Source organism: Rhizobium sp. BK212 (assembly GCF_014197475.1).
Lineage (GTDB): Bacteria > Pseudomonadota > Alphaproteobacteria > Rhizobiales > Rhizobiaceae > Rhizobium > Rhizobium anhuiense.
In genome coordinates this window covers 57256-170663 of sequence record NZ_JACIFS010000013.1, presented here as the reverse complement: position 1 = coordinate 170663, position 113408 = coordinate 57256, and the positions used below count along the sequence as shown (strand labels likewise).

At 58.6% G+C, this 113408-nt stretch carries 109 protein-coding genes, 16 pseudogenes and 1 riboswitch (1 of these 126 running past the window's edge); of the genes and pseudogenes, 65 read left to right on the top strand and 60 right to left on the bottom strand.

Annotation, left to right across the window (positions count from 1 at the left end):
* Positions 1-246 precede the first annotated feature (246 nt).
* From FHT79_RS29975 to FHT79_RS29960, 4 genes and pseudogenes are all read right to left on the bottom strand, one after another.
* Positions 247-426: pseudogene (locus FHT79_RS29975) on the bottom strand (IS3 family transposase); the annotation flags it as partial.
* Positions 427-937: 511 nt separating this feature from the next.
* Positions 938-1027: pseudogene (locus tag FHT79_RS29970) on the bottom strand (integrase core domain-containing protein); the annotation flags it as partial.
* An 861-nt stretch (positions 1028-1888) separates the two neighbouring features.
* Positions 1889-3709, bottom strand: a complete 1821-nt coding sequence (locus FHT79_RS29965; RefSeq protein WP_183904613.1) for a peptidoglycan-binding protein — start codon at positions 3707-3709, stop codon at positions 1889-1891.
* Positions 3710-3817: 108 nt separating this feature from the next.
* Positions 3818-4984, bottom strand: a complete 1167-nt coding sequence (locus FHT79_RS29960) for a serine protease (RefSeq protein WP_183904612.1) — start codon at positions 4982-4984, stop codon at positions 3818-3820.
* A gap of 181 nt (positions 4985-5165) precedes the next feature.
* On the opposite strand from FHT79_RS29960, the pseudogene FHT79_RS32535 reads away from it, so the two are divergent.
* Positions 5166-5363 (top strand): annotated as a pseudogene (locus FHT79_RS32535) (hypothetical protein); the annotation flags it as partial.
* Between the two features lie 297 nt (positions 5364-5660).
* Here the strand turns inward: FHT79_RS32535 and FHT79_RS32330 are convergent.
* Positions 5661-6041, bottom strand: coding sequence for an ATP-binding protein (locus tag FHT79_RS32330; RefSeq protein ID WP_244604748.1), 381 nt, complete (start codon positions 6039-6041; stop codon positions 5661-5663).
* A 34-nt stretch (positions 6042-6075) separates the two neighbouring features.
* Positions 6076-6297, bottom strand: coding sequence for a hypothetical protein (locus FHT79_RS32325; protein ID WP_244604749.1), 222 nt, complete (start codon positions 6295-6297; stop codon positions 6076-6078).
* A gap of 272 nt (positions 6298-6569) precedes the next feature.
* On the opposite strand from FHT79_RS32325, the gene FHT79_RS29945 reads away from it, so the two are divergent.
* Positions 6570-6902: a DUF6572 domain-containing protein gene (locus FHT79_RS29945; RefSeq protein ID WP_127429971.1), complete on the top strand. Its 333-nt coding sequence runs from the start codon at positions 6570-6572 to the stop codon at positions 6900-6902.
* Positions 6903-7254: 352 nt separating this feature from the next.
* Here the strand turns inward: FHT79_RS29945 and FHT79_RS32320 are convergent.
* Both FHT79_RS32320 and FHT79_RS32315 read right to left on the bottom strand, forming a co-directional pair.
* Positions 7255-7870: pseudogene (locus tag FHT79_RS32320) on the bottom strand (transposase); the annotation flags it as partial.
* 250 nt (positions 7871-8120) lie between these two features.
* A pseudogene (locus FHT79_RS32315) lies at positions 8121-8318 on the bottom strand (hypothetical protein); the annotation flags it as partial.
* 251 nt (positions 8319-8569) lie between these two features.
* Here FHT79_RS32315 and FHT79_RS29935 point away from each other — a divergent pair.
* From FHT79_RS29935 to FHT79_RS29925, 3 genes and pseudogenes are all read left to right on the top strand, one after another.
* Complete coding sequence (locus FHT79_RS29935) at positions 8570-8848, top strand: DUF1778 domain-containing protein (protein ID WP_097596198.1); 279 nt, start codon at positions 8570-8572, stop codon at positions 8846-8848.
* Entirely contained in the window at positions 8845-9372 is a 528-nt protein-coding gene (locus FHT79_RS29930) for a GNAT family N-acetyltransferase (RefSeq protein ID WP_132576138.1), read from the top strand. Before FHT79_RS29935 ends, FHT79_RS29930 begins: the two co-directional genes overlap by 4 nt.
* Positions 9373-9537: 165 nt before the next feature.
* Positions 9538-9762: pseudogene (locus FHT79_RS29925) on the top strand (integrase core domain-containing protein); the annotation flags it as partial.
* A gap of 28 nt (positions 9763-9790) precedes the next feature.
* Here FHT79_RS29925 and FHT79_RS29920 read toward each other — a convergent pair.
* Together FHT79_RS29920 and FHT79_RS29915 are read right to left on the bottom strand one after the other, a co-directional pair.
* Positions 9791-11848 carry a recombinase family protein gene (locus FHT79_RS29920; protein ID WP_246714078.1) on the bottom strand — a complete coding sequence of 686 codons (2058 nt, stop codon included), beginning with the start codon at positions 11846-11848 and terminating at the stop codon, positions 9791-9793.
* Positions 11838-12035, bottom strand: coding sequence for a hypothetical protein (locus FHT79_RS29915; protein ID WP_065283532.1), 198 nt, complete (start codon positions 12033-12035; stop codon positions 11838-11840). The genes FHT79_RS29920 and FHT79_RS29915 overlap by 11 nt, the downstream gene beginning before the upstream one ends.
* Before the next feature lie 342 nt (positions 12036-12377).
* On the opposite strand from FHT79_RS29915, the pseudogene FHT79_RS29910 reads away from it, so the two are divergent.
* From FHT79_RS29910 to FHT79_RS29900, 4 genes and pseudogenes are all read left to right on the top strand, one after another.
* Positions 12378-12557 (top strand): annotated as a pseudogene (locus FHT79_RS29910) (IS3 family transposase); the annotation flags it as partial.
* 262 nt (positions 12558-12819) lie between these two features.
* A pseudogene (locus FHT79_RS32310) lies at positions 12820-13005 on the top strand (IS110 family transposase); the annotation flags it as partial.
* Positions 13006-13389: 384 nt separating this feature from the next.
* Positions 13390-13698 (top strand): type II toxin-antitoxin system RelB/DinJ family antitoxin, encoded by a 309-nt coding sequence (locus FHT79_RS29905; RefSeq protein ID WP_097631588.1) that lies wholly within the window; start codon positions 13390-13392, stop codon positions 13696-13698.
* A complete protein-coding gene (locus FHT79_RS29900; protein WP_097631589.1) occupies positions 13695-13988 on the top strand; it encodes a type II toxin-antitoxin system RelE/ParE family toxin in 294 nt (97 codons plus the stop codon). Before FHT79_RS29905 ends, FHT79_RS29900 begins: the two co-directional genes overlap by 4 nt.
* 175 nt (positions 13989-14163) lie before the next feature.
* Here the strand turns inward: FHT79_RS29900 and FHT79_RS29895 are convergent, their stop codons facing one another.
* From FHT79_RS29895 to FHT79_RS29850, 10 genes are all read right to left on the bottom strand, one after another.
* Complete coding sequence (locus FHT79_RS29895) at positions 14164-15201, bottom strand: Gfo/Idh/MocA family oxidoreductase (RefSeq protein WP_097622646.1); 1038 nt, start codon at positions 15199-15201, stop codon at positions 14164-14166.
* A 16-nt stretch (positions 15202-15217) separates the two neighbouring features.
* Positions 15218-15667, bottom strand: coding sequence for a type II 3-dehydroquinate dehydratase (aroQ, locus tag FHT79_RS29890; RefSeq protein ID WP_097596145.1), 450 nt, complete (start codon positions 15665-15667; stop codon positions 15218-15220).
* Between the two features lie 28 nt (positions 15668-15695).
* Entirely contained in the window at positions 15696-16064 is a 369-nt protein-coding gene (locus FHT79_RS29885; RefSeq protein ID WP_097631590.1) for a 5-carboxymethyl-2-hydroxymuconate Delta-isomerase, read from the bottom strand.
* 25 nt (positions 16065-16089) lie between these two features.
* On the bottom strand, positions 16090-16965 hold the full coding sequence (locus tag FHT79_RS29880; protein WP_165932291.1) for a shikimate dehydrogenase: 876 nt from the start codon (positions 16963-16965) through the stop codon (positions 16090-16092).
* A 12-nt stretch (positions 16966-16977) separates the two neighbouring features.
* Complete coding sequence (locus FHT79_RS29875) at positions 16978-17661, bottom strand: amino acid ABC transporter ATP-binding protein (RefSeq protein WP_348649679.1); 684 nt, start codon at positions 17659-17661, stop codon at positions 16978-16980.
* A gap of 25 nt (positions 17662-17686) precedes the next feature.
* Positions 17687-18526 carry a transporter substrate-binding domain-containing protein gene (locus FHT79_RS29870; RefSeq protein ID WP_097631591.1) on the bottom strand — a complete coding sequence of 280 codons (840 nt, stop codon included), beginning with the start codon at positions 18524-18526 and terminating at the stop codon, positions 17687-17689.
* 51 nt (positions 18527-18577) lie between these two features.
* Positions 18578-19228, bottom strand: coding sequence for an amino acid ABC transporter permease (locus tag FHT79_RS29865; protein ID WP_097596141.1), 651 nt, complete (start codon positions 19226-19228; stop codon positions 18578-18580).
* A gap of 11 nt (positions 19229-19239) precedes the next feature.
* Entirely contained in the window at positions 19240-19908 is a 669-nt protein-coding gene (locus FHT79_RS29860; RefSeq protein ID WP_097596140.1) for an amino acid ABC transporter permease, read from the bottom strand.
* A gap of 76 nt (positions 19909-19984) precedes the next feature.
* Positions 19985-20815 carry a TIM barrel protein gene (locus FHT79_RS29855; protein WP_097631592.1) on the bottom strand — a complete coding sequence of 277 codons (831 nt, stop codon included), beginning with the start codon at positions 20813-20815 and terminating at the stop codon, positions 19985-19987.
* Entirely contained in the window at positions 20816-21550 is a 735-nt protein-coding gene (locus FHT79_RS29850) for a GntR family transcriptional regulator (protein WP_097596138.1), read from the bottom strand.
* Between the two features lie 286 nt (positions 21551-21836).
* Between FHT79_RS29850 and FHT79_RS29845 the strand changes: the two genes are divergently transcribed.
* Genes FHT79_RS29845 through FHT79_RS29830 form a run of 4 tightly spaced genes read left to right on the top strand, consistent with a single transcriptional unit; the run spans position 21837 to position 25076 of the window.
* Positions 21837-22730 carry a dioxygenase gene (locus FHT79_RS29845; protein WP_097631593.1) on the top strand — a complete coding sequence of 298 codons (894 nt, stop codon included), beginning with the start codon at positions 21837-21839 and terminating at the stop codon, positions 22728-22730.
* A gap of 21 nt (positions 22731-22751) precedes the next feature.
* Positions 22752-23534, top strand: a complete 783-nt coding sequence (hpaH, locus tag FHT79_RS29840; protein WP_097596136.1) for a 2-oxo-hept-4-ene-1,7-dioate hydratase — start codon at positions 22752-22754, stop codon at positions 23532-23534.
* A gap of 8 nt (positions 23535-23542) precedes the next feature.
* Positions 23543-24310 (top strand): 4-hydroxy-2-oxoheptanedioate aldolase, encoded by a 768-nt coding sequence (gene hpaI / locus FHT79_RS29835; RefSeq protein WP_097596135.1) that lies wholly within the window; start codon positions 23543-23545, stop codon positions 24308-24310.
* Positions 24311-24344: 34 nt separating this feature from the next.
* The gene (locus FHT79_RS29830; protein ID WP_097631594.1) at positions 24345-25076 is read left to right on the top strand and encodes a transporter substrate-binding domain-containing protein; all 732 of its coding nucleotides are present in this window, start codon (positions 24345-24347) and stop codon (positions 25074-25076) included.
* Positions 25077-25489: 413 nt separating this feature from the next.
* On the opposite strand, the pseudogene FHT79_RS32530 reads toward FHT79_RS29830, so the two are convergent.
* Positions 25490-25934, bottom strand: a pseudogene (locus FHT79_RS32530) (AraC family transcriptional regulator); the annotation flags it as partial.
* An 8-nt stretch (positions 25935-25942) separates the two neighbouring features.
* On the opposite strand from FHT79_RS32530, the pseudogene FHT79_RS29820 reads away from it, so the two are divergent.
* Positions 25943-26240, top strand: a pseudogene (locus FHT79_RS29820) (ISNCY family transposase); the annotation flags it as partial.
* A gap of 239 nt (positions 26241-26479) precedes the next feature.
* On the opposite strand, the gene FHT79_RS29815 reads toward FHT79_RS29820, so the two are convergent.
* A complete protein-coding gene (locus tag FHT79_RS29815) occupies positions 26480-27511 on the bottom strand; it encodes an IS110 family transposase (protein ID WP_097631595.1) in 1032 nt (343 codons plus the stop codon).
* A gap of 121 nt (positions 27512-27632) precedes the next feature.
* Between FHT79_RS29815 and FHT79_RS29810 the strand changes: the two are divergent.
* From FHT79_RS29810 to FHT79_RS29800, 3 genes and pseudogenes are all read left to right on the top strand, one after another.
* Positions 27633-28177: pseudogene (locus FHT79_RS29810) on the top strand (ISNCY family transposase); the annotation flags it as partial.
* A gap of 119 nt (positions 28178-28296) precedes the next feature.
* Positions 28297-29391, top strand: coding sequence for a GSU2403 family nucleotidyltransferase fold protein (locus FHT79_RS29805; RefSeq protein ID WP_097631596.1), 1095 nt, complete (start codon positions 28297-28299; stop codon positions 29389-29391).
* A gap of 1114 nt (positions 29392-30505) precedes the next feature.
* A complete protein-coding gene (locus FHT79_RS29800) occupies positions 30506-31033 on the top strand; it encodes a hypothetical protein (RefSeq protein ID WP_179869569.1) in 528 nt (175 codons plus the stop codon).
* Here FHT79_RS29800 and trpB read toward each other — a convergent pair.
* The 8 genes from trpB to FHT79_RS29760 all read right to left on the bottom strand — a co-directional run bounded on the left by trpB (position 31002) and on the right by FHT79_RS29760 (position 37545).
* Positions 31002-32207, bottom strand: coding sequence for a tryptophan synthase subunit beta (gene trpB, locus FHT79_RS29795; protein WP_097631597.1), 1206 nt, complete (start codon positions 32205-32207; stop codon positions 31002-31004). The two genes, FHT79_RS29800 and trpB, sit on opposite strands and share 32 nt — an antisense overlap.
* Positions 32208-32493: 286 nt before the next feature.
* The gene (locus FHT79_RS29790) at positions 32494-33201 is read right to left on the bottom strand and encodes an SDR family NAD(P)-dependent oxidoreductase (RefSeq protein WP_245450266.1); all 708 of its coding nucleotides are present in this window, start codon (positions 33199-33201) and stop codon (positions 32494-32496) included.
* Between the two features lie 44 nt (positions 33202-33245).
* Complete coding sequence (folE, locus tag FHT79_RS29785) at positions 33246-33854, bottom strand: GTP cyclohydrolase I FolE (protein WP_097631598.1); 609 nt, start codon at positions 33852-33854, stop codon at positions 33246-33248.
* A gap of 234 nt (positions 33855-34088) precedes the next feature.
* Positions 34089-34556: a TspO/MBR family protein gene (locus FHT79_RS29780; protein ID WP_097631599.1), complete on the bottom strand. Its 468-nt coding sequence runs from the start codon at positions 34554-34556 to the stop codon at positions 34089-34091.
* A 61-nt stretch (positions 34557-34617) separates the two neighbouring features.
* On the bottom strand, positions 34618-35148 hold the full coding sequence (locus tag FHT79_RS29775) for a lipocalin family protein (RefSeq protein WP_028758878.1): 531 nt from the start codon (positions 35146-35148) through the stop codon (positions 34618-34620).
* Entirely contained in the window at positions 35145-35723 is a 579-nt protein-coding gene (locus tag FHT79_RS29770) for a hypothetical protein (RefSeq protein WP_028756938.1), read from the bottom strand. The genes FHT79_RS29775 and FHT79_RS29770 overlap by 4 nt, the downstream gene beginning before the upstream one ends.
* Positions 35720-36748: a cyclopropane-fatty-acyl-phospholipid synthase family protein gene (locus FHT79_RS29765; protein WP_028756939.1), complete on the bottom strand. Its 1029-nt coding sequence runs from the start codon at positions 36746-36748 to the stop codon at positions 35720-35722. The genes FHT79_RS29770 and FHT79_RS29765 overlap by 4 nt, the downstream gene beginning before the upstream one ends.
* Positions 36745-37545 (bottom strand): DUF1295 domain-containing protein, encoded by an 801-nt coding sequence (locus FHT79_RS29760; RefSeq protein WP_028756940.1) that lies wholly within the window; start codon positions 37543-37545, stop codon positions 36745-36747. Before FHT79_RS29760 ends, FHT79_RS29765 begins: the two co-directional genes overlap by 4 nt.
* A gap of 392 nt (positions 37546-37937) precedes the next feature.
* Between FHT79_RS29760 and FHT79_RS29755 the strand changes: the two genes are divergently transcribed.
* The 5 genes and pseudogenes from FHT79_RS29755 to FHT79_RS29735 all read left to right on the top strand — a co-directional run.
* Positions 37938-38309 carry a DUF2147 domain-containing protein gene (locus tag FHT79_RS29755; RefSeq protein ID WP_028756941.1) on the top strand — a complete coding sequence of 124 codons (372 nt, stop codon included), beginning with the start codon at positions 37938-37940 and terminating at the stop codon, positions 38307-38309.
* A 27-nt stretch (positions 38310-38336) separates the two neighbouring features.
* Entirely contained in the window at positions 38337-38756 is a 420-nt protein-coding gene (locus FHT79_RS29750) for a DUF2177 family protein (RefSeq protein ID WP_028756942.1), read from the top strand.
* A 111-nt stretch (positions 38757-38867) separates the two neighbouring features.
* Entirely contained in the window at positions 38868-39542 is a 675-nt protein-coding gene (locus tag FHT79_RS29745; RefSeq protein WP_342588706.1) for a sigma-70 family RNA polymerase sigma factor, read from the top strand.
* Positions 39539-40192 carry a ChrR family anti-sigma-E factor gene (locus FHT79_RS29740; protein WP_028756944.1) on the top strand — a complete coding sequence of 218 codons (654 nt, stop codon included), beginning with the start codon at positions 39539-39541 and terminating at the stop codon, positions 40190-40192. The genes FHT79_RS29745 and FHT79_RS29740 overlap by 4 nt, the downstream gene beginning before the upstream one ends.
* A gap of 78 nt (positions 40193-40270) precedes the next feature.
* Positions 40271-40678, top strand: a pseudogene (locus FHT79_RS29735) (fasciclin domain-containing protein); the annotation flags it as partial.
* A 39-nt stretch (positions 40679-40717) separates the two neighbouring features.
* Here FHT79_RS29735 and FHT79_RS29730 read toward each other — a convergent pair.
* Entirely contained in the window at positions 40718-40915 is a 198-nt protein-coding gene (locus FHT79_RS29730) for a hypothetical protein (RefSeq protein ID WP_028757999.1), read from the bottom strand.
* Between the two features lie 1494 nt (positions 40916-42409).
* On the opposite strand from FHT79_RS29730, the gene FHT79_RS29725 reads away from it, so the two are divergent.
* From FHT79_RS29725 to FHT79_RS32305, 4 genes are all read left to right on the top strand, one after another.
* Positions 42410-44371 (top strand): elongation factor G, encoded by a 1962-nt coding sequence (locus FHT79_RS29725; protein WP_028756945.1) that lies wholly within the window; start codon positions 42410-42412, stop codon positions 44369-44371.
* A 133-nt stretch (positions 44372-44504) separates the two neighbouring features.
* A complete protein-coding gene (locus FHT79_RS29720) occupies positions 44505-44744 on the top strand; it encodes a DUF982 domain-containing protein (protein ID WP_028756946.1) in 240 nt (79 codons plus the stop codon).
* A 101-nt stretch (positions 44745-44845) separates the two neighbouring features.
* Positions 44846-45109: a DUF982 domain-containing protein gene (locus tag FHT79_RS29715; RefSeq protein WP_028756947.1), complete on the top strand. Its 264-nt coding sequence runs from the start codon at positions 44846-44848 to the stop codon at positions 45107-45109.
* Positions 45110-45662: 553 nt separating this feature from the next.
* Positions 45663-45911, top strand: coding sequence for a hypothetical protein (locus FHT79_RS32305; protein ID WP_028756948.1), 249 nt, complete (start codon positions 45663-45665; stop codon positions 45909-45911).
* An 86-nt stretch (positions 45912-45997) separates the two neighbouring features.
* Here the strand turns inward: FHT79_RS32305 and rsgA are convergent, their stop codons facing one another.
* The 3 genes from rsgA to FHT79_RS29700 all read right to left on the bottom strand — a co-directional run bounded on the left by rsgA (position 45998) and on the right by FHT79_RS29700 (position 47543).
* Positions 45998-47020 (bottom strand): ribosome small subunit-dependent GTPase A, encoded by a 1023-nt coding sequence (rsgA, locus tag FHT79_RS29710; protein ID WP_028756949.1) that lies wholly within the window; start codon positions 47018-47020, stop codon positions 45998-46000.
* Positions 47017-47199 (bottom strand): hypothetical protein, encoded by a 183-nt coding sequence (locus FHT79_RS29705; RefSeq protein WP_028756950.1) that lies wholly within the window; start codon positions 47197-47199, stop codon positions 47017-47019. Before FHT79_RS29705 ends, rsgA begins: the two co-directional genes overlap by 4 nt.
* Before the next feature lie 86 nt (positions 47200-47285).
* Positions 47286-47543 (bottom strand): Eco57I restriction-modification methylase domain-containing protein, encoded by a 258-nt coding sequence (locus FHT79_RS29700; RefSeq protein ID WP_028756951.1) that lies wholly within the window; start codon positions 47541-47543, stop codon positions 47286-47288.
* A gap of 411 nt (positions 47544-47954) precedes the next feature.
* Between FHT79_RS29700 and FHT79_RS29695 the strand changes: the two genes are divergently transcribed.
* Complete coding sequence (locus tag FHT79_RS29695; RefSeq protein WP_028757993.1) at positions 47955-48644, top strand: carbonic anhydrase; 690 nt, start codon at positions 47955-47957, stop codon at positions 48642-48644.
* Between the two features lie 4 nt (positions 48645-48648).
* Positions 48649-50175 carry a SulP family inorganic anion transporter gene (locus tag FHT79_RS29690; protein WP_028757992.1) on the top strand — a complete coding sequence of 509 codons (1527 nt, stop codon included), beginning with the start codon at positions 48649-48651 and terminating at the stop codon, positions 50173-50175.
* Between the two features lie 360 nt (positions 50176-50535).
* On the opposite strand, the pseudogene FHT79_RS29685 reads toward FHT79_RS29690, so the two are convergent.
* Positions 50536-50826: pseudogene (locus tag FHT79_RS29685) on the bottom strand (substrate-binding domain-containing protein); the annotation flags it as partial.
* Positions 50827-51251: 425 nt separating this feature from the next.
* On the opposite strand from FHT79_RS29685, the pseudogene FHT79_RS32300 reads away from it, so the two are divergent.
* Positions 51252-51505 (top strand): annotated as a pseudogene (locus FHT79_RS32300) (DNA-binding response regulator); the annotation flags it as partial.
* A 60-nt stretch (positions 51506-51565) separates the two neighbouring features.
* Here FHT79_RS32300 and FHT79_RS29680 read toward each other — a convergent pair.
* Positions 51566-52516, bottom strand: coding sequence for a LysR family transcriptional regulator (locus FHT79_RS29680; protein ID WP_028757990.1), 951 nt, complete (start codon positions 52514-52516; stop codon positions 51566-51568).
* Between the two features lie 94 nt (positions 52517-52610).
* Here FHT79_RS29680 and FHT79_RS29675 point away from each other — a divergent pair, with 94 nt between their 5' ends.
* From FHT79_RS29675 to FHT79_RS29630, 10 genes are all read left to right on the top strand, one after another.
* The gene (locus FHT79_RS29675; RefSeq protein WP_028757989.1) at positions 52611-53495 is read left to right on the top strand and encodes a dioxygenase; all 885 of its coding nucleotides are present in this window, start codon (positions 52611-52613) and stop codon (positions 53493-53495) included.
* Positions 53492-54550 carry a maleylacetate reductase gene (locus FHT79_RS29670; RefSeq protein ID WP_028757988.1) on the top strand — a complete coding sequence of 353 codons (1059 nt, stop codon included), beginning with the start codon at positions 53492-53494 and terminating at the stop codon, positions 54548-54550. Before FHT79_RS29675 ends, FHT79_RS29670 begins: the two co-directional genes overlap by 4 nt.
* Before the next feature lie 54 nt (positions 54551-54604).
* Positions 54605-55885: an ABC transporter substrate-binding protein gene (locus tag FHT79_RS29665; RefSeq protein ID WP_028757987.1), complete on the top strand. Its 1281-nt coding sequence runs from the start codon at positions 54605-54607 to the stop codon at positions 55883-55885.
* A 61-nt stretch (positions 55886-55946) separates the two neighbouring features.
* Positions 55947-56666, top strand: coding sequence for an ABC transporter ATP-binding protein (locus FHT79_RS29660; RefSeq protein ID WP_028757986.1), 720 nt, complete (start codon positions 55947-55949; stop codon positions 56664-56666).
* On the top strand, positions 56666-57385 hold the full coding sequence (locus FHT79_RS29655; RefSeq protein WP_097544194.1) for an ABC transporter ATP-binding protein: 720 nt from the start codon (positions 56666-56668) through the stop codon (positions 57383-57385). Before FHT79_RS29660 ends, FHT79_RS29655 begins: the two co-directional genes overlap by 1 nt.
* On the top strand, positions 57372-58235 hold the full coding sequence (locus tag FHT79_RS29650) for a branched-chain amino acid ABC transporter permease (RefSeq protein WP_028757984.1): 864 nt from the start codon (positions 57372-57374) through the stop codon (positions 58233-58235). The genes FHT79_RS29655 and FHT79_RS29650 overlap by 14 nt, the downstream gene beginning before the upstream one ends.
* Before the next feature lie 9 nt (positions 58236-58244).
* On the top strand, positions 58245-59330 hold the full coding sequence (locus tag FHT79_RS29645; protein WP_132573576.1) for a branched-chain amino acid ABC transporter permease: 1086 nt from the start codon (positions 58245-58247) through the stop codon (positions 59328-59330).
* Positions 59323-61077, top strand: coding sequence for an FAD-dependent monooxygenase (locus tag FHT79_RS29640; protein ID WP_028757982.1), 1755 nt, complete (start codon positions 59323-59325; stop codon positions 61075-61077). Before FHT79_RS29645 ends, FHT79_RS29640 begins: the two co-directional genes overlap by 8 nt.
* 7 nt (positions 61078-61084) lie before the next feature.
* A complete protein-coding gene (locus FHT79_RS29635) occupies positions 61085-61969 on the top strand; it encodes an intradiol ring-cleavage dioxygenase (RefSeq protein ID WP_063476243.1) in 885 nt (294 codons plus the stop codon).
* A 470-nt stretch (positions 61970-62439) separates the two neighbouring features.
* Positions 62440-63507 carry an AI-2E family transporter gene (locus tag FHT79_RS29630; protein WP_097544197.1) on the top strand — a complete coding sequence of 356 codons (1068 nt, stop codon included), beginning with the start codon at positions 62440-62442 and terminating at the stop codon, positions 63505-63507.
* A gap of 187 nt (positions 63508-63694) precedes the next feature.
* On the opposite strand, the gene FHT79_RS32465 is transcribed toward FHT79_RS29630, so the two are convergent.
* Positions 63695-63961, bottom strand: coding sequence for a hypothetical protein (locus FHT79_RS32465; RefSeq protein ID WP_281414623.1), 267 nt, complete (start codon positions 63959-63961; stop codon positions 63695-63697).
* Positions 63962-64043: 82 nt separating this feature from the next.
* The gene (locus FHT79_RS29620) at positions 64044-65600 is read right to left on the bottom strand and encodes a phospholipase D family protein (RefSeq protein WP_097544198.1); all 1557 of its coding nucleotides are present in this window, start codon (positions 65598-65600) and stop codon (positions 64044-64046) included.
* A 605-nt stretch (positions 65601-66205) separates the two neighbouring features.
* On the opposite strand from FHT79_RS29620, the gene FHT79_RS29615 reads away from it, so the two are divergent.
* The 4 genes from FHT79_RS29615 (at position 66206) to FHT79_RS29600 (ending at position 70039) form a co-directional block, all read left to right on the top strand.
* A complete protein-coding gene (locus tag FHT79_RS29615) occupies positions 66206-68017 on the top strand; it encodes a PAS domain S-box protein (protein WP_097544237.1) in 1812 nt (603 codons plus the stop codon).
* A gap of 64 nt (positions 68018-68081) precedes the next feature.
* Positions 68082-69209 (top strand): PAS domain-containing protein, encoded by a 1128-nt coding sequence (locus FHT79_RS29610; RefSeq protein WP_028757185.1) that lies wholly within the window; start codon positions 68082-68084, stop codon positions 69207-69209.
* Positions 69206-69634, top strand: coding sequence for a response regulator (locus FHT79_RS29605; protein ID WP_028757184.1), 429 nt, complete (start codon positions 69206-69208; stop codon positions 69632-69634). Before FHT79_RS29610 ends, FHT79_RS29605 begins: the two co-directional genes overlap by 4 nt.
* A 120-nt stretch (positions 69635-69754) precedes the next feature.
* Positions 69755-70039 (top strand): SDR family oxidoreductase, encoded by a 285-nt coding sequence (locus tag FHT79_RS29600; RefSeq protein WP_028757183.1) that lies wholly within the window; start codon positions 69755-69757, stop codon positions 70037-70039.
* Between the two features lie 54 nt (positions 70040-70093).
* On the opposite strand, the pseudogene FHT79_RS29595 reads toward FHT79_RS29600, so the two are convergent.
* Positions 70094-70186: pseudogene (locus tag FHT79_RS29595) on the bottom strand (transposase); the annotation flags it as partial.
* 499 nt (positions 70187-70685) lie between these two features.
* On the opposite strand from FHT79_RS29595, the gene FHT79_RS29590 reads away from it, so the two are divergent.
* From FHT79_RS29590 to FHT79_RS29560, 8 genes and pseudogenes are all read left to right on the top strand, one after another.
* Positions 70686-71696 carry a DUF4105 domain-containing protein gene (locus FHT79_RS29590; protein ID WP_028757182.1) on the top strand — a complete coding sequence of 337 codons (1011 nt, stop codon included), beginning with the start codon at positions 70686-70688 and terminating at the stop codon, positions 71694-71696.
* 40 nt (positions 71697-71736) lie between these two features.
* Positions 71737-71846, top strand: a pseudogene (locus FHT79_RS32295) (DNA-binding protein); the annotation flags it as partial.
* 260 nt (positions 71847-72106) lie between these two features.
* Positions 72107-73096, top strand: coding sequence for a TIM barrel protein (locus FHT79_RS29585; protein WP_049813449.1), 990 nt, complete (start codon positions 72107-72109; stop codon positions 73094-73096).
* A gap of 27 nt (positions 73097-73123) precedes the next feature.
* Positions 73124-74164: a substrate-binding domain-containing protein gene (locus FHT79_RS29580; RefSeq protein ID WP_028757180.1), complete on the top strand. Its 1041-nt coding sequence runs from the start codon at positions 73124-73126 to the stop codon at positions 74162-74164.
* A gap of 62 nt (positions 74165-74226) precedes the next feature.
* The gene (locus FHT79_RS29575; protein ID WP_028757179.1) at positions 74227-75738 is read left to right on the top strand and encodes a sugar ABC transporter ATP-binding protein; all 1512 of its coding nucleotides are present in this window, start codon (positions 74227-74229) and stop codon (positions 75736-75738) included.
* Positions 75739-75755: 17 nt separating this feature from the next.
* A complete protein-coding gene (locus tag FHT79_RS29570; RefSeq protein ID WP_028757178.1) occupies positions 75756-76730 on the top strand; it encodes an ABC transporter permease in 975 nt (324 codons plus the stop codon).
* Entirely contained in the window at positions 76727-77599 is an 873-nt protein-coding gene (locus FHT79_RS29565; protein ID WP_028757177.1) for a MurR/RpiR family transcriptional regulator, read from the top strand. Before FHT79_RS29570 ends, FHT79_RS29565 begins: the two co-directional genes overlap by 4 nt.
* The gene (locus FHT79_RS29560; protein ID WP_028757176.1) at positions 77596-78480 is read left to right on the top strand and encodes a ribokinase; all 885 of its coding nucleotides are present in this window, start codon (positions 77596-77598) and stop codon (positions 78478-78480) included. Before FHT79_RS29565 ends, FHT79_RS29560 begins: the two co-directional genes overlap by 4 nt.
* Before the next feature lie 32 nt (positions 78481-78512).
* Here the strand turns inward: FHT79_RS29560 and FHT79_RS29555 are convergent, their stop codons facing one another.
* Positions 78513-79757, bottom strand: coding sequence for an MFS transporter (locus FHT79_RS29555; RefSeq protein ID WP_244604754.1), 1245 nt, complete (start codon positions 79755-79757; stop codon positions 78513-78515).
* Between the two features lie 366 nt (positions 79758-80123).
* Here FHT79_RS29555 and FHT79_RS29550 point away from each other — a divergent pair, with 366 nt between their 5' ends.
* Together FHT79_RS29550 and FHT79_RS29545 are read left to right on the top strand one after the other, a co-directional pair.
* Positions 80124-80732: a class I SAM-dependent methyltransferase gene (locus tag FHT79_RS29550; RefSeq protein ID WP_028757174.1), complete on the top strand. Its 609-nt coding sequence runs from the start codon at positions 80124-80126 to the stop codon at positions 80730-80732.
* A gap of 239 nt (positions 80733-80971) precedes the next feature.
* Positions 80972-82729, top strand: a complete 1758-nt coding sequence (locus FHT79_RS29545; RefSeq protein WP_028757459.1) for an aconitase X — start codon at positions 80972-80974, stop codon at positions 82727-82729.
* A 443-nt stretch (positions 82730-83172) separates the two neighbouring features.
* On the opposite strand, the gene FHT79_RS29540 is transcribed toward FHT79_RS29545, so the two are convergent.
* From FHT79_RS29540 to FHT79_RS29495, 10 genes are all read right to left on the bottom strand, one after another.
* Complete coding sequence (locus FHT79_RS29540; RefSeq protein ID WP_164735894.1) at positions 83173-83319, bottom strand: hypothetical protein; 147 nt, start codon at positions 83317-83319, stop codon at positions 83173-83175.
* Positions 83319-83762: a hypothetical protein gene (locus tag FHT79_RS29535; protein WP_028757460.1), complete on the bottom strand. Its 444-nt coding sequence runs from the start codon at positions 83760-83762 to the stop codon at positions 83319-83321. The genes FHT79_RS29540 and FHT79_RS29535 overlap by 1 nt, the downstream gene beginning before the upstream one ends.
* A gap of 10 nt (positions 83763-83772) precedes the next feature.
* Complete coding sequence (locus FHT79_RS29530; protein WP_028757461.1) at positions 83773-84117, bottom strand: hypothetical protein; 345 nt, start codon at positions 84115-84117, stop codon at positions 83773-83775.
* A gap of 50 nt (positions 84118-84167) precedes the next feature.
* Entirely contained in the window at positions 84168-84737 is a 570-nt protein-coding gene (locus FHT79_RS32290) for a hypothetical protein (RefSeq protein WP_246714077.1), read from the bottom strand.
* A gap of 365 nt (positions 84738-85102) precedes the next feature.
* Positions 85103-85894, bottom strand: coding sequence for an SDR family oxidoreductase (locus tag FHT79_RS29520; RefSeq protein WP_097596310.1), 792 nt, complete (start codon positions 85892-85894; stop codon positions 85103-85105).
* Positions 85895-86131: 237 nt separating this feature from the next.
* Positions 86132-86950: an N-acetyltransferase gene (locus tag FHT79_RS29515; RefSeq protein ID WP_097544239.1), complete on the bottom strand. Its 819-nt coding sequence runs from the start codon at positions 86948-86950 to the stop codon at positions 86132-86134.
* Positions 86951-87035: 85 nt separating this feature from the next.
* Entirely contained in the window at positions 87036-87887 is an 852-nt protein-coding gene (locus FHT79_RS29510) for an alpha/beta hydrolase (protein WP_127430005.1), read from the bottom strand.
* A complete protein-coding gene (locus FHT79_RS29505; protein ID WP_244653192.1) occupies positions 87859-88134 on the bottom strand; it encodes a DUF1348 family protein in 276 nt (91 codons plus the stop codon). The genes FHT79_RS29510 and FHT79_RS29505 overlap by 29 nt, the downstream gene beginning before the upstream one ends.
* Positions 88091-88717: a pyridoxamine 5'-phosphate oxidase family protein gene (locus FHT79_RS29500; protein WP_028757558.1), complete on the bottom strand. Its 627-nt coding sequence runs from the start codon at positions 88715-88717 to the stop codon at positions 88091-88093. The genes FHT79_RS29505 and FHT79_RS29500 overlap by 44 nt, the downstream gene beginning before the upstream one ends.
* A gap of 99 nt (positions 88718-88816) precedes the next feature.
* The gene (locus FHT79_RS29495; protein WP_132573572.1) at positions 88817-89791 is read right to left on the bottom strand and encodes an alpha/beta hydrolase; all 975 of its coding nucleotides are present in this window, start codon (positions 89789-89791) and stop codon (positions 88817-88819) included.
* A gap of 431 nt (positions 89792-90222) precedes the next feature.
* On the opposite strand from FHT79_RS29495, the gene FHT79_RS32525 reads away from it, so the two are divergent.
* From FHT79_RS32525 to FHT79_RS29475, 4 genes are all read left to right on the top strand, one after another.
* The gene (locus FHT79_RS32525) at positions 90223-92130 is read left to right on the top strand and encodes a PAS domain-containing sensor histidine kinase (RefSeq protein WP_028757556.1); all 1908 of its coding nucleotides are present in this window, start codon (positions 90223-90225) and stop codon (positions 92128-92130) included.
* A complete protein-coding gene (locus tag FHT79_RS29485; protein WP_028757555.1) occupies positions 92120-92743 on the top strand; it encodes a response regulator in 624 nt (207 codons plus the stop codon). The genes FHT79_RS32525 and FHT79_RS29485 overlap by 11 nt, the downstream gene beginning before the upstream one ends.
* Positions 92744-92893: 150 nt before the next feature.
* Positions 92894-93148 (top strand): plasmid stabilization protein, encoded by a 255-nt coding sequence (locus tag FHT79_RS29480; protein ID WP_097544240.1) that lies wholly within the window; start codon positions 92894-92896, stop codon positions 93146-93148.
* Complete coding sequence (locus FHT79_RS29475) at positions 93145-93564, top strand: type II toxin-antitoxin system VapC family toxin (protein ID WP_097544206.1); 420 nt, start codon at positions 93145-93147, stop codon at positions 93562-93564. Before FHT79_RS29480 ends, FHT79_RS29475 begins: the two co-directional genes overlap by 4 nt.
* Positions 93565-93648: 84 nt before the next feature.
* On the opposite strand, the gene FHT79_RS29470 is transcribed toward FHT79_RS29475, so the two are convergent.
* Positions 93649-94482: an AraC family transcriptional regulator gene (locus FHT79_RS29470; protein WP_127430154.1), complete on the bottom strand. Its 834-nt coding sequence runs from the start codon at positions 94480-94482 to the stop codon at positions 93649-93651.
* A 292-nt stretch (positions 94483-94774) separates the two neighbouring features.
* On the opposite strand from FHT79_RS29470, the gene FHT79_RS29465 reads away from it, so the two are divergent.
* On the top strand, positions 94775-95680 hold the full coding sequence (locus FHT79_RS29465) for an AraC family transcriptional regulator (RefSeq protein WP_244604755.1): 906 nt from the start codon (positions 94775-94777) through the stop codon (positions 95678-95680).
* 130 nt (positions 95681-95810) lie between these two features.
* Here the strand turns inward: FHT79_RS29465 and FHT79_RS29460 are convergent, their stop codons facing one another.
* The 7 genes from FHT79_RS29460 to FHT79_RS29430 all read right to left on the bottom strand — a co-directional run bounded on the left by FHT79_RS29460 (position 95811) and on the right by FHT79_RS29430 (position 103131).
* Positions 95811-96791, bottom strand: coding sequence for an alpha/beta hydrolase (locus FHT79_RS29460; protein ID WP_097544207.1), 981 nt, complete (start codon positions 96789-96791; stop codon positions 95811-95813).
* A 67-nt stretch (positions 96792-96858) separates the two neighbouring features.
* Entirely contained in the window at positions 96859-98457 is a 1599-nt protein-coding gene (locus FHT79_RS29455; RefSeq protein WP_097631633.1) for an MFS transporter, read from the bottom strand.
* On the bottom strand, positions 98454-98897 hold the full coding sequence (locus tag FHT79_RS29450; RefSeq protein WP_097631640.1) for a DoxX family protein: 444 nt from the start codon (positions 98895-98897) through the stop codon (positions 98454-98456). The genes FHT79_RS29455 and FHT79_RS29450 overlap by 4 nt, the downstream gene beginning before the upstream one ends.
* A gap of 181 nt (positions 98898-99078) precedes the next feature.
* Positions 99079-101061, bottom strand: a complete 1983-nt coding sequence (locus FHT79_RS29445; protein ID WP_127430007.1) for an amidohydrolase — start codon at positions 101059-101061, stop codon at positions 99079-99081.
* Positions 101061-101342, bottom strand: coding sequence for a XapX domain-containing protein (locus FHT79_RS29440; protein ID WP_097544210.1), 282 nt, complete (start codon positions 101340-101342; stop codon positions 101061-101063). Before FHT79_RS29440 ends, FHT79_RS29445 begins: the two co-directional genes overlap by 1 nt.
* Before the next feature lie 71 nt (positions 101343-101413).
* Positions 101414-102103 carry a hydrolase gene (locus FHT79_RS29435; protein WP_097544211.1) on the bottom strand — a complete coding sequence of 230 codons (690 nt, stop codon included), beginning with the start codon at positions 102101-102103 and terminating at the stop codon, positions 101414-101416.
* Between the two features lie 95 nt (positions 102104-102198).
* Positions 102199-103131, bottom strand: coding sequence for a ring-cleaving dioxygenase (locus FHT79_RS29430; protein WP_097596371.1), 933 nt, complete (start codon positions 103129-103131; stop codon positions 102199-102201).
* A 120-nt stretch (positions 103132-103251) separates the two neighbouring features.
* Here FHT79_RS29430 and FHT79_RS29425 point away from each other — a divergent pair, with 120 nt between their 5' ends.
* The 7 genes from FHT79_RS29425 (at position 103252) to FHT79_RS29395 (ending at position 109512) form a co-directional block, all read left to right on the top strand.
* Positions 103252-104151 (top strand): LysR family transcriptional regulator, encoded by a 900-nt coding sequence (locus FHT79_RS29425; protein WP_097596370.1) that lies wholly within the window; start codon positions 103252-103254, stop codon positions 104149-104151.
* A 262-nt stretch (positions 104152-104413) separates the two neighbouring features.
* Positions 104414-104545: riboswitch (TPP riboswitch) on the top strand.
* 92 nt (positions 104546-104637) lie between these two features.
* Complete coding sequence (gene thiC, locus FHT79_RS29420; RefSeq protein WP_097596369.1) at positions 104638-106461, top strand: phosphomethylpyrimidine synthase ThiC; 1824 nt, start codon at positions 104638-104640, stop codon at positions 106459-106461.
* Positions 106461-107438, top strand: a complete 978-nt coding sequence (gene thiO, locus FHT79_RS29415) for a glycine oxidase ThiO (protein ID WP_183904610.1) — start codon at positions 106461-106463, stop codon at positions 107436-107438. Before thiC ends, thiO begins: the two co-directional genes overlap by 1 nt.
* A 4-nt stretch (positions 107439-107442) precedes the next feature.
* Complete coding sequence (thiS, locus tag FHT79_RS29410; protein ID WP_018245349.1) at positions 107443-107640, top strand: sulfur carrier protein ThiS; 198 nt, start codon at positions 107443-107445, stop codon at positions 107638-107640.
* A gap of 3 nt (positions 107641-107643) precedes the next feature.
* The gene (locus FHT79_RS29405; protein WP_097544216.1) at positions 107644-108417 is read left to right on the top strand and encodes a thiazole synthase; all 774 of its coding nucleotides are present in this window, start codon (positions 107644-107646) and stop codon (positions 108415-108417) included.
* Positions 108414-109019: a thiamine phosphate synthase gene (locus FHT79_RS29400; protein WP_132573568.1), complete on the top strand. Its 606-nt coding sequence runs from the start codon at positions 108414-108416 to the stop codon at positions 109017-109019. Before FHT79_RS29405 ends, FHT79_RS29400 begins: the two co-directional genes overlap by 4 nt.
* 298 nt (positions 109020-109317) lie before the next feature.
* Positions 109318-109512, top strand: coding sequence for a hypothetical protein (locus tag FHT79_RS29395; protein ID WP_097544218.1), 195 nt, complete (start codon positions 109318-109320; stop codon positions 109510-109512).
* A gap of 343 nt (positions 109513-109855) precedes the next feature.
* Here the strand turns inward: FHT79_RS29395 and FHT79_RS32285 are convergent, their stop codons facing one another.
* Both FHT79_RS32285 and FHT79_RS29390 read right to left on the bottom strand, forming a co-directional pair.
* Positions 109856-110071 (bottom strand): hypothetical protein, encoded by a 216-nt coding sequence (locus tag FHT79_RS32285; RefSeq protein ID WP_097544219.1) that lies wholly within the window; start codon positions 110069-110071, stop codon positions 109856-109858.
* Between the two features lie 1288 nt (positions 110072-111359).
* Positions 111360-113408, bottom strand: partial view of a trifunctional serine/threonine-protein kinase/ATP-binding protein/sensor histidine kinase gene (locus FHT79_RS29390; protein ID WP_183904609.1) — the final stretch only. It continues 3489 nt past the right edge of the window; 2049 of the gene's 5538 nt are visible here — the last part of the coding sequence; the start codon falls outside the window, past its right edge; it ends in the stop codon at positions 111360-111362.

The following is a 113408-nucleotide window of genomic DNA, read 5'->3' as shown; positions in this document are numbered from 1 at the left end:
TGCCGCCCCGAGCCTCAAGTATTTCGGGCCGGGCAACATACTGCCCCGAGCAACTCTAGGTGTCCGCGGGCGCAAAGTCTTCGCTGGGTATTCCCACTCAAGGTTGGTCGCTTGACAGGGCACCACGCGTACATCGGCACGCAATAAAACCAATATCACGGCGTGAATTGGGTTAATGATCCCCGGCTGTCCAACTATCTAAGCCGGGACAATCAATGCCAGCCTCGCTGACCTTGCCCCCAAGTTTTATCCAGCTTTGAGTTCGCTCCAGCGGTTTTTGGTTGCTGTATTTGGGTTGGTAGCGGCGGGTTGCGGTGCGGAGCCATTTCGGCTGCGCAGCACCGCATCACGTCGCGGATTGATGGTCTGAGCGAACTCGGCGGGCATCAGCCAGCCAAGGCCGGAGTGCGGTCGATGATCGTTGTACAACACGACGACAGAACACCCACGGGACCGAGGTTCGCGAGCTCTTGTATCCGTGGCATCCTTGGTCCGGGCGGCTCGTTTACGTGCATGAGGCGGTGTCCAGAGGGACGCATATTTTCCGCTGCAGCCTTTCTGGTTCTTCTTCTGGTCGACTTCTTGAGGTCCCGTCATGGATGTTCGACCGATCGGTGAGTGGTTCTTGGCGCAGCCTGGCGGTCCCGCACGTCGATCTCGCAAGTCTGCATACTTTGGCAAGATTGCTGAAGGACGCTGATGCCTAATCGCAATCTTCGGTAATGGGCGCAGCATTGGTCTCTCACGAAACGAGTCGGAGAGATGTTCATGCCTCGCCAGCCCATGACATGCCAGTTCGATCTGTTCTCGGCCCCGCAGCGGGGGAAGATGGCATTGATCGCGCCCGAAAGAACCCGCGATACCCCACAGGATCGCCTCCAAATCAGGAAAGCTTATTCCCTTCAGCGACATAGAAAGATGGGCGTTATGAAATAGGATTGTAATCGCTGCGCCAGTTTGAAAGCTCTGATCGAGCGTGGGTCAATGACGAGAAGAGCGTTTCATTCAAGAGCTCGTCGCAACGATTTCTCCAGCCTCTGGCGGCACAATTGCTCGATCATAGGCCTCGTTGCCGATAATGCGAGTGGCGCGCGTTCATTCACCTATTATCGCCCGAGGAAGGCAATCGAGGCGGCTGTCGCTGACGATCCGGTGCTGTTTAAGGGGGTGAACCAAGGAGGGGAGTTTCGCGGCACGGCGAAGCTTTATAGTGCACGTTGCGGCACTCAAGCCTTTGCCGTGATGGGTAGCGCTGCCGACGGCTCACAAACTATCAAGGTGGTAGGCTCGCGGAACCCCCTGGACAGTGAATGCGGGCCATTGGGACGCAGGACGGGGCTCTAGAGTTCGTCTACATCGAGAATGTCTGTCAATGTCGCCCCTGGACTTACCGTTGTCCAACATACGGTGCCGCCGGATCGAGACGCTTTCGGAGATCACACGGAACTTTCCTGGCGATCACCTTCTATCCGGACGCTTCCGGAACGATTTGGCTTCTTCCATACTTTAGGGCATTTCCAGGCCTTGTTGGGCGCGCTGGGAAGATCGACAGCGCCGGCGGCCTGATACCGGAACTAGCGACCGACGGGGCTCGCTGTGTCGCGCGTGTGGATTAGGAAGCGAAAGTTGAAAAGCTTTTGATGGAAATGAGCGCTGCGCAGCAAAGTTGACCAACTCAACACGAAATTGACGGCTTGGTTATAGGCTCTGCAGACCCCAACTAGCCAGTATCGGGTCTCCGTAAGGATAAGAAATATCAGAATCGGGCCGAACCTACGGTATAGGATGAACAGCACCAAAGCCCCATTGGCTGAGTGGGGCACGCGCCCCACGAAGCATGCAATACCAGCAGACGAGACAACGACCAATGAGCGCGCGCGTAGATCCCTCAGTCGCTTGTATTTCCGCAAGCGGGCTGGCCCTTGTTCGTGCCTTTAGCGCCTCTGCAGCTAATTAGTGTCGCGCCGGGTTCCCGGCATGTACCGTTAGCCCGATACTGTTCAGCAACATCCTCGCGGACGCCATAAATTGTGAAATCGGCCTCGACCCAGCTTCTCCCTCCTCCAATGCTTGCGCGGGGGGTCCAAGTGTAGATGCCGACGCCATCCTTCGTGCTTCTTGCGCTCATTACTGAGGCTCTATCGCCAGTGGCGGGGACAACCGATTTCGGTTGGATTCGAGATCGGCAGTACTCATAGCCAGATGGTAGGGCAATGCTTAGATGCCCCTCCTCGCCATTGCGGTCTACCTTGGGGACCGCCGCAAGAGCCGCCGCGACTGTGCCGGAGGGCAACCCGAGAAACGTAGCGGCGCCGTCCGCGAGTGAGCTGCATCTCTCGTCTCCGGCACAGAAGCCGATGGCGTCGCTCACGTTCTTAGGCTGCACGACAGGGTTGATTACTGTTTGAACGACGACAAACTCCTTGCTAACTTCGGGCGTCGCTTTCTTCCCGCTTTCGAGAGCTGCCACCTCGCGGAGAGCAGCGAGCACCGCGTCATCAACCGTGCCGGTGACCTTCAGACCTTGCTGCCTCTGGAAAAGTGCGATCGCCGTTCTAGTCTGTACTCCGTCCATGCCGTCGACGAGTCCAACAGGATAGCCCAGTTCGGAAAGCTGACGCTGCACCTCCTTGATACGCTCTGTTGCCGCATCAACGGGACGTTCAATGCTTCGTCCAGCAGGGTCGTCATAGATGACGAGCCTGCCGCTTCGTGCGTCTAAAAACGCGGCGATATCACCTCGCGGCGAAACGTCAAGTGCACTGGGGCGAAACGGCAATTTCAGCGCGTTCTGCACCTCGACACTTCGGGTCGATCGGCTGTAAACGAAAACCTCCGTGCTATTTTGACTTCCCACCAGGATCACGTCCTGCTCAGTGTCAGCGGCCACAAGCAACGGGGATTTTCCGAACGTGGAACTCGATATGCGTAGCGGCCTAAGATCGACTACCTGAATAATATCGAAGCTGGAAAATTCCTCGTTCAAATCTGCGATTAGCAGCCGGCCATCGCGTGAATCGCCTATGACAATTGAATTGGGTTGCTCGGATATTCTTCCATTCCGCAAGGTGGCTACGAGATGAAGAGGCGTCTGGATTTCATCGGCAACCTGCGTTCCCATGTTGAGCCTACCAATCCACCCGCCCGTTATGAGATCGATCGCAGACACTGTACGCTCGAATGCATGCGAAACGAATGCAATCTGCTCGCCGGGTACTGCTTCGATCCCGGCCACCGTCCCACCTTTGAGAATGACTTCGTTGCTGCCCTCGTCGAAGTTGAACCTATTGTCGCTACCATTTGCACCAACGTCAAATACTTCTACAGGAACATGCGTCAACCTTTCAGTAGAATAGCTCGCGACAAACAGTTTATTGTCCGGTCCCATCGCAACGGATGGTCCGTCGAGACGCCTATCGAACACTACAGTGCGCACGTCGCCGTCGTCCAACGAGACACGCGACAAGGCCGTGTTGCCCGCTGCACTGTCCTCTCCTATGAGGAACACATATTCACCGCTGGCTGAGAATGTGGTGTCTAACACGTTGTGTTGGATCTGCCTTGAAAACCGGATGCTTCTCGTGGCCAGATCATAGATCACGACGCTGTCTACGGGGCCGCCAACCAACACAAGATTTCGACTGTCTGGGGCGAATTCGAGGTAATAAGCCCTGATGTCGAGTTCGATAGGTAGCGCCGCAGTCGGCATGCCAGCTTGTGCTGGATGCGGAATAGCAGCGGCGAGAAAGGCGCATAGTGCCCAGATCAAGGGGCTGCTAACTTGCTTCCAGGTTGCTAGTCTAGGCGACATGGCCACTTACCTCTCCAAAGTCATTTTCTTCGAGGGCAATTGAGTCCCGTCAGACAAGGAAATGATAAAATCAACTTGGAGCGAAACATGGGCGATGTTGTCATTGGCCTCTTTGTAAAAGTCGATGATCGATATCGCCTTCTCCAGATCGAAGTAGCCTGTGTCTGCTGAATTACCTTGCTTGGGCGTGTAAGTTTTTTCCGGCAGCGTTTCGAACAACTTGATCCCGCCATCCTTCTGGTGACCGACGGGCGTTACCTTAACCCGGATCTGGGTGGGAAAAGGCTCGCCTGACAAAGCCTTTTCATAATAAATCCTGACCGACTCCATCCCACTTTCCAGCTGTTCGATCTTTCCTTGCAAAGTCATATACCTCTGCAGGCTTTCTATCGTATTTTGGATTGTTTTTATCCGGATTGCCAATTGTTCTGGCCCGTGCTCGGGATCTGTCAGCTCAGAGGTCACTTTACTTATGCTTTGCTGAAGCGCGTTGACTCGTGTAGCCGCCATTAGCGGATCGGCAAATTCAATAGGAATAAGGAACTGGTCGCCGCCTCCTGGCGAAAATTGGCCACGGGCCAAGCCTATGACTTTGCCGTCGTCCGTGTATACTGGACCCCCAAATTCACCTCTTTCGAACGGCAAAGTTGTCGTCCAGAGGTGAACGCTGTTGTTGTCGCGGTCGCTCACCTCTCCTGAATGCGTGCGATATCCGTTCTCGTCTGAATAGCCGGACGATAATACCGTGGCATCTTGAGCAATCGAGGTAGACTTACCAAATTCGACGCTTGGGTGGGGCGGACCGCTGGAATAGACCTTTAAGAGCAACAGGTTCATATTCTGAGAGAAATCCACAATACCCGCTCGCAATGTGGGACTGGGATTGTTGCTGCCTATGTCAGCGAGGATATCTATCGTCTCTGGATTGACGTCCCCCAGTCCAGTCAGAAGACTATAGACGGTTAGAACTAGCCCGTCGGACGACACAACAAATCCCGTCGACTTTGACAACACCGTCGTATTATCCGACTTCCGTCCAATTGCTTGGATCGCGACCAAGCTCGGCTTGATCTTGTCATGCGCCGACTGGGCGTCGGCGGAGGACACCGGTGCGAGTACAAGGGACAGTAGGATCAAGAAGACTGAAGGAATTGCTTTGGCTCTAGCCCGCATGTGACTCCCCTCCACTTGAAGCTTCCTAGCTTAATCAACTTCCGGCTGTTTCTCAACAAAATCTATTCGTCAACAGACTGATAATTGATGACAGTGATGCTGTACGTCGAAGGCTGCTGATCCGGGACTGTCAGGAAGTCTGTGCGTGAGGTCATGATGATGGAAAGGAGAGAATCATGACATTGCTATAGAGAAAGAACTTTTGGATCAGCTTCTTGCCGGTCGCGATCCGTCTGAGGTTTTCGGCAAGGAGGGGCTGCCCGGCGATCTGAAGAAGGCGCTGTCGGAGCTTATTCTGAATGCCGAACTTCGTTGAATGGCGCCGCGTGGAGCCAGTCCAGACCGCTGGATGCCGTCCGATATGAAACGATCTTCGGGTTGAGCACGCCAGCGTTCGCCGACGAGCTATTTCCAGAGTCCGAGGAACAGTTCTGGCAGTCATTCGATATCCACGTCGGCCGGGATGTCCTTAGTCGCTGGCATGGCGAGCGCTTCGGCCAGCGACTGGCTTGTTTCCATAGCGTTCACGTTTTAGGCCAGGAAAATCGCATAATGTATCGACGGGAACTTCTCCGGCCAGCGAATAGAAGAACGATTGCTTGCCAAGCATGTAGCTATCGCGAGTGGCTGGTCTACGGTTCGAATACTTTCAAGGCGTCGCTGTGGTCAATAGATTTTAGGCGGCCCAATATGGAACGCACCGCGCGTTGCGCCTACCTTGATCGGGATCTGCGGGCGCAATGCGATCGAATTTGATCGATTCAGCGATGATTGCCGAAACGGCCTGATATTCCTCCGGCGGGAGTGAAAAACGCTCACGAAGTGTGGCGTTACTCATGTAGTCGTGGGTGAGCCAGCGAAGGACACAATGGAAGAAGCAAGCTCGCAGCTTTTCGGCCTTTGACATCTGAGCGAAGCTTTTCGGTGCGAATAGAACGACACGCATCGAATTTTCTGACGAGATAAAGTCGGGAGCGGGCAGATGCTGCGCTTCGATTTCAATTAGGGACTTGTCGAGACCCCTTCCGCGCTCTTCGCAGAGTCCGAACGAACGCATAGTTGCAGCGAGCTTCTCGTTTCTTGCGCGGCGCTCATCGAGGATGCGGTCGGCGCTGATCAGGGAATTGCCGGGGGTTGGTGACTTCGATGCGATTGTCGTAGATTTCGACCACGGGACCAACACCGGTCGCCATGAAATCCTGTTGGATGAGTGCGTTCGCGATAACTTCGCGAATTGCGGTCTCAGGAAAGTGCGGCACCATCCGCCGAACGCCATCGATGTATCGTTCTTCTTTGGGAAGGCGTTCCATCAAGAACCGCATCATTGCGGTAAAGCCGACAGCGTATCCTTTCTTGCAGAACACGTATCGACTTGATGGGGCGTGACGCAAACGGGAATATTGCTTGCACAGAAATGCAAAGCGTCTGCAACAGCACCATTGACTAAGAATCAAGCGGCGGCTTTCCCTGAAATGCAGCAGTCAGGTGCAGTGGTTGTTGGCAGGGGGAAACCAGGATTTCCTGGAGGCACACAAATACCTCCCACAACAGTCGATATTAATAGGCCGTAAAACGAGGTAGTGAAATGTCTGTTGATCAAACGAATGTAGTTGATGCTATCGGGATTGATAACTCCACAGGTGAGGTAGTCCTGACGATTACTGATCACCTTGATTGGACGGAAAACGGCCGTAAGCACCTTTTCCTACTGCAGGAAAAGCTCAATACCTATTTGAGCTTTGTTGAGAGCGGTGAGATCTTAGAAACATACCCGAACGCAAAAGACAGGGCCGTTTTAATAGACATTGTAGGCAAATATCAGCTGAGCGAGCAGGCCCAAGCCTTTTATGCCCAATTTGCGCAAATCGTCGAAGGTGCCGGAATAAAATTCCGGTACCGACTGTTTAGCGGAAGTTAGTTCTAAACACACGTCGGCGAAAAGGTCCTCGTATTTTCGGCCCTACGGCCTCAGCCGGGTGATCCGCAAGGAGGTGACGGAACCGGGTGCGACGGTGGCAACGCTGCTGGCTCAGAACACCTATGACGAACCGGCTGCCACCGGCCAGTCGCACAATGCCGGCATGCTGACCAAGGCCGAGAATGACAATGCGACGGTGACTTACACCCGTTTCTACAACGGCGCCGGCGACAAGGGCATCACCAGCACGACGATCGACGGGGTGACTAGCACGACCACGGTCGAGCACGGCCCGACCGGCAAGACCACGGCAATCGCCTATGCGCCTGCCAACATCGTCGTCGGCAAAAGGAAAATCCATCGCCCAGACGTGATTGGAATGGGTCGGCTCCGTCCGGTCGGCTCGCAGCTTCGCCTTGACCCGACGCTTGGGAACCTTGTTGCGGAGTTGCAGGTCCATCTCCTTGTAAAGACGATAGATTCGCTTCGGATTGACGGGCCACCCGTCGCGCTTGAGCAGGACATGAACGCGACGATAACCGTAACGCACCCGTGTCTGGCAGATGTCTTTGATCTTCAGCTTCAACTCGGCCTGCTCGCCGCGCGTGGACTTGTAGACATAAAGCGACCGGTCAATCTTCAGCACCGAACATGCGCGCCGGACTTGATCGTGTCGACAAGCTTGCGCTTGCGGGCAGGCTTCAGAGCTTTTTTGACAGCACGTCCTGAAGCATCGCCTTGTCCAGCGACAGGTCGGCAACAATCCGCTTCAGCTTGGCGTTCTCCTCCTCGAGCTGCCGCAATCGCTTCATCTCTGACGGCATCAGACCGGCATATTTTTTGCGCCAATTGTAGAAGGTCGCGTCCGAAATTCCTGCCTTGCGGCAGACCTCACCGATCGGCGTCCCGTCCTCTGCCTGCTTCACAACAAAGGCGATCTGCGCTTCCGAAAACTTCGAGGCCTTCATCGAATTCTCCTCTTCTGCCCAACAGGGATCTTAAGTGAAAAATTCCAGTTCCAAGTGGCCTAATTTGACGGGGGCACGTCACTCGCCTGCCAGCGCATACTGCAGGCGAGCAACCCGTCGTTTGCGTTCAGCGTTTTATTTCCTTGCTATGCTGTCCATCGGATCGTCGACGTTGGTAAGCTCCTTCGCCACCACACTCTACGCGTCGTCCGCCGGGAGTGCCAACCTCAGATATGACAGTGGGATGTCGTTACTCGCGAACTTCTAGACGGTCTCCGTATTTGAGAGCGAGCCACCTGCAATCTTCGCAATCAAGCTCAATGCCATCGAGTGTGACTGTCGCAGTCGCCGTGCTGCGAACAGACTGATCCAACCTGGCGACACGAAGAATGGCGTTGCCAAGCAGCATCTCACATGGAGCCTGATCTACTTCAGGGCCGCCGACAGCTCGGACTATCTGCAGACTTTGCGTCCGTACTGGGCGTCAACGGGCGAAATCGGACGCCCGTTGCTCCTGAGGGCGTTCGCGATGGTCTGAAAATCGCTGAACAGCTGACAGGTGATCCCAACGTTCTGCAAGCCCTGAGGCAAGCCAAGAAGATATAGAACTGCTCCCATCCGCCGTGTACGCCTTGAAGGCGCACACCATTGACGCCGAGAGGAGTTTCGCCTATATTTCATTGAGAGATGGAGGCTGACATGCCGAGTATAGCGAACGAGAACAGTGAGCGTATGAGTTTGAGGGTGCCTGCCACGGCCAAGGCTAAGCTCGTGCGCGCTGCGGCACTTCGTAATACCGATCTGACGAATTTCGTAACCCAATCCGCACTGCGAGAAGCAGAAGCTGTGATCGAAGAAGCCGAAACGATCAAAGTGTCAGAGCGCGATCATCTTCGCATTCTTGAGCTTCTGGAAAATCCGCCCAAACCCAACGCCAAGCTGCGCGCGGCGATTGCCGGTTTGCCGGACAGCCTATGACTTTACCTGCATGGCATGAGGAACCGATCGCCAAGTCTCACGGTCGGGCGGCCTTCGATTGCGGCGACGCTCAGATGAACGAGTTCCTGCTCCGCTTTGCCCGACAAAGCCATGAGCAGAATGCCTCGAAGACCTTCTGTGCTATCGACGACGCAGTGCGCGACCGCATTCTTGGGTTCTATACAATCGCGCCTTCGGCAGTCGAGCACGCAACTGTGCCTGATGCAATGACACGCGGTCTTGCCCGCCATGATGTGCCGGGCTTCAAGCTCGCGCGATTGGCTACCGACCAAGCGGTTTCCGGACAGGGACTGGGAGGCCAGCTCCTAGCCGCCGCAGCGCTCCGCTGCCTACGACTTGCAGGAGAGGGCGGGGGACTTCTATTGATCATCGATGCCAAAGGCGAGCGCGCCGCCAACTGGTACGCTTCCTATGGCGCCGAACCGCTGAAGGACAAGCCGCTGACTCTCGTGATGCCGCTCATCACCTTCGCGGCCGACTTGCGGGCTAAACGTCTTCTTTGATCCCCTAAGGCGCGGGGACACGATTGATTTCGCCGAAAGCGAACTGTTGCATCATGGCGATCAGCTTAAGGACTAGCTCTACCACAATTGCCATCTGGAAAGCCGGGAGCCCCAGCAGCCGTCTAGAGAGGAAAGAGGCCGAAGCGGCCTTCAAGGCTCCTGAAGATGATCGTCAGCGACAATGGCAGTGAGTTCACCAGCAACGCGATCCTGCAATGGACGGATCTGACCAAGGTGGAATGGCACTACATCGCACCGGGCAAACCGATCCAGAACGCCTTCATCGAAAGCTTCAATGGGCGGCTGCGAGACGAGTTCCTGAATGAAACTCTCTTCTCGTCACTGACCCATGCTCGATCAGCGCTTTCAAACTGGCGCAGAGAATACAATCCTGTTTCATAACACCCATCTTTCTATGTCATTGAAGGGAATAGGCTTTCCTGATCTGGAGGCGATCCCGCGGGGTGGCGAGGGTTCTTCCGGGCACGATCGAGGATCTGACGTGCTTGTGGGGTCGCGAGTTTGGAACGGCTGAAGATCCATGGGCCATCGGGTAGCGGATGAACCCCTCAATATCGCCAGCCTCGGCCGCCAGACGCAGCGTCTTTGGCGTTATCCCGAGTAACTTCGCCGCACCGCCCAGATTAAGCCATGGCTCGACCCCGTCGATCTGCGGACGGAAGACCGGAATCTTGCGATATGACCTCAGCGCGGTGACCCGCTCCCGTGTCCAGCGATTGCCATTGCCGGTCGTCAATCCGTTGCGATTGAGGACACCGGCAATCACGTCGTCATTGGCGATCAAGATGAGCTGTCTCACAGCGTCGACAATGTCGTCAGGGGTCGCGTTTCTTTGGCCACGGCGTCGCTTCGGCAGGCGCAGCTCGGTGTGGACGCCTCCAACCCAATGAATGACGAGGACGATCTCAGAGGTTCCATCATCGAGATCGGCGACCACTTCATTGATGAGCGTGCGCACGATGCGCTTCTTCAGTCTTGCATCGGTTGTCGGCGCCGTCCAGACGGTGCGAAGGTTTCCCGCAAGTGCGGTTACCTGTGATGCGGACATAGGGAACGGCTGCGGCGTAACTGTCCGATGTTTGGCAATCTTGGCCTCGATCTCGCCGACGCCAGTCAGCGCCTTGTTCCAGCGCGCCTCCAGCTCCGACGTTACAAGTCTGTTTTCCGGATCGGCCGCGTCATATTGCCGGAATGCCCGGTCGGCTACATAGCGTGCTGCCTCGAGGTCGCGCAGCAGGGCATCCTGAACCTGATCGCGTTGGCTGGCCATATTGCGTTCCGCCTCAACGGCGGCCGCGATGGCTCCCGGTTCGACCACGCCGAGCAGCGCCTCCTCGATCGCATCATCGACCCGCAGACCGCCGAAGGCGATGCAACGTGGTTCGCCACTATCGAGTAGACCACGCCAACAGGAATAGCGCGGGATGTTATGGTTGCCTCCTGTGTAACGAACCGTCAGCTTCCGGCCGCACCTTTTGCAGCGGAACAGGCCGGCAAGCAGAGCGTCGCCATGCTTCGGCGCTCCATGATGGCGACTGGCCGGTACATTGTCGCTGACCATCTTGCGGATCTCCTCCGCCCGTTCCCAACTGATGTAACCTTCGTGCGCGTCCGGGATCAGGGCAAGCCATTCATCACGCGCCTTGCGGCGAATTCCAGATCGGCCATCGTATCCCGGTACGGAACGACTCTTACCATAAGCATAAGCGCCGCCGTAGATCGGGTTCGCAATCATCCGGTGGATGGTGGCATAATTTGGCCTGCGCCAGATGACGTCACCGTTGGCGCACCTGACGGGCAGGTCCAACCCCTGCTCAAGGAACCATAGCAAGGCCTGCCGGGCACTCCCGAGTTCGGTGACCTTGTTGAAGACGAGTGCGATGGCTTCCTGGATGCGTCGGTCTGGATCCTTCTCGATCCTATCACCGGCCTTTACGAAGCCGGCCGGAACAGTGACGACGAGTTCACCGCGGCGAGCCTTCTCATAGCGGGCGGAAAGGGAACGCTGACGCAAGAGATCGAGTTCATACTCGTTGAGGCTGCCCTTCAAACCCAGGAGCAGGCGGTCGTTGCCCTGGCGGGGCGCATAAATTGCTTCCTGGTCGACCAGGACGGTATCGACAACGCGGCACATCTCGATGAGTTGCTGCCAATCGCGGCTGTTCCGGGCGAACCGCGATACCTCACGCGCGGCCACGGCGCCAACCTTGCCAAGGCAGACTTCCGCCACCATCCGATCAAATCCAGCGCGGGTCACGCCGCCGGCGGCCGAACGACCAAGGTCGTCATCCACCGTCTCTATCTGTGACCATCCAAGCGCTGCCAGACGGTCGCGCATGGCGTACTGGAGGGCGCTGCTCTCTCGATTGTGCAGAACCTGGTGAGCCGAGGACTGCCGAACATAGAGGATGGCCTTCCGCTCCAGATGATGCGGCCCGATCTTCTCATGCATCATGACCGGCCTCCTTCTGTTGGGAGGCATGTCCGCACTTTGCGTGATCGACGAACAGCCGCACGATGAGCACCGTCAACGCTTGGCGAGTCTCCTCCGGCAACTCCGACCATTGCGGCGTCCCTGCCGTCTTCCCCCGCTGCGGGGCCGAGAACAGATCGAACTGGCATGTCATGGGCTGGCGAGGCATGAACATCTCTCCGACTCGTTTCGTGAGAGACCAATGCTGCGCCCATTACCGAAGATTGCGATGACGCATCAGCGTCCTTCAGCAATCTTGCCAAAGTATGCAGGCTTGCGAGATCGACGTGCGGGACCGCCAAGCTGCGCCAACAACCACTCACTGATCGGTCGAACATCCACGACGGGACCTCAAGAAGTCGACCAGAAGAAGAACCAGAAAGGCTGCAGCGGAAAATATGCGTCCCTTTGGACACCGCATCATGCACGTGAACGAGCCGTCCGGACCAGGGATGCCACGGATACATAAGCTCGCGAACCTCGGTCCCGTGGGTGTTCTGTCGTCGTGTTGTACAACGATCATCGACCACACTCTGGACTCGGCTGGATGACACCTGCCGAGTTCGCTCAGACAATCAACCCGCGACGTGATGCGGTGCTGCGCAGCCGAAATGGCTTCGCACCGAAACCCGCCGCTACCGCCGCAAATACCGAAACCAAAAACCGCTGGAGCGAACTCAAAATTGGATAAAACTTGGGGGCAAGGTCAAAGGCGATGCTTCAGGACGTGCTGTCAAAAAATGTATGGTCCGCCCTGTCATTGCAAGGACTTTAGGTTGCGACGATAGCAGTCTGCGTAAATGTATCCGGCCTCTCGCGAGTGGACTGCTGTTGTAGCCAGGCCCTGATGAGATCCGCACATTCTGTTTCCAAATAGCTTCTTCGGGCACGAAGCCCGCTTTCGACCTGGATTTACAGAATGTCGATCAACTGTCTCTCGTCAGTAAGACCGTATGTCCGTCTTCGTAGCTGAGGTGGCTCGCCCTGCACTGGTCTTCCGAGGGTTGCTCGGACAGGCCGAGCCGATCCTCATCACAGGAGGACGAGCCGTGGCAGATTATAGAGAAGTGTTCGTAATCGATGTTGCCAAACTAAAGAATGCGATTGCTGTCGCTGAATCCGGCCGGGAGGGAGAGATTCCATCCGATGCATCAACCTCACCCCAGAAGCGGCTGTGGGGTGAAATAATTCGAGGCGATCGGAGCAGCCCCGGACGCACTATCGGGAATGCGGTAGGCAATCCGCGCATCTGAGCTTGATCACCGACGTCCTTGAGTTCCGCCTCCACCCATACGCGATCATCATCATGAACAGTCGTTCGTTTGGGCGGGTCGGTTCCTCGCGCCTAAAGCATGGCAATGCGCGTTCGTCCCGGTTCTGATCTAAAAACATAGCTCAATGCCGGGACTGTTCGGTTGCTCAGTTTAGGTCGTGCTGCTTATTCATCCAGCAGGCGGTCCAAAAAGCACCATGGCGTTTGTCATTCATTTGCATTATCATTTCGCCAAAAAGTGGAGATCGCTATGGCTGCAAATGCACTGGTACAAACTCGTATCGATGCCGATGTTCGGGATCGTGCCTCCGCAGTGCTTGGAAATATGGGGCTGACCGTATCTGATGCGGTTCGTATCTTACTCACCCGAACGGCCAACGAAGGTGCGCTGCCGCTGGAGCTTCTTTCAGGCAGCGAGGCCCACGACGCTTGGTTTCGCACCAAGGTACTTGAAGCGCTGAACGATATTCGACCGGACATCTCAGATGATGAAGTCGAGGCGCATTTCGCTGAACGTCGAGCGGCCGCCCGCCTTAACGCGGGCGCGCGCAAATCGTGAAGCTTACCTGGTCTGCGTTCGCGTTATCGGATCGCGACGCCATTTTCACATACATAGAAGCAGAAAATCCGTCAGCCGCCATACTGGTCGACGAACGGATCGTTGCTGCCGTCCGTCGGTTAGTAGATTTTCCCGCGAGCGGTCGTGTTGGCAGAATTGCTGGCACCCGCGAACTGGCAATTAACGGCACGCCGTACGTCGCGGCGTATGCAATTACCGAAACAGCGGTTCGTATTCTTCGCGTCCTCCATGGCGCGCAGGAATGGCCAGACACTTTGCCAACGCGCTAGGCTTTGTTCTCGATGGTGAGTATCAACGGGTCGGCGGTTCGAATCTTTTCAAGGCGAGCATTTCCCTGCCGATCAGTTACAACCCGGAGGGTCCTTCTCAGCAGTTCCGCGGATCCGACACCAACCCGCCGATCGTCTTCATAGTGCTTCAACAACCCGGCGCGTTGGGTTGTCTCTATCCTAGAACGACGCGCTCGCCACTTGCCGCGGATTGTTTGACGGCCAAAATGACCTTTAGTGTGTTCAGCCCTTCGCGCCCGCTGACCAACGGCGCTTCTTCATCGCGGATCACCTTGCAGAACTGCCGAATCTGTAGCACCAGCGGGTCTTCGTACTGGACGGCGACGCGGCGCTTTTCGAACGGCTCCCACCAGCTACGTTTTATGCCGTTCTTCCACACGTCGAGCGCAGGGATAGTCAGGGACCCGCGGGTCCCTCCGATCAAGTAACATGACTCTTCCGTTTTCGGGTAGACTGGGTTTTCACCCGTCGTCATCTCCCAGCTCCAGGGTGCGACGACGGAGTCCGAAACGGACGCTGTGGCAAGAAGACCGCTTGCGAATTCCATCAGGATCACCGAGGTCTCTTCGACGGCGTTGCCGCGGACGGCACTGGATTCGCGCGCCTGGACGGCAACGATGTCGCCAAAGAGGTAGCGCAGGTTGTCGACGTCGTGGATCAGGTTGAGGAAGACCGGGCCGGCCCCGGCCTGGCGCCGCCATTCGATGTCGAAATAGTCATCCGGCTTGAACAGCCAGAACATCGCGTTGGCGACGAGGATGTGGCCAAGCTCGCCGCTGTCGATGATCTCTTTCGCCTTCTGGATCATCGGATTGTGGCGGCGATGGTGGCCGACCAGAAGCGGAACGCCGGCGGCTTCCGCCGCACCGATCAGCTTTTCACCGGCCGCGACATCGTCGGCAATCGGCTTTTCGATCAGCGCCGGCACCCCGGCGGCAACGGCTTCGAGACCGTTGGTGACATGGATTTGGTTGGGCGTCGCGACGATGATGCCGTCGGGACGATCCGTCTCGATCATTGCCGCGAAGCTCGGAAACCATTTAGCGCCGGATTCCCGCGCGATCTGCTGCCCTAACGGCATCGGATCGACGACGGCCAGGAGTTCCGCCTGCGGCTCGGCAAGTACGTGCTCGATATGTCGCTTGCCGATCAGGCCTGCGCCGAGCACCGCAAGCCTTACTTTCCGTTCCATGCCGGCCCCTTTCGCGTCACTTCTTCTCGGCCGACATGATCAGGCTTGCCACCCGGCGGATCGCTAGCTGATAGCCTTCGGTGCCAAGACCGGCGATCACGCCATCGGCGCGGTGCGAGACGAAGGAGTGATGGCGGAAGGCTTCGCGCTTGTGGACATTAGAGATATGCACCTCGATGACCGGCTGTTCGAAGGTATTGAGTGCATCGAGAATCGCAACGGAGGTGTGGGTGAAGGCGGCCGGGTTGATGACGATGCCGGCGCCGTCCTCACGCGCTTCGTGGATCCAGTCGATGATCTCGTATTCGCGGTTACTCTGGTGAAAGCGGATGTCGTGACCGAGTTCAGAGGCGAGCCGGCGGCAATCGGCCTCGACATCGGTGAGCGTCTCGTGGCCATAGATATGTGGCTGGCGCTTGCCGAGCAGATTGAGGTTTGGGCCATTTAGGACGTAGATGAGGCTCATACTTGTTCCTTTCAAATTGCCGGAATGGTCACGGCAGTGTTGTCTCGTGGATTGCAAAATCGGGATCGGACTGGATGAGATCGGCACGCAGGGCGCAGCGCCCCTCGTCAAGTGCCGGACGTACGACGCCATCGGCTGCGTCATAGACCGTCTGCAATATTGCCCGTTTTTCGTCAGGCGTACGGCCGGGCGCGATCCGCAAGATGATCTGCACGAACTGATTGTCGGGATGCTCGTCGGCAACCAGCGAATGAGTGGCCTCGCGGGCAAAAGTGCGCACGGCATTTGGCTTGACCGCGCCGCTTTCACGCACGCTGCGATGAACGGCCTTCACCAGCGCCGGCACGTCCATACGTCTGCCGGCTCCCTCGCTATATTCGATTACGATATGGGGCATCGTTTTCTTCCTTCGCCAGCCTGGATCAGGAGGCTCGGCACAGTTCGTTGAAATGGGTGCTCATGCGTTCGGCGTCCGGTTCGATACCGCTGAAGAGCTTGAACGCCGCGGCCGCCTGAAACACCGTCATTCCGCCACCGGGCAGGGTGCGGCAGCCAAGGCGGGTTGCAAGCGCCAGAAGCTCGGTCATGAGCGGCATGTAGACGATGTCGGCGACCCAATGATGGGGCTCCAGCCAACTTTCCTCGATCGGCAGGCCCGGATGGTTCTTCATACCCGTTGGTGTCGCATGGATGAGCCCATCGGCGGTCCGCAGCGCTTCGCCGACATCGGTGATTGCGAAGGCGCGTTCTGCGGAAAAGCGGCTGTTCAGATCCCCCGCCAGCTTGCTGGCGCGTGCACTATCCTGATCGAAAATCGCGAGACGCTTGATGCCGAGTTTCATCGCGGCATGTGCCACCGCGACGCCAGCGCCGCCGGCGCCCAGAAGGACAGCCCGATGCCGCGGAACATCAGGAAGACCGCGCCGAAAGTTTTCATAGAAACCGTACCAGTCCGTGTTGTGACCGGTCCGTCTTCCATCCTTGAATACGACCGTGTTGACGGCGCCCAGCATGAGCGCGTCCTCGGACATATCCGTCAGATGTGGAATCACCGTCTGCTTGCAGGGGTGGGTGATGTTGCTGCCGGCAAAGCCGCGCGCTTCCTCTTCCGCAAGGAGATCAGGCAGGGCGGTGGCCGGAACGCCGCGCTCCGCAAGGTCGAGGAGTTCATAGCGATAGTCGAGGCCCTGAAGCAGGCCTTCGCGCTCGTGCAGAGCAGGGGATTTCGACATCTGGATATCCGCGCCGATCAGTCCCACCAACACAGCGCGCTTCATCGTTTCGTTTGAAACAGTCATGTGCGGATCGCCTTAATGATGGGCCAGGATTTCGCCGAGGAAGGCTTGGGTGCGCGGATGCGACGGATTGCGAAAGAAGGTTTCCGGCGGCGCTTCTTCGACGATTTCGCCGGAGGCCATGAAGATCACGCGGTCGGCCACCTGCCGGGCAAAGCCCATTTCATGGGTGACGCAGATCATCGTCATGCCGTCCCTGGCCAGACCGATCATCGTGTCGAGCACTTCCTTGACCATCTCAGGATCGAGCGCACTGGTCGGCTCGTCGAACAGCATGGCCTTCGGCTCCATGCAGAGCGCCCGTGCAATCGCAACGCGCTGCTGCTGTCCGCCGGAAAGTTGGGCGGGGTACTTGTCGGCCTGATCGAGAATGCGGACACGTTCGAGATATTCGCGGGCGATTTTCTCGGCATCCACCTTGCTGGTGCCCCGAACCCGCATGGGGGCGAGTGTACAGTTTTCTAGAATGGTCATGTGCGGAAACAGGTTGAAGCTCTGAAACACCATGCCGACTTCGCGCCGGACGGCGTCGATCGACTTGCTGCTGTCATTCAGCTTTGTCCCCTCGACCGTGATCGTGCCTTTCTCGCCTTTGCGGACCGTAAGACTGATGTTCTTCAACGCATGGAATGCGCCGTACCATTTATCCACGCTTTCCATCGAGAGAAACGGGCCTTGAGTGTCAGCGGCGTTTGGCACGGCGATCTCCTGCGTAGAACATGCATCAGTTGATGGTGAAGGGGATGTTCGGAATGGATTCGGGGAACTTCGGAACGTCCACTTTCATCCACTTCCCATAGACTTTGGCGTGCTCGCCGTTCGCCATGATCTTGTCGAGGAAGGCGTTGACGGCTTCATTCCAGTCCTTCTCGCCGAGTCGTGTTCCGACGCCATTGAATGTCGTGAGGAAATCGATCTTGCGTTCATATGTACCGGCGCTGGCTGCTTCCAGACGGTCGAGGTAGAACTGATTGCCACCGACCGCCTGCACCTGGCCGGAAAGCAGCGCCTGGATGGAGGCGGCATCATCGTCGAAGCGCCGGACGGTCGCCGTATCGCCGACAGCGGTGGTCACCGCCTTATCCTGCGAGCTTGACTTTGGAACGCCGATCTCCAAGCCTGCGAGATCGCCGATTTCGGCCATCTTCTTGTCCTTCGGACCATAGAGCGAAATCGTGTTGCCCGCATACGGCTTGCTGTACTGGATGGACTTGGCTCGTTCCTCGGTCATCGCCATGGTGGCAAACAGGATATCGACCTTGCCGGTGACAAGTGCCGGGATGCGATTGGCGACCGCGAGTGGTGAGAACTCGACCTCAACGCCCAGTTCCTTGGCGAAAAGCTTGGCGATATCGGCGTCGAAACCGTCCTGAACGCCGCTCGAATTGACGAAGCCCCAGGGTGCGTTGTCGCCCTGAATGCCGACGACGATCTTGCCCTTGGCTTTGACCTCCTCCACTGTCGCGGCCTGGGCAGACATCGGCGATAGCCATGGGGCGACTACCAGAACTGCCGCTGCGAACAGAATTCTACGGCGCTTCAGGCCGGTATTAATGCTGATCATTACCTTCTCCTCCTTGGTTGATAGAGCTTTTGTGTTTTTTGGATTGCCAACTTACCGGGCGGCCTTTGCCATCCGATTTTCGAGCCGGGTCCCATAGAGAGACAGGGGCCAGCAAATGATGAAGTAGATCGCGCCGACGATGCCGAAGATCAGCAGCGGCCTGTAAGTCTGATTGGAGACGATCTGTCCGGCGCGCGCGAGTTCGATGAAGCCGACGATGGCGGCAAGCGATGTCCCCTTGATGAGCTGGACGAGGAATCCGACGGTTGCCGGCAGGGAAACCTTGAAGGCCTGCGGAAGGATCACGTCCTTCATCCGCGAGATATAATGGAGGCCCAGCGCATTTGCGGCTTCAGTCTGGCCCTTCGGGATTGCCTGGATGCCGCCGCGCCAGACCTCGCCGAGAAAAGCGCTGGCATGCAGCGTGAAGGCGATGGCGACGGCCGCCCATGCCTCGACGCTGATGCCGACAAGTGCGATCCCGTAATAGACCACGAACAGCTGCATCAGCAGGGGTGTACCCTGAAAGACGGAGATATAGCCCGCCGCCGTCTTGCGGAGCGCGGAATGTGCAGACGTCCTGGCAAGCGCGATGATCAGTCCGAATATGCCGCCACCGATGAAACCGATCGCAGATAGAAGTAGCGTCCACTTCAGGCCCTGCAGGAGGAAAAGCATTTCGTTTTGGCCGATAACACTCATTGTCCTGCTCCTCACCGCACCGGATAGCTGAAGAAATGCCGCGAGATCAGCGCAAACAGCCCCATCATCATCCAGGAGATGACGAGGTACATGAGCGTGATCGTGAAATAGACCTCGAAGCTGCGGAACGTATCGGACTCGATGATCTGTGCGACGGAAGTCAGCTCGTAAGCCGCAATGGATGTGCAGACCGATGTGGTCAGCGTCAGCATGATGAACTGGCTGGTCAGCGAGGGATAGATAGCCCTGAGCGCCGGCTTCAGGACGATGAGGCGAAACACCTGCGCCTTGTGCAGGCCGAGCGCGAGCCCGGCTTCAACCTGACCCTTGTGGATGCTGTCGACACCGCCACGAATAATTTCGATGGCATAGGCGCCGCCATTGACGGCGAGCGCGATGATCGCCGTGGCGGTGGGATTGAGGCGAATACCCATCATCGGCAAGGCGAAGAAGATAAAGAAGATCTGCACCAGGAAAGGAGTATTGCGGACCACTTCGACGAAGGCGATGACGGCCGAGCGCAAGGGACGGATATTCGATGTCCGGGCGGCAACGCCGATCACGCCTACCACCAGCGCCAGCGACATGCCGGCCAGCGCAAGGCCGATTGTGGCCAGAGCCCCCATCAGCAGGTCGGGCATCTTTTCGAAGACAACGCTGAAATCCAGCACGTAGTTCATGACAATATCTCTCTCCCGTCGACGGGCTCCTCTGCCTGTCTCCGTGTCGTATTAGCTGTTGCGCTGTTGCTCGTGTTTAGCCGGTCAACGCACGGGTGGCATCGTAAAGGTGACGCAAATGCTCCTCGGGTGTCTGGCTGGAATGGATAGGAACCTCCACCGAGACGGCAGCGACTGCCGGCAACACTTTTATCAGGCTGGCAATGGGAAGCTCGCCCAACCCTGGGGCGAAACGTCCCGTTCTGGCCTCGCTGACCATTTGATCCGCCGTCGTCGGCGCGGGTCCACGGGCGTCGCAGAGCTGAATGCTCCTGATCATGCCTTGAGGGGCAGAAGAGACATCCTCGGCTCGGCCGCCATTGCGGAAGAAGTGCAGCGCATCGACCAGCACACCGGCATTGTCCCTGCACGATCCCTGCACGATCGACAGGGTGTCGTCAAAGCTGGCAACAGGGCGCCAGCCCATGTTCTCCAGATCGACGCCCATGCCGAAGGTGGCCGCAAGGTCGCAAAGCGCCGCGAAATTGGCGACAAGGCGCTCCCGATCCGGGTCGTCGCCGCAGACACTGAGACGTCGCGCACCAAGCGCGCTTGCTGCTTCCAGCACTGACGTCAGAGCAGCGGCATGGAAGTCCGGTCCGATGACTACGAATTCGATGTCGTAGAGCGAGATCCCTTCACCATCCAGACGGGCTTTAACGTCACGAGTTGCGTCGCTTCCGGTCGGCAGCTCATAATAGGGAGCGCCGGGAAATGCCGGATGAAGGCGCAGGCCAACCGACGAAAAGCCGGCTGCGGCGGCAAGCGACACAAATTTCGCCGGCTCGACATCAATCGCTGAAAAATGCGCGATCCCCAGCGACGGCGCTGAAATCTTGGCTGGTATTGTTTCCCGCCGCGTCTCCATTCAGGCAATTCCCTTTTCAGCGAGATGCCGTCGCAGATTTGTGCCGGTACGATGGATGTGCTCGCGCAGCCGGTCGCAGGCATAGTCCATATCCCGCGCCACTGTTCCTTGCGCGATTTCGCTATGTTCAACGCTGACATTGCGGTCGCCGGATGTGCGGGTGAGAAATGTGCGCCGATAGCGGTCGTTCAAGTTCAGCATGGTCTTGCAGAAACTGAGAAGCAGCGGCTTCCGGCAGCCCGATATCAGGGTGAGATGAAACTCCCGGTGGACGGCTTCCCACTGTTCAAGCGTTTCGGGTCTTGCCGCATCCCGTTCCGTGCGGTTCAGGCGGTGCAGCGCACGCATGACATTGCCTTCCCAATCGACATCGCCGACGCGCATAGATTCCCGCAACGCATATGTTTCGAATTCCTCGCGCAAACTGGTGATCTCTTCGAGGTTCGACAGCGAAACGGGCGACACGCGGTAGCCGCGATTGTCTTCGAACTCGACAAGTCCATCCGAAATGAGACGCGCCAATGCCTCTCGCAAAGGGCTGAGGCTGACGTTAAAGCTCTGTTTTGCCCGGTCGAGATTGATCTTGCTGCCAGCCTCGAGCTGGCCGGAAATAATCGCCTCGCGCAATCGCGACACCAACTGGCTGGCGATGGTATTTTTGCCGTCATCTAGAAAGGACGACGTTGCCGCCTCCGCGCCGCTTTCCAAAATGGGGCTGCCAGGTCCTGATTGCAATTGACATCCTCCCAGGTGGTTCCGCCGCCTTTTTAGATCGCGGAACTCATTATCGACGATCCGTATAATAAACGATTATTCCTGTCAACAGCTTGATGAGGGTTGGCGTCGATCTTCGGATCGCACACGGTCACATCCGGATTTTTATTGAATAATATCAAGTACATTTTACTGAATTTTAAGCGGCCTACGCTCATCCCCTTAAAATATCCCGCATTTCGTGGAGGTTTGGCTTGACAAATAATCGATGATTTTTCAAAACAAGCACGTCCAAGGGAGGTGTGAGATGGTGATACGGACGCACGAGGATGTGACGGCGGCTGTTCTGAAGGTGATGGCGCAGACTGCCGATAACCGGCTTCGCGAGATCCTGACGGCGCTGGTGAAGCATCTGCACGCCTTTGTTCGCGAAGTTCGCCTGACGGAGCCGGAGTTTCGCGATGCCACTGCGGTCCTCAACGAAATCGGCCAATTGCAGACGGACAGTCATAACGAGTTCGTCTTGATGTCGGGCTCGCTGGGCGTTTCGACACTGGTCTGCTTGCTCAACAATGGCGACCAGGGACAAACGGAAACGTCCCAGTCGCTGCTTGGACCCTTCTGGCGCCTCAACTCACCGCGCGTTGAAAATGGCGGTACCATCGTCCGGTCGGATACGCCGGGTTCTCCACTTTTCGTTCACGCGCGGGTGGTGGATGCACACGGTAAACCCATTGCGGGCGCCGAAGTGGATGTCTGGCACGCGTCGCCCGTCGGTCTCTACGAGAACCAGGATCCTGATCAGGCCGAGATGAACTTGCGGGGCAAATTCACGACGAACGCGGAGGGCCGCTTCTGGTTCAGCACGGTGAAGATGATCGGATATCCGATCCCGGTGGACGGTGTCGTCGGTCGGCTTTTGAAGGCCCAGGGGCGTCACCCCTATCGTCCGGCGCATCTACATGCGCTGATCTTCAAGCAAGGTTTCAAGACACTTATTTCGCAGGTTTTCGACCCGAGCGATCCGAATATCGATTCCGACGTGCAATTCGGGGTGACGTCCGCGCTGACCGGCGATTTCGTGCAGCATGACGAACCGCATTCGGAAGATCCGAGTGTGAACGTTCCCTGGTTTTCCCTGGAGTACACATACGTGATGGAGCCCGGCGAAGCGGTTCTGCCGCGTGCGCCAATCAAATAAACAAACGGAAGAACCATACCCATGTTGACGGAAGAAGAACACCGCCGCGCGGCGCAGGCATTGCTGGGCGCCGAGGAAAGCCGGGTGCCCATCCCGCAGCTCAGCAAGACCTATCCACACATCGAAATCGAGGATGCGTATCGCATCCAGGATCTTTGGGCGGAAGGCAGGATTGCCAAGGGCGCGCGCGTCGCGGGCCACAAGATCGGCCTGACGTCGCGCGCCATGCAGATGGCATCGAAGATGACCGAGCCGGATTATGGGCGCATCCTTGATGATGCTCTGTTCAACGATGGCGCTCAGATCAGGGCCGACCTCTTCATCAAACCGCGCCTCGAAGTGGAACTTGCCTTCGTCATGGGCGAGGATCTCGAAGGCCCGAGTACCCGCATCTACGACGTTATGCGCGCCACGGAATTCATCGTGCCGGCGCTCGAAATCATCGACTACAGGACCGAGGTTCCGCGCGCGATCACAGATACCATAGCGGATAACGCGGCCTTCGGCGCCATCGTCGTCGGCGGTCGCGTGATCCGTCCGATGGATGTCGACATCCGGTGGATCGGGGCGACGCTCTCCAAGAATGGGATCATCGAGGAGTCCGGCGTATCGGCGGCCGTCATGGGACATCCCGCGGCGGGGATCGCCTGGCTCGTCAACAAGCTCCATGCGGTTGGCGGCAAACTGCAAAAGGGGCAGATCGTGCTGGCGGGCTCCTTTACCCGCCCGGTTGACATCGCTGCTGGCGACGTCATCCACGTGGATTATGGCCCGATCGGCGCAATCGGCGTCGCTTTTGTATAGGTTAAAACATGAACCTTCCGGAAAATCGCTTCAAGCGGGCGCTGTTCGAAAAGAGGCAGCAGATTGGTCTCTGGTGCAGTCTGCCGGGCAGCTATGCGGCGGAGGTCGTCGCGCCCTCCGGGTTCGATTGGCTGCTGTTCGACACCGAACACTCGCCAGGCGACGTACTGACTGTCTTGCCACAGTTGCAGGCGGTCGCGGCGTACGATGTCTCGGCGATCGTGCGGCCCGCAAGCAATGATGTGGTTCTGATCAAGCGCTACCTCGATATCGGCGCGCAGACACTCCTCATTCCTTATGTGCAGAACCGTGCGGAAGCGGAAGCTGCGGTCTCCGCCATGCGCTATCCTCCTGCCGGTATCCGCGGTGTATCGGGACTGACGCGGGCGACGCGTTTTGGGCGTGTCTCGGGCTATGCCAGGCGGGCGGAAGAGGAGTTGTGTCTGCTGGTGCAGCTGGAAACTCGCGCCGCACTCGAGGCATTGGAAGCCATTGCACAGGTTGATGGTGTCGATGGCGTCTTCATCGGCCCGGCGGATCTTGCCGCCAGCCTTGGATATCCGGGGGAGCCCGGTCATCCCGAGGTCGTGGCTGCCGTCGAGCATGCGATCAGCCGCCTTGCAGCTCTCGGCAAACCGGCCGGCATCCTGACGCCGGACACCGCTTTTGCCGCCCGCTGCATTGAACTCGGAACGACTTTTACCGCAGTCGGCATCGATGTCGGCCTTCTCGCACGCGGAACCGAGGCGTTGGCAACGAAATTCAGGGAATCGTGACCGCAACATTGCGTTGTCGGGCAGGAGATCGAACATGACCGGCGATGTCACAGCTTCTCTCAGCGCACTGATCCCAAAAGGCTATCTTCGGGCGGCGGTAAACCTTGCAAACATCGCTTTGGTGCAGCACGACCCAGAGACAGGATCCGTTGAAGGGGTCAGCCCACAACTCGCCAAAGAGCTTGCGGAGCGCCTCGGTTGTCGCGTCGAATTCGTCGCATACCCATCAGCAGCCAAGATTCTGGAGCGGGTCGATCACGACGAGTGGGACATCGCCTTCCTGGCCGCCGATCCGGCACGTGAAGACAGGCTGCTGTTTTCGCCTGCCTATGCGATGATCGAGGGTACGCTGGTGGTTCGAGAGGCAACACCGTATCGCACCTTTCAGGACGTCGACGCAGAGGGCGTGGAAATTTGCGTCACCCGCAACGCTGCCTATGACCTCTATTTGTCCCGGCGTCTCGCGCGTGCCAGAATCGTTCATTCGTCTACCCCGGGGGAGGCGCTTGAAATGTTTGTCGAATGTAAACATCACGCCGCGGCGGGTGTGCGGCAAGCGCTTGAGCGTTTTGCGGGCACCCATAAAGGCTTCCGCGTTTTGGTGGAACCTTTCCTCATTATAAGGCAAACGATCGCTGTCAGTTGTTCCCATCCGGCTGCGGGTCTGTTGGTGCGCGAATTCGTCGAAGAGGCTCGTCAACAAGGATTTTCGGAAAATGTCGTTCGCCATGCACAAGGCAATGGCGTTGCTTTGGCAGAGCAGTAGCGGTACCACAAATAGGTGGCCGACAATGAAGGCAGAGTGTTCAGCGTTTGAGGAGACAGGCTGGGGGCCCGATCGCAGCTTCGATCCCTGGTGGTGACTCAATCAATGGCGGCGTTGGCAACCCTCTCCACGCCGTCTTCGGCGCCTTAATCTTCACCTTGATTCCGATTGGATGCCTTGTCATCGGCTTTGATTCAAGGTTTCTGCAGATTGCCTTTGGCGTCGCATTGATTGCCTCTGTCGCTCTCACGCTTGATCGCAAGACGCTGTCGATCATCAAATGATTGCTTATTTGGCGCGCCAGAGTAAGTTTCCTCGCGAGATCCTCCCATCCGCCACCTTGTGCCCGGCATCAGCGGGGCATTCGGCCCATGCGCGGGTTCGGTGCGACTGGGCGCTCTCATTTCATTCGCGAAATACTGTCCGGCAGAAGCGCCAAAAGCCGTCCTGAACACCGCAATGAAGGCGCTGGGGCCTGAGTAGCCAAGCAAAAGGCGATATCGCCGACGCTTCGGCCGGCAGCGAGCCACTCCACTACTTTGAGAAGTTTCGCCTGCTGACGCCAGGCGCGGAAACTCATGCCTGTCTCAGATTGGAAATGGCGCTGGAAGCTGCGGGGGACATGGCCGCACGTGATGCAAGCGCATCGAGTGGCCAATCGGCACCCGGTTCGTCCCTGATGTCTGAAGCGATGCTACGGAGGCGCTCGGATGCCGGCGAGGGAAGGGACAGCGGCGCGATCGGACTCGCCTGGAGCTGGCCGAGAATGACCGGGATAAGTCTTTCGGCATGGGCACTGCCGGCGTCCGCGCGAGGTATCTCCAGGAACGCCAGGATAAGTTCGCGTAGGAGTGGCGTCCGGTGCAGCCGGGTTGGTTTCGAAGAAGCGATCACGGCCAAGCAATCGGCGCCACAGCGAGGAGTTTCGCAATGCGGCGCTAGACCTGATCCGCGAACGCTATCTCGATTTTGGCCCGACGCTGGCGCGCGAGAAGTTGATCGAACTGCATCACATCTCGCTCGCCAAGAACGTTACGACAATGGATGACAGAGGCCGGCATATGGGTCTCGCGACGCGAGCGTAAGAAGCGGGTTTTCCAGCCGCGTGGCCGGCGCGATTGCTTTGGTGAGCTCGTGCAGATCGATGGCTCGCATCACTGGTGGTTGTCTAATCGCATTCCATCCGTCAAGCTGATTTGAGCATTCCTCGACGTTGCCGTCTTGCGGGATGGGAAAGACGGCTAGACTGTTTGGATGGATCTGCCCTCATCGGCCGTACCGGCAGAGCTGTCCATTGCTGGGCGCAGGGTTGTCTCCGCGGTCGACAGATGTCGCCGCGCAGCAGGGACGCTCAGCTCCTCTAGTTAGATGACGCGCTGAGGGATGAAGGCTGAGCGCATCGCCTATACAGCGGCACCAGCCGATGCGTTGAACACTTCTCCTGTTCTGAGCATGCTGTGCATGATGACCGCAAGCTTTCGGGCAACCGCCACGGCGGCGCGCTTGAAGCCAAGTCGCTCGCGCAGCTTAAGTCCCCAGCTCTTGAGACTGCTCTCGGCCCTGGCGCTGGTTCTCGTCAAAAGCACTGTCGCCGCTTCATAAAGCAGCCCACGTAAACGATTGTCCCCCCTTCGCGAGATACGGGCGTCATAGTCGACCTCACCTGACTGATAACGTCGCGTTGTCAGCCCAAGCCAGGCGCCGACCGAGCGTGACGTTCGAAAGTTTTCTGGATTTTCAATTGCCGTAACGTAGGACACCGCTGTGACTGCGCCGATTCCCGGGATTGTCATCAATAGCTTCGTGGCTTCGCTTTGACGGGCCACTATAAGCAACTGGCGACCAAGATCGGCGGCGCGCTTGCGGATATCGTGCCACGCGTCCAAAAGAGGCAAGATGATCTTCGCAAGCTCGTTGTTCCCGTCCAAAAGCTTCCGCACATCGCCATCAAACACTCGACCCTTCGCTTTCGGGATGATCAGACCGAAGGTCTTCATCAGGCCGCGGATTTGATTGCCGAGTTGCGTTGAGATGTACAGGAGTTGTTCGCGGGCAGCCACCAATGAGCGGGTCATCATAGCGTCAAACGACTTGACGCGAACCGCTTTGTAAAAACCGGCTTCAGCGAGTTGAGCTAAACCATCCGCATCATTGGCATCGGTTTTGTTGAGCGTCTCGTTCAATACCTTTTGCGCGTGCCGCGCTTCTATACAGATCGCCGGCACTCCCTCGCTCGTCAGCACGTGATAGAACCACGTCGACAACGGTCCCGTCTCGAATACGACGCGCCGAGCGTAAGGGGCATGCTTGCGGATCATCTCCGCCAGAAGTTTTGGATCCGAAGGACATTTCCCCCGCCAGATCCGCTTCCCGTCTTCGCGGATCGAAATTGCCGTATCTTTCAATGAAACATCAAGGCCAATATATTGGTTCATGGTTGCCTCCATCCGATGTTTGGGCCCGGTTCCAATCGAGAGCCCGTTTTTCCATCTTATCGGGGGCAACCACCCTCGCCAGACCAAAAGCCGCAGACGATCGCGCCGCGATTACTCCATGTTCGAGAACCGCGGCCCCAAATGCGCCCTACTCGTCTATATCGATGACGCCACCGGCAAGCTGCTGCATCTACGGTTTGCCGGATCGGAGAATACATTCGACTATCTGCACGCGACCAAGGCCTATCTGCAGCAATGGAGCAAGCCACTGGCGTTCTACAGCGACAAGCACAGCGTCTTTCGCTCGACCAATGCGTCGCAGACAGACCGGACGAGCGGCTAACGCAATTCGGGCGCGCGCTTTATGAGCTGAACATCGACATTATCTGCGCCAACGCCCCGCAAGCCAAAGGCCGTGTGGAGCGCGCCAACCAGACGCTGCAGGATCGGCTGGTCAAGGAGTTGCGCCTTCGCGGCATCGATACGATTGAGGCAGCCAACGCTTATGCGCCGGAATTCATGGCAGATTTCAATTCCCGGTTCGGCAAGCAGCCGCGTAATCCTAAGGATATGCACCGGCCGCTGGCCGATCATGAGAACCTGGATGGCGCCATGTGTAGGAAAGAAGCTCGCACGCTGTCGCAATCCCTGACGCTACGCTACGACAACGTGAGGCGCCGCGGGTTTGACTCGCTTCAAGGCGAAAGCTAGCATCCTACCTTGTGACCTACCCTCTCGACCGTTATACTGTTTTTGAAGAACAGTATAACACCGGAGTCGAGCTTATGAAGTCCATCGACCTCATGTATCAGACCATGCTCGCCGAGCTGGGTCAGCGCTCGCTCGACGCCGCTTGGACGGCCGATTTCCCTCCTGAGGGTCGGTTCACCCCGGCAAACATCAAGGGGCGCAAGTACTGGTACTTCGACATCCCAGATGGACATGGTGGTACCAAACGGCGTTACGTCGGTTCTGCTGATGATCCCGATATCGCGCAACGCGTAGCTGATCATAAGCGGGACAAGGACGATCTACGCGCTCGAAGGCGCTTGGTAAATAGCCTGACCCGCGAAGGCGGGATGATCGCCCCTGACGCCATGTCGGGCGACATCGTCGAGGCTCTTGCCGATGGCGGTCTCTTTCGGCTCCGGGGTGTTCTCATCGGCACGGTGGCCTTTCAATGCTACTCAGGACTGCTGGGCGTCCGCCTTCCCATGGCTGCGATCCTGACCGGCGATGCGGATATCGCCCAGGACTATGCCATCAGTCGGGAGGTTGAAGACAGTCTGCCTCCGATCGTTGAGCTGCTGCAGGGCGTCGACGCCAGCTTCCGGCCAGTTCCACACCGATCCGGATCCGCGGCCTCGTCGGCGTTTCAGAATGCCGACGGCTACAGGGTTGAATTCCTGACGTCGAACCGTGGTTCGGATGATTACATCGACCAGCCGGCGAAGATGCCTGCCCTTGGTGGCGCCGGCGCGGATCCACTACGCTTTCTCGACTTCCTCATAAGGGAGCCCGTCAGGACAATGCTGCTCCACCGAAGCGGTGTCCCAGTCGTCGTCCCTGATCCGTCCCGGTATGCGGTCCATAAGCTCATAGTCGCCAGCCGCCGACACACTGACGGGCAGGGGCCGGCGAAGCGAGAGAAGGATGTTCATCAAGCTGCGCTGCTCGTTGAAGCCCTGCAGCAGACAAGGCGATCTGCCGACTTGGCGCTCGTCTACAACGAAGCATGGGAGCGCGGGCCTGCGTGGCAAGAAGGTATTCGAACCGGGGCGGGAATGCTGCCGGCACAAGATGCCGAGCGGTTCAACACGGTGCTAATGGAGGGGGCAAAAAGAAACCGCGAAGAAATTGAACTTCCGTTTGGAGAGTAGCCTGTCTTCCGCTTCGAAAGCCAAGCAAACGGCACCGTGAAACTCTACCCATCTCCGGCCATGATGATGTCGTGGAAAGCCACTTGAAGGCGGCATGGATGACCTCCAGTCATCCCAGGCTCGGCCGCGGAGACGCATTGTAGGCGTGGAGTCTTCATTGATATTAGTTCTGAAAAACGGGCCGTTGGTCCCGATCCCCTTCAAGAGCAGAACATTTTGTTGGCGGCTGCCGGCCCGAAGCAGATTGATTCTGTCCCCAATTGGCCCAAAAAATCTCCCCATGAACCGCCACGCCGAGCGGGGGACGGTCAGCGATGTTACTATTGCTCGCCACGGCTGAACGCACCGCGCCGGCCATCCAGAATCGACGCATTTTGGCTCGCAAACCTCATGAGGCTTCGGATAAAGAGGCTTAAGATAGAAAATTCGATTAAGCTATTGGATGGCTGAAGCCTGTAAAGCTTAAGCGAGTTGCACGCGTATTCTATCAAATGTGTCCGACTAGTAACATAATGTACGCATCATTCCCTCAATATTTGGTTTAATGCCACATCCTTGTCTTTCCGAGAATTTTTTATCAGGAGAATTACTGTGGGATGCAACAGATATCGCGCTAGATCCGTTGTAGGTCGAGCATGCCGAGAAGATAATAGAAGTTATCGATATTATGACGATTTTCTGCATAGCGTTCATCTGCGTCCTCCATCTCATTGCGAAGTCTCGGTCTCAGCGTTTGTATCATCCACATTGCCTCCTCAATGCGATCAAAGGCTGGCTTTTACCGCGATCGATAATCAAAATATGTTGTAGTGACTACGTGGATTTGAAGCTTTGGATCAAAAGCTTTTCGTTTTCTCGTGTACCGGCGTTTTGATCTGCTTTGACCAGCCGCCCGTAACATTGCTTATTCAAAACAGGGCCGCATGCCGCGAAAGTATCCAAGTTGGAAACGGATCTTTCGGTTGCTGCTAAGCTGCTAATGTCGACAATTGCGATTTTGTTGTGCGCGTTAACGATTGCCGGTCCGTCGGGGAGGGTGGCTGCCGCACCGACGTGGCCGCAGTCTGCAATACCGGCCGGCCGGCGCTCTCGATGGTTGGAGAGCGCTCGTGGCGTGAAAGGCCAGCTGTTGCGTCGGCCTCGTTGGTTCGTGCGGGACGAAATGAAGTTCATGGAACTCAAGACGAAACTTGATCCGGCGCTGGACGACCTTTGCGACGACTGTACCGCAGAGTTTGCGATGTTTGCCGCTGAGACCAAAAAGATGTTCAAGGTCATACCACGCAGTCACCACGACCGGTTCGATATCGAGCTTCAGTCCAAGTTGTCCGAGAGTTACGTCGTGCCGAGCTCCGGATTGATGGCGATCGGTTATGCACTTGAAGAGGTGTCGAAATCCGGGGATGAAAAATTATCCTCGCAGGTTAGACCACCAGTGATGGGGCGGTCATTGCTTCAATGTCGAGCGAATGCTGATCGGCCATTATATCGCGGAAGGCAGCCTACGAAGACTGACGGCCTCCCGCACTCAAGGACCCTATCGAGCATCAAGTGGCCGAAGACGAAGCGCATGATCTCGGCATTTGTTAACATGGGTGCCTCCGCAATTGTCACTCTCGTTTCAACAGGTTGGACACCGTGAAAATGTCCTTGTCGCCACGGCCGCAGAGATTGACGATAATGATCTTGTCTGGCGCCATGAGCTTTGCTGTCTTCATGACCTCGGCAATGGCATGCGATGGCTCCAGCGCCGGAATGATGCCTTCCACCGTCGATAAGAAGTGGAACGCCTCCAGAGCTTCTGCGTCCGTGGCCGACGCATAGCTCACGCGTCCGCTTTCCTTCAGCCAGGCATGCTCCGGTCCTACACCCGGATAGTCGAGGCCTGCAGAAATCGTGTGTCCCTCGTTGATCTGTCCGTCACCGTCCTGCAGAAGATAGGTGCGGTTTCCGTGGAGGACGCCGGGCTTCCCCTTGGTCAAGGATGCGCAGTGCTCCGATGTATCGAGCCCTTTCCCGGCGGGCTCAACGCCAATCATGGAGACGCGACTATCGGCGAGAAACGGGTGAAACAGGCCGATCGCGTTCGAACCACCACCGACAGCTGCGACCAGAAGGTCAGGCAGGCGGCCCTCATACCCAATTATCTGCTCACGCGCTTCCCTGCCGATCACCGACTGCAAGGTCCTGACCATCTCTGGATAGGGATGGGGACCAGCTGCCGTTCCGATCAAATAGTAGGTATCCTCGACGTTCGAGACCCAGTCGCGAAGCGCCTCGTTCATGGCATCGTTGAGAGTGCCGTTTCCCGAGGTCACGGCGCGCACCTCCGCTCCAAGCAGCTTCATCCGGAAGACGTTAGGAGCCTGCCGCTCAATGTCTGTCGCCCCCATGTAGATGACACAATCGAGCCCGAACCGCGCCGCCATCGTAGCGGTTGCGACACCGTGCTGACCTGCGCCCGTCTCCGCGATGATGCGCTGTTTCCCCATCCGCCGGGCGATAAGGATCTGACCGAGGCAATTGTTGATCTTGTGTGAGCCGGTATGGTTCAATTCATCCCGTTTCAGGTAGATGCGCGCGCCGCCGAGCCTGGCGGTGAATCTTTCGGCAAAATAAAGCGGACTGGGCCTACCAACATAATTTCGGGACAACTCGTCTAGCTCGTCCCAGAATGATTGGTCGGTCTTGGCCGCTTGCCACTCCTCGGTCACCGCCATGAGCAGCGGCATAAGCGTCTCCGCGACAAAGCGGCCTCCAAACTTTCCGAAGAAGCCGTTGTCGTCGGGTAGCGCATTTGATGACATCTGTTGCATTTTCCAACTCCTATCTTTGTTCGATACGGAACTGGTGAAATTCGGATGGTCTGGAGGCCGATATATTACACCCGCGCCAAAGCCGTTTGGATGATAAAGGCTCTTGCCTTGTCCAGTGTCTATGTTGAGCGATGCTTACAGCCGAGGAACCGGAGGCAGAGACCACGCATCGGAGAGCTTTTCCGCAAACGCTGCGGATATTTTGCCACGGCGCATTATCGTCACTTGAGCGTCGCTGCGCGAATACCTACGGACCGTGGCGTTGAGATTGTCGGACCAAATGCGGCTACCAAGGAATGGTTGTTCCATCATATGCGAAGAAGCCGCCCGTATGGTGTGGTGTCAAATCGTCCAGCATCCGCAAGATGCGCTTGGCGGCTTCATCAGGCTTTGAACGCCGGTGGCCCGATGAAAATGGATCGGACAATCGAGTTATGACGGTCCCGGGATGCACGGTTACAAGCAGGGACAGAGGGTTCGCCCTGGCCACTTCTATTGCGGCTGTGTGAACGATCTGGTTAAGCGCGGCCTTCGACGAGCGATATGAAATCCAGCCTCCCAGCGCATTGTCGCCGATCGATCCCACCCGCGCCGATAGAAGGGCAAGAATTACCCGCTTCTTTTTTGCGAGCAGCGGGACGAAGTGCTTCACGACGAGGGCGGGTCCAACGGCGTTGACGGCAAACTGGGCCATCATGGCATTTTGCGAAATCTGGCGTATCGACTTCTCCGGTCCCATGCCGCCAATGGTTAAAGCACCCGTGGCACAGATGATGAGATCAAACTCATTCGACTTGAGCATATCCGCCGCGCGCTGCACGGAATTCTCGTCCGTAAGGTCGAACCCGTTCTCTTGACGAGAAAGTCGGGCAATCTTGGCGCAGTTGTTGTCCCTTTCCAACTGCCTCGAAATAGCATCTCCGATTACTCCGCTGGCTCCAATGACCAAGGCAGAATACCCCGCATCTAATGATCGCATCAGCGTTTCGGTCATCCGGTGTTCTCCAGATTGCGTTCATTTTCGTCAGGAGGCCGGTTTCAACCGCGGGCCAGCATTATGAAACGCGCCTGATCCGATGCAGAAGCTTCGAACTGTCCCGCGAACGCGGTCGTGAGCGTCTTGGCTCCCTGCTTCCGGATGCCGCGCATCGCCATGCACATGTGCTCCGCCTCGATCATGACGGCGACGCCTTTCGGGCGTAGGCTTTCTTCAAGAGCCTTCGCGATCTGAGCAGTCATGGTTTCCTGGGTCTGCAGCCTGCGGGCATAGAGATCGACAAGCCTTGCCATTTTTGAAAGACCGAGCACGCCCTGCTCGGGAATGTATGCGATATGAGCAATCCCATGGAACGGCACCATGTGGTGCTCGCAATGGGAATGAAACTCGATGTCTCTGACGAGCACCATCTCGTTGTAGCCACCGACTTCGGAAAAAGTCTTCGAAAGCACATCCTCAGGCTCCGTTGCGTATCCGGAGAAGAGTTCGCGATAAGCCTTTGCCACCCGCTTCGGAGTATCAAGCAGACCTTCGCGTGATGGATCGTCTCCGGCCCAGCGCATTAGCGTACGCACCGCCTCCTCAGCCTGATGTTGAGTTGGACGTTCCGAGGCAGCCACCGGGCATGCATTGGTGACAATAGCATCCATAAATCTCTCCGGAATTAATATGCGACTTGGCTTACGTCCCATGCCGGGTTCCGGATCAAAACCGCCGATCTGCAAAGTAGCGCAACTGTCAGATCGTTCTGGATACGCTGGTGGTCTGGATTTGGTGAAGAGGTCGTGATTGCGACAGTCGATTTAGCGCGGACCCTCTTGACTTGTTCCGTCGCCTGCAACCAGTGCTCAGGCCACCTGTCGGATTTATTTTGGTATGACGTTTCAGCCGTTCAGCCAAATCAAAGACGCGTTCAGGACGGAAGCAAATCCCACCCATAGCGCATAGGGAAAGAAGCAAAGACGCGCGACTCTATCTCTTGCTATCGCAATAAAACCAACGATGAAAATCAGTAGGCAGAGGATAATCGCCAGGCCCAAAGACATCGCACGCGCTCCAAAGAACAGTGGTGTCCAAAGCCAGTTCAGGACCATCTGCCCTCCCCAGACCGTCATGGTCCGGCCCTTGGCACCCTCGGTAAGCCACGTGCGCCAGCCCGCGAATGCAATCAGGATATAGAGCACGGTCCATGCCGGACCGAAAATCCAATTCGGCGGATTGAAAAACGGCTTGTTCAACGAGGCATACCAAGCCCCTGGTTGAATGGTTAGGCCGATCACCAGCCCGACCCCGATGACGACAAGGAGAAACAGGCACAGCATCATTGCGCTGGTGGTGCGGTTTGAGGTCATAGCGCTCTTTTCTCCTGAACATCCGCGCGCGATCGGATATGCGACCGGTCTGTTTCTTTCGTCACTGCGGCGGAAACTCAAGCTTGCGAACGTCATAGCCGAGTTCGCTCGCCTTCTTTATCATGCCGTGCAACTTGTTTTTCGAGGGAACGTTCCTGGAGTAAATCCACAGGTTCGTCATCGACGGGTTGGCGCTGATAAACCAGGATTTGTCAGGAGATTTATACAAAACCCAATAGTTGAAAGTGATCAGCCAGGGGTATCGGACCTGCATCTTCGCATTTGTTGTCCCGAAATCCTGGATGGTCCCGGTGCCGCGGACGGTCTTCAGTCGACCTTGGGGCGTGTCGACTTTACAACCGTCCTCGATGATTATTTCATCTGGCGATTTGCCTTGTCGGTAGCTCGAATAGCCCGCAACGCAGCCGTCGGTCAGGAACATCGGTGTCCGGCCGACCTCCAGCCATGTCCCGCGATAGTGATCCAGTCCCACTTTAATCACGTTGGGTGTGGCGTACGCAGCGGCGGCTTCGCCAAGGATGAAGAGCACCGCCAGCAGAAGCCGACCCGCACGATTGAGACAATGTTTCATGAATACCTCCCCGGTGTAGGGTGCTCAGGCACCGCTGAATAAAGCCTCGACTGGCGTGAAGTTCCCGCATACCGCAGCGTTACGAAGGCCATCAGACTAGCCACGGCGAACGCGTTCAAGTTGAGGAGCATCGCAAGGTCTGTTTGCGTCCAAACGTGCAGCGGCGCGCCGATGAAACCCCGCGAAAACACGAAGGCGGCGAAAATGAGGACAGCCATTCCACGTTGCCACCAATGTTCGTCTTCTCGAAATGAGACTGCAACGAGCATTAAGCAGGCCGCCAGAAACAACTCAGTACCAGAGGATTGGCCAAAGAGCTTCGTTTCGAACAGAGTGTCAAACGTACCGACCAGCGGAAGCGCGATCCTTGCCGACAGCGGCGAACGCCGGGCTATAAAAGGGATCGCCAGAAAGAGCGGCGCTGCGGTTAATGTGCCAAGCGAAGCTGCCACGCCATCACCCACCAAATAGCAAATGTATAGCGGGTAAAACGGCTTGTTCAGGAGGATGACCCAAGCGACCGTCACGGAAGCCTTTGTCAATGGATCAAGATTTGCAGGTGCAACTGCCATCATGGTGTTCGCCCCAGAAGGTAGTGGCCGACACCCCAGATGTCTCCCCTGTGATGGCCGAACATGCCAGCTGTCGAAAGAAAGAACAGTCTCCAACGGCGCTGCCATAGAGACGCGTCCCGGCCATAGATCTGCCTTAAGATTGGCTGGATGCGATCGATGTGCCGATCGAAATTGGCAAGCCAGTCAAGAGAAGTGCGGCGATAATGTATGCCCGACCAGCGCCATTCCATCTCCACTTGGAACAGATCACCGAAACGGTGCGGCAGATCATGGGCCGGCATGATGCCGCCGGTGAAGAAGTGCTGGGCGATCCAATCGGCAGGGTCAGCGCGGTCGAAACGATAGGATCGGTCTTTGTGCGTGAAGATGTGCAGGAACAGCTTGCCGTCAGGCTCGATCCAGCGGTGCACCCGCTCTAAAAGCGCCCGCCAGTTCGACATGTGCTCGAACATTTCCACAGCGACGACGCGGTCATAACGCTGGTCGGCGTCAAAGTTGTTCATGTCGGCGGTGATGACACTCAGATTGGTCAATCCGCGTGCTTCGGCGCGGGCAATGATATGCGCTCGCTGAGAGGCGGAGTTTGATACGGAGGTGACGCGCGAATTCGGGAAATGCGTGGCGAGATAGAGCGACAGCGAGCCCCAGCCGCAGCCGAGCTCAAGAATACTCATGCCATCGTCGATGGCGGCGTGGTTCACGGTCTCGGCAAGAGCAAAGGTTTCGGCCTCGTCAAGCGTCGTGGTATCTGTCGGGTATAGACAGCATGAGTATTTTTTCTGCGCCCCGAGCGCCAGCGCGAAAAACGCGGATGGCACTTCATAATGTTGGCGGTTGGCCTCGTCAGTATGCGTGGCGACCGGAAAATGCCCCATCGCGTCGACAAAGATCCTCTCGCCCTCAGCTGACGTCGCCGCCAGTCTGCGCTTGGTGCGTTTGCAGAGGAGCTCGATGCCTGCGAGCGTTATGCTGTCGCTGAGCGGGGCTCGCTCAGCAGTCTTGATAGCGAAAGCCATCACATTCATCGCTCATCTCCTTGTGGGCGCTGTCTTCGAGGTGCTGGGAAAAAGGCGTTGACGCGGGTCTGTAGGTCGCGGAACTTTTCGCCGCGCGAGCGCAGCATGTGCTCTTCGAGTGCGGGGATGCCGGAGACATGAACGAGCAGCCAATACATCAGCAGCGGTGCGAGGATCGACAGCCAGCTCGAGATTGGCGCCGCAATCGCGAAAAGTGGCCAGCAACACCAGAAGAGCCATTCGAAGAAATAGTTGGGGTGGCGCGAATAGCGCCATAGGCCTGCTTCGCATACCTCTGTCTTCGCCTGTGGTGTTTTCCGGAAGCGCGCCAGCTGCACGTCGGCGATCGCCTCGCCAACCAGCGCTACAGCAGCGATCAAGGCTGCGATCCCATCAGCGAAACCTGGGAACGCCATCCCATTGTTCGCTGCGAGATAGACCGCCAGCACGAGCACGAATGCCGCTAGCGCCTGGATCTGGAGAAAGAGGAATAGTCGCCACGCACCGCTATCACCCCACTCTGCTATAAGTCTTGCATAACGGGGGTCTTCGCTACCGCCTCTGGTACGTGAACCGATATGGCCGCCGAGCCTCAGTGCCCATGCGGCGATGATAGTCATGAGGGCGATGCGACGATCAAGGTCCCCATTCGAAAAAAGCGCTGCGGTCATACCGCCGACGCCTACCGCGGCGGACCAGATCGTGTCGATCCAGCCACTCAAGCTCGTGACACGCTGAATTGCCCAGGCGATTACCATCGCAAGCGACAATAGGATCGCGATGAGAACTAAAAGAGACAAATCCATCGTTTTTCCATCGGGTGCATTGCTAACGAGTTTCTCTACGGCCTTGCACACCGATCAGTTTTCCCCCGGGCCGCGAAAATTCTCAAAAAATTGTGCGGCCAGCAAAACTAACCTGAATTCCTCCTCGTAGAGGCGGTCTGAAAACCATGCATCAGGGTCGGAAACCGCTCACACCGAGAGGCTATATGGAATTTGATAGTCGGAACGCTGGCGGACGGCGCCGGAATATAGCCGTCGTTGGAACCGACATCTCAGGGCTTTCGGCACGAGCGCTTCGAACGGCTCTGGAATTATTACCTTAGTTACTGCCAGGCTGGTTTTGAGGAAGGAAGCATCGACGTCGGCCTTTACACGATCGAACATGCTTGAATCGCACCTTGAGGAGAAACGGAATGAACCCGATGATGCCGATGGTCGCAGTTTTGGCTGTTGGGGCTGCAAGCATGGCGGGGGCTGCTGACATCAGCGGTCAGTGGGCGCGCGGAGACGGAAACGCAAAGGTGAAGATCGCGCCTTGCGGTTCGGATGTCTGCGCTGTCAACACCTGGATCAAGCCGGGGACGCCGAAGGAGAAGGAAGGCGACAAGCTTGTGATGTCGATAAAACCAGACGCCGAGGGTAGCTATTCGGGCACTGCTTTCGATCCGCAGCGTAACTTGAGCTACAAGCTGACGGTAACCGTCGACGGCAACAGGATGACCACGAATGGCTGTGTGGTCGCTGGTTTGCTTTGCAAAGCTATCGACTGGACGCGCATTGACTGAGGCGCAGGATTTGCAAGGAGAAAAAATGTGAAAACCTATATTGTCGCTTATCTTGCAACGCTGATTGTTTTCGTAGCGATTGATTTCGTATGGCTTGGCAGCATGGCAGATCGCCTTTATCGCCCGACTTTGGGCGAAATTCTGGCCCCTGAATTCAGGCTGGCTCCGGCCGTCACCTTTTACCTCACCTACGCGGCCGGACTGACGTTTCTGGCTGTCAGGGCAGGCTTGATGTCTGGCTCCGTGGTCACGGCCGCACTATACGGCGCGGCCGTTGGCTTCACAGCGTACGCAACCTACGACTTGACAAACCAATCGACGCTTAAAAATTGGTCGACGACTTTAACGATGGCCGATTTGCTTTGGGGTAGCGCCTTATCGGCTGTTTCAGCCGGCGCAGCTTTTTGGATTACGCAGCGAGTTGTGGGAACACTGGATAAGATGTGATGAGGTTCCGTAGGGGATATCTGACTTCGCATCGGCAGATGATCCGTAGCGTGTTTAAATTATTCACGTCGCTTTTTTGATCCGCTCAGGTTCGCACGCGTAATTCACGTCATGAACATGCAATTACCGCTCCGATCCGGATTACGTCGAGGGAACTGTGCTAAGGCAGTCGCCTGGCGCACGCCGGGTTTGGAACGAAAGGTCGGCGCCTTGGGGGAAGAGAAGCAAAACTTGGATGCCGCGCGGATCAATTCATTGATGTCGGCCGTGGGAAAGTCGCGCGACATCGACTCATTCGAAATTCTGTACAGGCACTTTTGCCCGCGCGTCCGCTCTTACATGGTCCGTCTGACGAGAGGCAATCGCATACTCGCTGAGGAACTGACCCAGGAAACCATGATGCGCGTCTGGAATAAGGCGGCGCTGTTCGATTCATCAAAAGCGCAGGCATCGACCTGGATATTTGCGATTGCGAGAAATCAAATGATCGATGCTGCCCGCAAAGGTGCCCATCCGGAATTCGACATTAACGACCCCGCGTTTGTGCCAGATGAGATGGAAGCAGCTGACGTCAAGATACAGCGGCAACAGAACGCGCAGGAGCTGCACAATGCAATGCTCACATTGAAACAGAAGTACGTGGAAGTCCTTCGGATGTCGTTCTTCGACGGTCTGACCCACACAATGATAGCAGAAAAACTAAACCTCCCACTTGGAACGGTAAAATCGAGGATACGGCTTGCATGCGAGAAATTGCGGATGGCGATTCAGGACGATGCCAAATGATTGAACACCATCTGGATGACGATATGCTCCTGCACTACTCCGCCGGGACTCTGGCGGAGGGTTGGAGCGTCGCAGTTGCGACCCACCTCGCACTTTGCCCATTATGCCGCGCAAATCTTGCGATGCTCGAAAACGTTGGGGGCTACTTTCTCGAATCCGAAGACGCAGGCGAAGACGACGTGACAGCAAGCTGGCAAAGCCTCCGAGCGAAGATTGAAGCTGGTGAGATCGAGAAAGTGGTGCCAATCAAGAAGCACACGGCCGCCAACAACATTTACCCCGAGCCCCTGAGGTCTTACATCGAGCGAGCTGGCGGGTTGAGGTGGCGCAGACTGGGCCGCGGCGCAGCGCAGATGATTATACCGACCGACGACAATACAACGACCGTTCGATTGCTGAAGATTCCTGCCGGTCAGCCCGTTCCGGAACATTCCCACGACGGCTCCGAACTGACGCTTGTTCTCGATGGCAGCTTCAGCGATGAAGTCTCGACGTTCGCGCGAGGCGACGTCGAAATGGCAGATGGCGATCTCATGCATCAGCCACGTGCCAGCGCCGGAAAAGACTGCATTTGTATTGCCGTTACTGACGCGCCTTTGCGCTTCAAAAGCAGGTTTGTGCGCTGGCTGCAACCTCTGTTGGGCATCTGATGGTCAATAGAAATCACGACGCCGAGAAGCGCACAGTAAGGCGCCTTTGAACTGTAAATATCTGAAATCTCGATCTTGCTTTAAAATACTAGACCAATTTCCGAGAACGCAGCCAACTCCAAGGATCACACGAAACTCGTCGCCGCTGTAAAGGCTGCGGGTTTGGTTTCAGCGTTTAAAGGCAAAGGACCTTTCACAGTCTTCGCGTGCACCAAGGAAGCGTTCGAAGCGCTCCGAGGGCACGGTGGAAACGCTTCCAAAGCCGGAGAATGAGGCTCGACTTATAAAGCTGCTGACCTGCCACGTGATTGGTACCGATGCCATGTCGAGCACGGTCGGCGGCTATGTGTTCAGGGCCAAGGAAGCATGGGCAAGATCACCCTTACTGACAACCTAGGGGTAAGTGCAACTGTGACGGTCGCTGATGTCAAGCAGTCGAATGGCGTCAACCATGTCATCGATAAGGTGCGTCTGCCGAAAATGTAGATAGGGGACGCTGTGGCGTCCCGGCTTTCTATTGCAAGATCAGTCGATTGACGTGTCTGGCGTTTCTTCAATATCTGATTGCCATCCGAGTTCCATGCATAACTTTTCTCCAGCAGTCACCCCTGTCCGGAGGTCTTGAAAGGGGCCTTCAAGAATTGTGGTTTTGCCACGAAAGATCACAATGACATTTTTAATCACCGGATCGTAGAAAACCGTCATTCCATACTCATAATTCACGATCTGCTCCTTCCCTGACTTAACAGGGGCCGGCGGATGCCGCGCCGACCCCCTGCGGGCCTCACTCTGGTCCGCATCAGCTCCTGGGGTGCGGAGCCGGTCCGATCGCGGGTAGGACTTCCGCTCGGAACAGATGTTTTACGTCAAACAACTCCGGCAGATCAGAACCGTTTCAACTCTGTTGACGATACCAGCAATTTCATTTCTGTGGCGCTCAACGCCGGATTATCTCATTGCTTCACTGGCGGATAAAAAGTGTGGAAGCCTGAACAGGTCTTGTCCCACAGACGCTAGCACCAAAAGAACAAAAGAGGAGGAACCCGAGGGCAGTGGCCGGCACAGGATCGTGGGCTTGGCGCAACAGAGCGTCTTGTCGCCAACATAGCCTAGACCATAGTTCCCTCATCCTGGCTGGCCATCTACGGTTCAGCGAAGCTGGTGACCGGGGCGAGTCCGGCGCTTGATGCCAAACCACCGCGTCTAACGCGGAAGCGTTCGCTTGCAAACGTTGGTCGTACGGCGAACGGCCGTCCATGCGGACAGCGTGTAAGTAGTCACCGAGTTTCCAAAGCGCCTTCTTGCCCCGCCACCAAGCTCACAGGCGTAAAACAAACGTGGTGTGGCATGGTGAAGAATTGTGTCGCTGTCCAAACCAAGCGCTTTGAGACCTTCCCTCATCTTTGGGAGCCTCGGACTGGTGCCCTCGCCGAAGCGATTGTTGATACGACGCGAAAAATGCATTGCCTGCGTTCGCTGGACCGCCCGGCCAAGTTGTCGTCGAAAATCTGACGGACGAAGTGCCCCGAGTCGCAATGGTTAGCAAGGAAATAAGGGTTAATGAATCCTTAAACCCTAGTGGGCTGGAGATGAGCGCCTTCTGTGCGGCAGCAAGGGCTCTAGGAGCTTCTAAAAAGTTGCGACCTCGCAACTTTTTCAACGGAAGAAAGAGAGCACCAATCCGCAACGATGATACACCGACAGAAAGTTGCGGTGTAAGCGAAATTCCGCCGGCTTTGACGGACGACATCAAGAGAGAGCATGTTGCCCTTTGCAAAGTTGCGACCTCGCAACCTTAGTCCTGAAGGAGCCGGGCGACACTGCAAATCCCGTTTTCGGTTTTTTCCAAAACCAACCAATCGATGCAGCTTACCGATTTACACAGTTTCCGGCTCCTAATTCAATGTCGTCCGGGGATGAGAGGCTAGGGAGTTGCAATCGATGCATCGCCTAAATGCGCGTTGTCTAGCAGCATCTGCGTGCGCTGATCCTCGAACTCGGCAAGGGGTTTTCGTTCGTCGGAAGAAGAGCGGCATAGGACGGTATTTCCAAAGGTGAAATCGGGGTCATCGCGCCCCAACATCGTCAATCATCAAGCGTTCCATGGTCGGGCGCCGAGATAAAGCACGCCGCCATGAACACCTCTGGCGCCTTGCAGCGGTTCAGGGCATCCTATGATGGCTGAAAATTGTGTTTATGGCAGTTGGAGGATTGCCGATGCGCTGCTTCACCGTGCTTGGACCCTCGCAGACCGGAAAATCAACAGTCGTGGAAAAGCTCGGCTCCCTGGAGGGGGCGCCGAGAAAATCCAGCTCCCCTTATGGATTGAACCTCACAGAATTCACCTTTGGAAACGAGGCGTGGTGTGCGCTGGATGCGCCAGGACCCAACGAAGCGTTGGCGCATGCACAGCACGCGCTTCTTGCCAGCGACGCCTGCATCCTGTGCGTTTCATCGGCACCCGAGGAGGCTGTGCTCGCTGCGCCCTATCTGCGCGTAATCGAGGCCTCGGAGACGCCGTGCATCCTCTTCGTCAACCGGATGGACGAACCGAGAGGGCGGCTGAGGGACGTGATCGCCGCGCTTCAAGACTACGCCAACCACACGCTTTTGCTTCGCCAGATCCCGATCCGCGAGGGGGATAGGATCATAGGCAGTTGCGACCTGATTTCGGAACGGGCGTGGCGCTACCGGGAGGGCCAGACTTCGGCGCTGATCGCAATCCCCGAAAGCGCCGCCGAGCGCGAGCACGAAGCGCGCAGCGAGCTCCTGGAACACCTGTCCGAATTCGATGACTGGCTTCTCGAGGAACTGATCGAAGATCGCGAGCCGCCCAGCGACGCGCTCTATGCCATTTCATCGCGGGTTCTCAGGGAAAACAGGATTATTCCAGTCCTGATCGGTGCCGCAAGTCACGGCAACGGCATGATGAGGCTGATGAAGGCGCTGCGCTACGAGGCGCCGCCGGTGGGGGTTCTTCGACAGCGCCTGGCTCGCGCGGGCAATGTCGATGAAAACAAGCTGACCGCCGTGAGCTTCCATGCCTATCATCGCCAGAATGTCGGTAAGACAGTGCTCGTGCGCGCGCTTGGCGAGGGACTGCGGCAGGGCGCATCACTGGGCGGCTCCAACCTCGGCGCCGTACAGCATCTCGCAAACGGGAAGTCCAATTCGGCGGTTGTGCCTGCGCTGGGGGATGTCTTCGCGACGGTCAAGTCCGACCACTTGCCCGTCCCTTCGCTGTTGACATCAGGCGCGGTGGTCGCCCCGCCTGAGTGGACGGAGCCGCCCACCCCGATGCTTGAAAGGATCCTAGTCCCGGGCAGCGAGCGCGATGAAAACAAGCTCTCCGAAACGCTGGCAAAACTTTCCGAGACGGATCGCGGCCTGACGGTCTTGCAGGAGGAGAGCACCGGCGCCCATCTCGTCTGCGTCCAGGGGCCGGTGCATCTGCGCGATCTCTGCCGAACCCTGTCCGACGTGTTTCATATCGACGTAACCGATCGAACGCCCAGCCCGATCTACCGCGAGACAATTGCGAAACCATCTGAGGTTCATTACCGTCACCGCAAACAGACAGGCGGTGCCGGACAGTTCGCGGATGTGAAGCTGAACATTCGCCCCAATGAGCGCGGCCGGGGATTCACCTTTAGCGAAACCGTCAAGGGTGGCGTCGTTCCGCGCAACTACATCCCTGCTGTCGAAGCAGGCGCGCGCGAAGCGATGGAGAAAGGGCCGCTAGGCTTCAAGGTCATCGATGTCGGCGTAACGCTGTACGATGGTCAGCACCATGCCGTCGACAGTTCGGAACACGCTTTCCGAACTGCGTCGAAAATGGGAGTGCGACAGGCGCTTTCCGAAGGGGCGGCCGTTTTAATGCAACCGGTCTTCCGCAGCGAAATTCACATTCCGTCGATCTATTCCGGCAGCCTTGTCCAGATCGTCTCCGCTCTCAAGGGTCAGGTTCTGGGCTTCGACCGGGATGAAACCGCCAAGGGATGGGACATCTTCCGGGCACTCATTCCGGGCGGCGCACTTGACGATCTGGCCCGGGCGTTGCGCTCGGCGACGCAAGGCATTGGTTATTTTTCCAAGACCTTCGATCACTTCGAGGAGCTATACGGCAAGGAAGCGAACGCCATCGTGAGGGCACACGAGGAACCAGGCGTCGCACACTGAAACGTTCGCGCCACTTCGAAGCCCTGCCAATAGGCTCTTGGGCTGCCGCCCTCCAAAATTTCGGCGGGATCGTCCGCTTGGAACAGATCTTCCTAATATACGTTTCTGGGAAGCCTGCCCCACGGAGGACGCCATGATCAGCATCTGGGACGCGAACGTCGAATTGAAGATAGATGATCGTGTTCACGTCATCAGGAACGCTAGAGAGGCGGTCGCATTCTTGAAGAAATACTGGCCCGACAACAGAAGCGCGAGCTATGCGGCAGCGTGGAAGGTATGCCTGGACGCGGCGAGTGGCGTTGTTCCCGATGCGGAAGCGCGATCTGCGTTTGCGGCTGCGGCGAAGGAGGCCGGCATCCTTCGACAAACTTAAGGTTGCTTCGTTTGAAGTGAGCCATGGATCATGCCGGCCACCCTACCCGGAACGGTTCTTGCACGGTTACTAATATATTTACCGTGGGGAGGCGCAACGTTATGAAGTGGCACACAATCGGAGAGTTTACCCCTCTGATGCTCGCTGTGAATGGGCCGGAAAAATACAAGCTTGTCGCGAGCCTTTGGGAGGCGGCAAATATGTTGACGGCTTGCTGGCCCATCGACGACGGGGAGGAATATCTTATCGCGATCAGGGCGTGCCAGGACGCCATCCATGGCGACATTTCGGCTGAGGACGCGCGAGAAGCGCTGATCCGTGCCGCCGATGAAGCTGGCATTCCGGTGATCACCGTCGTCCACTGAGTTGCTCCGGTCCTTGATGCCGCAGCCCTCTCCGCTTCGCGTCGAAAGCGGCTGTCCTGAGTTCAACGAACGCCTGCATCCATTTGATCTCGGGGATGGCGCACTGGTGACGGAAGACCTGGTGAAGAGGTAATCGGCGTCATACTTCCCAACTGTCGTGTTGAGCTCACCGGCTCAGTGATCTCACTGCAGGGAGTGCAACATCTCAGTCCTCGCACCTTGGCCAGCCCCTGAATTTTCAAGAACGGCCGAAGCGAAGGTGTTGTCCGGCCTGAAGCCATATACGGTTGATCAGCGGCGCAGGCGCTCTCGAGCGAGTGGGTGTTCAGTTCTGTTCAGGAGCACTAGCTAAGCGGGCGGCGCCCGGCTCTGTCGTACCGATTGACAATGACTGCTCCGAGTCTTTCTCGCAACACCTAAGCGGCAACTGCAATCTTGGACGGATTTGGCTGGTCTAGAGCATTTCAGTTACGGTATCCGTAGGACTGCAAACCGATTTGCACGAGCGGACTGCTAGGGAAAGCAAGTCCGCATCTTCTAAAGCAGGACCTTAATGAACGCGGACATGATAGCCGCCTGGGCGGTGGAAAATGGATTTCATGCAATCGATTCGGGGAATTATCGTCGCCACGACACCGCAGGTGTGATCACGATCGAGATTAAGAGGATCTCATTCCTCCTCATCGATGAGAGGCAAGGATTGCGACCGCGCCTTATATCTTGGTTGTTCAAAGACTTATCCCTCACGAGCGGGAGCGGCCGCTTGCAGGGTCTTCTTCTTGACCGCAATCCCATTCATTGAGCGCTGACGCTATCACCAAAGCCCAGCCAATTCTGGTGGCGGATCGTGGTTGACGACGATGAGCACCGTCGCAAACGTCAACACTTTCAATATTTCTTCTTGCGAACGATCTTGTTGCCGCGGGGTCCACTCACGACCGGTGTCCGGTCGCGGTTTTCTGCAAGCAGGTTCCGCCAGCGTTCCAGGCGATCGGCGAGCAGGGCACCGCTTGCGACAGCTGCCTGCACCGCGCATCCCGGTTCATGGGCATGGGTGCAATCGCGAAAGCGGCAAAGCGGTGCCAGTTCGGTTATCTCAGCAAAGAGGGTGTCTATACCGTCGGCAACATCGCTCACGTAAAGCGTTCTTATTCCCGGTGTATCGACAACCCACCCGCCCCCTGAAACTGCATGTAGGGATCGCGCTGTGGTCGTGTGTCGGCCCTGCGCGTCGTATTCCCGGATGGTGCCTGTCTTTTGCTTTGTGTCAGATTCAGGCCCAGTCATGGTGTTCACCAGCGTTGATTTTCCAACACCAGAGGATCCCACCAGCGCGACCGTCTGGCCAATGCCGCACCAAGGCCTCAACAGGGAAACGGCATCCGCGGAGCGCCCATTCAAGGCAATGACAGGCAGGTCGCGCTGCAAAGCCTCGGCTTGCGCCTGGAACATGTCGGCATCGTCCGCGGTGTCAGCCTTCGTCAGGACAATCACCGGATTGATCCCGGCCTGCGTGGCCATGATCAGGTAACGTTCCAGCCGAGCAAGATTGAAATCGGCGTTGCACGAGGTCACGATCAACAGGGTGTCGACGTTGGCGGCAACAAGTTGCTGGCCACGTCCGCCTTCCGGGCGTCGTTGAAGGACGCTTTTTCGGTCGAGACGTCTGATAAGCATGTCAGTGAGTGAATCGGCAAGAACCCAGTCGCCCACCGCGTAGTCACCAGTATTGGTATTGGATGGAAACGCCAGTCCGACCGGCCCGGTGACATCGATCGCCTCGATGCGGGCCCGGTGAACTGAAGCGATGCGTCTGGGGATCAAGTCCGCTTCGCTGGGCTGGACCTGGTCTGCGAAGAATTCAGACCACCCAAGCCGTTCCAGCGGTGAAGAAAGTTGGGAGCTGGTCAAATCTTGTTCCGTGGATGATCCCGTTTTGGCAAAGAGGTTGCGTAGGCAGCCGCTTCGCCGGGATAGGGGAAATCGTCCCCGAGCTGACGGTCGTTATCGTAGACTTTGAACGAAGGCCCTTCAACTTCAACGATCCTGTAGCCATTCACGTATTCGATCTTCGGTGTTTTCCAGCCCATTAAAGCTCTCCGGTCGGTCCGCGGTTCTCTCTGAAGATGGTGCCACCTCATACTCGGCGGTCTATGGTCTATCAGGTGCTTCACGATTAGCCAACGCCGGTTCGATACCATTCGGCGGGCAAGACGAAGGCCAGGCGACCGCCTTTCCTCAGGAACAATGCAGAGTGCACCTTAAATGCTGCCCAACTCGAGGCGAGGCCCGTCGGAGAAATGCCGCCCCTGATGGCCGCCTCCCGGGCACGGGCGCGGGCTTCCCCGGGAAAGTCCTGGTATCGGATATAGGGAGGATTTCCGATGACGACGTCGAACGCGGGATCAGCCCCGACGGCAAAGAAGTCGGACACTGGGTAGTCGCCGGCGCCCGCGGATGGCCGCCTACTTCCATCCAGAACTACAGCGCGCTTATGGGTTGGGGCAGCCTATCACATTGAAATCAGGCGCTTTACGATCTGCTGGTCGATGTTCGGATGCTTTCAACAGCGGACAATTGCCGCTTCTCTGGATCTCACCCAGAGACGCTTTCACCGAAACGAATTTGAGATTTCAACGTCCATCACGATAAGCGGGCGTCGACTAAAATCATTTCACAATCCACTCACAAGATTTTTATAGATTACATTACAATCATTCCGTGTCGGCTATTTTCTTGCCGGCAACTTTACCTATCTCGCACTTGCGAAATGATCGCGCATGCCAACCCGCCGGGCATGGGTACGCCCCCTGCCTGCCGTCCGGCCCAACACAAGGACTCGACAATGGGTGATTTGCTCAAAGGGATCTCCAGCTTTCGCGGTGCCGTCTTTCCCGACCATCAGGCACTTTATCGCAAGCTGGCAGAGGAGGGACAGCAGCCGCAAGCGCTGATGATTTCCTGCGCCGACAGCAGGGTGATGCCCGAAACAATTACGCAGTCCGGCCCAGGCGAACTCTTCGTCTGCCGCAATGCCGGAAATATCGTTCCTCCCTTTTCCACGGCAAATGGCGGTGTATCATCGGCGATAGAATATGCGGTCGTAGCACTCGGCGTGCGTGATATCATCGTGTGCGGGCATTCCGATTGCGGTGCGATGAAAGGGCTTTGCCATCCCGATCTTCTGAAGCCGATGCCGAACGTCGCTGCCTGGCTGAAGCATAGTCATGCTGCCCATTCGATTGTTTGCGAAGCCTACCCCGTCGACCTGTCCGAGCGTCAAAGGGTTCGCGCCATCGCGATGGAAAACGTCGTCGTCCAGCTCGATCACTTGCGCACGCATCCTTCCGTCGCCGCCAAGCTGGCGACCAACGACATTACCCTGCACGGGTGGTTCTTCGATATCGAGACGGGGGAGGTACTCGTCTATGACGGTGCGGCCGCTCGCTTCACCGAGATCCTTGAGGACAGGCCCTTGCCTGTCGCGGTTAAGGGTCGTGGTCGTCCGCATGTGATTCCGCAAGCCGCGGAGTAGCCCGATGATTTCCAGCTCTGTTCTTTCGCGCGATCTCGCGTCGTCGCTCGTCGTGTTCCTGGTCGCCATACCGCTTTGCCTCGGGATTGCGGTGGCGTCAGGAGTTCCTGTGGCCATGGGCCTCATATCCGGCATAGTCGGCGGCCTCGTTGTCGGCCTTTTGGCCGGATCCCCACTTCAGGTGTCGGGGCCGGCGGCGGGCTTAGCCGTGATCGTCTTCGGCTTCGTCGAGCAATATGGCGCTGCCATGCTCGGGCCGGTTCTCATCGTGGCGGGATTGCTGCAGGTCCTCGCGGGTTTCCTGCGGATCGGCTCGTGGTTTCGGGCGATTTCGCCTGCGGTCGTCCACGGCATGCTCGCCGGGATCGGCATCCTCATCATTCTTGGCCAGATCCATGTGCTGATGGGGGCAAGACCCGCTGCCGGAGGCATTGAGAACGTCACTGCCATGGAGCAGACTTTCGCTCGCGTATGGGGCGCGGGGCTGACGCGTGAAGCGGTCGCCCTCCTCGTGGGGTTGATTTCCTTGCTTGCCATGATCGCCTGGGAGAAGTTCAGGCCGAAGTCCCTGATGCTGGTACCTGGTGCCCTGGTGGGGGTCGCGGCCGGTACGATATTGACGGTCGGGATGCAGCTGCCGATCGCAAGAGTGGAGGTGCCGTCCTCTCTCGTCGAAAGCATTACACTGCCGACGCTCGATGGCTTCGCCAGGATGGTCGAGCCCGGTATCATCGTGGCGACGCTGGTCATCGCGGTGATCGCCAGCGCAGAAACGCTGTTGTCATCCGCCGCCGTTGATCGAATGCATGATGGCGTGCGGACCCGCTTCAACAAGGAGTTGTTTGCCCAGGGCATCGGCAACGGACTTTGCGGTCTGCTTGGCGCCTTGCCGATTACCGGTGTCATCGTCAGATCGTCCGCCAACATTCAGGCCGGCGCACGGACGCGGGCGTCGGCCGTTCTGCACGGCGTCTGGATCCTTGGGCTGGTGGCATTTCTGCCGCAGCTGCTCGCGATGGTGCCGCTGACCGCACTTGCCGCGGTGCTGCTTGTGACAGGATGGCGGCTGATCAGTCTCCATCACCTCCGGCACCTCTTCGATCATCACGGCTGGGTTCCCGTGGGAATCTGGACCGCGACGGTGGCGATGGTGGTGCTTCAGGACCTGCTCGTCGGCGTGGCGCTCGGCCTTGCGCTGTCCATACTGGAAATCCTTCCGCACCTCCGTCGCAAACTTGCCATCGACAGGTCGGAGGATGAGGAAACCATCCACCTCGACCTCGTCGGCGCGGCGACTTGCAAGGACGTTCCTGTCCTGCTCAACACGCTGGAAACGCTTCCCGAGGGTCGTAAGATCAGGATCGCGGGTGCCCGCCTGCACTATCTTGATCATACCAGCGCCGAGACCCTGCGCGACTGGTTGAAGCGCCAGAAGAAATCAGGGCGCCTCGTCGAAATAGAGCATCCGCCGGTCGGACGCCATCGGCGGCTGAAACCGATCTTTGAACGGCTATCAGAGGAAGTTGCCTGATCGGCGGAGAAAAACCAGCTATCTAGCGACAATGTTCTTGCCCCGCTTGCGGGGCAAGAACAGCAAGAAGCGAAGCGCGAAACGCGAAACAATCCGTCACTTCCATTGCTGCGGCCATACGAGACGCCATGTCACAGTCACGCCTTGTTGGCACTCGGTCTCTGCAGCTCTGGAGGAGCGCGTTTCAACGAACCGATACCTGGCAAGCAAGCTAAGCCAATCTCGGAAACGGAATTATCGGGTGATCTCGACCAGCTTGGAAAGAACATGCAAATCGGTTCGGTACAGTCCTACGCATGCTATTACCGCCATCGATCATGGTCAGAAGTGCGGGGCGATACTTGGACGGTCCCAGATATTTCATGCGGATGACCTCGGCACAAACCGCTCCTGGATGACAACCATTTCGGCGTCGCGCTTTCCGGTGATCATTTCGACAATGGCGTCGACCATCTCGCTGGCGGGCTGTTGGCAGCTTGTCAGTCCATAGGCGGGGGCGCCGCCGAGCCCGATATTGTCGAAGCCGACGATCGCCAGCTCTTGCGGAATTCCTAGGCCGAACTCGCTACGGATGACATCCATCGCTCCCAGCGCCAAAATGTCGTTTTCACGCATCAATACGTCGACGCTGGACTCCAGATTAGTTGAAGCGGCGCGACTTCAGTCATGTAAGAGATCCAAATTTACCGAACTTTACTCGAGCTTTGCGTCACTTAGCATTCGCGCGGCTATTCTCTTGACCAGATTGCAAGCGGTATCCGTTTCTGACCCAACGTCAGGCCAAACCAAAGTGACCGATAAAATGTACCGGCCCTACGTCTCGATTTTGGCAACAGTGCTTGCCATTGCTCTTTTGGTCGGCGCCACCGACCAGCCGAAGCGCATTGCTCGCTATCCCTGTAACCTCAATTTGGAAGGCCGATGCAACGGGCCAATGTCGCTGATACCAGCGAAAATCTGGCGCGGCGAGCTGGCGACTGATATTGCTGGACAAGCGGGACGCTCACCATCCTTGCAAGCCAACCCCTTCCAATTTGATCTCTCTCGCACCAGACGTCCGGGACCGCACTAGCAGAGATAGGATCTGTGCTCTGGAATTCGGAGCAGACGATTACCCGGCAAGCCGTTCAATCCGCGAGAACTTGTAGCGAGGATCAGGGCAGTCCTGCGACGAGCCGCTAACGCTGAGGACGCTGACACCGACAAGGTCTTCAACTTCGCAGAGTTTGTCGCTGACACAAGTACCCGGCGGGTTTGCAAGTTCCTTGGCCCGGAAATCGAGTTGACCGGGGCCGAATTTGACCTTTTGGTGGTCTTTCTTGAGAGACCGGCCGACAGCCTGCCGAAGTGCCCTGCCTGCGGCCGCGCCTGTAGCATGCTTGCATATTGTTCATGAACCCCAGACCACTGACTGCTCATGCCGCTTTATCAGGTGCTTGAGGTTATCGAAGCCCGTGCGGATGTGACGGGCGAAGTGATCGACGGCGGGCGTGCGGGGTGCGTCCGAGCGCTTCAGCAAACCGAGCGCGCGTTCCGGATGGGGGATGGGGACGGGCAGGGCGGTGATGGATTTGTCGTTGCGCAATGCGAAGACGACGCTGTGCGGCATAATGGTCAGTGCATCAGCCGCCTTCATATAGTGGATGACGCTCATGAGGGAGCCGCCCGAATAGCGGATCTTGACTTCGGTTGCGCCGAAAGACAGGAGCATGCTGCGCAAGTCGGCGAGAAGCGGGCTACCCGGCGGCGGCGCGACCCAGGGAAAATCGAGCAGATGCGCAGGCTGTGGACGTCGCTTCATGAGCAGCGGATGGGTGACCCGACAGGCAACGACGTTGCGGCCAGGCAGGATGTGCTGGAATTCCAGGCCGGACCCTTCGTCGAGAATATCGATCGGACAGATGGCCAGATCGATCTGGTCGGCGTGAAGTGCTGCGCGCAGGTCCGGGAAATAGCCGTAGGTCTGGTCGATACGTACATCGGAATGTTGGTTCTGGAACTCGGCGATCATGCCGGCGATTAGCGCATCCATGAAGAAGGGCGTGCCCCCGACGCGCACGACGCCGCTCTTGCCGACCCGAAAACTCTCGACGACATCGGACGCCTTGCGCGATGCCGAGAGCATGGTCTGACCGTGGTCGGCTAAGGCTCGGCCGAGCGGCGTCGGCTGCAGCGGACGGCGGCCCTTGATGAAAAGCGGTTCGCCGATCCGCGCTTCCAGCATGGAAAGCGTGCGCGACACCGCCGGCTGGGAAAGGCCGAGCAGGGCCGCGCCCTCGGTGACGCCGCCGGTTTTGACGACCGCAGCCAGCTGGACAAGATGTCGTTCATCTATTTTCATAACGATATGATATATTAAACTGGAATAAAATCATCATGGGCAACCTGATCTCGCGCTAATTTATCTCTACCAGCCAATGCCCTGGAGGAGACGCATGACGCCGGGACCGACGGCGCTGCATTTCAGCGAGGCCACCTCGCATGACATGTTCGCGCAACGACTTCCGCATTCGAAGGACGACAGTCTGCCGCAGATTCTGGCGGCTGCGGTGACGCATCTTCATGCCCTCATCCGGGAATTGCGGCCGACCCAGGCGGACTGGCGCAAGGCGATCGAATTTCTGACCGATGTCGGCCATGCCAGCGACGAGCGGCGCCAGGAGTGGGTGCTGCTGTCGGATCTGCTCGGTGTTTCGGCACTGGTCGAGGAAATCAATTCGCGCCGTCCGAAGGCGGCCACCCCCAACACCGTGCGCGGACCGTTCTTCCGCGCGGACGTTCCGCAACTGGCGCTCGGCAGCAATATCTCTCTCGATGGCATCGGCGAGACGGTCGATGTGTCTGGCCGCGTGCAGGATCTCGATGGCGATCCCATCGCAAATGCCGAGATCATCACCTGGCAGGCCAATGCTCAAGGCTTTTACGAAAACCAGCAGCCGGACCTGCAGCCGGAGTTCAATCTGCGCGGCAGCTTCCGCACGGATACGGATGGACATTTCCATTATCGCACCATCAAGCCCTGCGGCTATGGCGTGCCGGACGATGGTCCGGTGGGAAAGCTCCTGCGACAGGCGGGCTATCCGCTGCGCCGCCCCGCGCATCTTCATTTCATCATCAAAGCGCCGGGCTTCGAGACGATCACCACGCATATCTATGACAGCAGCGATCCGCATCTGGCCGAAGACGCGATCTTCAGCGTCAAGCCGGATCTGGTGCGAAGCTTCGAGCGCCAGGGCGAGCGGCAAGGCAAGGGCGCAACGACGTGGCGGCTCGACCTCGCCTTCGTCATGGTCCGCGCCAGACAGGGAGCCGACACATGAGCCGCGACTTCATCTATAGCGGCAGCCCCGCCCATATCGTCTTCGGCCAAGGCAAGAGCGCTGCCGCCTGTGAATGGGTGGAAAAGCTCGGATGCACCAGCGCGCTCGTCCTCTCGACGCCGCATCAGAAGTCGGATGCGGAAGCCCTGGCGGAGCGGCTAGGCTCGCGCGCCGTCGGCGTCTTTTCGGGCGCTGTCATGCACACGCCTGTTGATGTCACCGAAAAGGCGATGGAGGTGGTTCGCGAGACGAAGGCCGATTGCATCGTCTCGCTCGGCGGCGGCTCGACCACCGGGCTTGGCAAGGCCATCGCCTATCGCACCGATCTGCCGCAGATCGTCATTCCCACGACCTATGCCGGATCTGAGGTGACGCCGATCCTCGGCCAGACGGAGGGTGGGCGAAAGACAACCGTGCGCCATGCGAGCATCCTGCCTGAGGTGGTGATCTACGATCCGGCACTGACGTTTGGCCTGCCGATCGGCATGAGCGTCACCTCCGGGCTGAATGCCATGGCCCACGCGGTCGAGGCGCTCTATGCTCGGGATCGCAACCCGATTTCGACGCTGATGGCGGCTGAGGGGCTGCGGGCCTTCAAGACCAGCCTGGCTGACATCATCGCCAGACCTTGGGCTCCCGAGGCCCGCGCCGATGCGCTCTACGGTGCCTGGCTCTGCGGCACGGTGCTCGGCACGGTCGGCATGGCGCTGCACCACAAGATCTGCCACACGTTGGGCGGCACCTTCGATACGCCGCATGCCGATACGCATGCGATCATGCTGCCGCACACCGCCGCCTACAATGCCGCCGCCGTGCCGGAGCTTCTGGCGCCGGTCGCTGATATCTTCGGCGGTTCGGTCGGCGGCGGGCTTTGGGATTTCGCCAGGCAAATCGGCTCGCCGCTGGCGCTGAAGGATCTGGGTCTGAGCGAAGCCGATCTGGACCGCGCCGCTGATATTGCCACCGAAAATCCCTATTGGAATCCAAGACCAATCGACCGCGAATCCATTCGCGCCCTGCTGCAGGATGCTTGGGAGGGCAAGCGGCCGGCATGAGCTGACGACAGACACCACGCTCTCTGGGAGGAGAGAAAAATGGGAGGAGGAAACATGTTTACGAGGCGAGATTTTCTGAAGACCACGGCCGCCACCGGGGCACTGGCGGCTACATCCGGGCTTACCGCCCCCGCAATCGCACAGGATGCTGCGATCAAGCTCGGCTATGTCAGCCCGCAGACCGGGCCGCTTGCCGCCTTCGGCGAGGCCGACAAATTTGTCATCGACAGCTTCCTGGCAACCACCAAGTCGATGGGTCTCAACTATGAGATCGTCGTCAAGGACAGCCAGTCCAATCCGAACCGGGCAGCCGAAGTCGCCAAGGAACTGATCGTCACCGACGAGGTGAACCTGATCCTCGTCGCCTCGACGCCGGAGACCACCAATCCGGTGGCGACCACCTGCGAGGCCGAGGAAATGCCCTGCATTTCGACGGTCGCGCCCTGGCAGCCCTGGTTCATCGGCCAGCAGGGCAATCCCGGTGACCCCACGTCCTGGAAACCGTTCAACTATGCCTATCATTTCTTCTGGGGTCTGGAGGACGTCATCTCCGTCTTCACCAATATGTGGGCGCAGATCGAGACCAATAAAAAGGTTGGCGGCCTGTTCCCCAATGACGGCGACGGCAATGCCTGGGGCGACAAGGTCGTCGGCTTCCCGCCGGTATTGGAGAGAATGGGCTACGGCCTGATTGACCCCGGCCGCTACCAGAACATGACGGATGATTTCTCAGCGCAGATCAACGCCTTCAAATCCGGCCAGTGCGAAATCATCACCGGCGTGGTGATCCCGCCTGACTTCACCACCTTCTGGAACCAGGCCAAGCAGCAGGGTTTCGCCCCGAAGATCGCCTCGATCGGCAAGGCGCTGCTCTTCCCGCAGACCGTGGAGGCGCTCGGCAATGCCGGGCATAATCTGTCGTCGGAAGTCTGGTGGACGCCAAGCCATCCGTTCAAGTCGTCCTTGACTGGGGAAAGTGCGGCTGAGGTGGCAGCGGCCTTCACCAAGGCGACCAACAGGCCCTGGACACAGCCGATCGGTTTTGCCCATGCGTTGTTCGAGCTGGCGGTGGATGCGATGAAGAGGGCCGGGGACCCCAAGGATGGTGATGCCGTCGCAGAGGCGATTGCCGCCACCAAGCTCGATACGCTGGTCGGTCCGATCGCCTGGGACGGCAAAGGCCTGCCGCCATTTGCCGCCAAGAACATTGCCAAGACGCCGCTCGTCGGCGGCCAGTGGCGGTTGAAGGACGGCGGCGGCTACGATCTCGTCATCACCGACAATAAGACGGCCCCGAGCATTCCGGCCGGCGGCAAGATGGAAGCGATCGCCTGATTTTTGGCGCCTGATTTTTGGCGCGGGGCCTGGGGCCCCGCCTGTTCTGGGAGGAATGGGTTTGGCAATTCTCGAACTCGATGGTGTCTCGAAGAAATTCGGCGCTCTGACCGTCGCCGAGCAGATTTCCTTTGCCGTTGGCGAAGGCGAGGCGCTGGGCATTATCGGGCCGAATGGGGCCGGCAAGTCGACCCTCTTCAATCTGATCACCGGCAATATCGCCGCCGATAGCGGCAGCATCCGCTTTCTCGGTAGCGATGTGACGCGCACACCGCCGATGGCGCGCTGCCTGTCGGGCATGGGCCGCACCTTCCAGATCCCGCAGCCTTTCGAGAAGCTGACGGTCTTCGAAAATCTCCTCGTTGCCGGCGCTTTCGGCTCGCGGCGCCGCGAGGCCGAGGTGTCGGACCGCTGCGCCGAAATCCTGGTGGATACAGGGCTGATCGACAAGGCGAATGTGCTGGCCGGAAGCCTGTCGCTGCTGCAGCGCAAGCGGCTGGAACTGGCGCGAGCGCTGGCGACGGAACCGAAGCTGCTGCTGCTCGATGAAATCGCCGGCGGATTGACCGAGGGCGAATGCCGATCGCTGGTTGCCACCATCCGCGCCATTCACGCGCGCGGCGTTGCCGTCATCTGGATCGAGCATGTGCTGCATGCGCTGAATTCCGTCGTCGAGCGGCTGCTGGTGCTGCATTTCGGCAGGGTCATCGGGATCGGCAAGCCGGAGGACATTATGGCCTCGCGCGATGTGCGCGAAATCTATCTGGGGATCGAGATCTGATGGCGCTGCTTGAAACCAGAGGCTTGACTGCCTCCTACGGTGATTTCCAGGCGCTGTTCGGTGTCGATATTGCGGTCGGCGCCGGCGAGACCATCGCCATCATCGGCGCCAACGGCGCCGGCAAGACGACGCTGATGCGCTCGATTTCAGGCGTGCTTACCAATGCGCCGGCATCGATCCTTTATCGCGACGAGCCGATCGGGGCGCTGCCGGCGCCCGACATCCTGGCGCGCGGCATCTCTATGGTGCCGGAGGGGCGAAAACTCTTTCCGTCGCTGAGTGTCGAGGAGAACCTACTGATCGGCAATTATGGCCGCAAGGTCGACGGGCCGTGGACGCTCGAAAGCGTCTTCTCGCTGTTCCCGATCCTCAAGGAGCGGCGCAACAATCCGGCCACAGCACTTTCCGGCGGGCAGCAGCAGATGGTGGCGATCGGCCGCGGGCTGATGTCCAATCCGGCGGTGCTGCTCTGCGACGAGATCAGCCTTGGGCTCGCGCCTGTCGTGGTCCGAGATATCTACGCCGCTTTTCCGCGAATCCGCGAGACCGGCGCGTCGATCGTCATCGTCGAGCAGGACATCGCCCAGGCGCTGAAGGTGACCGACCGCGTCTACTGCATGATGGAAGGGCGGGTGACGCTCTCCGGCCGCGCCGCCGATCTTAGCCGCGACGACATCCACAAGGCCTATTTTGGGACGGATCACCATGAACTGGCTTGATACCATTCTCCAGGGCGTGCTGCTCGGCGGGCTCTATGCGCTGTTTGCGGCGGGGCTCAGCCTCGTTTTCGGCATCATGCGGCTGGTCAACCTCGCCCATGGCGACCTGATCGTGCTTGCCGCCTTCCTGATCCTGGTGCTGGTGACGACACTCGGGCTCCACCCGTTCGTTGCCGCGGTGATCGCGATGCCCTTGATGTTCGCCATCGGTTGGGGCCTGCAATATTTCCTGCTCAACCGCACGCTCGGCAAGGACATTCTGCCGCCGCTGCTCATCACCTTCGGCCTGTCGATCGTCATCCAGAATGGCCTGCTCGAAGGCTTCTCCGCCGATAGCCGCCGCGTCTTTGCCGGCAGTCTCGAGAGCGCCTCCGTCAATCTCGGCCCGGCCACCGCCGGCATCATGCCGCTAATGACCTTCTTTTCGGCCGTCGCCGTCATCGTCTGTCTCAACCAGCTGATCTATCGTACATCCGTCGGCCGCGCCTTCCGGGCGACCTCGGATGATCCGGTGACCGCGGGGTTGATGGGCATCCGGCCACACCGCATCTTCGCGCTGGCGACGGGGCTTGCCATGGTCGTGGTGACGATCGCCGCCCTCTATCTCGGGACGCGCGCCAATTTCGATCCGACGTCGGGACCATCGCGGCTGATCTACGCCTTCGAAGCCGTAATCATCGGCGGGCTCGGCTCGCTCTGGGGCACGCTTGCCGGCGGCATCATCTTAGGCGTTGCCCAGACGGTGGGTGCAGCAATCAATCCCGAATGGCAGATCCTTGCCGGCCATCTGGCATTCCTTGCCGTTCTCCTGTTCAAGCCGCGCGGTCTTTTCCCGCGCGCGGTCGATTGAGGTGCATCGATGACCATGGCCATTCCATCCTTCGTCGTCGAGACACGCACCCGGGCATCGACATTGTCCGCCGTAGCAGTGATTGCTCTCTTGCTGCTCGCCTTCGCCGCACCCTTCATTGTCTCGCGCGGCGTCATCCAGGACCTGTTCTTCATCCTCACCATGCTGGTGCTGGCGCAGAACTGGAACCTGCTTGCCGGTTATGCCGGGCTGATCTCGGTCGGCCAGCAGGTCTTCGTCGGCTTTGGCGCCTATACCATGTTCGGCTGCGTCATCCTGTTCGGCATCGACCCGGTCGTTGCCATCCTGATTGCCGGGCTGCTTTCTGTCGTTCTCGCTATTCCGACAGCCTTCTTCACCTTCCGGCTCTACGGCCCCTATTTCGCCATCGGCACCTGGGTGGTGGCCGAGGTTGTGCGGCTGCTGCTCGCCCAGTGGAAGGCGCTCGGCGGCGGCACCGGCACCTCGCTGCCGCGGGATGCGACCCGCGACATGATGGGCGTCGGCGCAATGCGCGATCTCTTCGGCATGAAGGCCTCCGAGGCAGGTGACGCGCTGACCTACTGGCTGGCGCTGATCCTCGTCGTCGCGGCCATCGGCTTCATCTATGGGTTGCTGCGCAGCAAGCAGGGCCTTGGGCTTGCTGCCGTCCGTGACAACGAGCAAGCGGCCCGCGCCGTCGGAGTCGATGCGCAGCGGATGAAGACGCTGGTCTATCTCGCCTCCGCCTTCATCACCGGCATCGCCGGCACGCTGATCTATGTGCAGAAGGCACGGATCTCGCCGGATGCCGCCTTCTCGGTCACCGACTGGACGGCCTATGTCATCTTCATCGTGGTGATCGGCGGCATCGGCACGATCGAGGGACCGATCCTCGGCGTCATCATCTTCTTTCTGCTACAGAACCTCCTCGCCGATTACGGCTCCTGGTACCTGCTGATGCTGGGTCTTCTTGGCATCGCCATCATGCTTTTCGCGCCGCGCGGCCTCTGGGGGCTGTTCTCCGACCGCACCGGCATCCAGCTTTTCCCGGTCCGCCGCGTCTTGAAGGGCGGGCCGCTCAGTCTCACGCATAGGGGAGGGCCTCATGGCTGACATTACCACCGACGTACTCATCATCGGCACCGGCCCGGCCGGCTCCGCCACCGCGGCCCTGCTTTCGTCCTACGGGGTCGAGAACCTGGTGATCAACCGTTACCGCTGGCTCGCCAGCACGCCGCGCGCCCACATCACCAACCAACGCACAATGGAAGTGCTGCGCGATCTCGGCCGCGACGTGGAGGATGAGGCCTATATGTTCGCGGCCGAGCAGGACCTGATGGGTGAGAACGTCTTCTGCACCTCGCTCACCGGCGAAGAGATCGGCCGGATGAAGAGCTGGGGCAAACATCCGCTGTCACGCGCCGAGCATCAACTGTCGTCGCCGACCCATATGAACGACCTGCCGCAGACCTTCATGGAGCCGCTGCTCTTCAAGACGGCCTGTTCGCGCGGCAGCCAGTCGCGCATGTCGACGGAATATCTGAGCCATGTACAGGATGAAGACGGGGTCACGACCACCTGTCTCGATCGATTGACCGGCAAGGAACTTACCGTCCGCTCGAAATATCTGGTCGGCGCCGACGGCGGCAATTCCAAGGTTGCGGAACATGCCGGCCTCACCTTCGAAGGCAAGATGGGCGTTGCCGGCTCGATGAACATTCTGTTCAAAGCCGATCTGTCGCGCCTGGTCGCCCACCGTCCATCGGTGCTTTACTGGGTGCTGCAGCCGGGTGCGGATGTCGGCGGCATCGGCATGGGGCTGGTGCGGATGGTGAGACCATGGAACGAATGGCTGATCGTCTGGGGTTACGACATCAACCAGCCGCCGCCTGAGGTGGATGAAGCGCATGCGAAGAAAGTGGTACGCGACCTCGTCGGCGATCCCGATCTCGAAATGACCATCAAGTCGGTCTCGACCTGGACCGTCAACAATATGTACGCCACGACGATGTCAAATGGCCGCGTCTTCTGCATGGGCGACGCCACTCACCGCCATCCGCCCTCGAACGGTCTCGGCTCCAACACCTCGATCCAGGACGCTTTCAATCTCGCCTGGAAGCTTGCCTTCGTCCTGAAGGGAGCCGCAGGCCCGAAACTTCTCGACAGTTATCAAGCCGAGCGCGCGCCTGTTGCCAAGCAGATCGTCACCCGCGCCAACAAGTCGATTGAGGAGTTCGGGCCGATCTTCAAGGCGCTCGGACTGCTCGATTCCATCGACCCGGTGAAGATGCAGCAGAACATGGACGCGCGCTGCAACAACACGACGGCTGCCGAAGAGCAGCGCGCCGCGATCCGCAAGGCGATCGCCGACAAGGTCTACGAATTCGATTGCCACGGCGTCGAGATGAACCAGCGCTACCGCTCGGGTGCTGCGATTTCAGATGGACAGGTGGAGCCGGCTTTTACCAAGGATCCGGAACTGCATTGCCAGCAGACGAGCTGGCCCGGTGCGCGGCTGCCGCATGCCTGGGTCTTCTCCGCCACTGGCGAGAAGGTTTCGACGCTTGACCTCACCGGTCACGGCAAATTTGCCGTGCTGACAGGGATCGGCGGGCAGGGCTGGGTCGAGGCGGCCCGCAGTCTCGGCAAGGAATTCGGCACTGAGATCGTTGCCCATGTCATCGGCCCCCGCCAGCCGTGGCAGGATTTTACCGGCGACTGGGCCAATATCCGCGAAATTCGCGACAGCGGCATCCTGCTGGTCCGCCCGGACCACCACGTCGCCTGGCGGCGCGAGGCGATGGCCGACGATCCCACGACTGAACTGCGCCGCGTGCTGACAGCAATTCTTGGAAAGTGAGATCATGATGGACGCGCATGAGAAAGGCTTCTTCACCGAAGAAAACTCCGTCGAGGTCGTCACCGGCCGGAACAAGAACGCCAAGGACGAGCGGCTGAAGCAGATCATGGAGGTGGTCACCCGCAAGCTGCACGAGGCAGTGAAGGAGATTGAGCCGAACCAGGACGAATGGATGCAGGCGATCCTGTTTATGACGCGCACCGGCCAGATGTGCAACGAGTGGCGGCAGGAGTTCATCCTGCTGTCGGATGTTCTCGGCGTCTCGATGCTGGTCGATGCGATCAACAACCGCAAACCGTCGGGCGCATCCGAAAGCACGGTGCTCGGACCCTTTCATGTCGAGGGTGCGCCGGAACTGTCGATGGGCGCCAATATCTGCCTCGATGCCAAGGGCGAGGACATGGTGATCGGCGGGCGGATCCTTGATACGGCGGGACAACCCATCGGCGATGCGGTTATCGACGTCTGGCAGGCCAATGACGAGGGCTTCTACGACGTGCAGCAGCAGGGGATCCAACCAGACTTCAACCTTCGCGGCGTGTTCCGGACCGGCGCTGACGGCCGCTATTGGTTTCGAGCGGTGAAGCCAAAGTACTACCCGATCCCGGACGATGGACCCGTTGGCAAGCTGCTGGGTGCGCTCGGTCGCCATCCCTACCGGCCCGCCCACCTGCACTACATCATCAAGGCCCACGGCTTCGAGACGCTCACGACACACATCTTCGATCCGGACGACCCGTACATCCAATCTGACGCCGTCTTCGGTGTGAAGGAGAGCTTGCTTGCCCAATTCCAGCACGTTGAGGATCCGGTACGCGCTAACGAGCTCGGTTTCTCAGGCAAGTTCTGGCAGATAGAGCACGATTTCGTGCTGGCTCGGCCCGAGGAGTAGCATGCTCTTCAGCTGGCGGGTATTCGTCGTTGACCTTACGAATGCGTCAGGATCTTCGAATGGATATGCGCGGGTCAAAGCATCAATCCGTAGGGGCTGCGCGCGGCAGTCCATCATATGGGCGAAAAGGCGCAGCTTGCTCCCGAGACTGTCGAAGGTGTTCCATAAATGTGCTTACCCCTCATGAGTCGATCGCGGCATTCCGCGATAAGCCCTCGGGCCAGGGCTGCCTTTACCGGGGCCCGCTGACGGCTTGGAGACGCGTACTTCTGCCGCTCTGGCGGACGGTGGCCCGCGCGCCGCTCCGTCCGGGCTCGGGTGCGGCTATGGCGGTAGTCAGGTGGTCCACGTTCGTCTGGAGGTGGGATTCGCGTTGGCCTTATGCGGTGACGCGGCTATGGTTGCGACGAGAAATTTTTGCCTAATCCCGCTACAACGGCGGTGGAGACTGGCCAGCGCACAAGGCAGACATGTCTATCCAACGTACGAGTTTTTATGTCATGCTAGCGGTGGTGACGATCGCGTTCATCTGGCTGCTTATCCCCTATTACGCGGCGGTCTTCTGGGCAGTGATCCTTGCGACCATCTTCTTTCCAGTACACATGCGACTGGCGCAGTTGCTAGGGGGTCGACGCAGCATCGCTGCCCTGCTGACGGTGCTGCTATGCATCTGCCTCGTCATCGTGCCGGCGTTGATAATTTTCGTTTCCCTTATCCAGGAAGGCACCAGTCTTTACCAACGGATAAGCAGCAACGAAATCGACCTCAATGACTACTTGGTCCGGATTCAGAATGCGTTGCCCGGCTTCGTCGACAACTGGCTGAACTCATTGAAGCTTGGCGGCTTCGCGGAACTTCGCGCCAACATCTCATCAGGCGCCGTACAGGCAAGCCGGTCGGTCGCCGGGAGCCTGCTGAGTTTTGGACAGAACACGCTGCATTTCTTCATAAGCTTCGGGATCATGCTTTATCTGCTTTTCTTCCTCTTCAGGGATGGGGCTGACCTCGGCCGGTCGATCCGACATGCAATCCCTCTGAATGACGACTATACCCGACAGTTTCGCGACAAGTTTTCCGCTGTTGTTCGGGCAACCGTCAAGGGGAATATCATCATTGCTGTGATCCAAGGAACGATCGGTGGCGTGGCATTCTGGGCCTTGGGAGTCGAGGCGGCCCTTTTGTGGGGCGTCACGATGGCGTTCATGTCGATGCTGCCTGCAATAGGAGCAGCTCTCGTATGGGTTCCAGCCGCCATCTGGCTAGTCCTCACGGGTGCCTGGTTGAAAGCATCGATCCTGGTTCTCGTCGGCGTATTTGTCATAGGGCTCATCGACAACCTGCTGCGTCCTCCACTGGTGGGCCAGGGGACGCGGCTGCCCGATTATGTGGTGCTGATTTCAACGGTCGGCGGCATTTCGCTCTTCGGGATCAATGGTTTTGTCATTGGACCCCTGATTGCCGCCTTGTTTATCGCTTCATGGTCGATCTTCGCCGATCAACAGGACGCACAGAAACCAGCCGCCGGGGATAGTAAATAGAAATTTTGTAGGCTTGCCAGTAAGTGTGGCGTCAGCGCAATGCCGATCGGAAGGCCTGCTCACCCATCTTTGCCGGACACGGTCCACGGTGATCCCGTCGACTCCGGCGGAGTGTTTACCTCCTGATCCTGTAGATAAGCGACGACGGCCCTTTCGCGGCCATTCAGCGTGGCGTTGCCGATACCCGTCAGGCCTTGATCGGTGAAAATTTTGACCGACGAAGCTGCAGCCCGGCAAACAGACGATGATTTTGATGCCGGTAATTTTCATGACTTATCCATTGGCTGAAATCGTACGGGTGGGTCATGGCGGAAGCGGTTAAGATGAGCCGGTCGCGCGGGTCGGGATGGGGAATGGCCGAGAGCAGCGCACGCGGGTAATCATGCGCCGGGTTGTTGACGAGCTGATCGGTCTTCCCGGCCACGATCCAGATGAAAGCTTTGCTTACGTCCAAGACCACATTCCCCTACGATCGGGGTGTCTCATGCGTTCTCACAGCTCAGCTTGGCCTCTCATGACGAGACCAGTCGTCAGGGTTATAGCTGAGATTCGAGCGGCAACCACTTGATCAGCCAGGCTGTCGCGCGCCGGGCAATCCCGGCATCCGGCTCGTCTCGGAGGAGAGTATTTTTCCCGTCTACGACCTTCAGCCACCGCACGGATCCCTTTTCGAGTGTTAGGGGATAACTCAGATCCGCATCGGTTTCTACGGCAAATATCGCGTCCATTCGCTCGACAAGATCCTGTGACTCGAACAGAACACCCATTTCGGTGTTTAAGGATACGGACCTCGGATCGAGATTGAGAGATCCGATGAAGCCGTACTTTCCATCCCTGGCGAAGGCCTTCGTGTGAAGGCTGGCCTGCTTGGAACCGCGCAAGGAGAAAGATCCCATGTCGGCAATCGATTTCAGCTCAAAGAGCGCAATGCCAGCTTTCAGCAGGGCGGGGCGGTAGCGCGAATATCCTGCGTGAACTGCGGCAACGTCGGTGGCTGCAAGCGAGTTCGTCAGGACGGAAACCTTCACTCCTTTGTCGCGTAGCTTCGTCAGCGCCTCGACGCCGCGTTCGCCGGGAACGAAGTACGGCGAGGTGATATGGATGAACTCGGCCGTGCCCGTGATGACCGGCAGCAGCGTTCCCATCAGCATGTTTTGCCCGCTGCGCAGCTTCCCGGCCGCCTTTTCGGGGGGGTCTGCCAGAACGTCGAGTTTGTGGACCCAGATGTAGCGGTCCTCAGTTATGGCGTCCTTCAGCGATGTTTTATCGCGCACCTGATAAAGATATGGCTGGGCGCGCTGTTCGAAGTGAAGGCGTTCCATGTTGTGGCGAAGCTTCTGCAGCTTGTTGGCTCGACGCGACAGCAGCGCCCGCACGGGCACGGCAACCGAACTGTTCCAGTAGTCATCGAATAGACGCTCTGTCTTGGCAACGGCTTGGCCGACCATCACGAGATCGAAGTCCCTGAAGTTTGCGTCCTTGCCGGCATCGAAATACGGATCGCCTATGTTGCGTCCCCCGACCATCGCGATGCGGCCATCGGCAATCCACGCCTTATTGTGCATGCGACGGTTGACGCTTCGAAACCGCAAGGCCATCTCAAGACCGCGGAGCAGGATATTCTCACGTGCCTTTGTGGGATTGAAGAGCCGCAGCTCGATGTTCGGGTGACAGTCGATCGCATGGAAGATCTTGTCGGACATGGAGACACCCAGATCGTCGAGAAGGATCCTCACACGCACGCCACGGTCGGCCGCAGCGACGACCTCCCGCATGATCAGCATTCCGGTCAGGTCCGCATTCCACATATAGTACATGAGGTCGAGGCTGCGTCCGGCGGAACGGGCAGCAAGAAGTCTGGCTGCGAACGCGTCCAGGTTGGAGGTGATCAGGACGAGGCCGCTTGCCGCCTCCTGCTTGTGACAAAGCCCGGCGCCATATCGATCAAGCTCGGTGTGCGCAGCGGCAATCTCGAGGACGTGGGAATCGACTTTCTGGACCCGCTTGAGAAACCCGGCACAGCTTGATGCTGCCAGAGCCCAGAGGGCTACCAGCGCCATGGTCGCGATGATGGCAAAGCTGAACCAGCTCACACGATACCCCTGCGCCGCGGCCAGGAAGCGATATGCTGACTCGATCCGCCCGGGAAAAATAGGGTCACGCGACTGTCGAGCAAGATATCGCCACAAGAGATGCGAGGGAGGGGACAAAGACCAAGGTTGCGACCGCAACAGACATCAAATGGCGCCGCAACCGTCCAGGTTCAAGTCTGAACAGCCCGTCCTGCCAACACCGTCTTCAATCATGGTGACGCACAACGGGCCTCCAGGCCACCCGGTTTCTACTTCGCCAGTTTCCCTCCTCGCAACTGGCGACGGCAGGCTCGATAGCCGGATGCGATGCTCGCTGCACATAAATCCGAACAGTCCGAGCACAACCGAAGTCGCCCGTGAGATCCTCAATGACCGCCACCAGGGAGTGTTCAATCCTGCCGGCTCCAATAGTCACCGATACTCTTGACGACGGACGCGATCGATCTTGCCCCAGGCAGAAGCAGGGTCACGGGCTTCAGCGACGGTGGTCGCGCGCGCATGACCAGACGCTCAAAACTCTTGTCAGAAGTGCAATCTGGCATAAGTTTCGGCTCAAAACGGAAGCGGCACGCATGCCCGCGCCATCGGATTGGAGTTGGGTAGCGATGTCTAGTTGGATGGGGAAGGTACTTTGGGGCAACGACGAGATCTCGCGGCATATTGAGAGCGGCAATTGGGATCAGTCTATCCTTGGCCCGCCGTCAGAGTGGCCAGCATGCCTGAAGGCAGCAGTCAATATCATGCTACCCTCGAAGGCGCAGATCGTTTTGTTCTGGGGGACGGACTTCGTGGCTCTCTACAACGAGCCCTATGCGCCAACAATAGGACAACGACACCCGAGGGCTTTTGGACGGCCGGCAAAGGAGAACTGGAGCGAGCTTTGGGATGACCTTGAGCCACTTTTGCGCCGGGTGCTCGAGACCGGCGAGACGGTGGCCGCCAAGGACCGGCCTTTTTACATCGAGCGGCACGGATATCCTGAGACTGTTTACTTCGACATTTCCTACTCCGCGATCCGCGATGAGGAGCGGATAGTGCGCGGGGTCTTCTGCATCGTCAATGAGACGACTGACCGCGTTCGCGCTGACCGGGCATTGCAGGAAAGTGAGCAGCGGCTGCGGGCTGTGGTGTCGCAGTCTGCCGCCGGGATCGGGCAGGCTAGTTTGGAGGGGCAGATTTTGCACGTCAACAATCGATTCTGCGAGATTGTCGGCTACGAGGAGCAGGAACTCCTCGGCAAAAACATCAAGGAGATTACCTACCCCGATGATATGGCCGAGCAGTCCAGACTGTTTACCCGTCTGGCAGAGACGGGCGAAAGCTTCGATATGGAGAAGCGATTCATCAGAAAGGATGGAAGCCTCGTCTGGGTCAACAATACGGTTTCGCCTCTGCGGGATAGCGAGGGCCGGATCCATCAGGTCGCTATCGTCTCTGTGGATATTACCGAGCGTAAAAAGGTCCAACAGGTCGAACAGCAGTTGGCCTCAATCATAGCGTCTTCCAATGATGCGATCCTCGGCATTGATTTCGCGATGACGATTACAGCTTGGAACGCTGCGGCTGAAAGGCTTTATGGATATGCGGCCGAGGAGATTATCGGGCAGTCCGTCCTGATTTTGGTCCCCGATGATCGGCTTGCTGAAGAACCAGTGCTGTTGAACAGGATCAAGACCGGAGTGGCGGTGGAACCCTATGAAACAAAGCGTCGGCGCAAAGATGGTCGTCTCGTCGATGTACTTCTAAGCGTGTCACCTATCTACGACAGCGCGGGAAAGGTTGTCGGCGCCTCCAAGATTGCTCACGACATTACCGCAAGGAAGGAGGCAGAGCAGCTTCAGGCGGTTCTGGTTGGCGAACTGCACCATAGGGTGAAGAACGTGTTCGCGACGGTGACCGCCATCGCGCGACAGACATTCTCGAAGGAGATCGAGGCGCAACAAGCGGTCGCCGCATTTGAGGCGCGCCTGTCGGCCATGGCGCATGCCCACGACCTTCTGGCGCAAGGTGATTGGCAGCGCGCCGAACTAGCGGCGGTGGTGGGGCAGGCGGTGGCCCCTTATCCCTCTGAACGCTTCGATATTTCCGGGCCCCCTGTCTTGCTGCATCAGAAGGCTGTTGCGTCCCTTTCGCTTGCCCTTCACGAGCTCGGCACCAATGCCGCCAAATATGGCGCGCTGTCAGTGCCGACAGGCATCGTTTCTATCAAATGGAACTACGATATGGACACCGGAAGTCTCCAGTTCCGTTGGCAGGAAAGCGGTGGACCTGACGTTGCAATTCCAACAAGGAGAGGTTTTGGTTCTCGGCTCGTTGAACGATTGCTGGCTGCGGAAATGAACGGCAAATCGACGATCATCTACGATCCCGGTGGGGTGATCTGCCAGATCGAGGCGGTCCTGCTACCTTCACATTGACGCGCCTTCAAGGAACCAATTCATCTGTCGCGACTTCTTTCGCGGAACAACACGGCTGAGACTCATGCGAGAAAAGGATCAATATCGAACCGATGCCCTCGATGCCGGCAATCGCCTCGTCGCCGGCCACGTGAGCGAGGATCCATTCGCGGCGGCTTTCAAGGCGACACGCATGCCAATGATCGTGACCGACCCTAATCAACACGACAATCCCATTATCTTTTGCAACAGTGCATTCCGCAAGCTGACAGGCTATAGCGATGATGAGGTAATCGGCCGCAACTGCCGGTTCCTCCAGGGGCCAGAAACCTCCAAAGAGACCGTGGCGAAGATCCGAGAGAGGATCGCGGCAGGTGAGGATGTTGCAGTCGATATTCTCAATTACCGAAAAGACGGCAGCATGTTCTGGAATGCCGTGTTTATCAGCCCGGTTCGCGACAAAGCTGGAAAGATTGTCTATTTCTTTGCTTCTCAGCTCGACTTTACCAATGTCAAAAGCCGGGAAGCAGACTTGGCGGCGGCCCGTCACCAAGCTGAGGCTGAGGTTGCAAGACACACGACCCAACTTAGTTCGGCACTGGCCGCTCGCACGCTGCTTGTTCATGAAGTCGATCATCGGGTAAAGAACAACCTCCTTACGATAGCGTCGATTGTAAAGATGCAGGCCCGCATCACCAAAGACGATAGGCAGAAACGAACGCTCATGTCGGTGCTCAACCGCATCGAGGCCCTCAGCACGGTCCAGCGTAAACTGTTCACACTTGATGACGTATCAAAGTTCGATATGTCAGAATTTACCCGCGAGCTCGTCACAGACTTGGTGGACGCCACCGGCCGCAAGGATATTCGTCTCTCGCTCGATCTATCGCCATTGCTTGTGCCGGCAGTAAAGGCCACCCCGCTTTCGCTCATCGTCAACGAACTTATCGGCGACGCCGTTCGTCGGGGCTTGAGTGACGGTGGCGGCGACATTCATGTCATTGTCCGACGCCTGAATGGTCACTTTCTCATCCGCGTCGAGGATACGTCCGAACCTGTAGAGCCCGGTCGCGAAAGTGCCGAGCTTGGTCGGATGTTGCTTGAGGCGGCAGCGTCTCAGCTCGACGCTAAAGTCCAACGAACGCAGGATGGCAGGAAAACAGTTGTCGAGGTTGTGATACTGGTCGGCGACCACGAGGAGAATGCCCATTGAAAGTCATGATCGTAGAAGACGAAATGTTGCTCGCCATGGAGCTCGAAAGCGAAGTGGAAATGGCTGGCCATCAGGTCACGGGTCTTGCCATGAGCAGCATCCAGGCGCGCGAGCAGATTGGCAAGTCGAAACCGGATTTCGCATTCGTCGATATTCATCTGATGGACGGACCGACCGGCATCGACGTTGGCCGCGAACTGTCAGCAGCAGGCATCCCCTATGTGTTCGTCAGTGGCAACATCAAAAGGATCCCCGAAGATTTTGCCGGTGCGCTCGGTGCGATCGAAAAGCCCTACACCATGAACGGGATGAAGAACGCGCTTGCTTATGTCTCGGCAATTATTGCGGGCGACTGCAGCGGCTCCCCGCCAGCAAGCCTGGTCTTAGCCGAACACGACACATTTCCAAAGCGCCGGTTTGGATGAGGAGGTGAGAGAGACCATGCTGAACGTGAGGTTGTTGCAGGAAGATTGCTCCGACGCTAACTAGTAAATTACGCGGCCTCGGGTTAGTCCCGACTGAACCGGATTATTCGGAAATCCGTGTTGGGTCGACTGTTCCTCATTGAATTCACAGGTTTCGAGTGGAACGTTCCGTCATCGGCCACGATGCGCGTTAATGTGGTCTCACCTGGCTGGGTCGACACGCCGATGTTCGAGCAACTCGCGGGCGATATGAAACCCGACCTTTTCAAAGCGATGCCGGCGCGCCTGCCATCCGGCAAGATCGCCACTGCAGCCGATATTGCCCCTGCCTACATTCACGCGATGGAAAGCGCATTCACGACAGGCCAGACGCTCAATATCGACGGGGGCCAGAGCATAATCTAGCTGGCTCTGAAGCGTTGAAGACCGGGCGCAACTGGAATGCCGCCAGCCAACTCAATCGGCAAGTGTTAAGCGGTCGAAATAGATACCCTGGCGGCTCACAATCTGGGCCTGCCGATAGAGCGGTAGGTGGTGACAAACACGCAGGCAAACCGCTTTGGCCGGGTTCCTTTGCTAGGCTCTGCTAACCGCCTGCCGCTGACAACAGAGATTGCAGCGAAATAGGACCGCCATATGGCTGACGCCTGAAAAGCGGTTGGCGCAGACCGTCGACTGCGTAGCCGATGCCGTCGGTAGATTCCGTGACTAGCGCGGTCTTGCCTGTAAGGTCGATATGCATCTTCAACTCCTGTGAGGATGGATCGCAGAACGTATGAACTGGCGACCAGTCTCGCAACAGTCCTGGTTGCGGATAGTCCTTTCGGGTAGGGGAAGGAACCGATCGTCCAGGCAGGTTTGTTGCCGGATCGCCGGTCGGCTTGCTATCGTGGGACCCGCCCTGTTCAAGCTGCCAGTTGCGGAATTCAAGCGATACCAAAATGGAGGATCCGGACCCCCGTCGCTTCGGATAGGTTCTGGGCTTCGCGTCCGCAAACCGATAAGGTCCAATGATCAGGACGGACGTTTCAAACTCGTTTGGAAAAGCAAAATGGTTCGACCGGTCCGTGCGATCGTCATTGCAGCGCTTGTGTTGCTTGTCGCCTTTGCAGCGGCCTGGTCGTCGCTCGCACTTTGGTACCGCTTGCCATTGCCCGAGGTCGGCAGGCAAGCCAGCGCCATCCTGTTCGGGCTTTTTGGCGCCTGGGTCATCGTGGCGCTCTTTGGCAGAAGGCGCTTTCGCGCGGTCCTCGCTTTTGCGGCCGCATTCGTCATCGTCCTCTTCTGGTGGAGCACGATCAAGCCGCAGGCAGACGGCGCGTGGGCTCCGGAGGTCGCTCGTCAGGTCACCGGCGAATTCGACGGTGATCTGTTGACGCTGACAAATGTCCGGGATTTCGAGTGGCGCAGCGCCACCGACTTTACAGAACGATGGACGACACGCAGTTACGACCTGAACGCGCTGAAGAGCGTCGACATGTTCATGTCTTATTGGTCAGGTCCGACCATCGCACACGTCATTATGAGCTTCGGCTTCGACGACGGTCGCTATCTGGCATGGTCTATCGAAGTGCGTCGCCTTTCCGGAGGTGCGTTCTCACCGCTGGCGGACCTCTTCAAAAACAGTCCTCTGGTCATCCTCGCCGCAGACGAAAGGGATGTCATCGGCCTGCGCGCCAACTTTCGCGGTGAGGACGTCCAGATCTACCGCCTGAAGGCGTCGCCGGCGGCTGCGAGGCTTCTTCTGCGCGAGTATGTCTCCGACGCAAACGCGCTCGCAGTCACGCCCGCCTTCTACAATTCGCTGACGACCAACTGCACGACCACCATCGTCAAGATGATGCGCGTCGCAGGCGACGTCGTGCCGACGGACTGGCGCCTCGTCGTCAACGGATACCTGCCGGAATACGCCTATGACCGCGGCGCGCTCGATACCTCGGTTCCCTTGTCGCAATTGCGGTCGGCAGCACACATAGCCGCAAGGGCGCACGACGACGGTCTTTCGCCGAATTTTTCGCAGACCATTCGCGTTGGCGTGCCGTCGCCGCAGGGCGCGTTGTGAGGTATACCGAAGCGTTTAAGCGTGCAAAACGCCTTATTTGTTCATCGGCGCGCATGCTGCGGTTCAGCAGCTTCCGCTGTTAACGCGAGACCGTGGTCGGTAACGCGGTCATACGTCCCAACAGTCATATTGCTCTCGCCGGCTCAGTGATTCCGCCGCAGTGGAAGGGCAAGATCGCAGCCTCGGCACCCTTTGGCCAAATCCTCAACTTTCAAGAACGCGGTCGATGGTTCGGATATCTTCAAGGTGAGGTCAATTTCGAGAACGGCTCTGCGACCAGGTGGTTGCTCATGCGAAGTGGGTTCCAATTCTGCCCGCACCAATTTTCTGCACAGCGTTACATTTTAGACTTTACAAATACCTATTAATCTGTGAAGTAGTGCACAACTTCACAGATTTGGAATGATCCTTTGAACCCGACACGCTTTGCCACCCGGCTAAATTCGTTCGCCTCCGCTTCCCATATCGCATGGCCCGGCCAGTCGTCGAAGCCCTCCGTCATGCAGATGGCCGAGCGCGCCGCCCAGGTGAAGGGCCTTACCGACCTCGATCTCAATTATCCGGATCACATGAACGAAGATCCGGCAGAACTGGCTCGAAAACTTGGCGATATCGGCCTTTCGATCAACGGCTTCGCTATGCGCTACTACAGCAACCCCGCCTTCAAACTTGGTGCTTTCACCCATCCCGACGAAACGGTCCGCCGTGAAGCGATCGACCTGACGAAGAAGGGCATCGATGCAGCGCGCGAAGCCGGTTCCAATCTGATGACCATCTGGCTTGGGCAAGATGGCTTCGATTATGCCTTTCAGGCGAACTACGCGAAGATGTGGCAACACGAAGTCGATGGAATCCGTGAAGTTTGCGCCCATGATCCGGATTGCCTGATCTCGATTGAGTACAAGCCGAACGAGCCGCGGTCCTACAGCCTGATGCCGGATGCGGCCACGACTTTGCTCGCTATCAAGGAGGTCGGCGCTGCCAATCTTGGCGTCACGCTCGACTTCGCCCATGTCCTCTATGCCGACGAGCAGCCCGCCTTTGCGGCAGCACTGATTGCCCGTCACAGCCGCGTGCTCGGCGTCCATCTCAACGACGGCTACGCCAAGCGCGATGACGGTCTGATGGTCGGCGCGGTGCACACGCTGCAAACGATCGAGCTACTCCGCCAGATACGCCGGGATGGTTACCACGGCGCGATCTATTTCGACACGTTCCCCGATATGACCGGCCTCGATCCGGTTCACGAATGCGAGGTCAACATCCAGACCGTCCAACGGATGTTGAAGGTCGTCGACCGCCTCGAGCAGGACAATCGCCTCGCGAGCGCGATTGACCGACAGGACGCCGTATCCACGCAGGCCATCGTTCAGGAGCTGATGTTCGGCGCGGAGCACTGAACCACCCCAACTTTCCGGGAGGAAAACATGAAGACAATTCTTGCTGCGGCTCTCGCCGCAACCCTTTGCGCTGGCATCGCGTCAGCGCAGGAACTGAAGCCGCTCAATTCGGATTCAGAAGCGGACCGCATGGACTGGTCCGATCTCGACGCTAAACTCGGTGCGCTGCCGAAGCTGCCCGAAGGCCTCAAGGTCGGCGGCGTCTCCAAGACGCTCACCAATGAATATTGGCGCTCGCTCGGCGAAGGCTATCAGAAGTTCGCCGACAAGGTCGGCGTGACCGTCGCCTATCAGGCGGCGCAAAGCGAGGGCGACCAGCTCGGCCAGTTGACGATCGCCGAGGGCATGGTCACTCAGGGCTATAAGGTGCTGCTGGTCTCGCCGCAGACCGATGCCAACCTGCAGCCGGTCATCGAACAGGCGAAAGCCGCCAACGTACCGGTCGTCAACGTCAACGATGCGGTGATCCCGCAGGCCGAGCACTATGTCGGCAACGTCCAGCGTGACAACGGCGTTCGGGTCGCCAAGTGGTTCATGGAAAACCGCGCCAATGGCGGCAAGGTCGCGATCATCGAGGGCCAGGCCGGTGTCTATGCTGCCGTGCAGCGCACCGATGGCTTTAAGAGCACGATCGAACAGGGCGGCAAGTTCACGGTGATCGCCAGCGTTCCGGGCAACTGGGATCGCCAGATGTCCTATGACGCCGCAACCAACATTCTCCAGCAGCATCCTGATCTCGTCGGCTTCTACTGCAACAATGACGGCATGGCGCTTGGTGTTGTCGAGGCGGTGAAGGCCGCCGGCCTGCAGGACAAGGTCGTCGTCTTCGGTACCGACGGCATTTCCGATGCCTACAAGTCGATCGAAGCCGGCGAACTCACGGGCACCGTAGACAGCTTCCCGGTCCTGACGGGCGAGGTGGCGATGGAAGTCGCGTTGCGGCTCGTCTCCGGTCAGAAGCTGCCGCGCGTGGTCGCAACCCCGCAGGCCCTGATCACCAAGGACAACATCAAGGACTACCAGGGCGGCGACGTTCGCTCGGTGCTGATGAAGGCCGCAGGAAAGTAAACGCTTCCCAAGGCAGGATGGCCGGCCCAGCCGGCCGTCCGCACCTCAAAGGTTGGACTGTCATGGCACCTCCCAGACTGGCTTTCGAAGGCATCTCCAAGGTTTTCCCGGGCGTCAAGGCATTGTCCGACGTTTCGTTCAGCGTCGCCCCGGGTGAAATCCACGCCCTGCTCGGCGAGAATGGCGCAGGCAAGTCCACTCTGCTGCGCATTCTGTCCGGTGTCTTCCGTGCAACGGAAGGCGAAGTCAAAGTCGACGGCACCGTGCACCACTTCCGCAAGCCCGACAGCGCTCGCCAGGCAGGGATCGCCATGATCCACCAGGAACTTCAGCAAGTGCCGCATCTCAGCGTAGCCCAGAACATGTTCCTCGGCCATTCCCTGACCCGTTTCGGCGGCATGATCGTCAATCGCCGTGAGCAGGAACGGCGCGCGGCCGAGGCGCTTGCGATGATCGATCCGTCCATCGATCCGGCGGTTCCCATCTCGACGTTGAAGGTCGCCCAGCGGCAGGTCGTCGAGATCGCCAGAGCGCTTCTCGACAAGGCGAAGATCATCGCCATGGATGAACCCACCTCGAGCCTGACGCCGAGCGAATTCGAGAGGCTCGCCGAGATCATCGAGCGGTTGGCAGCGAGCGGCGTCTCGATCATTTACGTATCCCACAAGATGGACGAGGTCTTCCGGGTCTGCCAGCGCGCCACGGTGATGCGCGACGGCAAGGTCGTGGGCGTCGGCATCGATCTAAAAACGACCTCACCCGACGACGTCATCGCGATGATGGTTGGCCGCGAGCTGCTGACTGAAGAGCATCATTCCCACACCACAGATACCGTGAGTGTCGAGGTCCGCAATCTTTCGACGCACCGTATCCGCGACGTCTCGTTCGACCTTCACAAGGGTGAAGTCCTCGGCGTCGCAGGGCTCGTCGGCTCGGGCCGCACCGAGCTCCTGCGCGCACTTTCCGGCGCGGACAAGCTTATCTCCGGCACGGTCAACGTCGATGGAAAGGCGTTGACGCTGTCCAATCCGCGTGCAGCGATCGCTGCCGGCATCGGGCTGCTACCCGAGGAGCGCAAACGCGAAGGCATCATTCCAGGCCGGTCCGTCAGCATGAACATGGCGCTGCCCTCGATGAACCGCTTCTCGAAAGCCGGGATCATCAACCATCGGAAACTCAAGCGGACGGCGGAAGACCTGCTCAAGCGCGTCAACCTGCGACCCTTCCAGCTCGACCGGCAGATCAGACTGTTTTCCGGCGGCAACCAGCAGAAGGCGATCATCGCACGCTGGCTGGCGGCCGGATCGCGCATCCTGCTGTTCGACGAGCCGACGCGCGGCATCGATGTCGGCGCGAAATCCGAAATCTATCACCTGATCGAAGATCTCGCTCGCGAGGGACATTCGATTATCGTCGTCTCCTCCGAGCTTCCCGAGGTGATGCGGGTCTCCGACCGCGTGCTCGTCATGCGCGACGGCGCTGTTGTGGCTGAACTCGGCCACGAAGACCTCTCCGAAGAAACCATCGTTTCCCACGCCGTTGGGAAGGCCGACAACCGCCGTGGTGCGGCATGACCTACAGGAACATATCCATGTCTGACACGACCCAGAATGCCGGGGCGCCCACTTCCAAACTGTTCGGATCGTTCTCGGTACGCGATGCGGGCACCCTCATTGGATTGATCGCCATCGTCGTCATCTTCGGATTGCTGGCACCCGACTTTCTTTCGCAGAGAAACCTGCTCAACATCCTTCAGCAGTCGAGTATCAACGCCTGCCTGGCACTCGGCATGACGCTCGTCATCATCTCCGGTGGCATCGACCTCTCGGTCGGCCCGACGGCCGCGATCTCTGCCGTGATTACGGCCACGATGCTTGTCGCCGGCGTTCCCGTTCCGCTCGCCATCCTGGCCGGCCTCGCGATCGGCGCTATCTGCGGTCTCATCAACGGCGTACTCGTGGCCTATGCGGGCCTTCAGCCCTTCATCGTCACGCTCGGCACTCTCAGCACCTATCGCGCCATTGCGCTGATTTACACGGGCGGCAACCCGGTTCTCGGTGTGCCCGCGGGCTTCCGTTCGCTGTTCAACGGCTCCCTGCTCGGCCTTCCCATTCCGGTTATCATGGTCGCCGTCGTCGCCCTGCTCGCCTGGGTGCTGCTCAAGAAGACACCGCTTGGCGAATACCTGCTCGCTGTCGGCGGCAATGAAGAAGCGGCCTATGTCGCCGGCGTACCGATCGCCATCACCAAGATCACCGCCTATGTGATTTCGGGCGTCCTCGCTGCCCTGGCCTCGATGATCCTGGTCGGCCGCTTGGGTGCCGCCGAACCGATCCTCGGCAATCTCTGGGAACTCGACGCGATCGCGGCCGCCGCAATTGGTGGGGCCTCTCTGATGGGCGGCAAGGGCAGCGTCATCGGCACGATCCTCGGTGCGATCATCCTCGGCGCAATGCGCAATGGATTGACGCTGATGAATGTCCAGGCCTTCTACCAACTTCTGGCCACTGGTCTTATTATCCTGGTCGCGATGATGATCGATCGCGTCACAAGGGGTAGAGGATGAATTCTGCAAATGATCCCAAGGCGGTAGGCCCGCGCATCCGCATGATGATGCCGCAGCTCACCCCTTTGGAGGCGCGTGTCGTGGAGACGGTGTTCGGATTGAGGGATTTTTCCGAGGACACCGCTCTCAAGGATCTGGCGGCGGAAGCGGGAGTGTCCGAGGCCATGGTGGTCAAGATCACCAAGAAGCTCGGCTTCAGCGGCTATCGCGATTTCCGCACTGCAGTGTCGAATTACAACAGGCTTCCTACCGCTGAAATGCATCAGGAATTGTCAGCCGATGACAGTTCGAGGGAGATCATTCAGAAGGTCTTCCGGACGTCGATAAATGCGCTGGAGGAGACTCTCGCGATCCTGGACGTCGACGGTTTCGACCGCGCCGCCGATATACTCGCCAAGGCGGGGCAACGTGATTTCTACGGGGTTGGTGGTTCGGCACAGATTGCCAGGGACGTGGCTCACAAGTTCCTGAGGATCGGCGTGCGGGCCAATGTCCAGGACGATTCGCACATGATGCTGATGTCGGCGTCGCTGCTCGGAGCCGACGACATCGCGATCGGTTTCTCCCATTCCGGGAACACGACCGCTGTCATCGACGCCATCCAGCTCGCGCGGAAGTCGGGGGCGCGAACGATCGCCGTCACGAATTACGGTGGATCGCCGCTTGCGCAGATCGCCGACATCGTTCTGTGTTCCACCGCGCAAGGATCGCCTCTGATGGGCGAGAACGCCGCAGCCCGGATTGCCCAGCTCAACATCCTCGACGCGCTCTTCATGGCCGTCGCGCAGCGAAACTATCAGACGGCGGAGAAAAATCTCGAGAAGACGATGTCCGCCGTCGCATCCAAACGCAAGGACAGGCTTCCATGAGTTCCGCATCACCCTCCGTCGTCGTCTTCGGCAGCCTGCACTATGACATCATGGTGCACGGCCCGGCACGTCCTCGGAAGGGTGAAACCGTGACGGGGGATCACTGGCACCCGAAATGCGGCGGCAAGGGTGGCAATCAGGCAGTCTCGGCAGCGAAGACAGGGATACCGACGTCGATGATTGGTGCGGTCGCGGACGACGATTTCGGCCATGCCCTCACCGACAACCTGGCCCGCAGCAAGGTCGATCATCGCTTCGTCAAGAAAGTGACCGGGGTCGGTAGCGGCATGAGCGTCGCAATCTTCGACAGTGAAGGCGACTACGGCGCGGTCATCGTTTCCGGTAGCAATCTGATGTTGGGACAAGTGGATGTGGATGCAGCTTCGAAGGCGTTCGTCGACGGAGCGCTGCTGGTCCTGCAGAATGAGGTGCCTGATCACGCCAACGTCTCGGCGGCCAAGGCCATGAAGGTCGCGGGCGGAACAGTGGTTCTCAACGCCGCGCCCGCGCGACCTCTCTCGGCCGATTTGCAGCAACTGGTCGATGTCCTGGTGGTCAACGCCATCGAGGCCGAGCAGTTGGCCGAGCTTCCAGTTGTCGACACACTCGAGGGTGCCGCGAATGCCGCGAAACTGCTCGCGGCGAAATTCCCCGTCGTGGTCGTGACGGCGGGCGGCGATGGTGTCGCCTGCGCGACCCGGGAAGGTGATGCGTTCTCGATCGAGGCGATCAAGGTGGAACTGGTGAGCACCCATGGTGCCGGCGACGAATTCACCGGCGTTCTCGCCTCAGAACTCGCGCGTGGAAGTGGAATTCGTGCCGCAATCGAGGCCGCGAACCATGCGGCGGCGGTTCTGGTGAGCACGCCACGGGCAAACTGAAATCGTCTCGGCGAACATTGGCTTCGCGTCGGTCATTTCGGGGACATGCCGGATGTCGATTGGCATCGATCCACTTGTTCCGCGGGCTGATCTGCGCGCTTTCGCTCCATCCGCACGACAACGCTACCGCCATCGGCAGTCCGGCGCGCGCCAAGCGCCTTGACCGAAAAGAGCGCGTAGATGATCAGCGGAAGGCAGGCGAGATAGGATGTCCTGATGCCTGCATATTCGGCAATTAAACCGAGCAGAGGCGGCGCCAGGAAGAAGACGACGAAGGTCATCTGGCCGAGAGCGGCGACGTTGAGATATGCCGCGCGATCGGTACGCTGGGCGGCCGCCGAGACGGCGAGGGGGTAGACCGCGCTGCAGCCGGCGCCCATCAAGGCGAAGCCCGCCAGTGCGACATAGGAATGCGGTGCGCCCCCGACGGCGCAGATGCCAATCGCCGAAAGAACAAGCAGCATCGTGGCGACGGCGCGCGCACCAAACCGATCGACCAGCGGATCAACGAACAGGCGCGCCAGCGCCATGCAAAAGGTAAAGAGTGTCAATCCCAGTCCGCCGATGAAGGGCTCGACTGAAAACACGTCGCGCATATAGATCGCCGACCAGTCGATCCCGGCACCTTCGACGAGGAAGGCGGCGATGCCGATGACACAGAGCGGCATTAGTCCCCAGGTAGGAAGCGCTACCGGCGGCGCCTTGCCCTCGTCCTCCGTAATCCGCGCTGGCGCATTGCGCATGCCGGCGATCGCCCAGATGCCGATGACGAGGACCGCGACAAAGGTCACGGCGAGATGTAGCTGCATCGAAATACCGGCTTGGCGGACGACCGAAGAGACAAGCGCCGTGACGAAGAAGCCGAGGCTCCAGAAGCCATGGGCTCTGTTCATCACGCCGCGTCCCAGCTGCGCTTCGATGCGGTCGATCTCGACATTGAGATTGATCTCCAGCGCCCCGGCGAGCAGCCCTTCGACGAAAAGCAAACAGAACACGGCCGGCGCAGCGCCGATCCATGGCACGAGCGACAGCAGCGCAGATGTGCCGAGAACTGTAATGAACGCCGTCGTCCGCGCGCCGAGCCGGGCGATCAAGGGCGAAGACAAAGTCAACGAAATCAAGGCGCCGATCGCAGCCCCTATCAACGTCAACCCGAGCTCAGACTTATCGACGCCAAGCGCATCCTGCAAATCCGGCATCCTCGACAGCAGCGCCCCCAGCGACACGGCGAAGAGAAAGAAGCAGACATAGATCCGCTGTTGCGGCGCAATTTTCATGATGCAACTCCGGGGATTGACGCTTCGAAGCAGACGAGCGCTTTTAGATCTGTGATGAATACCTCACATGGCCGGAGATCAGAACTTGTTTCTGAGCGGATGCGACGGAGCACGCGGTTTGCCAGACATTCTTCGTGATCACTCGCCCGGTCGACTGCTCGATCCGGCGAAGGATATAGAAACTCGCAACTGACCGCGGCAGGCGTGCGCCCTGGATCCAGGAGAGGAGGCTGTCGAATGTCTCGTTCCATCGGAGGACGGCGCGGTCGAGCTGCCAATAGCTGTCGCCGAACCGGCGCATATGATAGAGCATCGCCTGTCGGGAACACATTGTTGCACTGGAGATAGGAAATCGACACGAAGACCGTGAGCGACGCAGCCGGCCGCATTATCGACCTCTATCGTCGCCATGCTGATGCGTGGACAGCGGCGCGCGGCACGGCACTGTTGGAGCGTGCATGGATCGACCGGTTTGCAGAGATGCTGCCACGAATGGCGGCGGTGCTCGATATTGGTTGTGGCTCAGGTGACCCAATCGCTCGGTACCTTGCTGGCGGAGGTCATCTGATTACAGGCGTGGACAGTTCGCCAGAAATGATCTCCATATTCCGGACCAATCTTCCCGGCGAGACAGCGCAAGTGGGGGATATGCGCTCCCTGAAACTGGATCGGAGATATGGCGGGCTGATCGCTTGGGACAGCCTGTTTCACCTTGCTCCTTCCGATCAGCGCATGATCTTCTCCATCTTCCGCGACCATGCTGAACCGGAAGCACCATTGCTGTTCACGAGTGGTCCCGCCTTCGGCGAAGTTATCGGCACGCTGGAGGGGGAACCTCTCTATCATGCCAGCCTCGATCCCGACGAATACCGCATGCTGCTCGACCGGAATGGCTTTGACGTTGTTGCCCATGTTGCGGAAGACCCAGATTGTGGCGGGCGCACGGTCTGGCTGGCGCGTCAGCGCTATGCGTAAAGCGTCGCGGAAATCCCAAGATCGCCCTGTCACTTTCTGCACCAACTGGAACAGCTGGGCGGGCCGGCAACAGATGGCCACCCGGAGCATACTCAGGCATATTCTGCGTTTTGCGAAGGCCGCCTTAATCCGGTAGAGAGCGGGGCGCCCGTCTCGATTGCCGCCGGCGCGATCAAGCTAGCCCCAGATTCGAACGACTCAAAACTGCTTGCACAGCCACCACCTTGAAAGGCTCACGGATGGTCAACCTTGTTGACGGACTGATTTTCGCAGGGTCGGCTTACGTGCACGGCAAGGCTTCGGGCAATGTTGTTGCAAGCGATCTGGAACTGAGTTTCTGGGGCGGGGTCGATCCCTGGACCGGCGAGGTGATCGATCGGCATCACCCCTTGAGCGGCCGCGGTCTCAAAGACCATATCCTCGCGATCCCGGGGGGCAGGGGGTCCTGCTCTGGTAGCGGCGTGATGTTGGAACTGCTGCTCAATGGCAATGGTCCCAAAGCGATGTTGTTCGAGCGAGAGGAGGATATCCTCACGCTCGGTGTCGTGATCGCCGAGGAGGTATTCGGTCAATCTATTCCCGTTGTAACGCTCGCGCCCGAGAATTTTCGCAAGGTGGTGAGTTCGGCATTTGTCGAGATCGACGGAAACGTTGTTGCCTGTTCCACCGACGGGCTGGCAATGGACGCCATTCCGTCGCATAGCAAAGACTCTGCCCCTCTTTTCGGTGAAGTCGCATTGTCGGAGCGGGATAGAGCTTATCTGGCTGGTGCTCACGGCAAGGCTGCACAATCGGCGATCCGCATCATCCTGCGAATGGCGAAACTGCAGGGCGCCACACAATTGATGGATGTCTCACAAGTCCACGTCGACGGCTGCATCTACACCGGACCGGGCTCGCTTTCGTTTGCCGAAAAACTGCGGGATCTGGGCGGGCGCGTTGTGGTGCCGACAACGCTCAACTCGATTTCGGTCGATCATCGACGCTGGCGCTCGCAAGGTATTGATCCCGTCCTGGGCGAGCCGGCCAGTCAGTTGGGTGACGTCTATGTCGAAATGGGTGCGCGGCCGACCTTCACCTGCGCGCCTTATCTGCTCGAGACGGCTCCCAAGATCGGCGAGCAGGTGGCCTGGGCAGAATCGAATGCCGTCATCTACGCCAACAGCGTTCTTGGTGCGCGGACAATGAAATATCCGGACTTTCTCGACATTTGCATCGCACTAACCGGCCGCGCGCCTCTGGCAGGCCCACATATCGACAGCAATCGCAAAGCCGGGCTGCTTGTCAGTGTCGCTAATATCGAAAACATCGACGATAGCTTCTATCCGCTGCTCGGTTATCACATTGGTGCGCTGGCATCGAACCTTATCCCTGTCGTCTCCGGTCTTGATCAGGCCGGTCCAACCAATGACGATCTCAAGGCCTTCGGCGCCGCGTTTGCGACCGTTTCCAGTGCACCGATGTTTCACATCGTGGGGGTGACGCCCGAGGCAAAGACGCTGGATGCCGTTGTCCCCTCAGCCATCAGCATCCCTTCGATCGATCTTCGGCTCGAGGAACTCGCGCCGAGTTGGGAGGAACTCAACAGCGCCGACGATGAGCGCGTCGATCTCGTCTCGCTCGGCAATCCGCATTTCTCGATCAGCGAAATCGAGAGGCTCGCGTCTCTGTGCAGCGGTCGAAAGAAGCATGTGGATGTGGCGATGGTGGTTACCTGCGGACGCGCAACGTACGATAAGGCCAACGAAGCCGGGCTGATAGCGGCCCTTGAACGCTTCGGGGTGGAGTTCGTGACGGACACATGCTGGTGCATGATCACTGATCCGATTATTCCCACCTTTGCGAAAACCATACTGACGAACTCGGGCAAATATGCCCATTACGGGCCGGGGATAACCGGTCGGCGCTTTTACTTCGGCGGCATTGCCGCATGCGTTGCGGCTGCATGTAGTGGGGTATACAGCAAGGCGGCGCCCAACTGGCTGAGGCAGGCCTAGCTGCCAGCACCAGGTGCGCAGACTTGCGTAACGAGACGGTTGCTGCCTGGGCGGTCGGGGTATCGCCAGCGTGCGCTCGTCTAGAATCTCGATGAAGCAGATGGATCCCCGCGCCGGCTGACATCCGCCTTTCCGATCCTGCGTACCGATGCAGAGGAATGGCGATGAACTCCGGTGCAAGCCGGCCGATCGTCGCCTGACATTTCTAAATAACCATCGCATATTTCGCCCCGAACAGCCACGAACAGATTGCTCGTCTCTCAAGGCGAATTCCCGATCGAGCTCGAACCTGTTTTCGACTTGCACTCCCCGAAGCGTATTGTTGACTGGCGGTCTCGTGCCCGAGCAACCTAGGCGGTGAAGGTTGAAATACACATCCACCATTCACCGCGATCAGCCAGTTACGATTTCGGTCTTGACACGCGGCTGGTTTAGGCTGGAGCTCAGCGGAAGCCGAAGAAGCTCAATATAGCCAGTACGATCACAACGGCGCCTACGAGCCAGATCAGGTTGTTCATCTGATTTTCCTTTCCCAAGTTGTTGTCATCGACCTCGATGAATGCGCCGGACGGCGCAATCTCGGCCACCATTACTGCTGCGGCAGGATGATTTTCTGTTCGGTCGTGTTCTTGACGGGCTTCTGGCCGGGCTCGTGCGACATCGTGCGGGTCGTGCTCTGGAGACTGTCGCCATCCGTGCTCGTCTTCGTCCGCGACTTGCTAAAGGTGCCTTTGTCCACGGCCTGGGCCTTCGTCTGAGACCTGAGCTTGTCGCCGTTGTCGTTGACATGGGTCTTGCTCATGGCCTTGCCGTTAGTGGTTGCAGCGCTCCCGCCTGAGCCGACGGAGGAGGTCGTCCCTTCGTCGGTCTGACACACGCCCGCCGTCCCGACGGAACTCGCAGACGTTGCGCCAGCCGCCGCACTTCCGCCCGTTCCGACAGTTCCAGCCGCGTTGCAGTCCTGTGCCGAGACGCCGGCCGTGGTGGACAAAACTGCGATACTGGCCGCGCCGATCAAACTCATGATCTTCATGTCTGGTCTCCTATTTATTGGGTTTCGTGACAGAGCAGGTGCCGTCCGAGCGCTTGGTGATGACGGTTCCGTCGGGCCGCGTGACACTTGCCGTCGAGTAGCTGTCGACGCTGCCCGCGCCTGCCGAGCTAGCTGACGACGAGGATGCCGCAGTCGACGAGCCGGCGCCGGTCGCACTCGAAGAAGACACCTTGCCGTTTCCGGCGGTGACGGTCGTAGACATATTGCCCGATGAGGTCCGGCCTTCGACCACCGTGCAGGTTGTCCCGTCGTCCAGTTTGATATCTTCCGAGGCAGCCTGACCGGCTACCAAGATCGCGGCTCCATAGATGACGCCTTTGACTGTGTTGATCATTTGCTTTCTCCGGTGAAAGGGCCGACGCCTTGTGGCGCCGGCCGGATGCCTCAGCATGAATGACTGGAGCCATTCTTCTTCATCTGGCCCGGAGCGCAGCCCTTCTTCCCATTGTTCTCATGGGATGAACCGGCTTGGCTTGCGCCGGTGCCGACGGTGCTGCCGGTTTTATCGCCGTCAGTCGACGATGCTCCCGTGCCGACTGAAGAGGCCGAATTGGCGTCACCTGACCCTGCGGCCGACCCACCGGTCCCGACAGAACTGCTCGACGTGCCGCCGCCCGCAGAGGAACCGCCTGTGCCGAGTGTCGATGCCGAACCCGAGCCGGAACCGGAGCCTGCAGCAGAACCACCGGTGCCCACGGTGCTGCTGGACTTGCCGCCGCCTGCCGACGATCCACCTGTGCCGATGGTCGAGGCGGAACCGGAACCGCAGTTTTTAGTTCCGGCAGGGCAGTCGCCACCGCCGGCGGAACTTCCACCAGTACCAACGGTGCTGCTCGAAGTTCCGCCGGCGGTGGCGACTGCCCTGCCGACGGTGCTGGATGACTGCGCGAATGCCGTCGCCGTCGTGCTTGCCAGCAAGGCTGCAGCGAACGCAATGTGGGTGAGCTTGATCATGTGATTTCCTCCGAATGTTTGTGTTTTGCCTTGGGTCAGTTTGACCGGCGGCTGTCTGGCAAACGAAGGGGAGTGCCGGCTGTTCCAAGGCTACGACCTCAGTCCGGGGTGGATCAGACCAAGGTCTAACCCACTGTAACGCATTGTGAATTTGCCCTTGTTTGGCAGCGGTTGATCGGGCTCGCAAGGTGCAGCATGCAGTTTCAAGGCCGGCTGAAGGTCTGCTCTTTAGCGAATTGGTGTCGCAAAGCAGCCTGTCTGATTCATGCCTACTTCATACCGCACACGCGTGCCGGCGGCCGCAATAAGAAGGCGATCGGAAGGCTCCGCCCTATGAACAACGGCAGGTCAGGTGAGGGATCAGCTCAGAGCGTGTCGATCAGCCCTCCGTCCACGCGCATGGAAGCTCCTGTCGTCGCGGATGCCAAAGGCGACGCCAGATAGGTTACCAGGTTGGCAATTTCCTCGACGCTTGCAGCTCGTTGGATAATCGAACCGCCACGATGCTTCTTGACGAAGTCCGCCGCGACCTCCTCGATCGGCTTGCCCGTCTTCGCACGCTCTTCGGCAAGCATCGCCTCGACGCCTTCGGACAGTGTCGGTCCGGGAAGAACCGAGTTCACAGTAACGCCCGTACCAGCCATGCGCTTGGCAAGCCCACGGGCAACCGCGATGTCCGCGGTCTTGCTGACGCCGTAATGAATCATCTCCACCGGTATGTTAAAGCCGGATTCCGACGCGATGAAGATGACGCGGCCCCAGTCGAGCTTCTGCATGCCCGGAAGATAGGCACGTGAAAGCCTGACGGCCGACATGACGTTTACCTGCCAATGGCGATCCCAGACCTCGTCGTCCGCATCGAAGAAGTCGAGCGGCTGGAAGATGCCCGCATTGTTGATCAGGATATCGACATGATGAACCTTGGCGACGAGAGCGTCACACCCTTCAGCGGTTGCGACATCGGCTGGTACGGCGCTCACGCTTCCCCTGGCACCTTCGCCTTTCAGGCGTTCGGCCGCCTTAGCGGTCTTTTCTTCAGACCGTCCGTTGACCACCACGTTCGCACCAGCCCTCGCAAGCTGGCGGGCGATCGCGTAGCCGATGCCTTCGGTAGATCCAGTAATCAGCGCGGTTTTGCCTGTGAGGTCGATCTGCATCTGCGGCTCCTTCTGAGGTTGGATCAGTGAAGGTATGATCTGGCGGTCGGTCTCGCAACAGCCCGCGACGTCGATGATCCTTTCGGGTGGGACCCGTGGCGGTGCCCTGGAAGCGGGTTTGCAAGCTGATCCAGAAGCAGATGACATTCTCTCAGAGTTCGAGCAGTGATCCGGCAAGCGCGACACTTGGAAAGAAGGCAACAGCTCGATTGGCAGACCTAAGGTGTCCGCCGTCCCTTATGAACCGTCCGGAAACCGGTAATTCATTCTCGTATAAATCTGCTCGAATCCGGCCACAATGAGATTGGCGTGAGAGATATTCGGCTCATCGGCCGACGGTTGGGCGGTTTCGACGACGAATGTCTGAACGCCCTGGCTGGCGCCTTGGTTTAGACGCGCGGCAATCAGGGCCCTCTGTGCCCCGCGATTGCAAAACTCGGGAACGGTCGAGCCACCGCCAAGCCAAGCACAGCCGTCTGCCGCATACATCGCGCCGGTCGCAATCGGCCTGCCGTCCAATTCCGCGAAAAAACAGCTCCAACCGTCCTTCCCGACGATCGCTGACCAAAGCGGGGTCAGGTTTGCCGGAAAGTGAAATCCGGCGCACATCATCGAACCGAAGATCTCGGCTTCGGTGACATTGACCTGCCGGGTCGCGACCTCTCCAGAATGGATGAGTGGCGTGGAAGGCGCTGTTCGCCGTAGTTTTGCCCATCCGTGACCTTGGGCAACAAGGCCTCGTTTCCTTATCCAGTCGTGTGTCCGTTGAGGAGCGGTGGCAGCGTTCATTTGTAAGTAGCGTCGGCCCGCCCTTTTGCTCATCCATTCACAGGCCATGTCGAGATCTTCAGGTGCCACGATGCCGAGCACCCGATTGAGACCGATGGCGGGCGCGCTTGGCAGCGATATTGCGCAACCTCCAGCCAATGGCATGCAGCGAAACTCAGCCTGGTCGACGAACGTCTGCGGCGCGATCATGAAGAGGTCGATAAATGCTTTCACTTCGATGATTTCTTCTTCCGGCACCATTTGGTGCGATGCTGACGGGCGATCCATGCTCGTGTCCTTAACGATCAAACGGCCAAACAGACTTCACCGCAGCGACGTCAGCAGCGGTGTAAGCCGGCGGTTGCGAGCGGGGTTAAGTCAGGAAGTCCGCTATCGCGGTGGCAATTTCTCGGGAATGCGTCTCCAACGCGAAGTGGCCGGTATTGAGGAGCTGGATCTCAGCGTTCGGGAGATCGCGTCTAACGGCCTCCGCACCTGCGGGCAGGAAGAAGGGATCCTTGTCGCCCCAGATTGCCAGGAACCTGGGTTGATGCCGGCGGAAATATGCTTGAAACATCGGATACAGGACCACGTTGCTCGCGTAGTCGAGCGCAAGGTCGAATTGGATTTCTTCACTATCCGGACGCGCCATGTAGAAGGCATCGAGCGAATAGCCATCGGGAGACACGTTCGATAAATCCGAAACACCGTGTTCGTACTGCCAGCGGATGGCGAGAGGTTTCATGATCTCGCGCAGGGCATCGCGGTTGGCGGTCGTGGGATCGGACCAGTATCGCCTGATCGGATTCCAGACGTCGCTCAACCCCTCCTCGTAGGCATTGCCATTTTGGGAAATGATTGCCGTCACCCGCTCGGGAAACTTCATCGCGACGCGGAAACCGATGGGCGCTCCGATATCGAAGGCGTAAAGAGCAAACCGCCCGATGCCCAGCGCCTCAATGAACCTCTGGATGATGCGGGCAAGATTGTCGTACGTGTAGGCAAAATTTGTGCGCGCAGGCGCTTGCGACTGGCCAAACCCTGTAATGTCGGGTGCGATGAGGTGAAATCGGTCCGCAAGCAGTGGAATAAGATCGCGAAACATGTGGCTCGATGACGGAAACCCGTGCAGCAGTAACAGGGCCGGTTTGGCTGGTTCTCCGGCCTGCCGATAAAATACATCACGACCGTCGATATCAACGCGGTGATGGGTGGTATGCGTCATGTCGTTCTTTCCCCATAGAAACCGAATCGCTGAGACCGGGAGTGCTCTCGCCGTTTATAAGCTCGGACCGGTTGCGCCACCGGCTGTCGTGGCCATAGGCCAGCGCGACCTTTCGGGATTGCTGTTGTTCCAGCCGTCCTCCGCACGCCGTTTCTGTTGCAGAAGCTCGTGAAAACTCCTGCAACTGGGTCTTGTGGCGTTCATTATCTTCCTCGCAAGGCCTCGAGCCGCGTATGCAATTCTGCATTCTCCGACTCCAGTTCGGCTAAGCGTTCACGCAACGCTGCCACCGCTTTCGCGACCTCCTCTTCGGTGTAACGCGGTGTGATATGTTGAGGGCAGTTCCAATCGAAGGCTTCCAGCCGCAGTCGAAAAATCCGCTCTGCTTTTGCTCGGTAGCCGGCGTCGAAAACCAGGTCGGCCAGCGCCGGGTCGGCATCGAGTGTCAGCTTCTCGACATGCATGTAGATCTTGAGGCGGGCTCGTCGCGGGTAATCCACCACAAAGAGACAGGCCCGGTCATTTGCGGCAAAGTTTCCGGTACTGATATATTGGCGGTTGCCCCTGTAGTCGGCGAACGCCAGTGTTTTCCTGTCGACGATTTTCAGAAAGCCCTTTGGACCACCGCGATGCTGAACATAGGGCCAACCGGTTTCCGACACAGAGGCAATGTAGAAGCTGTCCCGTGCAGAGATGAAAGCCAGTTCGCTGTCGGTGAAGCTGTCGGATTCCCGATGGTGGTCGCCTAACCAGATCTGGTCGGCACCCATTTCAGCTTGTGCCAGCCGCACATTCGGAGTGACTGCAACTTCCAAAAAATGGTATGGCATGGGGATCTCCAAAATCTGGAATTTGGTAACGGCTTTTCAGCGGTGCGACCTCGACTTGACGGAAACCTTCGCCACACCGCCGGCAACCATGCCTGATCGTCACTTCTTTGCGACGCGGCGATCCAGGAAATCGTTGATTAGCGGAGCAGCGACGTCCAACTTTTCTTCGAGCAGGAAGTGACCTGAGTTCAGGATATGAAGTTCGGCATCCGGAAGATCCTTGAGATAAGGATGAGCGCCGGCCTCAGGAAAGATGTAATCATTCTTGCCCCAGACGATGAGCGTGGGCGGCTTGCGCTCACGAAAGAAACTTTGGAACGCGGGGTAAAGCGGAACGTTGGTGCGATAATCATACAACATGTCGAGCTGGATATCCTTATTGCCAGGTCGGTCCAGAAGAGCCTGGTCGTGAACCCAGTTGTCAGGGCTGATGCGCGACACGTCTTCCATGCCATCGGTATACTGGAACTTGGTCGTTTCGAGCGTGACCAGACCGGAGAGCGCCCCGCGGCTCTTCTCCGACCCATCGGACCAATAGGTCTTGATGGGATCCCAGAATTCCTTCAGCCCTTCATCATAGGCGTTGCCGTTCTGGATGATCAGCGCACTCACCCGTTCCGGATGTTTCAGCGCCAGGCGGTAACCCACCGGTGCACCATAATCCATGACGTACATTGCGTAGCTTTTGACCGCCAAATGGTCGAGTAACTTGTCTACGATATCGGCGACGCCGCCAAACGTGTAGGCAAACTTACCACGGTCGGGAGACGCGCTTTGGCCATAACCGGGATAGTCCGGCGCGATGACGTGGTATCGGTCTGCAAGAAGCGGGATCAGATTCCGGAACATGTGGGAGGACGTCGGAAACCCATGGAGTAGCAGCACGACCGGAGCGTCGGCCGGGCCAGCTTCCCGGTAGAAGATATCGAGGCCCTCGATCTTTGCGGTTCGGTAGTGGATGGGAACCGGAGCTTCGCGAAGCTCCGCCGTGGCGTGCGCAGGAAGTGCGCTTACCATTGTTGCCGTGGCCATGCTGGCGGTCGCCAACATCAGGCACATGATCAAACTACGCATGATAGTCTCCCCATAGGTCGAGATGAAACGAAAGTTGGTTTCGAGTAAGGGCTGCTTTGGGCCGTTCGGGTCGCGATAAACCACGTCACCGAATGCTGTTGCATCAGTCAGGAAATGGCAGTGATGCAGAATTCCAATGCACGTAGATGTTTGAGTGAGGGCAACGACGGATCAGCCGACGTCGCCATTCGTCAAGGGCTTCTATGCGTAGGAGTAAGCGGGTTTCTGATCGCTCTCAATTGCGATCTAGGTCGCCTGCAACTAGACGGTGGCATTGCAACCATAGACCTTCGTATATCGATTTGTCCTTACGCAACACCTGGAAATCCCGTAACTATTTCCGTCGGACGATCGGCCACCCTTCTCTACTTCCTGACATGAGTCGGAACTTCTAGGCTCGCGAACGTCTCAAACTCTGAACGGAGAGTGCGGTGGAACGAGAGCCGGAAACCGATCCCATTATTGATCTAATCCCCGCCATGGTGTGGTCCGCAACGTCGGAAGGCATGCTCGATTTTGCCAACCAGCATTTTCTCGAGTTCATCGGGGCGCCGCTTGAGGAAATCTCCGGAGTGGGATTCTACAAGCTATTTCATCCTGACGACACGTCACATCTCGCTTCGGAATGGCATGACATCATGGCCTCGAAGCATGCCAGGGAGGTCGTGGGCAGACTGAGGCGCGCAGATGGCCAATATCGTTGGTGCACGCTCCGCCAGAAGCCGCGGCTCGATGCAGAAGGAAATGTCCTGAGATGGTACGGTGTGGTCCTCGATATCGAGGACCGCAAACAGGCCGAAAACGCATTGAAGGAAACGAAGACTGCGCTCGCGGCCAGCGAAGAGAACCTCAGCCTCATCATCAATTCGCTGCCGGTTCTCGTATGGTCAGCGCGACCGGATGGCAGCGCCGATTTTGTCAATAAAAGCTGGCTGGACTATGCGGGTCGTCCTGCCGACCAAATCCTCGGCTGGGGCTTCCTGGACCTTTATCATCCAGACGATATTCCCGGCATGGTGGACATCTGGAAGAGAGACCTCGAGCATTCCGACCACACTGTTTTGAAAGGACGTATTCGCGGAGCAGACGGCAAATACCGTTGGTTTTACTTCTCCGGACGCAAGCTAGTCGACGCCAACGGCGTCGTTCGTTGGTTCGGCGTCAATATCGATATCGAAGACCTGCAATATGCGGAGAACGCTCTTCGACAAAGCGAAGCTGCGCTCAGGGAAAGTGAACACAAGCTCAATCTAATCATCAACACGATACCCGCAATGGCTTGGTCGTGTACCTCGGATGGCCGGCTTGAATATTTTAATCGAAACTTGATCGATTATGTCGGCCTGCCTTTTGAAGAGATCGTCGGCTTCGGTTTTTATCGCATGTTTCATCCTGATGATGTCGAGCCGATGCGTATGGCCTGGGACGATATCGTAGCTTCAAAAAAAAGTCGTCCGGTAGACGCCCGCATCAGACGCGCCGATGGCGAATATCGGTGGTTCAACCTACGGCAAAGCCCCCTTCTGGATCCAGATGGAAACGTTGTCAGATGGTACGGCGTCGTCGTGGATATCGAGGATCGCAAACGGGCGGAAGAGTCCTTGCGACAAAGCCAGAGCGAACTCGCGCATGTGACCCGGATGACGGCAACAGGTGAACTTGCCGTTTCAATTGCCCATGAAGTCAACCAGCCGCTGATGGCAATCGTCACGAATGCGGGCACATGTCTGCGATGGCTACAGCCGGGTCACACCGATCTGGAGCAAGCGCGGCTGGCAGCCGAAAGGATCGTCAGGGACGGGCATCGCGCCGGCGACATTATCACCAGTATCCGGGCAATGGCACAAAAGCTGCCTGCGAAAATTGAGCAAACCGACCTCCGACCTGCCGTGCGCGAGGTGCTGAATCTGTTGACTGGCGAACTTCAAAGGCGCGGGATAGACGTTGTTCTTGATATGGCGGAAGTGCCTATTGAAGTCGTAGGAGACCGGACACAACTGCAGCAAGTCGTTCTAAACTTGATCATGAATAGCGCGGAAGCGATGGCAGCTTCTTGCGAGGCACGACGCATCGTCATCCGATGTACTATAGATGAGGAACTTGTGAAAATGAGTGTTTCGGACACGGGGCGCGGGGTAGCTGTTCACCAGTTGGAGCGCGTTTTCGAAGCATTCTACAGCACGAAGGCCGAAGGCATCGGAATGGGCTTGTCGATATGCCGTTCCATCGTCGAAGCGCATGGCGGCCGGATTTGGGCTACGGCTGCGGAGAACGGGGGAGGGGGACAGTTCACGTTTACCTTGCCTCTGGCAGAGGGCGTGAGCGTCCATGATAGATGATCGCAAAAGAGGCCGGCCGACAGTCATTATCATCGATGACGACCAAAGTGTCCGCGAAGCATTGAGAGGATTGTTCGAGTCTGTCGGACTTGTGGCTGAAACCCATTGCTCTGTGGCCGAGTTTCTTGCTGTGGATGATCCTGATCGTGCAGGCTGCATTGTACTGGATATCCGCTTGCCAGGTCAGAGCGGCCTGGAGTTCCAAGAGGCGCTCGCAAGAGGCGGGCGCCCAAGGTCTGTGGTGCTGATCAGCGCTCATGTGGACGTCGCGATGGCTGTCCGCGCCATGAAGGCCGGAGCTATCGATGTGCTTACCAAGCCAGTGCGGGAGCAGGACCTGCTCGAAGCGGTGAACCGCGCCTTGGCAAGCGATAGCGCTCGCCGGGAAGAGGCAAGCCAAACGGCTGCATTGCGCCAAAGGTATTCCAAACTTACCGACCGTGAGCGGCAGATTATGACACTGGTTGTCGCCGGGAAGCTGAACAAACAAATTGCGGCTGAAGTTCAGCTCGCTGAGGCCACCGTGAAGCTTCACCGCGGTCACATGATGCGAAAAATGCATGCATCGTCAGTTGCAGATCTGGTCAGGATCGCGGGCATTCTGGAGGTGTGAAAGCAGCTCTTGGAGGAGCGGGCTTCGATCCCTTTCAATCCGCTATCGACGTGGACCGATATCGTTCTTGCCCATTTCAAATCCCTTGAAATCTGGCATCGTTCTGCGTACTTTGATATCAAAGTCATCGTTCGTACGGAGGTGATATCAGTGCCGGCGGTCACCATTCGAAATCTTTCTGACGAAACACATCGTGCTCTGCGGGTGCGAGCGGCACATCATGGCCGCAGCACCGAGGCCGAGATCCGTGACATTATCGAAGCCGCTGTCCGTCCCTCTGAACGCGTGAAGCTAGGTTCCTTACTGGCAGCTATTGGCCGTGAAGCTGAGCTTTCCAATCTGGATGTCGAAGCGCTTCAGAATAATCGCGATGACACTCCTGCTGTACCGATGCCCTTCGAATGATCTTGTTGGACACCAACGTCTTATCCGAACCGTGGAAACCGGCTCCCGATGAGCGAGTGGTCGCCTGGCTAGATGCCCAAGCCATCGAGACGCTGTTTCTTTCCGTAATGACGATTGCTGAACTTCGCTTCGGGATTGCGGCCATGCCGCTAGGGAAGCGACAAACCATCCTTCACGATCGACTTGAGGGCGAAGTGTTGCCGCATTTTTCCGAGCGCATCCTGTCCTTCAATCTGGCGAGTTCGCAGTTCTACTCGGAACTGATGGTGCGCGCGCGAGTCTCTGGGAGGACTATCGGCACGTCTGATGGCTACATTGCAGCTACAGCAGCAGCGAACGGCCTCGCGGTCGCAACTCGCGATACAAGCCCGTTCGAGGCTGCCGGGTTGAAAGTGATTAATCCCTGGGCCCGATAACGATAGTCTGAATCCACCTATGGTTGGTTCACTTCGCTTCAAGTGCTTCCGGTTCGACGAATCTTCCAAGAGGGCTGGTCTGGATCAGGCGTTACGCCGCCAATTGCCAGGCGTGGTGCCGACCATAGCTGCAAAGACGCGCGTGAAATGGCTTTGGTCCGCGAAGCCGCAGGCGATGGCCACTTCGGCGAGTGGAGTGTCCAAGTTCCGCAGGAGGTTGCGGGCCCGGTCTATTCGCTCCCGTAGGACCCATTGATAGGGCGTCATGCCAGTCGTCTCGCGAAAGGCACGAATGAAATAGCCGCGCGACAGGTTGCAGACCTGGGCAACCTCTGAAATCGACACGTTGCCGTCGAGGTTTTCGAGAAACAGGCTTTTTGCCAGATCCTCATGCGCACGCGAAAGGCTACCCGTCCTGTTGCAGGCTTTCGCGGGCCGGCCTCCGTAGCGCTGAACGAGGTAGGTGCCGATGGCAGTCGCCATCTGGTCGACGAACAGCGCGTTCGCCTCGTCTGGCTTTTCCAGTGCCGGGATCAGCGCCCGAGCGAGATTGGCAAGTACGATATCTTTTGATGCAGTTTCAGCTGATAGCGACGTCACGCCGGGCATTTCAGCATCATCGGCGATTTTGGCGAGGGACGCCGGCGAAATTTCAAACAACACGAAATCGAAAGGACCGCGGAGATCCGCCTTGTAGGCGTTCGAGAGATCGCGAATATAGATCGAGTTGTCGGCAAATTCGTGGAAAGTCGCATGATGTTCGTGGAAGATGCGCCGCGTGTGGCCACCGAGCGAGGAAACCCCGACCACGAAACCTCGGTCGCTCGCCGGCGTCATGACCTGATCGAGTTTCGTGTTGTCTGTCGCCTTCCGAAAGATATCGATGTCTGAACCAGGTAGGCTTTGGTTGACCGACAACTGCTTCAACGAGCACCCGAACCCGTCAGTCGAGTTTCCAGTGGAAGATGGGTGGCGGAGGGGGAGAACTTGGACCACGACGCACTTCTTTCATTTTTTAAACACGCGAACACCGGACCTGCCAGCCTTGGCAGCTTTCTAAACCATGTCTACCTCATAATAATTTGCAAAATCTGCCCCGCGAGGATCCTTTTATTCAAGATGGACAGTCGAGACCCGTGTAGGAAAATATCAAGCGCGGCATCTCGTCGGTAGGGCTATATAGTCCCCAGTCAGGATGATCGAGACACATATGAGTGAAGCGTTGACGGTCAGTGAGAAAATTGCGGCGTGTTTTGGGATCAATGCCGCAAGGGCGCTGGCGATCAGGCCTCTTTACGAAGAAACGCTTACTGTCGTCCATCTCGAGCACTCCTATGACAACAGCGAACATACAGTCTTACTGCCGGCCGATGATGCTTTTCTGGTCGTGCTCTATCTCGTCGACGTCGATCATTGTGACATCCTGCCGGACGGGGCACGGACGCCTCTGAAGACCTATTCCAGAGGTTCCATGTGTCTCATCAGTCTGAGGAATGGCGCGGCAATTTCGGTTCGTGGCCGCTTCGAAGCGCTCGCATTTCATATCCCAAGCGCGCTGTTCATCGAGCTCGCCGAGGAAGCCGGCGAGCCGCGTATCGATGACCTTACAACCTGCCGCGGGATTGACGATCAGGTGGTCCGCAACATAGGCGGTGCGCTGATGCCGATGTTCGACATGCCGGACGAGGTCAGGGACACACTGCTTCCTCATATAGGATTAGCGCTAAGCGCCCATCTTGCGCATCGTTACGGACGGTCTCCCATCCAGCACCTTTCAGGCACCGGTCAACTGTCTCCGCTTCAGGAAAAGCGTATCAAGGCGTACATCGCCGCGAACCTGTCGGGCGGCACGCCGGTGGATAAGATCGCCGAAGCGTGCGGGTTTTCAGTCGATGCGCTCTGTTCCGGATTTTTGCGCACGACCGGGCAGTCCGTTTCGGAATGGATTGCGTCATATCGAATGAGCAGAGCCCAGTCGCGGCTGAGCAGAACCGGTGAAACGATTGCCCAGATCGCTGAAGAGTGCGGGTTTCCGAATGAAGATGAATTCGTCGCAAGCTTCACGAAGGCCGAGGGAGTGCCTCCCGCAGCGTGGCGCTTGCGCAACCGGCACTGACAAAAAGCCATCGAGCAGCACTGCGCTTGAGCGAAGAATCAGAAAAGGAAACGCACGGTGACCCACTATAGGCCGAGCTTCTGCAGCCGGATCCGGGTGCGGCGAAAATGGCCCCACCCGGACGGTCCGATTAAGCCTGGATAAATGCCAGGAGGTCGGCGTTCAGGACGTCGGCATGCGTTGTCAGCATGCCATGCGGATAACCCTGATAGACCTTCAGGGTGCCGTTTTGCACGAGCTTGACGGATAGCTTGCCGGCGTTGTCGATCGGCACGACCTGGTCGTCGTCGCCGTGCATGACGAGGGTCGGAACAGTGATTGCCTTCAGGTCGTCGGTCTGGTCGGTCTCGGAGAAGGCCTTGATCCCATCGTAATGGGCCTTGGCGCTGCCCATCATGCCCTGTCGCCACCAATTCTGAATGACCCCGGGATAAACCTTGGCGTCGGGACGGTTGAAGCCGTAGAACGGACCGGTGGGGAAATCGACGAACAGCTGTGCGCGGTTCTCGGCTACCCCCTTGCGAATGCCGTCGAAGACCTCCATCGGAAGGCCGCCCGGATTTGTCTCGGTCTTGAGCATCAAGGGCGGAACGGCTGAAACCAGGACGGCCTTGGCGACGCGGCCGGCCGGCTGGCCGTATTTTGCCACATAGCGAGCAACTTCGCCGCCGCCGGTTGAATGGCCGATATGAACGGCGTTCTTCAGGTCAAGCGCTTCAACCACGGCGAATGCGTCGGCAGCGTAGTGATCCATGTCGTGACCGTCGGAAACCTGTGCAGAACGACCGTGGCCTCGGCGGTCATGGGCGACGACGCGGTAACCCTTTGCCAGGAAGAATAGCATCTGTGCATCCCAATCGTCCGACGAGAGCGGCCAGCCATGGTGGAAGACGATCGGCTGGGCATCCTTCGCACCCCAATCCTTGTAGAAGATTTCGACGCCGTCCTTGGTGGTGATGTAGCCCATTCTATTGTCTCCTTCGACTGGGGTGGGGGTGGAAGAAATGTTGGCGGCAAACCCGAAAGATGTGGGAAGTGCCATGGTAGCTGCGGCGGCAGCTCCGGACAGCAAGGCGCTGCGGCGGGTGATGGAGGGGAAGTTCTCGGTCATTTCGCGTACCGTTGTCCTTTCAAGGCAATGATTTGCGGGCAGCGGTGGATGCCGGTCTGCCGCGTTGTTAGGCGGCTCTCGGCCGGTTGATTGTCAGGAAATGCCGCACGACCGGCTTGTCCGTCCCTGAGTGATAGGCGAGGAGGTGGGCTTGCAGGTCGGCATCGGCATTGGAAACCCTCTTGTGCTGGCGAAGATGCTCGGCCCAGGATTCGACCATGAACCATTCGACAATCTTTTGCGGATCGGCGGAGTCCTCCGTCACCCCCCATCCGTAGGCGCCGTCCCGCCGCCGCTCGTGAGACATCTCATCCAGCGCATGCAGGAAGGCTGCGCGATGATGTTTTTCGACAAGGTATTCTATCAGGATCAGAACAGGTCCACGGTCATGGGCCACAGGCTCGGCGACCAAGGGTTCTGGCCAGTGATTGGAGGGCACCATATCCGCGTCGCCGGCCGGCAGCTTCAAGCGATGCATGACGAAGCCCGCAACGATCAGTCCCACCGCGCCAATCAGCAGCGCTCCCGGCACCCCGGCAGCTTCACCAACGGCACCCCAGCCAAGGCTACCTGCCGTCATCGCGCCATTGAAGACGGTGAGATAGACCGCCAGGCCGCGACCGCGGACCCAGTTCGGAAGCACGGCCTGCGCTGCGCCGTTCAGGGTGGTCAGGGCAGTGATCCACGCGCCCCCGAGAAAGAGCAGGACGATGATGGCAACCGATTTTGGCGGTGAGAGCGACAAAGCGGCCATGACGAGTGCCGTGATAACAGCGGCACCGAGAAGCAGGCCATCGGCATTGAAGCGTTCGCGCAGTTTAGGCATGATCAATGCGCCGCCGATCGCGCCAGCGCCGACAGCGCCAAGCAGGATGCCGTAGAAGCCTGCGTCACCACCGAGCAATTGTCGGGCGACGAGCGGCAGGAGTGCCCAGATGGCACTGGCAAAGGCAAAGAAGATCGCCGCGCGCAAAAGGACGACATGCAAGGGTCTGCTGGCGCGGGTATAGCGCAGGCCCGCACGGAACGCGCCGAAGAAGCCTTCAGCCAGCGCATCATTGGTGTTCTTTGCCCGCGGCCACCAGACGAGCGCCGCGATGACGACGAGATAGCTCGCAACGTCCGCGCCATAAGTGATGCCGGCGCCGAAGGCGGCAAGGAGCAGGCCGCCGGCAGCGGGCCCAATCGACCGGGCGATATTGATGCCGAGCGAATTGAGCGCGACGGCGCTCTTGACGTCCTCTCTCTTCACCAGTTCCGGCACGATAGCTTGCCAGGTCGGTCCCATTAACGCGGCGCCGATACCACCAAGGAAGGTCAGGCCGATCAGCGCACTGACTGAAAGCATGCCGGTATTTGCCAGGATCATGAGGCTTACGCTGACCGACGCGAGCAGGATTTGCACGGCAATCAGGAACCTGCGGCGATCGAGAATATCGGTGAGCACACCCGCAGGTATTGCCAGAAGGAAGATCGGCAGGGTTCCGGCCGCCTGCACCAGCGCGACGGCGGCCGGCGAGGCCGACAGGTCGGTCATCAGCCAGGAACTGGCGACATCACGCATGAAGCTGCCGGTATTTCCGAGGACGGTTGCAGCCCAAAGAACTGCAAAGACTGGCTGCGCAAGGGGAGCAAAGCTGCCCCCGGAGGATTTGAGAGTGCTCATTTGCAAGCTCCCTTGGTCAGATCGTTTGCGGCGACAATGATGAAGGCGCCAGCCAGCCCCAGATGTTCGAAGAAGGCGTTGGTTGCCATGATGCGATCCATTCCCAGGGGCATTTCCCAGAACCGGAGGGCGATAAGGGTGGCAAAGAGCGTGAAGCCGGCGAGCGCCAGCGCTGCCAGCCAACGCAGGAAACCGGACAGGATCATCGCGGAGGCCGTGAGTTCGAACACGATCACGGCGACCGCGAAGAAGGCAGCCGGATGAAGGCCGAAATGCTCCATCTCGCCGATTGCACTCTGGAAGTCGAAGAGCTTGGTCAGCGGCCCCTGGATATAGGCCGCGCACAGGGCAAGCAGCGCAAAGGTTCGGGTGACGGGTGCGGCAACGATCCCGGCAATACGCGGGCGCCAGCTTTTGGTGGAGAGAATGTCGTTCGTCATGTCGGTTCCTGCAATGTTGGCCGCTCCGGCCATGCGGCGGCGTTGTTTCCATCTGATGGAACGATATTGGCCGCAAAGATTAGCGCCAACAATTGCATCAAAAATTGAGATTCTCTTGCGATATTCGCAACAGTCTGCGGGGCAGCGACCTGATGCTGCCCCATGGAAGACATTGGAAAAATCACACAGCCCAACAGGCACAACCAAGCGCGCCGAAGAAGCCCTTGAGATCGGCGATCGGCAGTTTCGATGTCCAGGCACCGGCGTGGTCGTGACCGTGGACGTTGCAGGAAGTGGCGCAACCGCATGTCGAGATCGCAGTCCGGCGCAAGGAATTCATGCCGGCGCCTTGCGGTTCGCCCCATGCCGCATAGCCGCCGAATGTGCGAACGGGTGACCAGTCCGGCATGGCGGGCGGGACATCGTTCTCGTCCAGCCCCGAGAATTCGCCCGCAGCGTAGACGATCTTGCCGCCGACCATGGTCAACTGCGAGGTGAGGTACGAGATCTCGTCTTCCGCGCAGGAGAAGAAGTCCTTGTCCGGGACGACGACGTCGGCGAACTGGCCGTTTTCGATCCGCCCCTTCTTGCCTTCCTCGTTGGAGAACCAGGTGACCTTCTCCGTCCACATGCGCAGTGCCGTCTCGCGATCGAGGCAGTTGGCGCGCGGGTAAAGTTGCATCCCGCCAACCGTCTTTCCGGTCACCATCCAGGCAAGGGAAACCCATGGATTATAGGAGGCGACACGGGTCGCATCGGTCCCTGCCGAGACGTTGACACCCTTCTCGAGCATGCGCCTGATCGGTGGCGTGGCCTCTGCGACGCCATGGCCGTAGCGCTCCACGAAATATTCGCCCTGATAGGCCATGCGGTGCTGGGTGGCGATGCCGCCGCCGAGCGCCGCGATGCGGTCGATCGAACGATCCGAGATCGTCTCGGCATGGTCGAAGAACCAGTTGAGACCTTCGAGCGGAATGTCCTTGTTGACCTTCTCGAAAACGTCGAGCGAACGGGAGATGGTCTCGTCGTAGGTGGCGTGAAGCCGCCAAGGCCAGCGGTTTTCGGCCAACACCCGAACGACGTCCTCCAGTTCGCCCTCCATTTCCGGCGCCATTTCGGGCCGTGGCTGGCGGAAGTCCTCGAAGTCAGCCGCGGAGAAGACCAGCATTTCGCCAGCGCCGTTGTGGCGGAAGTAGTCATTGCCCTGCTTGTATTTGACCGACTGCGTCCAGTTGAGGAAATCCTGCTTCTCTTCCTTCGGCTTCTGCGTGAACAGGTTGTAGGCCAGACGCACCGTCAGTTGATCCTCACCCGAAAGCTTCTGGATCACCGCATAATCGTCCGGATAGTTCTGGAAACCGCCGCCGGCGTCGATCACGCCGGTAATGCCCAGCCGGTTGAGTTCGCGCATGAAATGGCGGGTGGAGTTGACCTGGTATTCGAACGGAAGCTTCGGCCCCTTCGACAAGGTCGAATAGAGAATGCCAGCATTCGGCTTGGCGAGCAGAAGGCCGGTCGGATTGCCGTTGGCATCGCGGGTGATCTCGCCGCCAGGAGGGTTCGGTGTATCTCTGCCATAGCCGACGGCGCGGAGCGCTGCGCCGTTCAGCAGCGCGCGGTCATAGAGATGGAGCAGGAAGACCGGGGTATCGGGCGCGATGGCGTTGATCTCGTCGATCGTCGGCAGGCGCTTCTCCGCAAACTGGTGTTCGGTAAAACCACCGACCACGCGAACCCATTGCGGAGCCGGCGTGATCGCCACCTGTCGCTTCAGCATGTCCATCGCATCGGCAAGCGACCGGACACCATCCCAGCGGAGTTCCATGTTGAAGTTGAGGCCGCCGCGCACGACGTGGGTGTGGTTGTCGATCAGACCGGGCAGCATGCGCTTGCCTTTCAGGTCGATGATCTTCGTATCCGGTCCGGCGAGCGTCATCACCTCGCTGTCGGTTCCCACCTCCAGAAACACGCCGTCCTTGACGGCGACGGCGGTGGCGTTCGGATTTGCGCGATCAAGCGTCGTGATCAGTCCGTTGTGAAGAACGATATCGGCGTGCATGGAAGCAGCTCCCGTCTTGATGGGATCGGCGGCGTTCGCCGGTGAAAAAAGATTTGAAAAGGCAAAGCTCGACGCTGCGCCCAGGAATGTGCGGCGCGTGGTCATCAGCTTTTCCCCGACGTCGGATCTTCACGAGGCAGGGTCAGGTTTGTGCCGCCCTTCGGAAGGTGCCCGAACATGTGCGGCTTGACCTGGTGAAGCCAGGAGACGGCGGCGGGCTCGCGTGCCCAGATGCTTTTTGCCAAGGGCACCAGCTGCTCACCGACGAGGATGCCGAGCAGGCCGATGAGGGCGACAACGGGCGGGGCGGGCGAACGGACATTGAGCAGGCTGTATATTACGCCCACCAACAGGCCGGCACCGAGGGACAGCAGATAGATTTTCATCGCGGATCACCTTCGCTTGGAGAGAAGCAGTTCACCCCGGCTGGCGACCGCCTGCCGGGGTGATGACGGTTTTACTTCGCAGGGTTCGGGCCGATCCGCTTGCCATGGCGGACCCGCTCGGCGCCGCCGTGAACGTGAGTGACCGCATAGTCGATACCCATGCCGTAGGCGCCGGAATGCTCCTTCACCAGCGACGTGACCGCGTCATAGGTTTCCTTGCGTGCCCAGTCGCGCTGCCATTCAAGCAGGACCTGCTGCCAGGTGACCGGAACGACACCCGCCTGCACCATGCGGTCCATTGCATATTTGTGCGCGTCGAGCGACGTGCCGCCGGACGCATCGGCGACCATGTAGATCTCATAGTCTGTGTCGTTCATGCAGGAGAGCGCAAAGGTCGTGTTGCAAACCTCCGTCCAGAGGCCGGCGACGACGATCTTCTTGCGGCCATCGGCGGCATTCTTGGCAAGCGCGTCGCGGACGTTCTGGTCGTCCCAGGAATTCATCGAGGTGCGCTCAAGGATATCATTGTCCGGGACGACGGCGAGCAGTTCCGGGAAAGTGTTGCCCGAGAAGCTGTCGGTCTCGACGGTGGTGATGGTGGTCGGGATGTTGAAGATCCTGGCAGCCTTGGCCAGACCGACGACGTTGTTCTTCAAGACCTGGCGGTCGATCGATTGGACGCCGAAGGCCATCTGCGGCTGCTGGTCGATGAAGATGATCTGACTGTTCTGCGGGGTTAGGACCTGAAGCTTGCTGGACATCTCGTGTCTTCCTTTGACTGGGTTGAAGCTAGGTAATGGGGCAGGAAAGGCGGCACGTCTTGAAAGTTATGCCGCCTTATTGTTGGAAAGCGACGTCAGGCGGCGAGCGGTGTCAGCCCGGCCTCGATCTGGTCACGATAAGGCTCGTAGCGAGCCGGCAGTTTCAAAGCCTCGCCGAGGTGTGCCGTGTCTTCGTCGCGGTCGAAACCGGGTTCGTTGGTGGCGATTTCGAACAGGACGCCGCCGGGTGTCCGGAAGTAGATCGCCCAGAAGTAATCGCGGTCGATGACAGGCGTCACCTGGTATCCTGTATCCATCAGGGCCTTGCGGACTTCGAGCTGCTTTGCGCGGTTCTCGACGGCGAAAGCGATGTGATGCACGGAACCCGCGCCCTGCCTTGCGAAAGGCGTTTTCGGAAGGACTTCGAGGTCGATCGTGTCGGCACCATTGCCGCCGGGGATGATGAAGCGGGTGACGTCACCATCCGTTTCAGTGCGCTGGTAGCCCATGAAACCGAGCAGTTCGGACGTGGCAGCGGCGTCATGCAGGCGGAATCTGGCACCGGTGAAGCCGTGGATGCCGACGCTTTCGTCGATGCCGGCGCCAGTCCAGGCCTTTCGGCCATCGGTTTCGGTTTCGACAAGGGCAAACCCTTCGCCGTCCGGCCCTTTGAACAGGAGGCGGGGAGCGCCAAAGGCAGTGTCAGTCTGCAGACTGCCGGTTCCCTTTGCCGATAAGCGATCCTGCCAGAAGGACAACGAGCCCTTGGGCACCGCGAACTGTGTGTCACTGACTTCGCCGACGCCGGGACGGCCGCGCATCACGTCGGGAAACGGGAAGTAGGTCATGACGGAGCCGGGGGTACCGGCCTCATCACCGTAATAGAGGTGGTAGACGTTGGGATCGTCGAAATTTACGGTCTTCTTGACGCGGCGCAGGCCAAGCGTGCCCGTGAAGAACGCGTTGTTCTGACGGGCATCCGATGCCATCGACGTGATGTGATGCAGTCCCTTGATATCCTTGATCATGATCCTCGCCCTTCCGCGGCTGTGTTGGTTTGTCTGGTGTGATTGAAAATCTACGTCCGTTGATCAGGCGTGGAAATTGCAATAATAGTTGTCAGTGAATTGCCATTGGTGAAATAATCGATGAACGACTACAAGCTGCTCCGAACCTTCCTGCTGGCTGCCGAGAAGCGGAGCTTCGCGCAGGTCGCGCGCGAGCTCGATATGACGCCCGCAGCCGTCACCCGGGCGATTGCGGCCCTGGAAGAAGATCTGGGCGTGCAACTCTTCGTGCGCACCACGCGCCAAGTGTCGCTGACGACGGATGGCGCGATCTTCGCCGCCCAGATACAGCCGGCGGTGCAGGCGCTCGACAACGCGCGCAAGGACGTGATGAATTCCCACAAGGCGGATCATGGCCGCCTTCGCATCAGCGCGCCGACCTGGTTCGGCCAGCAGGTCCTGCCGCCCATCCTCTCGGCATTCAGGGAGCGCTATCCCAAGATCAGCTTCGAAATCTCGCTCGCCGATGGACTCGTCGACATCATCGACGACGATTATGATCTGGCGATCCGCATTTCCGCGGCACCTTCGGACAAGTTCACGATCTGGCGCAAGATCAGCGTCGTGCGCCGTATCCTCGTCGCAGCGCCCGGCAGCCGGTTTTGCGACATGAAGCACCCGAACGAGCTCATTCCCGACGATTGCCTGGCCTATAGCGGCGAAAGCAAACGGGAGACCTGGTCACTGTCGGACGGCAGTGGCAGCGCCACGATTTCTGCAGGCCGTGCATTCAGCGCCAATAGCGGAGAGGTGCTGGCGAGCATGGCGGCCGACGGCGTCGGGGTCACCATGCTGCCCAAGTTCCATGTCGCCGAGCATCTGCGGACCGGACGGCTCGTCCACGTCCTGCGGGACTGGTCGCCGCCAGACTTATGGCTGACCCTGTACTACCCCCCGTACCAGGCCCTGCCGCCGCGCATCGCCTCCTTCTCGAAGTTCTTCGAGCAACAGATCCCGGCGTTCCTCTCGGCGATCGAATGAGCTTTGCCGATAAAGCAGGTGCGGTTGCTCCAACGAGGTCTTTCGAAAAGGAATTTGCAGAATCTTAGGCGGCGCACCAAGGGGCTTCCGGTCCATCTCGGTGGCCGGTCGCTCGATCCCGTTCAAGGCGACAATTTGGAAGTTCGGCGACATCTTCTCCCAATCCAGTCATCTGCCCGGCTTCCACATCAAAATACGCCCAAGAGCCGGACGACGGAAGGTCTGTGGTTGACACGAACTCGGCCCAGGACATAGTCTTTGCGACATTCACCAGGGGGGTCCCGGCAAGGGGCTGAGATACTGCTGGACAATATGGCTTTGCCTGTTGTGGCGCAGTGACCCGTTGAACCTGATCCAGTTCATACTGGCGTAGGGACGGTGCAAGCGCTCGAAGGCTTCGGATTCCCGCGTGGATTACATGCCGGCGTCTTTCCATCATTCCGGCTGATTGACTGGGTCTCCAATTGCAACTTGGAGCCTCAAACCATGACCATTGCCGCAAAGAACGTCACACCCACCGTCACCACCGGCCCGCTACCGGCCTCGCGGAAAATCTACATCCCCGGAGATATGTACTCCGACATCCGCGTGCCGATGCGCGAGATCAGCGTCCATCCGACATCGGGAGAGCCGCCCGTCGTCGTCTATGATTGCTCCGGCCCTTACACTGTCGAGGGCGCCGATATCCGTATCGAGCAGGGCTTGTCACAGTTCCGTCGCGGCTGGGTGATCGCCCGCGGAGATGTCGAGGCCTATGAAGGCCGCCATGTGCGTCCCGAAGACAACGGCTTTGTCAGCGGCGAACGGCTGACACCGGAATTTCCGGCCAAGCGCCAGCCGCTGCGGGCGAGGGGCGACAAGGCCGTAACCCAACTCGCCTATGCACGCGCCGGCATCATCACTCCGGAAATGGAATTCATCGCTATCCGCGAAAATCTCGGCCGCAAGGCACAGGCGGAGGCCATGAGCCGCGATGGCGAAAGCTTCGGCGCCCATATTCCCGATCATGTGAGCCCGGAATTCGTCCGCCAGGAGGTCGCCGCCGGCCGGGCGATCATTCCCGCCAACATCAATCATCCGGAAAGCGAGCCGATGATCATCGGCCGGAACTTCCTGGTGAAGATCAATGCCAATATCGGCAATTCCGCCGTCACCTCCTCCATGGCGGAGGAAGTCGAGAAGATGGTCTGGGCGATCCGCTGGGGTGCCGACACGGTCATGGACCTGTCGACCGGCCGCAACATCCACAATATCCGCGAATGGATCATCCGCAATTCGCCGGTACCGATCGGCACCGTGCCGCTCTACCAGGCACTCGAAAAGGTGAACGGCATTGCCGAGGACCTCACCTGGGAGGTCTATCGCGATACGCTGATCGAACAGGCCGAGCAGGGCGTCGATTACTTCACCATCCATGCGGGCGTGCGGCTTGCCTATATCCCGCTGACCGTCAATCGCGTCACCGGCATCGTTTCTCGCGGCGGCTCGATCATGGCCAAGTGGTGTCTGCACCACCACCGGGAGAGTTTTCTCTACGAGCATTTCGAGGAGATCTGCGACATCTGCCGCGCTTACGACGTTTCCTTCTCGCTCGGTGATGGCCTGCGGCCAGGCTCGATTGCCGATGCCAACGATGCGGCGCAGTTCGCAGAACTGGAAACGCTCGGCGCGTTAACGAAAATCGCCTGGGCGAAGGATTGCCAAGTGATGATCGAAGGTCCCGGCCATGTGCCGATGCACAAGATCAAGGAAAACATGGACAAGCAGCTCGCGGTCTGCGGCGAGGCGCCCTTTTATACGCTCGGGCCGCTGACCACCGATATCGCGCCGGGCTATGACCACATCACGTCCGGCATCGGGGCTGCGATGATCGGCTGGTTCGGCACTGCCATGCTCTGCTACGTGACGCCCAAGGAACATCTCGGCCTGCCGGACCGCAACGACGTCAAGGTGGGCGTCATCACCTATAAGATCGCGGCACATGCCGCCGATCTGGCCAAGGGTCATCCGGCGGCGCGGGTGCGCGACGATGCGTTGTCGCGCGCCCGTTTCGAGTTCCGATGGGAGGACCAGTTCAACCTCTCGCTCGATCCGGAAACTGCCCGTTCCTTCCACGACGAAACGCTGCCGAAGGAGGCGCATAAGGTGGCGCATTTCTGCTCCATGTGCGGTCCGAAATTCTGCTCGATGCGGATTTCGCACGATATCCGCGCCGAAGCGCAGAAGGAAGGGCTGGAAGCGATGGCGGCGAAATATCGGGAGGGTGGCGACCTGTACATGCCGATCGAAAACCTTCCGGGTAACGCATAATGTCTACGTTTCTCGTCAAAGGGGCCGGCGTTGCCGGCCTCGCGGCAGCCCATGAGCTCGTCAGGCGGGGCTTTTCGGTCGAGGTGATCGAAAAGGCCGGCGCGGCGGGACTTGGCGCCTCGCACTTTGCTGGAGGAATGCTCGCGCCCTATTGCGAACGGGAAGCGGCCGAAGAGATTGTCCTGACATTGGGCCTGGGCGCGGCCGGATGGTGGGAGGAGGCCGTGCCCGGCGAGGTTCGTCGCCGCGGTACTCTCGTCGTGGCGCAGCCGCGCGACCTTCCCGATCTCGTCCGGTTTGCCGCGCGCACCACCGGTCATGTCTGGATCGATCGCAAGGGTGTGGCCGACCTCGAGCCTGCACTAGCCGGCCGCTTCGAAAAGGCTCTTTTCTTCGAGCAGGAAGCGCATCTCGATCCACGCCGCGCACTGGCCAGACTAGCCGGCACGCTCCGCGAGCGTGGCGTCGTCTTCCATTTCGGCGGATGCCAGCCGCAGGACCGGCGGTTTGCCGGCGTGCTCGATTGCACCGGGCCGGCGGCGATACCGCGACTTTCCGGCCTGCGCGGCGTGCGAGGCGAAATGCTCTATCTGGAAACTGCGGATATTACCCTTTCCAGGCCGGTCAGGATGCTGCATCCCCGCCATCCGATCTACATCGTGCCCCGCGACGATCACCGTTTCATGGTCGGGGCGACGATGATCGAGGCTGACGATGACGGACCGATTACCGCGCGTTCGCTCATGGAATTCCTGAACGCGGCCTATGCGCTGCATCCGGCGTTTGGCGAGGCACGCGTTGTCGAGACCGGGACTGGCATACGTCCGGCGTTTGCCGACAACATTCCGCAAGTCATCGAGACGGAGGAGGGGCTCGCGATCGCCGGCATGCATCGGCATGGCTTCCTGCTGGCGCCCGCCATGGCGGTGCGGGCCGCCGATATTCTCCTCCAGCGGCATTCACTTCTGAAAGGCTAACCTCATGAAACTGATAATCAATGGCGAAACCCAGGTCTGCGAGGCCGTAACCCTGGCCGAACTCCTTCATGTTCTGGAATACGAGGGCGACTGGCTGGCAACCGCCGTCAACGGAGATCTCGTGCATCGCGAGGACCGAGCCGATCACCGGCTCGACGATGGTGACCGTATCGAAATCCTGTCCCCGATGCAGGGAGGTTGATCCATGCTTTCTCTTTATGATGCTGCATTGTCTTCGCGACTTCTGCTCGGTACCGCGCGTTATCCGTCGCCGGCCGTCCTTGCCGAGGCGGTCAGCCGGTCCGGCGCGGAGATCGTCACGGTCTCGCTTCGCCGCGAAACGGCCGGCGGAAAGACGGGTGGAGCCTTCTTCGAACTCATCCGCCAGCTCGCGGTCCGCGTCCTGCCAAATACCGCGGGATGTCACAGCGCGTCGGAAGCGATCCTGACCGCCAAGATGGCGCGTGAGATATTCGGTACCGACTGGATCAAGCTCGAGGTGATCGGCCATCACGACAGTCTCCAGCCGGATGTGTTCGAACTGGTCGAAGCCGCACGCATTCTTTGTGCGGAAGGGTTTTGCGTATTTCCCTATACGACGGACGATCTGGTGGTGGGTGAAAAGCTGGTCTCCGTCGGATGCCGGGTCTTGATGCCCTGGTGCGCGCCGATCGGTTCTGCGGCCGGTCCGCGCAACCCTTCCGCGCTCACCGCCATGCGGAGCGCCTTTCCGGACATACCGCTGATCGTGGATGCGGGGATCGGGAGACCGTCGCATGCGGCAACAGTGATGGAATTCGGCTACGACGCGGTGCTGCTCAACACGGCGGTCGCCGTCGCAGGCGATCCGCCTGCCATGGCTGAGGCGTTTGGCAAGGCGATCGAGGCCGGAAGGCTCGCTTATCTTTCCGGCATGCTGGAGCCACGCGACATGGCGGTACCGTCCACCCCGGTTGTCGGAAAGGGCGTTTTCGCATGAGACTTGATCCCTTCTATCTCATTGTCGACAGTTCCAAATGGATCGAACGTCTCGTGCCGCTGGGCGTCAAACTGGTGCAACTGCGGGTGAAGGATCGCCCGGACGAAATCCTGCGCCAGGAAATCCGGCGTTCGAAGGCCGTTTGCGCAGCGGCGAAGTGCCAGCTGGTTGTCAACGACTACTGGAAACTGGCGATCGAGGAGGGATGCGATTTCATCCATCTTGGCCAGGAGGATCTTGGGGAAGCCGACCTTGATGCCATTCGCAGCGCCGGCCTGAAATTCGGCCTTTCCACACATAACGCGTCAGAGCTCGAAACGGCGTTGGCTGCGAGGCCCGACTATGTGGCGCTCGGTCCGGTCTATCCCACCATTCTCAAGCAGATGAAATGGGCGCCGCAAGGCCTGGAACGGATCACAGACTGGAAGAGGCGTGTCGCGCCGTTGCCGCTGGTGGCGATCGGCGGGTTGAATGTCGACAGGCTACAGGGCGTATTCGACGCGCGCGCCGACACCGCGGCCGTTGTCACCGACATTACCTTGAACGTCGATCCAGAAGCGCGGACGCGCGAATGGATCGAACGCACGGCACCGTGGCGTTAGGGAGGTGCCGCCACGCGATGCGAGCTTTTGGAAGGATATACAAGTAGATAGCATCCCTAGTGCTAATGTATCTCTTCACTGGCGGGTAGTAAAATGCTCTACAGTGAGCGCCGTTTAAAGGCAAACCACCTGACCCTGCATGGGCTCCTTTGCCGCCGCGGGGATGCGGGCCTTCTTCCTCTGCCGAGTTGCTGACTAGCGTCGCGGGCCTCGCAGATCCAAGAGCCGCCGAGCAGTCACATCTGACAGACCGCTCACAATCGACGAAAGTCGTTACCGCACCCGGAGGCAGTACACGATGGCAGCGCAAAGATATAGCCGTCGCAAGAACCTCAATATTTACTGGACGGTGTTCGATAAAGTCGTCGGACAGCCGGCCGTCGTCAATGGGTTTGTCATGGACATGCTGACCGCCGAGGAGGCGGATAACTTGGTAGATCTGCTAAATCGCGGCAACCAAGCGAGCCTCTGGTGTTACGCTGAATGGTTCTAGAGGCAACCGGCTGCCGCACATTGCGGTGCAACTCGCGCTGGAACGCGGCTACTTCGTCGGAGCATCAATACGGAACGGCGATGGTTTACAAGGTGGGAATATCGTTGTGAAGTTCCAGTCGGACCATCGAATCCTTCGACGTCGAATGCCGGCGAAGTTGTTTGTCGCAACCGCAAAGGAAAATCTATGTGGCGGTGGGTTCTGCTGTGCAGACTATTCCACACCAAAATTCCTGCGCCATGATCGTGCCGCTGGATAATCCCTCGTCGGATCGATTCGCGTTAGAACTTTGCGAAGCCTTCCATCTCGTTCGGTCGTTTGGGCGGGGTCGATATGCTGGACCTCAATTCCCGCCAAGAATATTGAGGGCGTCTTGCAATCTAAGCGCAGCCAGCGCCCTCGTTGCCTCGTCGACGGGCCATCCGGCCCCCATTGCCGCCGACAGCAGGGTGACCTCGGTGTGAAGCTCCAGTCTCTCATAGAGGGGCTCAAGCGCCTCTCTGGCGGTGACAAGATGCTCGTCTGGAGGCGTGATAGGAGTCGGAGATACCGTTGGCATTCTGCGTCCCTTCCTAACGGTTTTGGAACCTGATTGGCCATGGTTCCAAGTGAATGGCTGCCGACGCCGATGCGAACATGACCAATTTGGAGGGGCCAGCACTCAGGAGTAAAAGGTAAAACGAAGAGTGTAGGTCCGCCATCATACTTGTGTATGCGCAAATTATACGGAGGCAGCACACAGGCGGGCTGCTAGGGAGCTATGCCCGGCTCAGCCACTTTTCGAGCATGAAGGGTGCCCACGTTGCTCCGTGCTCTCCTAGCGGCGCAAACGGCTTCCAAGGTAACGAGTCCAGGACGACGTTCTATCTGGTTGATGTCATCGACGTGGGAAGAGGAGCGCGCCGAAGGCATCTCATCGCGAGGAGCGGGTGGTGGTCTGATTTCTGGTAGCCGGCCCCGATGAACGGCTAAACCCCCGTATAAGTCGTCTCCTCCTCTTCGCTACTCGATCCTTCCTCAAGATCAATAGCAGGTCGAGCGGCGTCCTGTTACGGTCAGGGTACTTCTCCCGCGCGGCAATGTCATCGAGCTCACGAAGGCGTTCAACACGCCTCCTGATGCCTGCATCAATGACAGACTTGAGGCCATTCACCAACGATAGGTGCCGGCGAGCCGATGGGTCGGACCGTTTGCCTAAGGATTGAGACCATGACACATGAACTCCACCGCATCCAAATCGAACTGGTCCCATTGACGCTGTTTCCCAGCGCATATGGGGAAGCTGGGCCTTGCGCTCCGGGCTCTCCGCTCCACACACCGCCCGATATTTCATCATGGCCACCTACGGACTTGGAGGCCCATTTGATGATGTTCTCCGTCATGCCATTCGAAACGATCAAGTCTCCCTGGGGACAAGCGCTGCACGCCCAGAGATCTGCCTTTACCCTATATGTTACTGGAACCCAGTTCGGTCTTCTGTGCTACTCCGTCGGGCTTGTCCGTCTGTTAGACGGCTTCGGGATCTCTGCCCTTCAGTGATTTCCGCGACATGCCGTAAGCCGGGTTTGGGTCCAGAATTGAGGATCATCGAGCTTGGTGCCTAGCACCTTTTAGCTCGTGCAGGCATCTCCGTCGCCTCGTCCAGTTTCCTGGCGCACGATTTCGCGGCACGATCGATGCGCTTGTTGTTTTCGCCACTGCGCCCCCGTTGGCCCGAAGACTGCGACGTGGACGTGAAAGCTTCGGCCGTACCTCAGTCGTCTCGTGACGGAGAAGCGGGCCAGGTCGACGGCCTTCAGCCTGAGACCTGCCCAGGCTGCGAGAGCTTCAGCCCGTTGTTGGTCCTATCAGTTTCCCAACATTGCCATTTGGTCGGCATGCTTTGCGCCAGCGGTTTCGTCTCGTTCGAGAGGCAGGGTGAACAGAAACACTGCCCCACGTGGTTCACCAGCGGTGGCCCACATTCGACCCCCGTGAGCCTCGATAATCGAACGGCAGATCGCCAGGCCCATGCCCATGCCGCTCGATTTGGTCGTGTAGAAAGCCTCAAAGAGACGATCCACTGTCTGCGGGTCAAGGCCCGGACCCTTGTCGCGTATCCTGACGACAACGGTTCCTGAGGCATCTGCCCCGGTGCTGATCAGCAGTTCGCGCTCTTCCTCGTTGATGCTGCTCATCGCCTCGATTGCGTTCATGATCAGGTTTAGGATCACCTGTTGTAGCTGGACGCGGTCTCCTTCCACCAACGGGAGGCCCGCCGCGAATTCTGTCTGCAGCGTGACGCCGTGGCGGAGCACTTCACTGCTGGTCAAGGCAATCACGTGACGAATGGCTTCATTGAGGTCGAACAGCTCCTTGCGAGCCGGCTCCTTCTTGATCAAGGCACGGATCCGGCCGATGACATCGCTGGCTCGATTGGCGTTCTCGACGATCCGGCCCAGCGCCTGTGTCGTCTCCTCCAAATTGGGCGGATGGGTTCCGAGCCAGCGCAACGCCGCCTGGGCGTTGGTGAGCGATGCGGCGAGCGGCTGATTGACTTCATGGGCGATGGACGCTGTGAGCTGGCCCATTGTGGCGACGCGATTTGCATGGGCCAGTTGCCCTTGCACCTCGCGCAAGGCTTCCTCGCTCTCCCGTAACGCCTCTTCGGCCTGCCGCCGCTCCGTCAGATCGAGGACGAAAGAGACACCTTCGTTCCTGCCTTCTTCTAGAAGTGCACCGCCGATCAGCACGGGCAGGCGAGTGCCATCTTTCCGAAAATACTCCTTCTCGAACGGCTGGACGGCCCCCATCATCTTCAGCTCTGCGACGGTCCGTGCGTCGCGGTCGCGCCATTCGACCGGCGTCAGGTCCGTCCAGGATAGCCGACCCGAGGCAAGGTCCTCTCGGTCGTAGCCCAACATGCGGAGAAACGCGTCATTGGCTTCAAAAATGCGACCTTCGATATCCCAGATGATAATGCCGATGATGTTGGCCTTGACAAGGCGACGGAACCTGGCTTCGCGTTCAGCGAGATCGCGGTACAACCGGGTATTCTCCAGTGAGATTGCTGCCTGCGAGGCGAGCAACTTCAGCACCGCGATCCGAGCTGGCGCGAAGACCCGAGGGGCGAGGTTATTTTCAAGATAGAGTACCCCGGTCAGTTGGCCCTGATTGAGCAACGGCGCACAGACGATAGAACGAGCACGGTGCCGACAAATATATGGGTCCGCGGCAAATGGATTCTGAGCTGCTGCGTCGTCGAGGACCACGGTTTCGTTCGTGCGCAAGATATAACGAAGGAGCGATTGTGGCAGCGTAAACTCTGTGACGATCGCGTCGAGCATCTGCACCGCGACCGCTTCACCGCAAGTCGTGGCCTCCGCCGCGATCCGTGACTCACCGCCGCGCGGCAGGATCAGCAGGCCGCGCTCGGCGCCCGCCTGCTCAACGGCGGTGCGCAAGATCGTGTCGATCAGCTTTTGAAGGACGATTTCGCCTGACACGGCTTGCGAGATTTTGATGACGGTTGCGAGGTCGAGTTGCTCGACCGGGGCACCAATAGTGCTTGTTGGAGCGGGACTGCGTTCGTCCCCTCTCAGGTCCGGATAGAGCTGGTCGAGTTGCCGCACCTTACCGTCGGCACCCCAGCGTAAATAGCAGCCTCGCGCGTTGCGGAGATAGAGACGAGTGAAGTCTTCGAAGCCTCCCAGCGCATAAAAGCGGGCGGCGAGTTCATATGCGAGGGCTTCATGATGAAGGAAGCCGTTGGCGCGCGCTGCGCGGATCGCTTGTTCGTATAGGCGCACGGCGTCGATTTCGCGGCCTTCAAGGCGCGCTATCTCGGCGCCGACAAGTGCGGCGCGATTCTCGAAGTTCTCCGGGCAATTCTTCGCATAGATCTGAAGCTGTCGGTG

Coding starts and splice junctions, on each gene's coding strand:
- FHT79_RS29915 (WP_065283532.1), bottom strand. CDS start 12,035: ATGCCTCGCCAGCCCATGACATGCCAGTTCGATCTGTTCTCGGCCCCG.
- FHT79_RS29485 (WP_028757555.1), top strand. CDS start 92,120: ATGATAGATGATCGCAAAAGAGGCCGGCCGACAGTCATTATCATCGAT.
- FHT79_RS32285 (WP_097544219.1), bottom strand. CDS start 110,071: ATGCCAACGGTATCTCCGACTCCTATCACGCCTCCAGACGAGCATCTT.
- FHT79_RS29505 (WP_244653192.1), bottom strand. CDS start 88,134: ATGCAGAATTGCATACGCGGCTCGAGGCCTTGCGAGGAAGATAATGAA.
- FHT79_RS29695 (WP_028757993.1), top strand. CDS start 47,955: ATGGGTGATTTGCTCAAAGGGATCTCCAGCTTTCGCGGTGCCGTCTTT.
- FHT79_RS29650 (WP_028757984.1), top strand. CDS start 57,372: ATGAACTGGCTTGATACCATTCTCCAGGGCGTGCTGCTCGGCGGGCTC.
- FHT79_RS29775 (WP_028758878.1), bottom strand. CDS start 35,148: ATGAAACATTGTCTCAATCGTGCGGGTCGGCTTCTGCTGGCGGTGCTC.
- FHT79_RS29615 (WP_097544237.1), top strand. CDS start 66,206: ATGTCTAGTTGGATGGGGAAGGTACTTTGGGGCAACGACGAGATCTCG.
- FHT79_RS29645 (WP_132573576.1), top strand. CDS start 58,245: ATGACCATGGCCATTCCATCCTTCGTCGTCGAGACACGCACCCGGGCA.
- FHT79_RS29455 (WP_097631633.1), bottom strand. CDS start 98,457: ATGAGCACTCTCAAATCCTCCGGGGGCAGCTTTGCTCCCCTTGCGCAG.
- FHT79_RS29580 (WP_028757180.1), top strand. CDS start 73,124: ATGAAGACAATTCTTGCTGCGGCTCTCGCCGCAACCCTTTGCGCTGGC.
- FHT79_RS29425 (WP_097596370.1), top strand. CDS start 103,252: ATGAACGACTACAAGCTGCTCCGAACCTTCCTGCTGGCTGCCGAGAAG.
- FHT79_RS29510 (WP_127430005.1), bottom strand. CDS start 87,887: ATGACGCATACCACCCATCACCGCGTTGATATCGACGGTCGTGATGTA.
- FHT79_RS29640 (WP_028757982.1), top strand. CDS start 59,323: ATGGCTGACATTACCACCGACGTACTCATCATCGGCACCGGCCCGGCC.
- FHT79_RS29430 (WP_097596371.1), bottom strand. CDS start 103,131: ATGATCAAGGATATCAAGGGACTGCATCACATCACGTCGATGGCATCG.
- FHT79_RS29720 (WP_028756946.1), top strand. CDS start 44,505: ATGATCAGCATCTGGGACGCGAACGTCGAATTGAAGATAGATGATCGT.
- FHT79_RS29555 (WP_244604754.1), bottom strand. CDS start 79,757: ATGAAAATTGCGCCGCAACAGCGGATCTATGTCTGCTTCTTTCTCTTC.
- FHT79_RS29760 (WP_028756940.1), bottom strand. CDS start 37,545: ATGGATTTGTCTCTTTTAGTTCTCATCGCGATCCTATTGTCGCTTGCG.
- FHT79_RS29770 (WP_028756938.1), bottom strand. CDS start 35,723: ATGATGGCAGTTGCACCTGCAAATCTTGATCCATTGACAAAGGCTTCC.
- FHT79_RS29855 (WP_097631592.1), bottom strand. CDS start 20,815: ATGGAGACGCGGCGGGAAACAATACCAGCCAAGATTTCAGCGCCGTCG.
- FHT79_RS29400 (WP_132573568.1), top strand. CDS start 108,414: ATGAGACTTGATCCCTTCTATCTCATTGTCGACAGTTCCAAATGGATC.
- folE (WP_097631598.1), bottom strand. CDS start 33,854: ATGGATGCTATTGTCACCAATGCATGCCCGGTGGCTGCCTCGGAACGT.
- FHT79_RS29530 (WP_028757461.1), bottom strand. CDS start 84,117: ATGATCAACACAGTCAAAGGCGTCATCTATGGAGCCGCGATCTTGGTA.
- FHT79_RS29440 (WP_097544210.1), bottom strand. CDS start 101,342: ATGAAAATCTATCTGCTGTCCCTCGGTGCCGGCCTGTTGGTGGGCGTA.
- thiO (WP_183904610.1), top strand. CDS start 106,461: ATGTCTACGTTTCTCGTCAAAGGGGCCGGCGTTGCCGGCCTCGCGGCA.
- FHT79_RS29535 (WP_028757460.1), bottom strand. CDS start 83,762: ATGAAGATCATGAGTTTGATCGGCGCGGCCAGTATCGCAGTTTTGTCC.
- FHT79_RS29865 (WP_097596141.1), bottom strand. CDS start 19,228: ATGAGTGTTATCGGCCAAAACGAAATGCTTTTCCTCCTGCAGGGCCTG.
- FHT79_RS29740 (WP_028756944.1), top strand. CDS start 39,539: ATGATTGAACACCATCTGGATGACGATATGCTCCTGCACTACTCCGCC.
- FHT79_RS29465 (WP_244604755.1), top strand. CDS start 94,775: ATGAGTGAAGCGTTGACGGTCAGTGAGAAAATTGCGGCGTGTTTTGGG.
- FHT79_RS29705 (WP_028756950.1), bottom strand. CDS start 47,199: ATGGGCTGGAAAACACCGAAGATCGAATACGTGAATGGCTACAGGATC.
- trpB (WP_097631597.1), bottom strand. CDS start 32,207: ATGCAACAGATGTCATCAAATGCGCTACCCGACGACAACGGCTTCTTC.
- FHT79_RS29560 (WP_028757176.1), top strand. CDS start 77,596: ATGAGTTCCGCATCACCCTCCGTCGTCGTCTTCGGCAGCCTGCACTAT.
- FHT79_RS29905 (WP_097631588.1), top strand. CDS start 13,390: ATGGCTGCAAATGCACTGGTACAAACTCGTATCGATGCCGATGTTCGG.
- FHT79_RS32330 (WP_244604748.1), bottom strand. CDS start 6,041: ATGCGTTCGTTCGGACTCTGCGAAGAGCGCGGAAGGGGTCTCGACAAG.
- FHT79_RS29435 (WP_097544211.1), bottom strand. CDS start 102,103: ATGTCCAGCAAGCTTCAGGTCCTAACCCCGCAGAACAGTCAGATCATC.
- FHT79_RS29755 (WP_028756941.1), top strand. CDS start 37,938: ATGAACCCGATGATGCCGATGGTCGCAGTTTTGGCTGTTGGGGCTGCA.
- thiS (WP_018245349.1), top strand. CDS start 107,443: ATGAAACTGATAATCAATGGCGAAACCCAGGTCTGCGAGGCCGTAACC.
- FHT79_RS29475 (WP_097544206.1), top strand. CDS start 93,145: ATGATCTTGTTGGACACCAACGTCTTATCCGAACCGTGGAAACCGGCT.
- FHT79_RS29870 (WP_097631591.1), bottom strand. CDS start 18,526: ATGATCAGCATTAATACCGGCCTGAAGCGCCGTAGAATTCTGTTCGCA.
- FHT79_RS29880 (WP_165932291.1), bottom strand. CDS start 16,965: ATGACTGTTTCAAACGAAACGATGAAGCGCGCTGTGTTGGTGGGACTG.
- FHT79_RS29450 (WP_097631640.1), bottom strand. CDS start 98,897: ATGACGAACGACATTCTCTCCACCAAAAGCTGGCGCCCGCGTATTGCC.
- hpaI (WP_097596135.1), top strand. CDS start 23,543: ATGAACCTTCCGGAAAATCGCTTCAAGCGGGCGCTGTTCGAAAAGAGG.
- FHT79_RS32305 (WP_028756948.1), top strand. CDS start 45,663: ATGAACGCGGACATGATAGCCGCCTGGGCGGTGGAAAATGGATTTCAT.
- FHT79_RS29725 (WP_028756945.1), top strand. CDS start 42,410: ATGCGCTGCTTCACCGTGCTTGGACCCTCGCAGACCGGAAAATCAACA.
- FHT79_RS29920 (WP_246714078.1), bottom strand. CDS start 11,848: ATGATGCATGAGAAGATCGGGCCGCATCATCTGGAGCGGAAGGCCATC.
- FHT79_RS29630 (WP_097544197.1), top strand. CDS start 62,440: ATGTCTATCCAACGTACGAGTTTTTATGTCATGCTAGCGGTGGTGACG.
- FHT79_RS29945 (WP_127429971.1), top strand. CDS start 6,570: ATGTCTGTTGATCAAACGAATGTAGTTGATGCTATCGGGATTGATAAC.
- FHT79_RS29690 (WP_028757992.1), top strand. CDS start 48,649: ATGATTTCCAGCTCTGTTCTTTCGCGCGATCTCGCGTCGTCGCTCGTC.
- FHT79_RS29520 (WP_097596310.1), bottom strand. CDS start 85,894: ATGCAGATCGACCTCACAGGCAAAACCGCGCTGATTACTGGATCTACC.
- FHT79_RS29930 (WP_132576138.1), top strand. CDS start 8,845: ATGACTTTACCTGCATGGCATGAGGAACCGATCGCCAAGTCTCACGGT.
- FHT79_RS29545 (WP_028757459.1), top strand. CDS start 80,972: ATGGTCAACCTTGTTGACGGACTGATTTTCGCAGGGTCGGCTTACGTG.
- FHT79_RS29895 (WP_097622646.1), bottom strand. CDS start 15,201: ATGGAACGGAAAGTAAGGCTTGCGGTGCTCGGCGCAGGCCTGATCGGC.
- FHT79_RS29495 (WP_132573572.1), bottom strand. CDS start 89,791: ATGCGTAGTTTGATCATGTGCCTGATGTTGGCGACCGCCAGCATGGCC.
- FHT79_RS29885 (WP_097631590.1), bottom strand. CDS start 16,064: ATGCCCCATATCGTAATCGAATATAGCGAGGGAGCCGGCAGACGTATG.
- FHT79_RS29675 (WP_028757989.1), top strand. CDS start 52,611: ATGACGCCGGGACCGACGGCGCTGCATTTCAGCGAGGCCACCTCGCAT.
- FHT79_RS29780 (WP_097631599.1), bottom strand. CDS start 34,556: ATGACCTCAAACCGCACCACCAGCGCAATGATGCTGTGCCTGTTTCTC.
- FHT79_RS29395 (WP_097544218.1), top strand. CDS start 109,318: ATGGCAGCGCAAAGATATAGCCGTCGCAAGAACCTCAATATTTACTGG.
- FHT79_RS29665 (WP_028757987.1), top strand. CDS start 54,605: ATGTTTACGAGGCGAGATTTTCTGAAGACCACGGCCGCCACCGGGGCA.
- FHT79_RS29965 (WP_183904613.1), bottom strand. CDS start 3,709: ATGCCGACTGCGGCGCTACCTATCGAACTCGACATCAGGGCTTATTAC.
- FHT79_RS29805 (WP_097631596.1), top strand. CDS start 28,297: ATGAAGTCCATCGACCTCATGTATCAGACCATGCTCGCCGAGCTGGGT.
- aroQ (WP_097596145.1), bottom strand. CDS start 15,667: ATGAGCCTCATCTACGTCCTAAATGGCCCAAACCTCAATCTGCTCGGC.
- FHT79_RS29500 (WP_028757558.1), bottom strand. CDS start 88,717: ATGCCATACCATTTTTTGGAAGTTGCAGTCACTCCGAATGTGCGGCTG.
- FHT79_RS29405 (WP_097544216.1), top strand. CDS start 107,644: ATGCTTTCTCTTTATGATGCTGCATTGTCTTCGCGACTTCTGCTCGGT.
- FHT79_RS29815 (WP_097631595.1), bottom strand. CDS start 27,511: ATGAACCAATATATTGGCCTTGATGTTTCATTGAAAGATACGGCAATT.
- FHT79_RS29935 (WP_097596198.1), top strand. CDS start 8,570: ATGCCGAGTATAGCGAACGAGAACAGTGAGCGTATGAGTTTGAGGGTG.
- FHT79_RS29590 (WP_028757182.1), top strand. CDS start 70,686: ATGGTTCGACCGGTCCGTGCGATCGTCATTGCAGCGCTTGTGTTGCTT.
- FHT79_RS29570 (WP_028757178.1), top strand. CDS start 75,756: ATGTCTGACACGACCCAGAATGCCGGGGCGCCCACTTCCAAACTGTTC.
- FHT79_RS29635 (WP_063476243.1), top strand. CDS start 61,085: ATGGACGCGCATGAGAAAGGCTTCTTCACCGAAGAAAACTCCGTCGAG.
- FHT79_RS29745 (WP_342588706.1), top strand. CDS start 38,868: ATGAACATGCAATTACCGCTCCGATCCGGATTACGTCGAGGGAACTGT.
- FHT79_RS29670 (WP_028757988.1), top strand. CDS start 53,492: ATGAGCCGCGACTTCATCTATAGCGGCAGCCCCGCCCATATCGTCTTC.
- FHT79_RS29845 (WP_097631593.1), top strand. CDS start 21,837: ATGGTGATACGGACGCACGAGGATGTGACGGCGGCTGTTCTGAAGGTG.
- FHT79_RS32290 (WP_246714077.1), bottom strand. CDS start 84,737: ATGATCAAGCTCACCCACATTGCGTTCGCTGCAGCCTTGCTGGCAAGC.
- FHT79_RS29565 (WP_028757177.1), top strand. CDS start 76,727: ATGAATTCTGCAAATGATCCCAAGGCGGTAGGCCCGCGCATCCGCATG.
- FHT79_RS29830 (WP_097631594.1), top strand. CDS start 24,345: ATGACCGGCGATGTCACAGCTTCTCTCAGCGCACTGATCCCAAAAGGC.
- FHT79_RS29540 (WP_164735894.1), bottom strand. CDS start 83,319: ATGGTGGCCGAGATTGCGCCGTCCGGCGCATTCATCGAGGTCGATGAC.
- FHT79_RS29790 (WP_245450266.1), bottom strand. CDS start 33,201: ATGACCGAAACGCTGATGCGATCATTAGATGCGGGGTATTCTGCCTTG.
- FHT79_RS29655 (WP_097544194.1), top strand. CDS start 56,666: ATGGCGCTGCTTGAAACCAGAGGCTTGACTGCCTCCTACGGTGATTTC.
- FHT79_RS29680 (WP_028757990.1), bottom strand. CDS start 52,516: ATGAAAATAGATGAACGACATCTTGTCCAGCTGGCTGCGGTCGTCAAA.
- FHT79_RS29515 (WP_097544239.1), bottom strand. CDS start 86,950: ATGGATCGCCCGTCAGCATCGCACCAAATGGTGCCGGAAGAAGAAATC.
- FHT79_RS29575 (WP_028757179.1), top strand. CDS start 74,227: ATGGCACCTCCCAGACTGGCTTTCGAAGGCATCTCCAAGGTTTTCCCG.
- hpaH (WP_097596136.1), top strand. CDS start 22,752: ATGTTGACGGAAGAAGAACACCGCCGCGCGGCGCAGGCATTGCTGGGC.
- FHT79_RS29610 (WP_028757185.1), top strand. CDS start 68,082: ATGCGAGAAAAGGATCAATATCGAACCGATGCCCTCGATGCCGGCAAT.
- thiC (WP_097596369.1), top strand. CDS start 104,638: ATGACCATTGCCGCAAAGAACGTCACACCCACCGTCACCACCGGCCCG.
- FHT79_RS29860 (WP_097596140.1), bottom strand. CDS start 19,908: ATGAACTACGTGCTGGATTTCAGCGTTGTCTTCGAAAAGATGCCCGAC.
- FHT79_RS29460 (WP_097544207.1), bottom strand. CDS start 96,791: ATGACCGAGAACTTCCCCTCCATCACCCGCCGCAGCGCCTTGCTGTCC.
- FHT79_RS29960 (WP_183904612.1), bottom strand. CDS start 4,984: ATGCGGGCTAGAGCCAAAGCAATTCCTTCAGTCTTCTTGATCCTACTG.
- FHT79_RS29715 (WP_028756947.1), top strand. CDS start 44,846: ATGAAGTGGCACACAATCGGAGAGTTTACCCCTCTGATGCTCGCTGTG.
- FHT79_RS29765 (WP_028756939.1), bottom strand. CDS start 36,748: ATGAATGTGATGGCTTTCGCTATCAAGACTGCTGAGCGAGCCCCGCTC.
- FHT79_RS29445 (WP_127430007.1), bottom strand. CDS start 101,061: ATGACCACGCGCCGCACATTCCTGGGCGCAGCGTCGAGCTTTGCCTTT.